The organism is Microbulbifer yueqingensis (assembly GCF_900100355.1).
Lineage (GTDB): Bacteria > Pseudomonadota > Gammaproteobacteria > Pseudomonadales > Cellvibrionaceae > Microbulbifer > Microbulbifer yueqingensis.
Genome location: NZ_FNFH01000007.1, coordinates 1 through 115,343, shown reverse-complemented (window position 1 = coordinate 115,343; position 115,343 = coordinate 1). Strand labels below are relative to the sequence as shown.

102 protein-coding genes, 1 other RNA gene and 1 pseudogene (1 of these 104 running past the window's edge) are annotated in these 115,343 nt (G+C 61.7%); 42 read left to right on the top strand and 62 right to left on the bottom strand.

What is annotated here, in order from left to right; translation table 11 throughout:
- On the bottom strand, nt 1-167 hold the 5' end (the start) of the coding sequence (locus tag BLT26_RS14785) for a BapA/Bap/LapF family prefix-like domain-containing protein (protein WP_139169593.1). Its footprint begins 2,329 nt before the window's first position; 167 of the gene's 2,496 nt are visible here — the first part of the coding sequence; its start codon is at nt 165-167; its stop codon lies off the left edge, out of view.
- A gap of 517 nt (nt 168-684) precedes the next feature.
- On the opposite strand from BLT26_RS14785, the gene BLT26_RS14780 reads away from it, so the two are divergent.
- Nucleotides 685-1,233 carry a histidine phosphatase family protein gene (locus BLT26_RS14780; protein ID WP_175453141.1) on the top strand — a complete coding sequence of 183 codons (549 nt, stop codon included), beginning with the start codon at nt 685-687 and terminating at the stop codon, nt 1,231-1,233.
- 53 nt (nt 1,234-1,286) lie between these two features.
- Here the strand turns inward: BLT26_RS14780 and pepN are convergent, their stop codons facing one another.
- Complete coding sequence (pepN, locus tag BLT26_RS14775) at nt 1,287-3,917, bottom strand: aminopeptidase N (RefSeq protein ID WP_091516261.1); 2,631 nt, start codon at nt 3,915-3,917, stop codon at nt 1,287-1,289.
- 323 nt (nt 3,918-4,240) lie between these two features.
- On the opposite strand from pepN, the gene BLT26_RS14770 reads away from it, so the two are divergent.
- The 3 genes from BLT26_RS14770 (at nt 4,241) to BLT26_RS14760 (ending at nt 7,877) form a co-directional block, all read left to right on the top strand.
- Nucleotides 4,241-7,264: an intermembrane phospholipid transport protein YdbH family protein gene (locus BLT26_RS14770; RefSeq protein ID WP_091516257.1), complete on the top strand. Its 3,024-nt coding sequence runs from the start codon at nt 4,241-4,243 to the stop codon at nt 7,262-7,264.
- 81 nt (nt 7,265-7,345) lie between these two features.
- On the top strand, nt 7,346-7,540 hold the full coding sequence (locus BLT26_RS14765) for a YnbE family lipoprotein (protein WP_091516254.1): 195 nt from the start codon (nt 7,346-7,348) through the stop codon (nt 7,538-7,540).
- A 10-nt stretch (nt 7,541-7,550) separates the two neighbouring features.
- A complete protein-coding gene (locus BLT26_RS14760) occupies nt 7,551-7,877 on the top strand; it encodes a YdbL family probable chaperone protein (RefSeq protein ID WP_091516250.1) in 327 nt (108 codons plus the stop codon).
- Between the two features lie 67 nt (nt 7,878-7,944).
- Here the strand turns inward: BLT26_RS14760 and rpoS are convergent, their stop codons facing one another.
- The 12 genes from rpoS to tilS all read right to left on the bottom strand — a co-directional run bounded on the left by rpoS (nt 7,945) and on the right by tilS (nt 19,874).
- Entirely contained in the window at nt 7,945-9,006 is a 1,062-nt protein-coding gene (gene rpoS / locus BLT26_RS14755) for an RNA polymerase sigma factor RpoS (protein ID WP_245720723.1), read from the bottom strand.
- A gap of 203 nt (nt 9,007-9,209) precedes the next feature.
- Entirely contained in the window at nt 9,210-9,608 is a 399-nt protein-coding gene (locus BLT26_RS16645) for a peptidoglycan DD-metalloendopeptidase family protein (protein WP_245720728.1), read from the bottom strand.
- Between the two features lie 593 nt (nt 9,609-10,201).
- Nucleotides 10,202-11,158 (bottom strand): DUF368 domain-containing protein, encoded by a 957-nt coding sequence (locus BLT26_RS14745; RefSeq protein ID WP_245720722.1) that lies wholly within the window; start codon nt 11,156-11,158, stop codon nt 10,202-10,204.
- Complete coding sequence (locus BLT26_RS14740) at nt 11,155-11,826, bottom strand: protein-L-isoaspartate(D-aspartate) O-methyltransferase (RefSeq protein WP_175453140.1); 672 nt, start codon at nt 11,824-11,826, stop codon at nt 11,155-11,157. Before BLT26_RS14740 ends, BLT26_RS14745 begins: the two co-directional genes overlap by 4 nt.
- An 80-nt stretch (nt 11,827-11,906) precedes the next feature.
- Nucleotides 11,907-12,875, bottom strand: coding sequence for a tRNA pseudouridine(13) synthase TruD (truD, locus tag BLT26_RS14735; protein ID WP_091516427.1), 969 nt, complete (start codon nt 12,873-12,875; stop codon nt 11,907-11,909).
- Nucleotides 12,868-13,353: a 2-C-methyl-D-erythritol 2,4-cyclodiphosphate synthase gene (gene ispF / locus BLT26_RS14730; RefSeq protein ID WP_091516238.1), complete on the bottom strand. Its 486-nt coding sequence runs from the start codon at nt 13,351-13,353 to the stop codon at nt 12,868-12,870. The genes truD and ispF overlap by 8 nt, the downstream gene beginning before the upstream one ends.
- 47 nt (nt 13,354-13,400) lie before the next feature.
- Nucleotides 13,401-14,120: a 2-C-methyl-D-erythritol 4-phosphate cytidylyltransferase gene (ispD, locus tag BLT26_RS14725; protein ID WP_091516235.1), complete on the bottom strand. Its 720-nt coding sequence runs from the start codon at nt 14,118-14,120 to the stop codon at nt 13,401-13,403.
- Nucleotides 14,117-14,407 (bottom strand): septum formation initiator family protein, encoded by a 291-nt coding sequence (locus tag BLT26_RS14720; protein ID WP_091516232.1) that lies wholly within the window; start codon nt 14,405-14,407, stop codon nt 14,117-14,119. The genes ispD and BLT26_RS14720 overlap by 4 nt, the downstream gene beginning before the upstream one ends.
- An 80-nt stretch (nt 14,408-14,487) precedes the next feature.
- Nucleotides 14,488-15,774, bottom strand: coding sequence for a phosphopyruvate hydratase (gene eno / locus BLT26_RS14715; protein ID WP_091516229.1), 1,287 nt, complete (start codon nt 15,772-15,774; stop codon nt 14,488-14,490).
- A gap of 110 nt (nt 15,775-15,884) precedes the next feature.
- Nucleotides 15,885-16,730, bottom strand: coding sequence for a 3-deoxy-8-phosphooctulonate synthase (kdsA, locus tag BLT26_RS14710; RefSeq protein WP_091516422.1), 846 nt, complete (start codon nt 16,728-16,730; stop codon nt 15,885-15,887).
- Between the two features lie 74 nt (nt 16,731-16,804).
- The gene (locus tag BLT26_RS14705; RefSeq protein ID WP_091516225.1) at nt 16,805-18,442 is read right to left on the bottom strand and encodes a CTP synthase; all 1,638 of its coding nucleotides are present in this window, start codon (nt 18,440-18,442) and stop codon (nt 16,805-16,807) included.
- A 124-nt stretch (nt 18,443-18,566) separates the two neighbouring features.
- Entirely contained in the window at nt 18,567-19,874 is a 1,308-nt protein-coding gene (gene tilS / locus BLT26_RS14700) for a tRNA lysidine(34) synthetase TilS (RefSeq protein WP_091516221.1), read from the bottom strand.
- A 316-nt stretch (nt 19,875-20,190) separates the two neighbouring features.
- Here tilS and BLT26_RS14695 point away from each other — a divergent pair, with 316 nt between their 5' ends.
- Both BLT26_RS14695 and BLT26_RS14690 read left to right on the top strand, forming a co-directional pair.
- Nucleotides 20,191-21,630, top strand: a complete 1,440-nt coding sequence (locus BLT26_RS14695) for a sugar porter family MFS transporter (protein WP_091516218.1) — start codon at nt 20,191-20,193, stop codon at nt 21,628-21,630.
- 218 nt (nt 21,631-21,848) lie between these two features.
- Nucleotides 21,849-22,757 carry a DegV family protein gene (locus BLT26_RS14690; RefSeq protein WP_091516214.1) on the top strand — a complete coding sequence of 303 codons (909 nt, stop codon included), beginning with the start codon at nt 21,849-21,851 and terminating at the stop codon, nt 22,755-22,757.
- 159 nt (nt 22,758-22,916) lie between these two features.
- On the opposite strand, the gene BLT26_RS14685 is transcribed toward BLT26_RS14690, so the two are convergent.
- The 6 genes from BLT26_RS14685 to BLT26_RS14660 all read right to left on the bottom strand — a co-directional run bounded on the left by BLT26_RS14685 (nt 22,917) and on the right by BLT26_RS14660 (nt 30,462).
- Entirely contained in the window at nt 22,917-23,873 is a 957-nt protein-coding gene (locus BLT26_RS14685; protein WP_091516210.1) for an acetyl-CoA carboxylase carboxyltransferase subunit alpha, read from the bottom strand.
- A gap of 160 nt (nt 23,874-24,033) precedes the next feature.
- On the bottom strand, nt 24,034-27,552 hold the full coding sequence (gene dnaE, locus BLT26_RS14680; RefSeq protein ID WP_091516206.1) for a DNA polymerase III subunit alpha: 3,519 nt from the start codon (nt 27,550-27,552) through the stop codon (nt 24,034-24,036).
- Nucleotides 27,553-27,658: 106 nt separating this feature from the next.
- The gene (locus BLT26_RS14675; RefSeq protein ID WP_342706521.1) at nt 27,659-27,829 is read right to left on the bottom strand and encodes a DUF1289 domain-containing protein; all 171 of its coding nucleotides are present in this window, start codon (nt 27,827-27,829) and stop codon (nt 27,659-27,661) included.
- Nucleotides 27,830-27,879: 50 nt separating this feature from the next.
- Nucleotides 27,880-28,410, bottom strand: a complete 531-nt coding sequence (locus BLT26_RS14670) for a gamma carbonic anhydrase family protein (protein WP_091516200.1) — start codon at nt 28,408-28,410, stop codon at nt 27,880-27,882.
- Between the two features lie 91 nt (nt 28,411-28,501).
- Nucleotides 28,502-29,014 carry a methylated-DNA--[protein]-cysteine S-methyltransferase gene (locus BLT26_RS16710; protein ID WP_281245484.1) on the bottom strand — a complete coding sequence of 171 codons (513 nt, stop codon included), beginning with the start codon at nt 29,012-29,014 and terminating at the stop codon, nt 28,502-28,504.
- Nucleotides 29,015-29,016: 2 nt separating this feature from the next.
- A complete protein-coding gene (locus tag BLT26_RS14660) occupies nt 29,017-30,462 on the bottom strand; it encodes an AlkA N-terminal domain-containing protein (protein ID WP_245720721.1) in 1,446 nt (481 codons plus the stop codon).
- Nucleotides 30,463-30,810: 348 nt separating this feature from the next.
- On the opposite strand from BLT26_RS14660, the gene BLT26_RS14655 reads away from it, so the two are divergent.
- Together BLT26_RS14655 and BLT26_RS14650 are read left to right on the top strand one after the other, a co-directional pair.
- Entirely contained in the window at nt 30,811-33,228 is a 2,418-nt protein-coding gene (locus tag BLT26_RS14655; RefSeq protein ID WP_091516184.1) for a thrombospondin type 3 repeat-containing protein, read from the top strand.
- A 415-nt stretch (nt 33,229-33,643) separates the two neighbouring features.
- On the top strand, nt 33,644-35,578 hold the full coding sequence (locus BLT26_RS14650) for a thrombospondin type 3 repeat-containing protein (protein ID WP_091516180.1): 1,935 nt from the start codon (nt 33,644-33,646) through the stop codon (nt 35,576-35,578).
- Nucleotides 35,579-35,895: 317 nt separating this feature from the next.
- Here BLT26_RS14650 and BLT26_RS14645 read toward each other — a convergent pair whose 3' ends face one another.
- The 4 genes from BLT26_RS14645 to BLT26_RS14630 form a co-directional block, all read right to left on the bottom strand.
- Entirely contained in the window at nt 35,896-37,596 is a 1,701-nt protein-coding gene (locus BLT26_RS14645; protein ID WP_091516176.1) for a dipeptidyl-peptidase 3 family protein, read from the bottom strand.
- Nucleotides 37,597-37,685: 89 nt separating this feature from the next.
- Entirely contained in the window at nt 37,686-39,521 is a 1,836-nt protein-coding gene (locus BLT26_RS14640; RefSeq protein ID WP_091516173.1) for an ABCB family ABC transporter ATP-binding protein/permease, read from the bottom strand.
- A gap of 51 nt (nt 39,522-39,572) precedes the next feature.
- Entirely contained in the window at nt 39,573-40,184 is a 612-nt protein-coding gene (locus BLT26_RS14635; RefSeq protein ID WP_091516166.1) for an NUDIX hydrolase, read from the bottom strand.
- A gap of 327 nt (nt 40,185-40,511) precedes the next feature.
- Nucleotides 40,512-40,766: a DUF7218 family protein gene (locus BLT26_RS14630; RefSeq protein ID WP_091516162.1), complete on the bottom strand. Its 255-nt coding sequence runs from the start codon at nt 40,764-40,766 to the stop codon at nt 40,512-40,514.
- Between the two features lie 288 nt (nt 40,767-41,054).
- On the opposite strand from BLT26_RS14630, the gene BLT26_RS14625 reads away from it, so the two are divergent.
- A complete protein-coding gene (locus BLT26_RS14625; RefSeq protein ID WP_091516158.1) occupies nt 41,055-42,488 on the top strand; it encodes a basic amino acid/polyamine antiporter in 1,434 nt (477 codons plus the stop codon).
- A 78-nt stretch (nt 42,489-42,566) separates the two neighbouring features.
- Entirely contained in the window at nt 42,567-43,106 is a 540-nt protein-coding gene (locus tag BLT26_RS14620) for an NUDIX hydrolase (protein ID WP_091516155.1), read from the top strand.
- A gap of 13 nt (nt 43,107-43,119) precedes the next feature.
- Here BLT26_RS14620 and BLT26_RS14615 read toward each other — a convergent pair whose 3' ends face one another.
- From BLT26_RS14615 to BLT26_RS14590, 6 genes are all read right to left on the bottom strand, one after another.
- Nucleotides 43,120-43,437 carry a YqfO family protein gene (locus BLT26_RS14615; RefSeq protein ID WP_091516152.1) on the bottom strand — a complete coding sequence of 106 codons (318 nt, stop codon included), beginning with the start codon at nt 43,435-43,437 and terminating at the stop codon, nt 43,120-43,122.
- 85 nt (nt 43,438-43,522) lie between these two features.
- A complete protein-coding gene (gene trxA, locus BLT26_RS14610) occupies nt 43,523-44,377 on the bottom strand; it encodes a thioredoxin (protein ID WP_091516149.1) in 855 nt (284 codons plus the stop codon).
- 118 nt (nt 44,378-44,495) lie between these two features.
- Nucleotides 44,496-45,872: a hypothetical protein gene (locus BLT26_RS14605; protein ID WP_217631461.1), complete on the bottom strand. Its 1,377-nt coding sequence runs from the start codon at nt 45,870-45,872 to the stop codon at nt 44,496-44,498.
- Entirely contained in the window at nt 45,869-47,050 is a 1,182-nt protein-coding gene (locus BLT26_RS14600; RefSeq protein ID WP_091516145.1) for a C69 family dipeptidase, read from the bottom strand. The genes BLT26_RS14605 and BLT26_RS14600 overlap by 4 nt, the downstream gene beginning before the upstream one ends.
- Nucleotides 47,043-48,413 (bottom strand): flavin monoamine oxidase family protein, encoded by a 1,371-nt coding sequence (locus BLT26_RS14595; protein WP_091516142.1) that lies wholly within the window; start codon nt 48,411-48,413, stop codon nt 47,043-47,045. Before BLT26_RS14595 ends, BLT26_RS14600 begins: the two co-directional genes overlap by 8 nt.
- A 53-nt stretch (nt 48,414-48,466) precedes the next feature.
- On the bottom strand, nt 48,467-49,636 hold the full coding sequence (locus BLT26_RS14590) for a carbon-nitrogen hydrolase family protein (RefSeq protein WP_091516138.1): 1,170 nt from the start codon (nt 49,634-49,636) through the stop codon (nt 48,467-48,469).
- Between the two features lie 183 nt (nt 49,637-49,819).
- On the opposite strand from BLT26_RS14590, the gene BLT26_RS14585 reads away from it, so the two are divergent.
- Entirely contained in the window at nt 49,820-50,539 is a 720-nt protein-coding gene (locus BLT26_RS14585; protein ID WP_091516135.1) for a Mut7-C RNAse domain-containing protein, read from the top strand.
- 25 nt (nt 50,540-50,564) lie between these two features.
- Here the strand turns inward: BLT26_RS14585 and nhaA are convergent, their stop codons facing one another.
- Nucleotides 50,565-52,016, bottom strand: a complete 1,452-nt coding sequence (gene nhaA / locus BLT26_RS14580) for a Na+/H+ antiporter NhaA (protein ID WP_091516131.1) — start codon at nt 52,014-52,016, stop codon at nt 50,565-50,567.
- Between the two features lie 109 nt (nt 52,017-52,125).
- On the opposite strand from nhaA, the gene BLT26_RS14575 reads away from it, so the two are divergent.
- On the top strand, nt 52,126-52,890 hold the full coding sequence (locus tag BLT26_RS14575) for a TlyA family RNA methyltransferase (RefSeq protein ID WP_091516128.1): 765 nt from the start codon (nt 52,126-52,128) through the stop codon (nt 52,888-52,890).
- 7 nt (nt 52,891-52,897) lie between these two features.
- Here the strand turns inward: BLT26_RS14575 and BLT26_RS14570 are convergent, their stop codons facing one another.
- Together BLT26_RS14570 and BLT26_RS14565 are read right to left on the bottom strand one after the other, a co-directional pair.
- Nucleotides 52,898-53,128: a DUF1272 domain-containing protein gene (locus BLT26_RS14570; protein ID WP_091516124.1), complete on the bottom strand. Its 231-nt coding sequence runs from the start codon at nt 53,126-53,128 to the stop codon at nt 52,898-52,900.
- 110 nt (nt 53,129-53,238) lie between these two features.
- Entirely contained in the window at nt 53,239-53,583 is a 345-nt protein-coding gene (locus BLT26_RS14565; RefSeq protein WP_091516121.1) for a 4a-hydroxytetrahydrobiopterin dehydratase, read from the bottom strand.
- Between the two features lie 306 nt (nt 53,584-53,889).
- Here BLT26_RS14565 and BLT26_RS14560 point away from each other — a divergent pair, with 306 nt between their 5' ends.
- Nucleotides 53,890-55,734: a DUF885 domain-containing protein gene (locus BLT26_RS14560; RefSeq protein WP_091516117.1), complete on the top strand. Its 1,845-nt coding sequence runs from the start codon at nt 53,890-53,892 to the stop codon at nt 55,732-55,734.
- A gap of 104 nt (nt 55,735-55,838) precedes the next feature.
- Here the strand turns inward: BLT26_RS14560 and BLT26_RS14555 are convergent, their stop codons facing one another.
- The gene (locus BLT26_RS14555) at nt 55,839-57,347 is read right to left on the bottom strand and encodes a fumarate hydratase (protein ID WP_091516113.1); all 1,509 of its coding nucleotides are present in this window, start codon (nt 57,345-57,347) and stop codon (nt 55,839-55,841) included.
- Nucleotides 57,348-57,499: 152 nt separating this feature from the next.
- Nucleotides 57,500-58,264: a hypothetical protein gene (locus BLT26_RS14550; protein WP_091516415.1), complete on the bottom strand. Its 765-nt coding sequence runs from the start codon at nt 58,262-58,264 to the stop codon at nt 57,500-57,502.
- Nucleotides 58,265-58,525: 261 nt separating this feature from the next.
- Here BLT26_RS14550 and sodB point away from each other — a divergent pair, with 261 nt between their 5' ends.
- Both sodB and BLT26_RS14540 read left to right on the top strand, forming a co-directional pair.
- Nucleotides 58,526-59,107: a superoxide dismutase [Fe] gene (gene sodB, locus BLT26_RS14545; protein WP_091516110.1), complete on the top strand. Its 582-nt coding sequence runs from the start codon at nt 58,526-58,528 to the stop codon at nt 59,105-59,107.
- A gap of 126 nt (nt 59,108-59,233) precedes the next feature.
- Entirely contained in the window at nt 59,234-61,135 is a 1,902-nt protein-coding gene (locus tag BLT26_RS14540; RefSeq protein ID WP_217631460.1) for a DUF885 domain-containing protein, read from the top strand.
- A 108-nt stretch (nt 61,136-61,243) separates the two neighbouring features.
- On the opposite strand, the gene BLT26_RS14535 is transcribed toward BLT26_RS14540, so the two are convergent.
- Nucleotides 61,244-62,182, bottom strand: coding sequence for a universal stress protein (locus tag BLT26_RS14535; protein WP_175453139.1), 939 nt, complete (start codon nt 62,180-62,182; stop codon nt 61,244-61,246).
- Nucleotides 62,183-62,349: 167 nt separating this feature from the next.
- Here BLT26_RS14535 and BLT26_RS14530 point away from each other — a divergent pair, with 167 nt between their 5' ends.
- Genes BLT26_RS14530 through BLT26_RS14520 form a run of 3 tightly spaced genes read left to right on the top strand, consistent with a single transcriptional unit; the run spans nt 62,350 to nt 66,162 of the window.
- Nucleotides 62,350-63,882 carry a thymidine phosphorylase family protein gene (locus BLT26_RS14530; RefSeq protein WP_245720720.1) on the top strand — a complete coding sequence of 511 codons (1,533 nt, stop codon included), beginning with the start codon at nt 62,350-62,352 and terminating at the stop codon, nt 63,880-63,882.
- Nucleotides 63,879-64,802, top strand: a complete 924-nt coding sequence (locus BLT26_RS14525) for a ribose-phosphate diphosphokinase (protein ID WP_217631459.1) — start codon at nt 63,879-63,881, stop codon at nt 64,800-64,802. The genes BLT26_RS14530 and BLT26_RS14525 overlap by 4 nt, the downstream gene beginning before the upstream one ends.
- 4 nt (nt 64,803-64,806) lie before the next feature.
- Complete coding sequence (locus BLT26_RS14520; RefSeq protein ID WP_091516092.1) at nt 64,807-66,162, top strand: MBL fold metallo-hydrolase RNA specificity domain-containing protein; 1,356 nt, start codon at nt 64,807-64,809, stop codon at nt 66,160-66,162.
- A gap of 17 nt (nt 66,163-66,179) precedes the next feature.
- On the opposite strand, the gene hda is transcribed toward BLT26_RS14520, so the two are convergent.
- Nucleotides 66,180-66,905, bottom strand: a complete 726-nt coding sequence (gene hda / locus BLT26_RS14515; protein WP_091516088.1) for a DnaA regulatory inactivator Hda — start codon at nt 66,903-66,905, stop codon at nt 66,180-66,182.
- Between the two features lies 1 nt (nt 66,906).
- Nucleotides 66,907-68,007 (bottom strand): DUF2066 domain-containing protein, encoded by a 1,101-nt coding sequence (locus BLT26_RS14510; protein WP_091516411.1) that lies wholly within the window; start codon nt 68,005-68,007, stop codon nt 66,907-66,909.
- Nucleotides 68,008-68,193: 186 nt separating this feature from the next.
- Here BLT26_RS14510 and purM point away from each other — a divergent pair, with 186 nt between their 5' ends.
- The 8 genes from purM (at nt 68,194) to BLT26_RS14470 (ending at nt 77,708) form a co-directional block, all read left to right on the top strand.
- Nucleotides 68,194-69,240: a phosphoribosylformylglycinamidine cyclo-ligase gene (purM, locus tag BLT26_RS14505; protein ID WP_091516084.1), complete on the top strand. Its 1,047-nt coding sequence runs from the start codon at nt 68,194-68,196 to the stop codon at nt 69,238-69,240.
- Nucleotides 69,241-69,257: 17 nt separating this feature from the next.
- Nucleotides 69,258-69,911, top strand: a complete 654-nt coding sequence (purN, locus tag BLT26_RS14500) for a phosphoribosylglycinamide formyltransferase (protein WP_091516409.1) — start codon at nt 69,258-69,260, stop codon at nt 69,909-69,911.
- Nucleotides 69,912-70,027: 116 nt separating this feature from the next.
- Nucleotides 70,028-70,705, top strand: coding sequence for a DUF3108 domain-containing protein (locus tag BLT26_RS14495; protein ID WP_245720719.1), 678 nt, complete (start codon nt 70,028-70,030; stop codon nt 70,703-70,705).
- Nucleotides 70,706-70,955: 250 nt separating this feature from the next.
- Nucleotides 70,956-72,407 (top strand): OmpP1/FadL family transporter, encoded by a 1,452-nt coding sequence (locus BLT26_RS14490; RefSeq protein WP_091516082.1) that lies wholly within the window; start codon nt 70,956-70,958, stop codon nt 72,405-72,407.
- A 513-nt stretch (nt 72,408-72,920) separates the two neighbouring features.
- The gene (locus tag BLT26_RS14485) at nt 72,921-74,297 is read left to right on the top strand and encodes a CmpA/NrtA family ABC transporter substrate-binding protein (RefSeq protein WP_091516079.1); all 1,377 of its coding nucleotides are present in this window, start codon (nt 72,921-72,923) and stop codon (nt 74,295-74,297) included.
- 69 nt (nt 74,298-74,366) lie between these two features.
- The gene (locus BLT26_RS14480; protein ID WP_091516075.1) at nt 74,367-75,362 is read left to right on the top strand and encodes an ABC transporter permease; all 996 of its coding nucleotides are present in this window, start codon (nt 74,367-74,369) and stop codon (nt 75,360-75,362) included.
- A gap of 54 nt (nt 75,363-75,416) precedes the next feature.
- Nucleotides 75,417-76,295, top strand: a complete 879-nt coding sequence (locus BLT26_RS14475; protein ID WP_091516072.1) for an ABC transporter ATP-binding protein — start codon at nt 75,417-75,419, stop codon at nt 76,293-76,295.
- 138 nt (nt 76,296-76,433) lie between these two features.
- Nucleotides 76,434-77,708, top strand: a complete 1,275-nt coding sequence (locus BLT26_RS14470) for a hypothetical protein (RefSeq protein WP_091516069.1) — start codon at nt 76,434-76,436, stop codon at nt 77,706-77,708.
- 225 nt (nt 77,709-77,933) lie between these two features.
- Here BLT26_RS14470 and BLT26_RS14465 read toward each other — a convergent pair whose 3' ends face one another.
- Both BLT26_RS14465 and ffs read right to left on the bottom strand, forming a co-directional pair.
- Nucleotides 77,934-79,823: a M2 family metallopeptidase gene (locus tag BLT26_RS14465; RefSeq protein WP_091516067.1), complete on the bottom strand. Its 1,890-nt coding sequence runs from the start codon at nt 79,821-79,823 to the stop codon at nt 77,934-77,936.
- Between the two features lie 226 nt (nt 79,824-80,049).
- Nucleotides 80,050-80,147, bottom strand: an RNA gene (gene ffs, locus BLT26_RS14460) — signal recognition particle sRNA small type.
- Nucleotides 80,148-80,290: 143 nt separating this feature from the next.
- Between ffs and BLT26_RS14455 the strand changes: the two genes are divergently transcribed.
- Nucleotides 80,291-81,136 carry a 6-carboxytetrahydropterin synthase gene (locus BLT26_RS14455; protein ID WP_091516063.1) on the top strand — a complete coding sequence of 282 codons (846 nt, stop codon included), beginning with the start codon at nt 80,291-80,293 and terminating at the stop codon, nt 81,134-81,136.
- Nucleotides 81,137-81,189: 53 nt separating this feature from the next.
- Entirely contained in the window at nt 81,190-81,912 is a 723-nt protein-coding gene (locus tag BLT26_RS14450) for a 16S rRNA (uracil(1498)-N(3))-methyltransferase (RefSeq protein ID WP_091516059.1), read from the top strand.
- Nucleotides 81,913-82,129: 217 nt separating this feature from the next.
- On the opposite strand, the gene ald is transcribed toward BLT26_RS14450, so the two are convergent.
- A complete protein-coding gene (ald, locus tag BLT26_RS14445; RefSeq protein ID WP_091516055.1) occupies nt 82,130-83,275 on the bottom strand; it encodes an alanine dehydrogenase in 1,146 nt (381 codons plus the stop codon).
- A 198-nt stretch (nt 83,276-83,473) separates the two neighbouring features.
- Between ald and BLT26_RS14440 the strand changes: the two genes are divergently transcribed.
- Nucleotides 83,474-83,959: an Lrp/AsnC ligand binding domain-containing protein gene (locus tag BLT26_RS14440; protein ID WP_091516051.1), complete on the top strand. Its 486-nt coding sequence runs from the start codon at nt 83,474-83,476 to the stop codon at nt 83,957-83,959.
- A gap of 58 nt (nt 83,960-84,017) precedes the next feature.
- Here the strand turns inward: BLT26_RS14440 and BLT26_RS14435 are convergent, their stop codons facing one another.
- The 3 genes from BLT26_RS14435 to putP all read right to left on the bottom strand — a co-directional run bounded on the left by BLT26_RS14435 (nt 84,018) and on the right by putP (nt 86,747).
- Nucleotides 84,018-84,482: an Mpo1 family 2-hydroxy fatty acid dioxygenase gene (locus tag BLT26_RS14435; protein WP_091516047.1), complete on the bottom strand. Its 465-nt coding sequence runs from the start codon at nt 84,480-84,482 to the stop codon at nt 84,018-84,020.
- A 107-nt stretch (nt 84,483-84,589) separates the two neighbouring features.
- Entirely contained in the window at nt 84,590-85,102 is a 513-nt protein-coding gene (locus tag BLT26_RS14430) for an O-acetyl-ADP-ribose deacetylase (RefSeq protein WP_091516043.1), read from the bottom strand.
- Nucleotides 85,103-85,277: 175 nt separating this feature from the next.
- Nucleotides 85,278-86,747 carry a sodium/proline symporter PutP gene (gene putP, locus BLT26_RS14425; protein WP_091516040.1) on the bottom strand — a complete coding sequence of 490 codons (1,470 nt, stop codon included), beginning with the start codon at nt 86,745-86,747 and terminating at the stop codon, nt 85,278-85,280.
- A gap of 205 nt (nt 86,748-86,952) precedes the next feature.
- Between putP and BLT26_RS14420 the strand changes: the two genes are divergently transcribed.
- Entirely contained in the window at nt 86,953-87,546 is a 594-nt protein-coding gene (locus BLT26_RS14420) for a hypothetical protein (protein ID WP_217631458.1), read from the top strand.
- Here the strand turns inward: BLT26_RS14420 and ttcA are convergent.
- Nucleotides 87,431-88,360: a tRNA 2-thiocytidine(32) synthetase TtcA gene (gene ttcA / locus BLT26_RS14415; RefSeq protein WP_091516037.1), complete on the bottom strand. Its 930-nt coding sequence runs from the start codon at nt 88,358-88,360 to the stop codon at nt 87,431-87,433. The genes BLT26_RS14420 and ttcA overlap by 116 nt on opposite strands.
- A gap of 114 nt (nt 88,361-88,474) precedes the next feature.
- Entirely contained in the window at nt 88,475-89,149 is a 675-nt protein-coding gene (locus BLT26_RS14410) for an arylesterase (protein ID WP_091516034.1), read from the bottom strand.
- A gap of 98 nt (nt 89,150-89,247) precedes the next feature.
- On the opposite strand from BLT26_RS14410, the gene BLT26_RS14405 reads away from it, so the two are divergent.
- The 4 genes from BLT26_RS14405 (at nt 89,248) to BLT26_RS14390 (ending at nt 94,970) form a co-directional block, all read left to right on the top strand.
- Complete coding sequence (locus BLT26_RS14405) at nt 89,248-89,985, top strand: ABC transporter ATP-binding protein (RefSeq protein ID WP_091516030.1); 738 nt, start codon at nt 89,248-89,250, stop codon at nt 89,983-89,985.
- Nucleotides 89,985-92,453 (top strand): ABC transporter permease, encoded by a 2,469-nt coding sequence (locus tag BLT26_RS14400; RefSeq protein ID WP_245720718.1) that lies wholly within the window; start codon nt 89,985-89,987, stop codon nt 92,451-92,453. The genes BLT26_RS14405 and BLT26_RS14400 overlap by 1 nt, the downstream gene beginning before the upstream one ends.
- Nucleotides 92,454-92,584: 131 nt before the next feature.
- Entirely contained in the window at nt 92,585-93,856 is a 1,272-nt protein-coding gene (gene bioA, locus BLT26_RS14395; protein WP_091516026.1) for an adenosylmethionine--8-amino-7-oxononanoate transaminase, read from the top strand.
- 79 nt (nt 93,857-93,935) lie between these two features.
- Nucleotides 93,936-94,970, top strand: coding sequence for an ABC transporter ATP-binding protein (locus tag BLT26_RS14390; RefSeq protein WP_217631457.1), 1,035 nt, complete (start codon nt 93,936-93,938; stop codon nt 94,968-94,970).
- Nucleotides 94,971-94,982: 12 nt separating this feature from the next.
- On the opposite strand, the gene BLT26_RS14385 is transcribed toward BLT26_RS14390, so the two are convergent.
- Together BLT26_RS14385 and BLT26_RS14380 are read right to left on the bottom strand one after the other, a co-directional pair.
- The gene (locus tag BLT26_RS14385) at nt 94,983-96,686 is read right to left on the bottom strand and encodes an ABC transporter permease (RefSeq protein ID WP_091516021.1); all 1,704 of its coding nucleotides are present in this window, start codon (nt 96,684-96,686) and stop codon (nt 94,983-94,985) included.
- 73 nt (nt 96,687-96,759) lie between these two features.
- Nucleotides 96,760-97,791, bottom strand: coding sequence for a Fe(3+) ABC transporter substrate-binding protein (locus BLT26_RS14380; protein ID WP_091516020.1), 1,032 nt, complete (start codon nt 97,789-97,791; stop codon nt 96,760-96,762).
- Between the two features lie 170 nt (nt 97,792-97,961).
- Between BLT26_RS14380 and BLT26_RS14375 the strand changes: the two genes are divergently transcribed.
- From BLT26_RS14375 to BLT26_RS14365, 3 genes are all read left to right on the top strand, one after another.
- On the top strand, nt 97,962-98,480 hold the full coding sequence (locus tag BLT26_RS14375; protein WP_091516019.1) for a hypothetical protein: 519 nt from the start codon (nt 97,962-97,964) through the stop codon (nt 98,478-98,480).
- Nucleotides 98,481-98,604: 124 nt separating this feature from the next.
- On the top strand, nt 98,605-98,874 hold the full coding sequence (locus BLT26_RS14370) for a PepSY domain-containing protein (RefSeq protein WP_091516015.1): 270 nt from the start codon (nt 98,605-98,607) through the stop codon (nt 98,872-98,874).
- Nucleotides 98,875-99,086: 212 nt separating this feature from the next.
- The gene (locus BLT26_RS14365) at nt 99,087-99,413 is read left to right on the top strand and encodes a hypothetical protein (RefSeq protein WP_139169591.1); all 327 of its coding nucleotides are present in this window, start codon (nt 99,087-99,089) and stop codon (nt 99,411-99,413) included.
- 76 nt (nt 99,414-99,489) lie between these two features.
- Here the strand turns inward: BLT26_RS14365 and BLT26_RS14360 are convergent, their stop codons facing one another.
- Complete coding sequence (locus tag BLT26_RS14360) at nt 99,490-100,434, bottom strand: LysR family transcriptional regulator (protein ID WP_091516008.1); 945 nt, start codon at nt 100,432-100,434, stop codon at nt 99,490-99,492.
- Between the two features lie 115 nt (nt 100,435-100,549).
- Here BLT26_RS14360 and BLT26_RS14355 point away from each other — a divergent pair, with 115 nt between their 5' ends.
- The 5 genes from BLT26_RS14355 (at nt 100,550) to BLT26_RS14335 (ending at nt 104,405) form a co-directional block, all read left to right on the top strand.
- Nucleotides 100,550-100,768 (top strand): hypothetical protein, encoded by a 219-nt coding sequence (locus tag BLT26_RS14355; protein WP_091516004.1) that lies wholly within the window; start codon nt 100,550-100,552, stop codon nt 100,766-100,768.
- A 2-nt stretch (nt 100,769-100,770) separates the two neighbouring features.
- Nucleotides 100,771-101,709 (top strand): sodium-dependent bicarbonate transport family permease, encoded by a 939-nt coding sequence (locus BLT26_RS14350; RefSeq protein WP_091516000.1) that lies wholly within the window; start codon nt 100,771-100,773, stop codon nt 101,707-101,709.
- 33 nt (nt 101,710-101,742) lie between these two features.
- The gene (gene purE / locus BLT26_RS14345; RefSeq protein ID WP_175453145.1) at nt 101,743-102,207 is read left to right on the top strand and encodes a 5-(carboxyamino)imidazole ribonucleotide mutase; all 465 of its coding nucleotides are present in this window, start codon (nt 101,743-101,745) and stop codon (nt 102,205-102,207) included.
- Nucleotides 102,204-103,331 (top strand): 5-(carboxyamino)imidazole ribonucleotide synthase, encoded by a 1,128-nt coding sequence (locus BLT26_RS14340; RefSeq protein WP_245720717.1) that lies wholly within the window; start codon nt 102,204-102,206, stop codon nt 103,329-103,331. The genes purE and BLT26_RS14340 overlap by 4 nt, the downstream gene beginning before the upstream one ends.
- A 132-nt stretch (nt 103,332-103,463) precedes the next feature.
- Entirely contained in the window at nt 103,464-104,405 is a 942-nt protein-coding gene (locus BLT26_RS14335) for a YwqG family protein (RefSeq protein ID WP_139169589.1), read from the top strand.
- A 16-nt stretch (nt 104,406-104,421) separates the two neighbouring features.
- Here the strand turns inward: BLT26_RS14335 and BLT26_RS14330 are convergent, their stop codons facing one another.
- The 13 genes and pseudogenes from BLT26_RS14330 to BLT26_RS16765 form a co-directional block, all read right to left on the bottom strand.
- Nucleotides 104,422-105,501, bottom strand: a complete 1,080-nt coding sequence (locus BLT26_RS14330; protein WP_091515987.1) for a peptidase M42 — start codon at nt 105,499-105,501, stop codon at nt 104,422-104,424.
- Between the two features lie 231 nt (nt 105,502-105,732).
- Entirely contained in the window at nt 105,733-106,176 is a 444-nt protein-coding gene (locus BLT26_RS14325) for a DUF6010 family protein (protein ID WP_091515983.1), read from the bottom strand.
- Between the two features lie 39 nt (nt 106,177-106,215).
- On the bottom strand, nt 106,216-107,670 hold the full coding sequence (locus BLT26_RS14320) for a catalase (RefSeq protein ID WP_281245483.1): 1,455 nt from the start codon (nt 107,668-107,670) through the stop codon (nt 106,216-106,218).
- Between the two features lie 161 nt (nt 107,671-107,831).
- Nucleotides 107,832-108,245: a hypothetical protein gene (locus BLT26_RS14315; RefSeq protein ID WP_139169587.1), complete on the bottom strand. Its 414-nt coding sequence runs from the start codon at nt 108,243-108,245 to the stop codon at nt 107,832-107,834.
- 109 nt (nt 108,246-108,354) lie between these two features.
- The gene (locus BLT26_RS14310; RefSeq protein WP_091515976.1) at nt 108,355-108,951 is read right to left on the bottom strand and encodes a cation efflux transmembrane domain-containing protein; all 597 of its coding nucleotides are present in this window, start codon (nt 108,949-108,951) and stop codon (nt 108,355-108,357) included.
- A 77-nt stretch (nt 108,952-109,028) separates the two neighbouring features.
- A complete protein-coding gene (locus BLT26_RS14305; protein ID WP_217631456.1) occupies nt 109,029-109,397 on the bottom strand; it encodes a carboxymuconolactone decarboxylase family protein in 369 nt (122 codons plus the stop codon).
- A gap of 226 nt (nt 109,398-109,623) precedes the next feature.
- Nucleotides 109,624-110,517: a sulfotransferase domain-containing protein gene (locus tag BLT26_RS14300; RefSeq protein WP_091515972.1), complete on the bottom strand. Its 894-nt coding sequence runs from the start codon at nt 110,515-110,517 to the stop codon at nt 109,624-109,626.
- 154 nt (nt 110,518-110,671) lie between these two features.
- Complete coding sequence (locus BLT26_RS16375) at nt 110,672-111,169, bottom strand: hypothetical protein (RefSeq protein ID WP_139169585.1); 498 nt, start codon at nt 111,167-111,169, stop codon at nt 110,672-110,674.
- Nucleotides 111,170-111,346: 177 nt separating this feature from the next.
- On the bottom strand, nt 111,347-111,817 hold the full coding sequence (locus BLT26_RS14295) for a nuclear transport factor 2-like protein (RefSeq protein ID WP_091516391.1): 471 nt from the start codon (nt 111,815-111,817) through the stop codon (nt 111,347-111,349).
- Between the two features lie 163 nt (nt 111,818-111,980).
- A complete protein-coding gene (locus tag BLT26_RS16370) occupies nt 111,981-112,484 on the bottom strand; it encodes a hypothetical protein (protein ID WP_139169584.1) in 504 nt (167 codons plus the stop codon).
- A 109-nt stretch (nt 112,485-112,593) separates the two neighbouring features.
- Nucleotides 112,594-113,583, bottom strand: coding sequence for an NAD(P)-dependent alcohol dehydrogenase (locus BLT26_RS14280; protein WP_091515961.1), 990 nt, complete (start codon nt 113,581-113,583; stop codon nt 112,594-112,596).
- A 180-nt stretch (nt 113,584-113,763) separates the two neighbouring features.
- Nucleotides 113,764-114,552 carry an MBL fold metallo-hydrolase gene (locus BLT26_RS14275; protein WP_139169582.1) on the bottom strand — a complete coding sequence of 263 codons (789 nt, stop codon included), beginning with the start codon at nt 114,550-114,552 and terminating at the stop codon, nt 113,764-113,766.
- Nucleotides 114,553-115,021: 469 nt separating this feature from the next.
- Nucleotides 115,022-115,237: pseudogene (locus tag BLT26_RS16765) on the bottom strand (IS3 family transposase); the annotation flags it as partial.
- Nucleotides 115,238-115,343 lie beyond the last annotated feature (106 nt).

The window sequence follows — 115,343 nt, the reverse complement described above, 5'->3', positions numbered from 1 at the left end:
TCACCCGATTCAAGGATGATGATCAAGTCATTGCCCTCGCGGGCGTAGGATGCCACCTCTTCCAGCCCCACTGGGAGACTGACAAGCCCGATAGACGATAACTGCAAGTCGTCCAGTGGCATTTCCTTCACCGACCCGGTTTCCCTGTCGTAAATTTTTCCGATCATGCTGTCACCTGACTACAACCATTGTGAGTTCCTTCCACACATACAGCGGAGTGATGCCCTGGAGCATTTAGGTGTCTTATGTCGCTATGACAGGCGCCCATTCCCTGAACAACCCCATAATTGCTCAAACCGCATCCAATGCGGATAAATTTTGAGCAGTCATTTGTTTATGGACAGAAGTCAGTCACAATTCAAGAGCAAATCGGGCGCCGCCTATAATCAGCGGATTGCCGGAATCAGGTCGTGGCGGACAGGGGAACAGGAAGGCTAATTAAACGCAGGGACATGGCCGACAGCAGGGGCAAGCGTGGCGTATTGCTGGTTTAAAGATACGCCACGCACACTATGTAACAGGCACGCCGGGGCATAACGCGACCCAAAGCGCTGTCTCCTCGAGTCTCTTGAAGGAAGCATGCCCCTGGCCTTCCGGCAAAGACCACTGGAGGGATATGTACTGTGACCTCACTCGACGCGAAGATAGCCTGGATAAATACTGGCATTACAGACGGGAAATAAAGTGACGAAGATTTTGTTAATAAGGCACGGGGAGGCCGCCAAGGCACCAGGCGTTGCTGATCCGCCACTGACCGAACGGGGTCTCGAGCAAGCCGAAGCGCTGGCGCATGTGCTGGGAAGCGGGCCAAGGTTTCACCTGGTCAGCAGCCCAAAGAGCCGCGCACGGCAAACTGCCGAGCCCCTGGCCCAGCTGTGGCAGCGGGAAATAGCTATCACAGGCGACGTCACCGAAATCCCATCGCCGCCAGATTTGCCGCTCACAGAACGCGGGCAGTGGATACGCTCTCTTCTCGTTGCCCAATGGAGCCAGCTTCAGCCTCACCAGCTTCTGTGGCGCGAGGGCGTGATTGATTACCTCTCAGGACTGCAGCAGGACACTGCAGTATTCTGCCATTTCATGGTCATCAATTCCGTGGTTGCCCATATCCGCGGTGCCAGCGATATCTGCCAATTCCGGCCTGACTACACCTCGATCACCGAACTGGAACTGCGAAAAGGGCGCCTGCTCCTGACGAGGCTTGGCAGGGAAAAGGACAGTCGCATATTCTGATTAAAGGGGTAACGAGGGCAGGGTTTTTCACGCCCGCCCTCTTTAACTGCCCGTTACACCAGGCTCTTGCTGACCACCTCATAAAGATCCCGCGACAACTCGCCGCTTTCCATCACCATCTGCAGCGCCGCATGCATCTTCTCGCTCAGTTCAGCACGATATCTCTTCCATCGTGTCAGGGGAGTAACCAGGCGAGCCGCTACCTGTGGGTTAAGGCGGTCCAGGGCGACGACCTGTTCCGCCAGGAATTCGAAGCCTTTGCCGTCTGCCCGGTGAAACTGGGTAAAGTTGCGGTTGGCGAAACCACCAATTACCGACCGGACCTTATTCGGGTTTTTCAATTCAAATGCCGGATGCTGCATCAGGGCGCGGACCCGGTCCAGGGAACCACGTTGGGAGCTACTCGCCTGCAGGGCAAACCAGAGCTCTACTACCTGGGTATCCGCGTGCCAGCACCGATAGAATTCCTGCAGGGCTGATTCGGCCTGCTCATCGGAACCGCGGTCGACCAGGGTAGCCAGTGCGGCTGCACTGTCGGTCATGTTGCCAGCGCTGTCGAACTGCGCCTGGGCCAGGTCCAGGTATTCCGGTTTTTCCGTGACACAAAGATACGCAAGGCAGGTATTCTTGAGGCGTCGCTCCGCTATATCCCCCGCTTCCGGTCGGTAGGGGCGGTCATTCGAAAACGCGTGGTACCCGGCCAACAGGTCTTCCTCAAGCTCCCGGGCCAGCTCGGCCTCGGCAAAATTTCGTGCGGCCACAATGGCTTCGGCATCGATTTCGTCTGTCTGCTCGGCAAGGACCTGGGCGGTGGGCAGGGAGAGCATTTCCGCTACGAGGGAAGGATCCAGCTCGCGGTTCTGCAGCACGCTCCGGTAGGCTGATAGCAGTTCCGGCGAAAGCCGCATATCACGGCCTGCACGGTAGTCCTGTTGAAGAGCCTCCATAGCCATAAATGCCAACCGCTGGCAGGCATCCCAGCGATTGAAGTCATCGGATTCAAAGCGCATCAGGAACAGTAGTTGCTCCTTGCTATAGCCATAGCGCACCTTTACTGGCGATGAGAATCCGCGCGATATGGATGGCAGTGGCTTTTCGGACACCCCCTCAAAGCGAAAAGTCTGCTCGGCCTCGGTAACTTCCAGCACCTGCTCGGTCGCACCGGACGTATCCAGGGGGAGGTTCTTCCCTGCACTGTCCAGGAGCGCAATCTTTAGCGGAATATGGAATGGCTCTTTTTCCACCTGCCCAGGGCTGGGGGGGCAACTCTGCCGCACTGTCAGCGAATATTCGCCACTGGCGGCATCGAAATCGTCGGAGATATCCAATACCGGGGTTCCCGCCTGGCTGTACCAACGCCGGAACTGGCTCAGGTCGACGCCATTAGCGTCCTCCATCGCCTTGACGAAATCTTCACAGGTAACAGCCTGTCCGTCATGTCGTTCGAAGTAGAGATCGCTGCCCCGGCGGAATGCCTCCTCACCCAGCAGGGTGTGGATCATTCGCACAACTTCTGCGCCCTTCTCGTAGATAGTGAGAGTGTAGAAATTCGAGATTTCCATATAGCTGTCAGGACGTACCGGGTGCGCCATAGGGCCCGCGTCCTCCGCAAACTGGGCGGTGCGCAGCATGGAAACGTCCTCGATGCGCTTCACTGCACGCGAATTCATATCTGCAGAGAACTCCGCATCGCGAAAAACAGTAAATCCCTCTTTCAGGCTGAGCTGAAACCAGTCGCGACAGGTTACCCGGTTACCTGACCAGTTGTGGAAGTATTCGTGGGCAACAATGGCTTCAATGCGCTGAAATGCAGTATCAGTAGCAGTCTCGGGGCTGGCCAGCACACAGGCTGAATTGAAAATGTTAAGTCCTTTATTCTCCATGGCCCCCATATTGAAATGATCAACTGCGACGATCATGAAAATATCCAGGTCGTATTCCCGTCCATACACTTCCTCATCCCACCGCATGGCTTTCTTCAGGGAGCGCATTGCGTGGTCGCACTTGCCGATATTCCTGGCCTCGGTGAATATCTGCAATTTGACTTCGCGGCCACTGGCAGTGGTAAAACTGTCCTCAACATGTTCCAGGTCGCCCGCTACCAGTGCGAAAAGGTAGGCCGGCTTGGCAAAGGGATCCTCCCAGGTAACGAAATGCCGGCCGTCTTCCATATCGCCGCGATCGATCTCATTGCCGTTGGACAGCAGCACCGGGTAGTCCCGTGAAGCGACAATAGTAGTGGTAAAGCGCGACATGACGTCGGGGCGATCCGGATAATAGGTAATCTTGCGGAAGCCCTCTGCCTCGCACTGGGTACAATACATACCATTGGACAGATAGAGTCCTTCGAGCGACGTGTTGTCCTGCGGATGGATGCGGTTCGCGATCTCCAGCACAAACTCCGGCCGGTCGACATCAATCGACAGCCCTTCCGGCGATACCCGAAACTGCTGATCGTCGACTTCCCGCCCATCGATCGCCACCGACAACAGCTCCAGCTCTACGCCATCCAGCGCCAGTGGCGGGAGGCCTTCCCCTGCGGCAGGGTTACGACGGATATGTAATTCCGAGCGAACCAGGGTGCCGGAAGGCTGCAGTTCAAAATGCAGGCGAGTCTGGTCAACCAGGTAATCCGGTACCCGATAATCCTTCAGGTAGATGGTGCGGGGCTGGGCGTCTTTCATTAATAGGCTCCCTTGACTGGCAGAGACACTTCGGTTCCAGCCCATCGTGACACAGGCCGGTATCAGGCCCGAGACTATACCCTCCGTGGTGACTGTGAGGCTAGCACTGCCTCCGGGGCCACCTCCAGCCGCGCCCCGCAGGCCAGGAGTGATGTCCTGCAGGCAGTGGCGTTTGCAGCCACGCCAGAGCACGGCGTGACAACGACGCTCGAATTCCGCCATCTGTGGGTATGTCATTATTTTTTGCTTCCCGGCCGGTTACACTGTCAACTGCCGGTGACTGCAACTGGCACCCCCTGCAAGCCTGAATCCAGAGGTCGAATGTGCCCAGGTCGCGCCTGATCATACCGATTGTCACCTGCTTCCTGCTGGCGATGGCAATCGGCTGGGCCTGGGTGAAACGTGACACTTTAGCGACCCTGATAGCCAGAGGCCTGGTCAGCGAGGTGGAGATCGAGCGGATCCAGGGCTTCAAGGTGTCGCCGGGCCAGGTCAGGATGACTCAACTAAGCGTCACGCTTCCCTCGGGGACGCCGGTAGAGTTGCGGGGCGTGGTCATCTCCCGGCCACTCGACCTGGTCTTACGGAAGCAGGAGGGACGCACCCGCGTTGCCATCGAGGCCGCTCGCCTTGGCGACCGGCCTGCCCCCACCACCCCTGATCGGCCGGCTCCGGATATTATCCTCAGCGATTTACTCCAGGCAGTGAGGTTTCTGCCACCGCGGATAGAGATCGCCGAACTGGTCGATATCCGCAGCGGAGGACTTCCAGTGCGGATCAAGCTGCAATGGGACAGGCCTGCCGACACCGCAAGCATCATGGTTCAGGGAGTGGGCTTCGAACTCAGGGGCGAGGCTAGCCTGCCGGATATTTCCGCGGCTACACAACGGCCGGTCCGGCTGGACCTCCGGCTCGCGGATGGCGAAGGCGAGGATGCCTTCAACCTGAGCGCTACTCTGCGCCCCGGATTTACCGCCACCACGACGGGCGCCTCCCCCGGGCACTGGGGAGCCGCCCTCAGAATGACGGGCGACGTCGAACGTCTCGCCAATACGATCACACTGCTGCCCCTTCCTGGCGCAATCTCCAGCCCAGTCATGCGTGCTGGCCAGAACGGGAACAAAACCCAATCTACTGGCACCTTCCAGCTCAACGTCACCGGACGTATCCCGGATAACCTTTCCCACACGGAATATTATGAAAGCCTGGCTGCGAGAGTTGAAAGTGATGAGCTGTCGCTGAGCCTGGCGCGCTTACCCGGCAAGCTTCCCCTTCGAATCACACTTGCTACCGATGGGCCGGTCGAGTTCAACCTTGACAGCCTCCACCCCCTCCGCGTGGCGGCGGCGACAGGTAGTGCTAATGTCCTGATTACCCGCCTGCAAACCAGTGACCAGGAACTGTTTTCCGGCGAGATCCAGGCCCGGGGCGGGGGAAAGGACAGTGAAATCACAGCCAGTGGCACACTCAGCCTCGACACCGCAGCATTGCTCCTCGAGGACCCCGGCACAGCGCTTACGGCCCTGAGGGCTCTCACAGGAAGGGGAATTACCGACATTGGGGGCCGGGTCGAATTGCGGGGCTCAGCCACGCTCCCGTCCCTCGGTCGCCTCGGCAGCGACAGGCTGATGACAGGACTTTCGCTGGAAATCCTCCCGGGCAGTCGACCAGAGGCGACCCTGGTAAAGAAGGAAAACTCACCACCCGCGCTGGCCAGCGTTCTGGACGCACTGGGACCCGGGGAGGCAAGACTGCAAGCCACGTTTACGAAGCCGTTGATTATTCGTGCCAGGCAGTGGCCCGGGCCACTCGAGGTTGAAGCTTCCGGTCTGAAGCTGAACCTGGCGGACCGAAAAGGCACGCAGAGGCTTTCATCAACTCTTGAATCCTTGAGCTGCCAGCTGCAGCAGGAAACAGCCTGTCTTGTCACCGTGAGCGCCCGGGCTCCTTCAATAGTACTGGACAAAAACGCATCAGCTGCAGACAACCAGTTGGTATTTGCGGGCAGCATCGCTACCAGCAATGGCGAATACAGGCTGGCAAGCGAGCGATTTCAGGCAAGCACCGAAGCTCTCACAAAAAACGGGCTAAAGGCCAAAGGTATCCGACTGGAATCATCAGGTCTTTCCTGCTCCGCTCCCGGTAAGCTCCATTGCGAAGGAGATTTTAATGTCACTGTTATCTCCTTCAGTGCGCCTGGCCTGTCGGGTGGCGGCTCGGCCGCTATGCAAGGTTTCGAGCTCCGACGAGAAGGGGGCCAGACGCTGGCTTCCGGCGGTTATGCCACCGATGATTGGACCACCAGGATCAACGATAAATACATGATCATTACCGAGGCCCAGGGGGACTTCACCTTTCGCGACCTGGTATTGCGCGGCCAAAGCCAGGTAAAGGCCGGCCATGTTACTGGAGAAAGCAACTGGACCCACGACTTCGGAAAGGCCCGGGGAAGCGCAGAAATCAGTGTGGCAAAAGCCGGGTTCAGCCAGATGAAGCCGCTCAGTGATGTGATCTCGGGCCTTCCTGTAGAGCTGGTTTCCGGCACATTGAGGGGCAAGGGCACATTTTCATGGCCTGCACGCAACAGTGACCGCCTGCAGGCACAACTGCGGGACGTCGCGGCTATTTACGAAAACACTTTTGCCGTGGGCATTACCGGCGAAGCCGTACTCCAGCGGAAAGGCGACAGCTGGTACACCCCAAAACCACAGGCCTTCAGTGCAAAACGTGTGGACGTCGGGGTACCTGTAGAGAACATCCGCTTTCTCCTGTCGGTGGAGCAATCCGGTGATGTGATATTCGCAGGCCTTGATGCGGAGCTCCTGGGAGGCAGTGTGCACTCCGATGCATTGACCTGGAATCTCGCCGGGGAGGAGCGACGCAGCCAGCTCTCTTTCTCCGGGCTTTCGCTCCGTGCATTGAGCGACCAGATGGAGGCGGGTAACTTCAATGCCAGCGGTGCAATTGATATGACCATTCCGTTGATCACCGATGAGGAAGGCGTCACAGTCAAGAGCGGGAAAGTGACAGCGCGTCCGCCGGGAGGCCGGTTGAGGTATTATGGCGCCTTCTCCCCCGAAATGCTGGCCGGCAATCCCCAGTTGAAAATGCTGGCCGGCGCGCTGGAAGACTACAGTTACCGCACCCTGAGTGGCACACTCGAGTATCCGCCCAGCGGCGATATGCAAATGCAGCTCAAGCTGGTGGGTCGCAGCGCTTCTTTGGACCAGAAGCGGGACTTGGTCATTAACCTGAATCTCGAAAACAATATTCCTGCCATGCTGCAATCCCTGCAGGCAAGCCGTGACCTTGCCGATGCGCTGGAAAAGCAACTCGGCAATCAGTGAAAACAAGGGCAACCCTGGGGTTCAGCCTGCGTTAAGCTAAACCAGTTAGAATAGAATGGCGTTAAATCCGAGGAGTGCCAGATGAACACCCGCCACCTGCCACCATTGCTGCTTGCCGCCGCGCTGATCACTGCCGGCTGCACACCGACCGTCGCTGTCCAGGCACCCAGCGAGCCGATTACGGTAAACCTGAATGTAAAAATTGAGCACGAAATTCGTGTCAAGGTGGACCGGGAGCTGGAGAACGTTTTCGAGGACAAGGAAGGTATTTTCTAAGGAGCTAATGATGAATACGCTGAAGCATATCCTGGTGATTCTGGCACTGGCCGTAGCCCTTCCTGCCGCGGCAATCACACTTGATGCGGCCCGTAACCAGGGGCTGGTTGGGGAGGCCAACAGTGGCTATATCGCCATCGTCAGTGAGAGCTCACCTGAGCTGGAACAGCTGGTGGCAGAGGTTAACAGTAAGCGCAAGCGGGAATATGCGGCCATTGCCAAGCGCAACGGTATCTCCATCGCCCAGGTAGCTGCCCGGGCTGCCGAGAAGCTGGAAGCGCGGCTGCCGGCCGGCGCTTATTACCAGGACAGTCGGGGTCGCTGGGCGCAGAAGTGAACCCGTAGATACAAAAAAGCCCGTATCGGAGCACCGATACGGGCTATCACTTTCCTGAACTGCCGCGTCAGAGGTTACCGAACAGCGACATTCCGTCCAGTCCCTGTTTTTCCATGACTTCCCTGAGACGCTTCAGTGCATCCACCTGGATCTGCCGCACACGCTCGCGTGTGAGGCCAATCTCGCGCCCCACTTCTTCAAGCGTGCTGGCCTCGTAACCGCGGAGCCCAAAGCGGCGTGAAACCACCTCGCACTGTTTATCGGGAAGTTCTCCCAGCCAGCGGTTAATGCTGTCAAAAAGATCGCTGTCCTGCAGGAGCTCGGCCGGATCAGACTCCTGCTGGTCCGGAATTGTGTCGACCAGGGTTTTTTCAGAAGAAGGACCGATGGGTGTATCGACCGACGTAACCCGTTCGTTGAGTCCCAGCATGCGCTCGACGTCTTCGACAGGCTTTTCAAGCAGCGACGCAATTTCCTCAGCCGAGGGCTCGTGATCCAGTTTCTGTGCCAGTTCCCGGGACGCCCGGAGGTAGACATTAAGCTCCTTGACCACATGAATCGGAAGCCGGATCGTGCGAGTCTGGTTCATGATGGCCCGCTCGATAGTCTGCCGTATCCACCAGGTGGCATAGGTGGAGAACCGGAAGCCCCGCTCCGGATCGAACTTCTCCACCGCGCGGATCAGGCCCAGGTTGCCCTCCTCGATCAGGTCGAGAAGCGCAAGGCCCCGGCTCACATAGCGCCGGGCGATCTTGACCACCAGACGCAAATTACTCTCGATCATCCGCTTGCGTGCGGCCGCGTCGCCGCGCAATGCCTTGCGTGCGTAGTAAACTTCCTCTTCCGCGGTCAGCAGCGGCGAGAAACCGATTTCATTGAGATAAAGCTGGGTCGCGTCGAGATTCTTGTGAAGATAACTGTCGTTATCAGCCAGCCGCCGCGCCCTGGGCTTGAGGGGGGTAGGTTCGGGACTCGATTTTGCCGCTTTCTTCCTGGTGCGGCGGCCAGGTTCCTTTTTTGTCTCTTGTTGCTGTTTACCCTGAACGTTCTGTTCTGCCTGATCTGCTGCCAACTCTGGAGGAAGATCTGCGTCGCCGGTCACAGACCGGTGTTGCCGTTGTGCATCCATTTCCCCAACTCCTTGTACTATGCCAATATCAGCCGTGCCCTTGGCTGGCAGGGGCTAGACCCTGCCGCTTCTGGCACGACAGCCACCGTATTGGGACGACCGCTGGGGAAGGCGCGGACCTTGCAGCCGTCACATTCCGGTGACTACCTCAAGTGGTACAAACAAAATCCATTTTTATTTACAGAGCCTCAGGACCACTTGGACTATGGCAAATAGGCCATCGGATCAACTGGCTGACCGTTGCGACGGATCTCAAAGTGGAGCTTGTTGCGGCTGGTACCACTTGAACCCAGTTCCGCTATCCTCTGCCCCGCTTTCACCGTGCTGCCCTCTTTCACAAGCAACTTGTGGTTGTGGGCGTAAGCACTCAGGAACTCCTCGCTGTGCTTTACGATCAGCAGCTTGCCGTAACCTCTCAGTGCGCTACCCGCGTAGATCACAGTGCCATCGGCTGCTGCAACTACAGAGTCCCCCTTTTCCCCGGCGATATCAACTCCCTTGCGGAGGGGGTCCTTTGCAGCGAAGCGGCTGATCACCTTGCCACGGGCCGGCCACTGCCAGCGAATGGAGGCGGCGGTGCGCGTTGTCGTCGGCTTCTTCACGGGTCTCGGCGTTAAGGATTTTGAGCGAACGGGCTGTTTCTCTACCACTGTCTCGGGGCGCCGCACGGGTGCCCTGGCCACAGTCTTCGTAGCTGGTTTCGGCGCCGGCCTCGCGGCCGGTCGGGGCGCCCTGCCCTCCAGCTTCAGGCGCTGGCCAGGATAAATACTATAGGGCTCTTTTATGCCATTTAAGGCGGCAAGTTCGCGAAAATCACGTCCGTAGCGCCACGCTATCGAATAGAGAGTTTCACCCTTGCTGACGGTGTGGTGAGCGATCCGAATGCTCGGCGGCTGGGCCAGGGAACTGGTTGGCGCAGGCAGGCTGGTGCAGCCCAAAAGCATACCTACGGTGAAGGCAGGGATTAATATTTTTAACGCCCGAAGGACGAATTGACTCCATCCCCGGCAAACGTCACGCCAGTCGGGGTGGCCAACCTGTTTAAAATGACGACATTCCATTATTCTCTTTTTACATCACCCGGAGCCATTTATGGGAAAAGTGTATAAAAAATTATTCCGGAAAGACGCCTGAATTCCACAGAATGCGCTGCCATTCCGACCTGCCGCAGGTAATAGGCAGTGCAGGAAGATTTTCACGCCTTTCCCTGTTCTCGGGGGTCCCGTACCCTGCCCACATGGTCGACCAGCAGGACTAACGCTACCGCTGCTGCTGCCGCCACCAGGGCCGGCACTACAAATGGCTCGGCCCCGGTCTCCCCCGCAAAACGGGCCGGGAGCACATTGGACAACAATGGCGCCAGCTTGTCCCCTCCCGCTGTCCCGGCATCAGGAAGTTTCCACGGCCAGACAATTTTCAGGCTACCGAGCAATACGCCTGCGAGAAACGCCAGGGTGCGAGCCGGGTAATGGTGCATCAGCCAGGACAGGAGCCGGCTGAACAGCATGAGCCCGGTAACTGCCCCGCCGGCGAAGAACAGCAGGTTCTCCCACTGGAGTTCATGCACCGCTTCCAGGACCCGGGGATAGATTCCAATCATGAGCAGGATGAACGAGCCTGAGATCCCGGGCAGGATCATCGCGCAGATTGCCAGTGCCCCGGAAAGGAACAGGGTCAGGGGAGTAGCCGGGACCTGCCCCGGGCGGATCTCGCTGACGCCCACCGCGAGCAGCACACCCAGTAACAGGCAAACCGGCACCGACCAGGTCCACCTTGGCACCTGTCGAAGGATGGGCACGGTCGATGCCAGGATCAGGCCGAAAAAGAACGACCAGACCACGATCGGATACTTGTCCAGCAGGAAGCCGATCAGGTTGGCGAGGCTGAACACGCTCAACAGAATGCCGCAGAACAGCGCCAGCAGGAAGTTGCCGTTGATGTAGCGCCACGCCACCAGTGGACCATGCCTCCGCAGGATCGTCACGCAGTGGGGGCCGATACGGCTCAGGGAGTCCAGCAGCTCGCCGTAGATCCCCGTGATAAACGCAATGGTGCCCCCGGAAACTCCCGGCACCACATCCGCGGCACCCATGCCCATGCCGCGCAACAAAATGCCCCAGTAACGGCCGCCCAGGAACCGACTACGGCTCACCGCACAACTCCCGAAAGCAGGGGCACAAAGCGTACGGGTTCGAGCCGCTCTACTTCGAAACGGTCGCTGTCCTCGCAGCGGGTAACCACGGTGAGAAACTGGCGCTCGGTGCCGATGGGGATTACCAGCACGCCGTTGGGAGCCAACTGCTCCTTGAGCTCGGCGGGGACGGAAGCCGGCGCCGCTGCAGCGAGAATGGCATCGAAGGGGGCCATCTCGGGCCAGCCAAAACCACCACTGCTGACCTTCGTTTCGACGTTATAGATATTGAGTTCACGCAGCCGCCTGCGGGCCTGGTCCAGCAGGGGCGCGATGCGTTCCACGGAATAGAGTTGGTCAACCAGCCGCGCAAGAATCGCGGTCTGGTACCCGGAGCCGGTCCCCACCTCCAGCACCCTGTGCAGGGATGTCGCCCGGTTTAGCAGGAGCTCGGTCATCCGCGCGACTATGTAAGGTTGCGAGATGGTCTGCCCGTAACCGATCGGGAGCGACGTATCTTCATAGGCCCGAATGGCCAGGGCCTCGTCAAGAAACAGGTGGCGAGGCGTGGATGCCATCACATCCAGCACTTCTTCGTTCTGAATCCCCCCATCCCGCAATCGTTGTATCAGGCGATTGCGGGTGCGCTGGGAGGTCATCCCCAGCCCTTCGCGTTTCAAGCGGTCCATAGTGTCCCTTCCAACTGGCGGCCGGGTATCGTCCCCGCCGCGACCCGGCCTCAGAGCCGGTTATCATTGTTAGTTTTCGTCTATTTTATGGCGCCAGCCGCGGCATTTGCCAGCTCTGCGAGCTCCCGGAGCACGGCTGTGGCAAAGGTGCCTACCGGTAGGCTGAAAGCCAGTTGCAGGTCGTCGCCATGCCATTCATGCTCCAGGTCCCCTGGTTGCAGTACCAGGGCACGGCGCTCCTGTTTCAGGCCGCAGTGCTCCAGCCAGTCGCACCAGGGTTGCCAGGGGGCTACCGCGGCAGCCTCGAGCCCGGCCTGCACCCTGGTCGCCGGGTTCCTGCCCCGCCCCCACAGTGGTGCAGATGGATATGGTTGCGGTTCCCCATCGAGCAGCTCACGCCAGCTTCCGTCTTTCACGCGCTGGCCCAACACCTGGTTGAATAGCCAGCTGCGGGCGGCAGACATGGCGAAAGTTCGCTCGCTGCGGCGGGCACGGCCGCCTTCCTCTGCCAGGCGGCGCGCCAGTGTCAGGTTGCCACCGTCACGACCGAAACGCTGCTCACCGAAATAATTTGGCACGCCGCCAGCCAGGCTCGCCAGTAACTGCTCCGCCCTGTCCCGGTCCCCGCGCGTGTCACGCAGCCTGATTTGAAAGCGATTGCCGGTATGTTCGCCGCGACGGAGCTTGCGCTGGCCACGACTGCAGCGAAGTATTTCCACCTCTTCACTGACAATCGCTGTCCAGTCGGGTTCGGGCCGCTGGGCAAGCCAGACGCTGAACCACTGGGTGGTTACCGCATGGCGATCCTTCAGGCCGAAAAAGCCTACGTCCCTGGGTGAGACGCCAGCCACGCGCGCCAACTGCTGGGCAACCCAGCTGGTGTTGGCGCCGCGTTTGCGAACCTGCAGGTACACATGTTCTCCGGTATCCGTCAGTACGGGATCACCCTGCTCCTCGACGACAAAATCCTCGGGTTCGCGCCGGAACTCCGCGGTGATGGCGGTTCCCCCGTGGGCGCGTGGCCAGTCCAGGTCCCAGTACTCAGTCATCGGCACGCTCGAGCAGTACTGACGCAAGGGCGGCGATCCCCTCCCCTCGTCCGGTGAAGCCAAGCCGCTCGCTTGTAGTCGCCTTGACGCTGACAGCCCCTTCATCGACGGTACAGTCGGCCGCGATATTGGTACGCATCGCCCCGATATGTGGTGCCATTTTGGGTTGCTGCGCCACCAGGGTGCAGTCTGCATTTACCAGCCGATAGCCGCGCCGGTGAATTTCGGCCACCACGCGGCGCAACAGCTCCCGGCTGTCCGCGCCGGCGTACTGGCTGTCGGTATCGGGGAAGTGATGGCCGATATCGCCCAGCGCCAGCGCCCCCAGCAGAGCATCTGAGAGCGCGTGCAGCAGGACATCGCCATCACTATGGGCGACGAGTCCGTGGCTGTGGGGAATACTGACCCCACCCAGGATAACCCGGTCACCGGGGCCGAAGGCATGGACATCAAGGCCCTGGCCTATGCGAAAACTCATGCGCGTTGCATTCCTTCTGCTGACTGCCTGTAACAATTGAATCGTGATTAGCGTTTTTCTTCCGTCGCCGCATACCGGAGGCGCAGGATGGACTCCACCAGCGGGATATCCCCTGGCAGCGTCACCTTGATATTGTCCCGCTGGCCCTCAACAAGCTGGGGCTGGTGGCCAGCCAGCTCCAGCGCACTGGCTTCATCGGTAATCCCCGCGCCGCGCTCCAGGCCCTCACGCAGGCAGCGCTGCAGTTCGCCGAGCGGGGCCCGCTGGGGGGTCTGCGCCTGCCAGATCCGCGACCGGTCGAGGGTCTTTTCCACTACCTGGCGATTGCCGTCGCTGGCACCCAGTTTCAGCGTATCGCTGGCCGGCTGGGCAAGCAGAGCCATGGGGCTGACATCATCCGCAAGCAGTGACTGGATATCGTCGAGGGATACACAGGGACGCGCAGCATCGTGGACCAGTACCGTGGTCTCAGGAGGCACGCGGCCGGCGAGGTAATTGAGCGCTGACAACACCGAGTCGGCTCGTTCGGCCCCACCGGTAACCCGGTGAACATGAGGGTGCCCGGCCTCGGCGATGTGCGCAAAATAGGGATCATCTTCAGATACTGCCACTACGATACCGGCGAGTCCCGGCCAGGCAAGAATATTGCGCAGTGTCAGTGACAGGAGCGGCCGGCCCAGCAGCGGCAGGTATTGTTTGGGGCGATCCGCCCCCATGCGCTTGCCGACCCCGGCGGCCGGCACCACTACCCAGAAACCGGAAATCACTGGTTGTCGGCCTCCTCGGGGTTGAGAAAGATAAACAGCGTTTCCCCTTCCTTGATCAGGCCCAGGTCATAGCGTGCCTTGGCCTCGACCCCGTCAGTACCCTCCTTGACGCTGCGCACCTCCCGCAACAGCTGACGGTTCTCCCGTGCCAGGGCGGCGTTTTTCATTCGCTGCTGTTCCAGCTCCCGCTGCAAGCGGGTCACCTCTGCCATGCTGCCCTCGCCTATCCAGAGGCGATACTGCATAACGAGCAGGGTAACGACGAGGAATGCCAGCAGCCATTTCATAGCGGTTTCAATCTTTCACCCATCGGCGGGAGCGGAACCTGCGCCCGCAATCCCACCGATGGCTGCAGAGGCCTGCCCCCTTACTTGAATTCCGCACGGCCGCGGTAAGGTGCATTGCCGTCGAGCTCAGCCTCGATACGCAGCAGGCGGTTATACTTGGCCACGCGGTCAGAGCGACACAGGGAACCGGTCTTGATCTGGCCGGCAGCAGTCGCAACTGCCAGATCGGCGATGGTGGTGTCCTCGGTCTCACCGGACCGGTGGGAAATCACCGCAGTGTAGCCCGCGTCCTTGGCCATCTTGATTGCGTCCAGGGTCTCGCTCAGGGAACCGATCTGGTTGAACTTGATCAGGATGGAGTTACCGACACCCTTCTCGATGCCCTCCTTGAGGATCTTGGTGTTGGTTACGAACAGGTCGTCACCAACCAGCTGGACCTTGTCACCGATCTTGTCGGTAAGGACTTTCCAGCCATCCCAGTCACTCTCGTCCATACCGTCCTCGATCGACAGGATGGGGTAGTTGGCGGAGAGGTCAGCCAGGTAATCGGCAAAGCCGCTGCTGTCGAACTGCTTGCCCTCGCCGGAGAGGTCGTACTTGCCGTCCTTGTAGAATTCGGATGAAGCACAGTCCAGGGCCAGGGTGATGTCGTCACCCAGCTTGTAACCGGCCTTTTCAACCGCCTCGGCAATCACCTTCAGGGCCGCTTCATTGGAGGGCAGGTTGGGGGCGAAACCGCCTTCATCACCCACCGCGGTATTCAGCCCCTGGGCTGAGAGTACCTTCTTCAGGGTGTGGAAAATCTCGGCACCCTGGCGCAGGGCTTCAGCGAAAGTGGCTGCCTTCACCGGCTGGATCATGAACTCCTGGATATCCACGTTATTGTCAGCGTGCTCTCCGCCGTTGAGGATATTCATCATCGGGACCGGCATGCTGTACTCGCCGGCAGTGCCGTTGATCTCGGCGATGTGCTGGTACAGCGGGACCTTCTTGGAGACTGCTGCCGCCTTCGCTGCGGCGAGGGACACCGCCAGGATGGCGTTGGCGCCCAGTTTGGACTTGTTCTCGGTGCCGTCCGCGTCGAGCATCGCCTTGTCCAGCGCGCGCTGGTCAGTGGCATCCATTCCCTTGAGCAGGTCGGCGATGGTGGTATTGATGTTCTCCACCGCCTTCTGTACGCCCTTGCCCAGGTAGCGTCCCTTGTCGCCGTCACGCAGTTCCAGCGCCTCGCGGGAACCGGTGGATGCTCCGGAGGGCGCGCAGGCAGAGCCTACGGAACCGTCTTCCAGGATAACGTCTGCCTCGACGGTGGGGTTACCGCGGGAATCCAGCACTTCAAAAGCTTTGACAGCGGCGATCTTGCTCATTAACAGGCTCCATGTTGAAAGGTGGTTAGTTGGATTCTTCTGATGCAGGAGCGGCCTCGGCCCACTCCCGGACATGATTCTGTTTTCCCGGATGCGTCTCCGGGCCGGCCCTACTTGGTATCCAGCGGCTCAAAGCCCTTCACCAGGTCATCCACGGCCTTCATCTGCGCCAGGAACGGTTCCAGCTTTTCCAGCGGTAGTGCGCTCGGGCCATCACAGAGTGCCTTGTCCGGGTCCGGGTGGGCCTCGAGGAACAGTCCTGCAATGCCGATGGCCAGGCCTGCGCGGCCGAGCTCGGTGACCTGCGCACGCCGCCCGCCGGAAGCTGCGCCGGACGGGTCGCGCATCTGCAGGGAATGCGTTACATCAAAGATCAGGGGCGCTCCGCCGGTGGAATCGATCATGGTACGGAAACCCAGCATGTCCACTACCAGGTTGTCGTAACCGAAACAGGCTCCGCGCTCGCACAGGATAACTTTCTCGTTGCCGCCCTCGGCAAACTTTTCCACCACATTCTTTACCTGCGGCGGGCTCATAAACTGGGGCTTCTTGATATTGATCACTGCGCCGGTCGCGGCCATTGCCTTCACCAGGTCGGTCTGGCGCGCCAGGAAGGCCGGTAGCTGGATCACGTCGACAACTTCCGCGACAGGTGCTGCCTGGTGTGGCTCATGCACGTCGGTAATCAGCGGCACACCGAAGGTCTGCTTGATCTCCTGGAAAATCTTCAGGCCCTCTTCCATTCCCGGTCCCCGGTAGGAGTGAATGGAAGACCGGTTGGCCTTATCGAAAGAGGCCTTGAACACATACGGGATTCCGAGCTTCTCGGTGACTTTCACATAGTGCTCGGCCACTTGCATGGCCAGGTCGCGGGACTCCAGCACATTCATGCCGCCGAACAACACGAAGGGCCTGTCATTGGCGACCTGAACTTTACCGACTTCAATGGTTTTCATCTTTTCCGTCTCCCCAGCCATCCCCCTACAGGAGGATGGCGTATTCCGTCGAGCCTGAATCCGGGCCCAGAATATTATTTACCCTGCTTGTCGTGCTGTTGCATCGCCGCTGCGATAAAGCTCTCAAACAGCGGATGGCCGTCGCGCGGTGTGGAGGTAAACTCCGGGTGGAACTGGCATGCCACAAACCACTGGTGTTCCGGCAGCTCCACCATTTCGACCAGCGTGTCATCGGCGGACCAGCCACCGATCTTGAGGCCGGCTTTCTGCAGGCGGTCGACGTAATTGTTGTTGACCTCATAACGGTGGCGATGGCGTTCGACGATCACATCAGCCCCGTAGATTTCGCGAGCCTTACTGTCCTTGGCCAGGCGGCACTCCTGCCCACCCAGCCGCATGGTGCCACCCAGGTCGGACTGCTCATCGCGTTTTTCAATCTTGCCCTCGCTGTCGATCCATTCGGTGATCAGGCCGATGACCGGGTGCTTGGTATTCGCATCGAACTCGGTGCTGTTGGCTTCCTTGAGCCCCAGCACGTTGCGGGCATACTCAATCACCACGGACTGCAGGCCGAGGCAAATACCCAGGAAGGGGATATTGTTCTCGCGCGCATAGCGCACGGACTCGAGCTTGCCCTCCAGGCCGCGCTCGCCAAAGCCTCCCGGCACCAGGATGGCATCGGCATCCTTGATCAGTTCCAGGCCACCCTCGGATTCGACGTCCTCGGCATTGATGAAGTCGATATCCACCTTGCAGCGGTGCTTGATGCCAGCGTGGGTGAGAGACTCGATCAGGGACTTGTAGGCATCGAGCAGCTCCATGTACTTGCCGACCATGGCAATCTTGATTTCGTGGTCGGGATTGAGCTTGCCATCAACCACGGCATCCCACTCGGACAGGTCGGGGGCGGCGCACTCGAGCTGCAGTTTCTCCACCACGATATCGTCCAGGCCGTAGGTATGCAGGAGTCGCGGTACACCGTAGATGGTCTTGGCATCCGGGAGCGGCACCACCGCGCGCTCCTCGACGTTGGTGAACAGCGCGATCTTGCGGCGCGAGTCCTCGTCGATCTCGCGCTCGGAGCGGCACAGGAGTATATCCGGCTGCAGGCCGATGGAGCGCAGCTCCTTGACGGAGTGCTGGGTCGGCTTGGTCTTGGTCTCACCGGCGGTGGCAAGAAAGGGAACGTAACTCAGGTGGATGAGCAGGGCGCGGTTCAGCCCCAGCTCCACGCGCAACTGGCGCACGGATTCCAGGAACGGCTGGGATTCGATATCACCAACGGTACCGCCGATCTCGACGATAGCCACGTCCACGTCGCGCCCGCCCTCGAGCACGCGGCGCTTGATCTCATCGGTAATGTGCGGAATCACCTGCACAGTGCCGCCCAGGTAATCCCCGCGGCGCTCCTTGCGCAGCACGGTTTCATATACCCGGCCGGTGGTGAAGTTGTTGCGCTTGGACATGCGCGTACGGATGAAGCGCTCGTAGTGACCCAGGTCCAGGTCTGTCTCGGCGCCATCTTCGGTCACGTAGACCTCGCCGTGCTGGAAGGGGCTCATGGTGCCCGGGTCCACGTTGATGTAGGGATCAAGCTTGAGAATGGTAACCTTCAAGCCGCGGGCTTCGAGGATAGCGGCCAGGGAGGCGGAAGCGATGCCTTTCCCCAACGAGGAAACCACGCCACCGGTTACAAATATATAGCGCGTCATGCAAAACCTTGGTCAATCTGAATGCCCGATGGAATCGGGTTGCGGGGCTGGCACAGGCCGCGCCGGCTGGCGCATTCCTCTGCCTCGAGATGGGACGCCAGACTACCAGAATGCGGGTTGCCGCTCAATCAGAAAACGCTCCCGGCCGCCACTCGGGAGGGGCGGGCGGGCGCCCCTTCCAATCACCATGGCAGACAAACAGGCCGCCGACCGCCAGCAAGCGCGTCCCCTCAAAGATTAGCGGAACCCGGTCCCGCAGCCACGGTTCCAGTTGCCACTCCTGCAGCAGGCGCTTGAGGGTCTGGGAATGGCTGCGGCCGAGCGGGCGTGCACGCTCGCCCCCCTGCCGGAAACTCACCCTGTAGCTACCGGCAGGCCAGTCACTCGAAGGCACCAGCGTACCTCCCCCCGGGAGTGCCAGCGATTCGCTGCCTGACCATAACAACTCCTGAGGCGGGTCCAATGTTGCCAGGGCCGGCAAAAGGTAAAGCCGCTCCCCCCAGCGTCGCCCAACCAGCTCTCCCATGGCGATCTCCGGCTGTCGGTCGCCTCCGGCCGCCCACAGTTGGCGCAGCAGCTCCTCAAGCACCGTGGCCGGCGGGGACTCGCCGCCCCTGAGAGACAGCCAGCGTCGCAACAAGTTCTTCCTGCGCGCGGGACTGAGCGACTGGAGCCCGGCAATGCTGATGCTCTGTCCCAGGCGTTCACTGCGGAGCCCCACCGCCACCAGGTCCCCATCGCCGACCTCCGCCAGCAGGGCCGCCGCCTCCCGCAGGTTCTCCGCAGCCCGCCCGACCCGCTCCCGCAGCGGCCAGCGCTCCCGCAGTCCCGGCAGGACTCCGCGGCGCAGGTAATTGCGGTCGAACCGACTGTCCCTGTTACTCTCATCCTCGATCCAGTCGAGGCCGGAAGCCCGGGCGTACCTCTCCAGTGCATTCCGCCCAAACCCCAGCAGGGGCCTGACCAGCTGCCCCCTGCCCAGGGGGCGGCAGCCAGGCATGGCCGCGAGCCCCTGTACACCGGCGCCGCGCAACAGACGCAGGAAGAAGGTCTCCACCTGGTCGTCACCATGGTGGGCAGCCAGTAACTGGTCGCCCTCCCCCAGCAACTCTTCGAATACGACATAGCGGGCATGCCGGGCAGCCTCTTCCAGCCCGCCGCCCCGCTCGGTTACGACTACATTCCGGGTCACCAGCGGCACCTGCAGGGCATCCACCAGGCGCCGGCAATGGGCCTGCCACGCATCGGCATTGGGAGAAAGCGCGTGATTCACGTGAACAGCAGTGAAAGGCTCCCCGAGCGAGGCCAGCAGGTGCGCGAGCACGGTGGAGTCAAGCCCGCCGCTGAGGGCGAGCCAGCGGCGGCCCCGACAGGGATACCCGGCCAGTGCTGCCGCAACTCCTTTCCGCAATGCCCCAGTCTGGTCGTGCATTTTCCGCGCCCGGTGAAACATCGAATAGACAGATAAGAAAAAGGCGCCCGCAACTCTCGCCCGGCGCCTGCCCGGGCCTAGTGTACACCAATCCCCTGGCAGGTCCCCCAGACCGCAGAAGCCGGCTCCATAGCGGAATCTGCCCGTCCCTTCTGCGCCAGGCCGCTACCGGACCGCTTGCGGCCAGCCGGGCCGGGACCGGGGCAAAGCGGCCTCCCACCGCAACTCTTTACAATAACTGCCCGACCCGGCCCGCTACAATCCGGGCAAACCCGACAATCATTTTCAAGATCACAATAAACAGACGGGATACCTTATGGAAGCGATAGAGAGCCAGCTGAATCACGCCGGGACAAAAACACAGGAGTCCCCGCCACTCGCCTTTATTCTGGTCATATGCAGCGTCGCCACCATTGGCGGCTTCCTGTTCGGCTTTGACAGCGGGGTCATCAACGGCACCGTTGATGGCCTGCAGCGGGCATTCAGCTCCAATAGTGCCGGCACCGGCTTTAACGTCGCCTCCATGCTGCTTGGCTGTGCCGTCGGCGCCTTCGGAGCCGGGCGACTGGCCGATTTCTGGGGGCGCAAGCGGCTCCTGCTTGTGGCCGCTGCCCTCTTCCTGCTGAGTGCCTGGGGCTCCGGCGTCGCGACCAGCTCACTGGAATTCGTTTTCTATCGCATCCTCGGCGGCCTGGCAGTGGGTGCCGCCAGCGTACTGTCTCCCGCCTATATCAGTGAAGTGGCACCCGCGGCCTGGCGCGGTCGTCTGTCCACCATCCAGCAGGTGGCGATCATATTCGGCCTCTTTGCCGCCTTCCTGAGCAATTACCTGCTTGCGCAGGTGGCCGGTTCCGCGACCACCGAGTGGTGGTACGGATTTGAAGCCTGGCGCTGGATGTTCTGGGTCGAGATGCTGCCCGCCACCATATTCCTGGTAGCCCTGCTGTGGATCCCGGAGAGCCCACGCTACCTGGTGATTTCCCGCCAGATAGACCGCGCGCGCCAGGAACTGCAACGCCTCTACCCCGGTGAGGGCGCCGCGGAAACCAAGCTGCGCGAGGTCCGGGATTCCGTGGCGGCAGACCATCGCCCGCGGCTCGCCGACCTCCTCGATGGCACCGGCAAAATCCGCTCTGTGGTCTGGGTGGGCATAGGCCTTGCCACCTTCCAGCAACTGGTGGGCATCAATGTGGTGTTCTATTACGGTGCGGTGCTGTGGCAGTCGGTCGGTTTCTCCGAGTCAGACGCACTGATGATCAATGTCATCTCCGGCGCAGTGAGCATTGGCGCCTGCCTGATTGCCCTGGGGCTGATCGACCGCATCGGGCGCAAGCCCCTGCTGTTCGCCGGCTCCGCCGGCATGGCTGTCACCCTGGCAATGCTGGTGGGGGCATTCACCACTGCCAGCCTCGACGCAGGGGGCAAACTGGTATTGTCTGACCAGATGGGACTGGTGGCGCTGGTTGCCGCCAATGCCTATGTGTTTTTCTTCAATTTCTCCTGGGGCCCAGTGATGTGGGTGATGCTGGGAGAAATGTTCCCGAACCAGATGCGGGGCTCGGGCCTGGCGGTGGCAGGACTCTGCCAGTGGGGTTCCAACTTCGCCATTACCCTGACCTTCCCCCTGCTCCTCGCAGGTATCGGCCTGGCTGGCGCCTATTCGCTGTACATGATATGCGCCGCGCTGTCGGTAGTGTTCGTGGTGCGGATGGTGCGTGAAACTGCCGGCCTCGAACTGGAAGAGATGCCGGGCTGACCCGGCAACGGGCGACCCACCGGGTCGCCCACCCCCTTTCCCCTCTCGTTTATAACTTTTTCCCGTAAATTTCGCCCACCCCCGCAACAGCAGACCAATTCTTCCGTTTTTCGTGCCCAAATAGTACAGCCGTACCCAATTTGCTGGGCATGCCCACCTGCAGATGATAAATTTGCTCACGCAACGCCATCACCACACAATTCGAACAAGAGTTATTCATGGTCCAGCTAGTTGTAGATTCCGGGTGCGATCTGCCGGATGAGTTTCTGCGCAAGTTTTCCATTCCGGTACTGCCGCACACGGTAAGCGTCGGCAAAGACGTATTCGGTGACCAGCGTAACCCCGCGCAAATGGCCCACTTCTACACCCTGTCACTGGTGGACAGGTCTCACCAGATTGTCACGGGGCCCGCACCCACTCCGGAAATCGAGGGCATCCTTCAGGAGCTGGTCCGCAAGGGCCAGACGGACATCGTGGTGCAAACCATCAACGCCACCAACAGCCCCACCTATGCCAATGCGCTGGCCGCTGCGGAAAACCTTGCCGCGGGCGCCAGGGGGCAGTCGATCCGCGTCCATACTGTCGACACCCATTCACTGTTTGCCGGGCAGGGCTTGCTTGCGCTTTACAGCCTGTCGCTGATCCGCCGCGGGCTGGACGGCAGCCAGGTGGCCACCAGGACGGAAGAGTTCCGCCGCAAGGTACACGGGTATGCCGCGATCAAGGATGTCTACTACGTCCGCGCGCGGGCGCGCAGCAAAAACGAGAACAGTATCAGCTGGCTTAAAGCCATGGCCGCGCGCCTGCTCAAGCTCAACCCCATCCTGTCCATGCACCACGAGGGCAGTACCGTCACCGATACCGTGCGGGGCTACGATCGCTGCACGGAAAGGCTGTTCAGGCTGGCGGCGGACAAGATCCGTGGCGGAGAACTGCTGATGCCGTCAGTGATGGTGAGTATTGCCGGGAAGATTACCGACCTGGACAAGGTCCCCGGCTTTGAGGCTTTGCAGAAGGCAGCAGACGAACACGATGTGAAAATCTACAAGTCGGTAATGAGCCTGTCAGGCGGCATCAACCTGGGCCCCGGCACCGTGAGCCTGGCGCTGGCCTCTGACCAGCCCTGATTCCTGCCCGACCGGCAACGAAAAAGGCCACCGGGGAGTGCACTCCCGGTGGCCTTTTTTATGGCCGTCTTTTTTGGCCGTGCCCGGCCTGGCCTCTCCGGCCGCTCGCCTTCCTCGAGCCGGCAGTCTCGAGCCGGCATGAGGCATGAGGCATGAGGGTTAGCCGGTGATGTTGCCGTAGCTCATCAGGCGCTGGTAGCGCTTCTCCAGCAGCTCGTCGATAGGCATACCGCGCAGCTGGTCGAGCTGCTCGACCAGGCGCTCCTGCAGGCGGGATGCCATGGCGTCCGGGTCCCGGTGGGCGCCGCCCAGGGGCTCTTCGATGGTCTCGTCGACAATGCCCAGCTCCTCCAGCACGCTGGAGGTCACCCCCATGGCCTCCGCCGCCAGCGGGGCCTTCTCCACGGTCTTCCAGATGATGTTCGCGCAACCCTCTGGCGAGATTACGAAATAGGTGGAGTACTGCAGCATGTTCAGCTGGTCGCCCACACCGATGGCCAGCGCCCCGCCGGAGGACCCCTCGCCAATCACGGTGCAGATAATCGGTGTCCGCAGGCGTGACATCACCGCCAGGTTCTGGGCAATGGCCTCACTGATACCGCGCTCTTCACTGTCGATGCCGGGATAGGCCCCGGGGGTGTCGATCAGGGTAAGGACCGGCAGCTTGAAGCGTTCGGCCATCTCCATGATACGCAGAGCCTTGCGGTAACCTTCCGGCTTGGGCATGCCAAAATTGCGCGCGACCTTGTCGTTCACCGAGCGGCCCTTTTCCTCACCGATTACCGCCACCGGCTTGCCGTCGAGGCGTGCGATACCGGAAATGATGGCCCTGTCGTCGCCAAAATGGCGATCGCCGTGCAGCTCATCCCAGTCGGTGAACATACGCTCGATGTAGTCCTTCGAGTAGGGCCGCTGCGGGTGGCGGGCCACCTGCACCACCTGCCATGGGGTCAGGTCGGCGTATATGGTCTCGGTAAGACTGCGACTCTTTTCACGCAGGCGGGCCACTTCGTCGGCGATGTTCAGCTCGTTGTCGTCGCCGACATGCTGCAGCTCTTTGATCTTGCTTTCGAGCTCAGCGATCGGCTGTTCAAACTCGAGGAAATTGAAATTCATGCAATCCGCGCCTTTACACTATCTAAATTGCCACCGGACGATAATGGCGGCATAGCTTACCCCCATAGAACCGGGCAGTCGAGCCACGTTGCCAGTATGGCCACTGTGGCGTCCGTTCTCTCCCCCTACCGGCAAGCCCATTAACCTCGCTCGCCCCGGGTCAACCGCGCTCGACATAGTCGAGCACCACCCGATCGCGCCCCAGCAGCTCCCGGAGGGACTGGACCAGCTGGTCATTGGGTTCGACATTCCACTCCGCCGGGAGCCGGAAGGTTCCGCGGGCATCGCTGCGCTCCACTTCCATCAGCACCCCGCAGCTGCCGCCGACATAGGGCCGCAGGCAGGCGGACAGGCGCTTCGCCAGCCCCGGCTGCGCGACATCACTGTTGAGCTTGACCCGCACGCCGGCAACACTGCCCTGGCGCAGGTCATCCAGCGTGGCCACACCGTTGACCGTCATTTTCAGCCCACCGCTGTAATCATCGTGGGCGACCGGGCCGTCCAGTACCAGCAGGGAATCCTTCACCAGCTTCTCCCGGTGCTCACCGAAGGCCTCGCTGAACACCGCCGCCTCGATCCGGCCACTGCGGTCGTCCAGTGTCACGATGGCCATGGAATCGCCGCGCTTGGTTTTCATCACGCGCATGGCCACCACCAGGCCGGCCACCTTCTGCGACTCCCGCCCCGGCTTGAGGTCGGCAATGCGGTGTTTCACCAGGTGCTGCAGTTCGTCTTCGTACTCGTCGATGGGGTGGCCGGTCAGGTACAGGCCAAGAGTGTTCTTCTCACCCTCGAGCCGCTCGCGGATTCCCCAGGGGCGCGCGCGACGAAACTCCGCGTAAACATCCCCCTCGGCAGCGGTGGGGACCACCTCGCCGAAGAGGTCCATCATACCGGCACTGGCATTCCGGGACTGCTGTTCGGCGGCCTTCACGGCCTCGTCGACCGCGCTGAACAGCACCGCGCGGGAGTAGTTGAGGCCATCGCTGCCCTCCCCGCCCGGGCCGATACTGTCCAGTGCCCCGGAACGCACCAGCGCCTCCAGGGCCCGCTTGTTCACCTTGCGCGGGTCGATACGCGAGCAGAAATCAAACAGGTCTGTGAAGGGGCCGCCCTCGCTGCGCACCTTGATGATGTTCTCGATAGGCCCCTCGCCGAGCCCCTTGATCGCCCCCAGGCCGTAGATGATGCGGTTGTCGACATCCACCGAGAACTGGTAGCTGCCCAGGTTCACATCCGGCGGCACCAGCTCCAGGCCCATGGCCCGGCACTCCTCGATAAAGGTCACAACCTTGTCGGTCTTGTCCATGTCCGAGGACATGGTGGCGGCCATGAACTGGGCCGGGTAGTGGGCCTTGAGCCACGCCGTCTGGTAGGAGACCAGGGCATAGGCGGCGGAGTGGGACTTGTTGAAGCCGTAACCCGCAAACTTTTCCACCAGGTCGAAGATCTTCATTGCCAGGTCCGGGTCGACGCCCTGCTCCCTGGCACCGCTGGCGAAGATCTCCCGCTGCTTCGCCATTTCCTCGGGTTTCTTCTTGCCCATGGCACGGCGCAGCATGTCGGCGCCGCCGAGGGTATAACCCGCCAGTTCCTGGGCAATCTGCATCACCTGTTCCTGGTAGACGATCACCCCGTAAGTGGGCTCCAGGATCGGCTTGAGCTTCTCGTGCTGGTACTTGGCATCCGGGTAAGCCACCTGTGCGCGGCCGTGCTTCCGGTTGATGAAGTCATCCACCATGCCCGACTGCAGGGGGCCGGGGCGGAACAGTGCCACCAGGGCGATCATATCCTCGAGGTTGTCGGGCTGCAGGCGCTTGATCAGGTCCTTCATACCACGGGATTCCAGCTGGAATACCGCCGTGGTCTCGGCCCGCTTGATCATCTTGTAGGTCTCGGCATCGTCCAGCGGCAACGCCTCGATGACCAGCGGCTCCTTGCCCTCGCGGGCGCGCTGCTCGTCGACCATGGCCTTGGCCCAGTCGATGATGGTCAGCGTGCGCAGGCCGAGGAAGTCGAACTTCACCAGGCCGGCGTCTTCCACATCGTTCTTGTCGAACTGGGTTACCAGTCCCGCGCCGGTCTCGTCACAGTACAGCGGCGCGAAGTCGGTCAGCTTGGTAGGGGCAATCACCACGCCGCCGGCATGCTTGCCCACGTTTCGCGCCACGCCCTCGAGCTGCAGGGCCATTTCCCAGATCTCCTGGCCCTCTTCATCGCCCTCGAGGAATTCCCGCAGGATCTCCTCCTGCTCATGGGCCTTCTCCAGGGTCATGCCCGGGTCGGGCGGGATCATCTTGGACAGTTTATCGGCCAGGCCGTACGACTTGCCCTGCACCCGCGCCACGTCCCGCACCACCGCCTTCGCCGCCATGGTGCCGAAGGTAATGATCTGGCTCACCGCATTGCGGCCGTAGTTGTCGGCAACGTAACCGATCACCCGGTCGCGCTTCTCCATGCAGAAATCCACGTCGAAGTCGGGCATGGACACCCGCTCCGGGTTGAGGAATCGCTCGAACAGCAGGTCGTACTGCAGGGGGTCCAGGTCAGTGATCTTCAGTGCGTAAGCCACCAGTGAGCCCGCACCGGAGCCCCGCCCGGGCCCTACCGGGATATCGTGGTCCTTGGCCCACTGGATGAAGTCCATCACGATGAGGAAGTAGCCCGGGAAACCCATCTGGATGATGATGTCGAGTTCGAACCGCAGCCGCTTCTCGTAGGCGGCACAGCGCTCGGCATAATCCGGGGCGGACTTCTCCAGGATCTTCTCCAGCCGGTCGTACAGTCCCTCGAAGGAGATCTTCTCGAAGAACTCGTTCTCCGTCATACCCTCGGGAACCGGGAATTCCGGCAGGAAGTACTTGCCAAGCTGGATGGGGGCCGAGCAACGCCGGGCGATCTCAATCGTGTTCTGCAGCGCCTCGGGAATATCGCTGAACAGCTCCTGCATCTCCTCGGCGGTGCGGAAGTACTGCTCCGGCGAATAGCGGCGCTCGCGCCGCGGATCGTCCAGGGTGCGCCCGTCGCGAATGCAGACACGCACCTCGTGGGCCTCGAATTCGCTCTCTTCCAGGAAACGCACGTCGTTGGTGGCCACCACGGGCAATTGCAGGCGATCTGCCAGGCCCACCGCGGCGTGCAGGTACTCCTCATCGCCGGGCCTCCCGGTGCGCTGCAATTCCAGGTAGTAACGCCCGGGGAAGATACCGGCCCACTCGCGGGCCAGCTCTTCGGCCTGCGCGTTGCGCCCGGCAACCAGCGCGCGGCCCACGTCCCCGAATTTCGCACCGGACAGTGCCAGCACGCCCTCGGCGTACTCCGCCAGCCACTCGCGGCGTATATAGGCATTGCCGTGGTACTGCCCTTCCATCCACCCGCGCGAGATCAGTTCGGTGATATTGCGGTAGCCATCGGAATTCATGGCGTACAGGGTGATCAGCGTGGGGTTGTCCTCACCGCCCTCGCTCAGCCAGAAGTCCGCCGCGGTCAGCGGCTTGATACCGGCGCCCAGGCACGCCTTGTAGAACTTGATCTGCCCATAGAAATTCGCCTGGTCGGTCAGCGCCAGGGCGGGCATCTCGAGCTCGGCCGCACGCGCAGCCAGCGGCTTGATGCGTACCAGGCCGTCAATCAGTGAGTATTCGGAGTGGACTCTTAAATGGACAAAGGGTTGGGTCATATTCTTTTCTGTTTAATTCTTTGCTCTAGCGTCCCGTGATTTCCTGCCGTCCGGCGGAACTTCCGATGGCTGCCATTGGCTACGCCGGACCATAACAGGGACCCGGCTACCAGATGCGCCCCATCTCGCGGGCGCGCTCCGTGCAACGGTGCAGGACCGCACGTCGCTCGTCATTGCTCATCGTGCCCCACCGGCTGATCTCCATGCCGGTGCGGAAACAGCCCTCGCAGACATCATCGCCATTGAGGGCGCAGACAGAAATACAGGGAGACTTCACGGGTTTCTCGCCTGCCGGCCCGAAACCTGGGGATTTTTTCACCGGGACAGTCATGTTGTTTCGACCGGCACGAGTTCTTCGGCAAAGCGGCGGCTGTTGTCGGCGTAGTGATCGCTACTGGCCTTGAGCAGCTCCAGCATGGACTCGTCCAGGGTCTTCACGACCTTACCGGGGCTTCCCAGCACCATGGAGTAGTCGGGGATCTCGCTGTTTTCGGTGACCAGGGCATTGGCCCCGATTACACAGCACTTGCCGATCTTTGCCCCGTTCAGCACCACGGCATTGATACCGACCAGTGTGTAATCACCGATTTCGCAACCGTGCAGCATGGCCTTGTGGCCAATGGTCACGCCGGTACCAATATTCAGGGGGATGCCGGGGTCGGTATGCAGCACGGCGCCGTCCTGGACATTGCTGTCCTCGCCGATGGTTATGCGGTCACAGTCGCCGCGCACCACCGCGTTGAACCAGACCGAGCTGCGATTGAGCAGCCGCACATCGCCGATCACATGGGCCCCGGGAGCGATAAAGTGCCCCTCTCCCTCCAGTTGTGGCTGGCTGTCACCCAGTCTGTACAGCATCTGACCTCCGGCTTCTCTTCGGGTAAGCGACCTATTATCCCGCCCGGGGGCGGTCATTGCCAGAGGAGTCGGTCCCGGGGGCGTGACCAACCTAGAGCAGCGTGGCCTGCTCCACAAAACGGGCTCCTTCGAGCGTCAGCAGGCGGGCCTTGATCTCCAGGCCTCCGGCATACCCGGTCAGGCTGCCGTCGGCGCCGATCACCCGGTGGCAGGGAACCAGGATCGCCAGCGGATTGGCCCCATTGGCCCGGGCCACCGCGCGAACGGCCCGGGGGTTCCCCACCGCCTCGGCCTGCTGCATGTAACTCCGGGTCTCACCGTAGGGGATCTCCAGCAGTGCCTGCCAGGCGCGCCGCTGGAATGCTGTGCCGCGCAACTGCAGGGGAAGCTCGAACACCCGGCGCCTGCCAGCCAGGTATTCTTCCAGCTGGCCTGCCGCGGCGTCCGTCAGTGAAGAGGCGCCCCGCTCCCAGTCGGCACGGGGGCCAGGGCAACCGTCCGCGCGGCGAAAGTCCACCGCCACCAGGCCGGCCTCTCCCGGTTCGTCGGTGGCGGCGATACAGACCTCGCCGATCGCGGTGGAATAAATGCTGTAATGGATCAAGGTCAGTCTCCACTCTGTAGGGATTGCCACAGCAGCAGGGCGCCGTAGGCCCGCCAGGGCCGCCATTGCTCCGCCCTCGCCCGTGCCTGCGCCGGTGTGGCTTTCTTACCGTCAACCCCCAGCGCCAGCAGGATACCCAGGTCACTGGCAGGAAAGGCATCAGGCAGGGACAGCCCGCGCATGGCGATGTACTGGGCGGTCCACTCCCCAATGCCGGGCAGGGCCGTCAGCTGCGCACACCAGCGCTCCAGGTCGGTTTCGGTGAAATCAACCCGTCCATCCAGGCTCGCCGCCACGAAGGCACGCAGAGTTGCCGCGCGCGCCCGGGTCAGGCCCAGCCCTTCAAAGTCAGCTGCGGCCAGGCTGTCGGCATCGGGGAACAGGCGCCTCTCGCACCCGTTGCGGTCGACAAAGGGGACTCCGTGGCGCTCCACCAGGCGGCCGGCAATGGTGGTCGCGGCAGCCGCTGAAATCTGCTGGCCCAGGATGGCGCGCAGCGAGTATTCAAACGGGTCCCAGGCGCCGGGCAGGCGCACCCCCGGAAATTTTCCCAGTTGTCGGGCCAGCAGGGGGTCGGCGGCCAGGACCCGGCTGATCTCACCACTGTCGGCATCCAGGTCAAACAGCTTCCGCAGGCGCTGGCTGACAAGGTACAGGGCAGTGGCTCCGTCGGACTCCACTTCGACCCGTAAGCGGCATTTCTCCGGGTCGTCGGTGACCCGCACCACTCCCGGCCGACCATCGAGGACAAAACTGCGCTCGTAGGCTGCCCCCTCCACTCGTTCCACCCCGGGAAGTGCCCGTTGCCAGAGGAAAGACAACAATCGTTGCCAGGAGAACGGAGGCCGATAGGAGAGCCACAGGCGCGCGCCACCGGCACTTCCCGTCACCGGCGACGCTGCCCGAACCTCGCGTGGAGTGCACTGGCACACGCGGCGAAACACCGCATTGAAGCGCCGCGTGCTGTTGAAGCCTGCCTCCAGCGCCACCCGGGTCACTGGCAGGTCGGTGTCGCGAAGCAACCCCTGCGCAAACAGGACGCGCTCCACCTGCCAGTACTGCAGCGGACTCATGCCCAGGTGCTCGGCAAACAGGCGGCGCAGGTACCGGCTGCTGATACCCAGGCGGCCAGCCAGGGTCTCGACCGACATGCCTTCGCGCTCGCGGCGCATCAGGTCCAGCGCGCGGCGCACCGTGGTTTCCACCAGTCCCCATGCCGGGCTGCCCGGCGCGGCATCGGGCCTGCACCGCAGGCATGGCCGGTACCCGGCTGCCGCGGCCTCGGTGGCGCTGCCGAAGTATTCGACATTTTCCTCCCGCGGGGCTCGCGCCGGGCACACCGGGCGGCAGAAAATCCCGGTCGTCCTGACGGCGGTAAAGAAACAACCGTCAAAACGGCGGTCCCGGGCGAGGCGGGCGCGGGCACAGATTTCGGGGGACGGCAGCACTCGGGCCTCCTGTTCAGCTTTGCGCCAGTATATGGGCTCCCTGCCCCCGAAACGAGTCACTTTCGGAACTGACAGCCAAATCTGCACCGCGATGACGGCCGCCGTTAACATGGCCGGAAACGCCAGAAAGGGGCTTATCACGCAAAAGGGCCAGCCCCTTTCGACACTTCAGGGCATTTCACCTAAACCTGAATAAAGGCGCTCGTATTATTCGCACTCCACAGCGACCAGCGAAACGCCTCGCCCGCAGCCCGCCGGCTCAGGATTGCGGGGCCGCCTGCTCGAGCGGAGTAAACACGGAACAGGGAAGTGTCGGCACGCAGGATTCTGTGCCTGGAGTAGAAGTGGATGTACCGTCTAGGGGCCTGGGTCGCAGTAATTTCCATCGCCTTGTCCGGCTGTATCTTCGATTCGGACGATGACAACCGGGGCCGCGCTGCTGTCGACAGCGACGGCGACGGTATTATCGACTCGCGCGACAACTGCCCCGCTGACCCCAACCCTTCGCAGGCGGACGCTGACGGCGACGGCAATGGGGATGCCTGTGACTCCCCGCCACCGGCTGCCCCGCCGGAACCGACTTCACCGCTCGACACCGATGACGACGCCGTCCCCGACGATATCGACAACTGCCCGGACATTGCCAACCGTCTCCAGGGCGACCTGGACGGGGACCGGGTCGGTGACTTCTGTGATGCGGATATCGACGGGGACGGCATCCGCAACCGGGACGACAACTGCCCGCTCAGCCCCAACCGGCGGCCCGGCGCCATCCGCGACGACCTGCAGGCAGACCTTGACGAGGACGGCATCGGCGATGTCTGCGACAACGACCGCGACGGCGATGATTTCACCAATTCGCTGGACAACTGTCCCGACGAGTTCAACACCCTCCAGGCGGATGACGACAACGACGGTATAGGCGACGCCTGCGATGAGGGCGACGCAGACAGTGACCTGGACGGCATTCCCGACTCGCTGGATAACTGCCCCCGCCGCGCCAACGCACGCCAGGAGGACCTGGATGGGGATGGCGAGGGCGATCCCTGTGACACGGATGATGATGGCGACAGCGTGCGCGACTCTTCTGACAACTGCCCGCTGGTCGCCAACTTCGACCAGGCCGACAGTGACGAAGATGGAACCGGCGACGCGTGCGACAGCGACGATGACGGCGACGGGGTTGAAGACATCGATGACCTCTGCCCGTTGCGGGAGGACCCCGAGCAGGCGGACCGGGACAACGACGGTGTGGGCGATCCCTGCGACAGCGACCGGGACGGCGACGGCCGGGCGAACGGGAAAGACAATTGCCCGGCCACGCCCAACCCCGGCCAGGCCGACCAGGACGGCGATGGTGTCGGCGACATCTGTGAAGAGGCACCGGCCTTCGGTGGCGATGACAACTGTCCCGGCGTGGACAATCCCGGGCAGGCCGACCTGGATGGTGATGGCAACGGTGATGCCTGCGACCCGGACGACGACAACGACACTTTCCCCGACACCGATGACAACTGCCCCGGGATAATCAACCCGGACCAGCGCGACCGCGACCGGGATGGCCTGGGCAACGCCTGTGATCCTGACGACGACAGCGACGGCATCGCCGACACCGACGACAATTGCCCACTGCGGGCCAATGCGGACCAGGCCGACGAGGACAGTGACGGCCGTGGCACACCCTGCGACCCGCAGCCCCTCGGCAATGACCGCGACGGGGACGGTGTGGTGGACGCGAGCGATAACTGCCCCGGCACCCCCAATGCCGGTCAGCGGGACAGCTCAGGCAATGGCATCGGCGATGCCTGCGAGGAGCCGCGGCAAGACACTGACCGGGACTCCATTCCCGACGACGAGGACAACTGCCCCGAGACGGCCAACCCGTTCCAGGGCGATATCGACCTGGATGGCACCGGCGACCTGTGTGATAGCGACATGGACGGCGATGGCATCGCCGATGAAACCGATAACTGCCCGATGACCGCCAACAGCGGGCAGGCGGATCGTGATGACGATGGTCGCGGTGATCGCTGCGAGGACGACGCCGATGGCGATGGGATTGTTGATGATGACGACAACTGCACCGACGTTCCAAACCTCGACCAGCGCGACCAGGACGACGACCTCCTCGGCGACGCCTGCGACAGCGACCGCGATGGCGACCGGGTGCCGAACAGCAGGGACAATTGCCCGCTCAACGCCAACCCGGAACAGGAAGATGAAGACGGGGATGGAATTGGCGACCTGTGTGAAATCGATGAGCCGGTCACCTGTGACAACACTGGGCTGTTCCGGCCGGTATACCTCCCGGCCGCAGACTTCGTCGCAGAGGCTGGCAGGGATTGCCCACTGTGCCCGATCTATACGCCGGGCAATATCATCGACCGCGCCTTTACCAACGCGGCCAGGCTCCGGGTACCCCCGGCGACGGAGGGCGCAACCTTCCTCCGGGTAATCGATACCAACGAAGTCTACGCCGGCAGGTTCCGCACCGGCATTATCCTCGAATTCCCCGACGCTGTAATTGGCCGCGCGTTACTCGACACTGTCACGATTGCAACTTTCCTTGACGGCGTCGCCACCGGGGAGCGCACCCGCGGCGATGCGCTGGTACCGTTCCGGCTGTCCGGCGAGGAGAGCGGCAACCGCCGGTTGCTGGTCATCAATACTGAAGAGGATTTCGATGCCGTGGAAATACAGCTGGAGAGCGTGCCCGCCTGGGTGAATACAGTGGATGTCTACCTGGGTTGTATCGCACCACGCTGACTCCCGGCCGGCAAAGGTGAGGTTTTGTGCCACTGGAAGCGCATGCGGCAGCAAGCGACGCTGCGGACCATTTTTGAAAATCACTATCGATCGCGGGCCCGGCTCCCGGAAACGTAAAAAGTCGTGCTCAAATACGCCAACAAATAGACATTAGTCACACATTGATATAGAAACCACTCACACCATAAGCCAAATTATTTTTGACAGCTGGCAATCGGAATCCGTCGCAGATTTTACTTTGCGGCGAAATGCCAGGGGACTACAGGAAGTAGCGCTGTTCGATTGTGGTATGTACCGGGCCCGCACCCGCATGGCCAGCGGTTTGGTCTTGCCATCCGCGGCCCCGGTCACTCTCCGATAGCTTCCCCTCCCTCCGGCACGGATAACTACAACCCGGTTCATCGGAGATCTTTGCATGTCCCGCTTCTCGATCCTCTTTCTCTTGGTTGCTATCGCTACGCTGGCCGCGTGTAGCGCGGATGACAAACGTAGTGGCAACACCTTCAACAGTGCCCAGGCAGCAGTCCCAGCGGACTCGGATGGCGATGGTGTCGCTGACGAGAATGACAACTGTGTAAACACCGCCAACCCAGACCAGGACGATGCCGATGGTGACGGGGTCGGCGACGCCTGTGATGATGATAGCGACGGCGATGGCGTTGAAAATGCCGTCGACAACTGCCCCACGACCCAGAACGCGGACCAGGCGGACAGCGACAGCGATGGAGCTGGAGACGCCTGTGACAACGATATCGACGGCGACAGCGTTGATAATGATGCAGACAACTGTCCTCTGGTTGCCAATACCGACCAGGGAGACCTGGATGGCGATGGCGCCGGCGACGCCTGTGATAATGACCGCGACGGCGACGGCACCACCGACACTACCGATAACTGCCCACAGGTTCCCAATGACCAGGTCGACCAGGACAACGACGGTATTGGCGATGCCTGTGATGCCGACAGCGATACCGACGATGATGGTCTCGACGACGGCAGTGACAATTGCCCCAACATCGCCAATCCCGACCAGCTAGATACCGACGGCGATGGCAAGGGTGATGCCTGTGACAGCGATGATGACGGCGACAGTGTCGGCGATGAAACCGATAACTGCCCGCTAGATGCGAACGCAGGCCAGCAGGACACTGACGGCGACGGCCTCGGTGATGCCTGTGACGACAGCGACGGCGACGGCGTCGACGACGATATCGACAACTGTCCGCTGACCCCCAATCCCGGCCAGGCCGACAGTGACGAGGACGGTCTCGGCGATGCCTGTGTCGATACTGATTCCGACGGGGTCACCGACGACAAGGACAACTGCCCCCTGGTACCCAATATCGATCAGGCGGACACCGACGGGGATGGCATCGGTGATGTCTGCGATGACAGTGATTCCGATGGTGTGATGGATGCAGACGACAATTGCCCCAATGTCACCAACGAGGACCAGGCAGACGCCGACAGCGACGGTCTCGGTGATGTGTGTGACGACACCCCCAACGACTCCGGCTCGGACAGTGACAATGATGGTGCTCCAGACAGCACCGACAACTGTCCCAACGTACCCAACCCGGACCAGGCCGACACAGATGGCGATGGCTTCGGCGACGCCTGTGACGATTCCGACGGAGACGGCGTAGTCCACGACGATGATAACTGCCCCAACGTATCCAACCCGGACCAGCTGGACTCGGATGGCGACGGTATCGGCGACGCCTGTGATAGCGATGTTGACGGTGATGAAGTCCTGAACGACGACGACAACTGCCCGCAGACTCCCAATGCGGACCAGCAGGATACGAATAACAATGGTATCGGTGACGTCTGTGACAATGCTCCGGCCACCTGTGAAACTGTCGGAGACTTCCAGCCCATCACCACCAACGACGCCAAGCTGAGTCACCGCGTTATCGAGCCCTGCACAGGCTGCTCTGTCACCAACCTGGGCCTGATCACCAATGCGGTAATTACCGACGCAGCCTATATGGAAGTGGCCGCCGACGCCGAGGGCTATGCATATGTGTCGGTAGCGAATACGGACACTGTCCTGCAACCCGGCCACCGTATCGGTTTCCTGGTGGAGCGTCCGGCATCCCTGCTGGATGCAGTACTGCTGCAAAGCGTTTCCATCAGCACCTGGCTCGATGGAGCACCGACCGGCGACCTGGGTACCGGTGCCTCACTGATCGTCTTCAACGTTGACGGCGCGATTGACCAGAGGTTGGTGACCATCAATGCCACGCAGGAGTTTGATGAGGTCCGACTCAGGCTGAGCAGCCTCACTGGTAGTGTGAATACCCTCAGTGTGTACCTGGCCTGCTTTGCGCCGCCAACCAACCCGTGACCACCCGCACCACCTGAATGGAAGCCACAACAGAGAGTCCCCGGCCGCTGGCTGGGGACTCTTTTTTTTGGTTAATGGAAAGTGGTGTGCCGGTAGCAGTGCAATAACCTGAAGTAATGAGCCTACTTCCGGTCAATGATCTGTGCTGCCGCAAGCCTTGGGGAGCCGGGTGCACCAGCCTCGAACGACTCATCCGTCCCCAGTCACAGTCGAAACAACACCACCGACTGCGACCGGTCCTCCTGCATCCTGATGCGACACTGTTAACAAAAAACCCCAGCAGTGCTGGGGCTTTATCGGATGGAAAAAAGAAAGATCTATTTCAGTCCCAGGGTTTCCTTGCCCTGGATAAAGGTCACATCCACCGGAATGTCGGCATCGGCCAGGCGATCCAGGTCGGCCTGCAGTTCAGCGCCCACAACGCCCTTGCTATCCAGCAGCTCCTTGGATTTGGCGTAGTCCCCGTCACCCTGGATGGTCAGGATCAGGTTGGACAGGCTGGTCATGGCTTCCTGCATCTTGTCGAAGTCGACACTGTACTGGCCGGTGTCAGGGTCGCGGGTGAAGGCGCCCTGCTCCTTGAAGTAGTTGAAGCGCATCATGTTCGCCTTGCCGTGTGCGCTGGCCGCGCCGAAACGCACGCTGCGGAAGATGCTGGCCAGGAAGGTGACGTAATTGTCCATCAGCTCGCCTTCCTCGATCTCGCCCTTCTCGTGCAGGCGGGTCACCATGTAGAGGCCAAGGATGTCCGCCTTGCCCTCTTCCAGCGCTGAGGAGGTTTCCTTCAGGGCCTGGCGTACATTACTGCCGTCGGTGACGGTTTTCTTGATACCCAGCCCGTGCGCCACCTCGTGGAACATGGTGTTGGCGAAAAACGCCGGGAAAGTGATGTGCTTGCGCTGGTCCTCGGCTATCAGCTCCTCGCTGATCGGCACCAGGATCTTGTCGAACTTCGCGCGCATGGCGTTTTTCAGCTGCAGGCGGCGGGTGCCCTTGGCCAGCTGCACCTCCTCGTCGTTGGGCAGGTTGATGGCGATGGTCTTGGAGCCGGCATTGCTGTGGCCCGCGTAGTACAGGACATCGTAGGCATTGAGGTCGGAATCGGTACCGGGCACCTCGGACTTGTACTTCTCGTCCACCGGCAGGCCCTTCTGCAGTTCCGGCAGGAAAGCGGCGAACTTGGCCAGCTTCTCGCTCCACTCCGGGTCCTTCAGCAGTACGTAAGACTCGTAGGCAGTGCGGTAGGCGAACAGCTGGTCCTCGTAGTTCTCGATCGGGCCAATCACCACATCGATGCGGTTGTCCTTCATGTCCATCCAGGCCATGTCGCTGGAGCGGAACTCGTCGGAAACCAGTGCGTCGGCGCGCATGCTCAGGTAATTGGCGAACTGCTCGTCCTCTGCCAGCTCCGAGGCCTGGCGCAGGATCTCCGCCGCCTTCTCCAGGTCAGCCTTGTAGGCCTCGTGATACGGCACCAGTTTCAGGTTGCCCTCGTCATCACGACGAACCAGTGAGTAGAGGCCTTTCTTGCCAGGCTGCTCCCACTGCTCGAATTCCTCCTTGCTCATATCCTCCGGGTAAAACTCGGCACCCGGCGGCTTGGGACCGTAACCCTCGATAAACGGCTCGTTGTTGTTCAGCCGGTCCCAGGGCCCGTAGTTGATATCGGCGAACTTGCGCTTCTCCGGGTCTTCGATATTGGGCAGCAGCTCATCTGCCGGGCCAAATGACTGGAGCCAGAACAGCCGATCCATGATCTTGCTGGCGTCAATCAGCAGGCCAATCATCTGGCGCTGGTCGTCGGACAGGTCGGAGAGGTCGGCGGTGAGCTCTACCGGTACGTAGATGTCGAAGCGGTCACTGGAAACCTCTGTTTCCGGCTTCTTGCCAGCGGACCCGGTTGTCTCGACCGCGGAGCCGGTCTCCTCGACCACTTCGGTTTGCTGTTCGTCACGGGGGGAGCAGGCGCTCATGATGGCCAGCGCGAGCAGCGCGGCGGTGAACTTTGCAGTTTTCATATTCTGTATCTGCCTATTCTTATCTGATGCAACGGCTCGCAACATTAGTGCGCCACGACATTTTTATCAAGGAAGCCTTCCCCAGTCGCTCAGTCCTCCCGCTCCTGGCTGCTCATCTCTTGTACAGCATCGATCTCCGCCCGTCCCCGCTCCTCCTGCTGCAGGCGCCACAGGGCCGCATAGTGCCCGTCCTGTGCAAGCAGCCGGGCATGGCTGCCCTGCTCGACGATGCGGCCCTCGTCGAGCACCAGGATGGTATCGGCATCCACCACGGTGGAAAGGCGGTGGGCAATCACCAGCGTGGTCTGTTCCCGCGCCACTTGTCGCAGCGCCTCGAGAATACCCCGCTCCGAGTGGCTGTCCAGCGAGGAGGTGGCCTCGTCGAAAACCATGATCGGCGGGTGCTTGAGCAGTGCCCGGGCGATGGCGACCCGCTGGCGCTCGCCGCCGGACAGCTTGAGTCCCCGCTCCCCCACCAGGGTATGGGCGCCCTCCGGCAGCTGCTGTACGAAGCCGGCCAGCTGCGCGTGCCGGATTGCCGCCATGACTTCTGCATCAGTGGCGTCGACACGCCCGTAGCGCACGTTTTCCAGCAGGGACTGGTTGAACAACACCGTGTCCTGCGGGACCACGCCAATGGCACGACGCAGGGATTCCTGGCTGACAGTGCGGATATCCTGGCCGTCGACCAGGATCCGTCCCCCGGTAGTGTCATAGAAACGGAACAGGAGCTTGAACAGGGTCGACTTGCCGGCGCCGCTGGCACCGACAATCGCCAGTTTCTGGCGTGGCTGCACGGTAAACGTAATACCTCCCAGGATTTCCCGGTCCGGGCGGTAACCGAAATGTACGTCGTCGAATTCGATCCGCCCCTCCGTCACCCGCAGCTCCGGGGCGCCGGGAGCGTCTTCCACCGCGGGCTTCACTTCCAGCAGCGAGAACATCTTTTCAATGTTGGCCAGCGACCCCTTCATCTCGCGATAGACGAAACCGAGGAAATTGAGCGGGATGAAGATCTGCATCATGAAGGCATTGATGAGGACGAAGTCGCCGATAGTCATCTGCCCGCCGGTCACACGCACCGCCGCAAGCACCATCGCGGCAGTCATGGCGATGGCAATAATCAGCGCCTGGCCGGCGTTGAGCCCGAACAGGGACAGGCGGTTCTTGCGCCGTGCCTGCTCCCACTGGCCCAGTTCCACATCGTAATGCCCTGCCTCGTAGGCTTCATTGCCGAAATATTTTACAGTCTCGTAATTCAGCAGGCTGTCCACCGAGCGGCTGCTGCTCCTGGACTCGGCCTCGTTCAGCTCGCGCACAAACCGGGTACGCCACTCGGTGGCCACCACGGAAAAGCCGATGTATACCACCACCGCGCCCAGTACCAGCAATGCAAACAGCGCACTGTAATTCCACCACAGCAGCACCGCCACCATGCCGATTTCCAGTAACGTCGGCACGATATTGAACACCATAAATCGCATCAAAAAGCCGATGCCCGATATCCCGCGTTCGATATCCCGCGACAGGCCGCCGGTGCGCCGGTTCAGGTGGAAGTCCAGGTCCAGCCGGTGCAGGTGCTGGAAAACTTCGAGACCGATGCGACGCTGGGCGCGCTCGGTGACACGCCCGAAAATGGTGTCGCGCAGCTCGCCAAACAGCACACTGGAAAGACGCACGGCGCCATAGGCCAGCAACAGGCCCAACGGCAGGGCGATGGCTGCGGCGGCGCCCCCGGCGCTGTCGAGGTCGTCGACGATATGCTTGAGGATGAACGGCAGGCCGACACTGGCCAGCTTGGCGCCCACCAGGCACAGCAAGGCCAGCAGCACCGCGCGGCGGAATTCCAGCAGGTAGGGGAAAAGGGTTTTCAGTGCGCCCCAGTGCACATCCTCCAGGGCGACCGTGGACTTGGGTCTGGGCATAGTGAAACTCGGGAGAAGCCGGCGGGCATTATACACGTGCCCGGCAACGGCCTAGCTCAGTGCGCGCAGCGGCACGCCGTCGCGGTGCTCGATCTCGGCATCGAGTACCCTGACCAGGAATTCCGTCAGGATTCCGGCGGTAAAACCCCAGATCTCGTACTCCTGGAACTGGTAGGCCGGCAGGTAGATGGCTCGCTCGTCGATGGTTATCTGGTCGGTGCGAATCCGGGGATCTTCGAGGAAAAACGACAGGGGAACCCGGAAAATGGCATCCAGTTCGCCGGGATTTGGCACCAGCTGCACATCGGGGGCGACTACCCCCAGCCAGGGGGTCACGTGGACATTCCAGCGGGTCCGGCGCGACCACAGGGGCCCCAGCACCCGCACGGCTTCCGGCGGCAGCCCAATTTCCTCGTGTGTCTCCCGCAGGGCCGTGTACCGCAGGGATTTATCCCCCTCTTCCCAGCGGCCGCCCGGCAGGGAAACCTCGCCAGAGTGGGTGGACAGGTTGGTGGAACGCAGGGTGAGGATGACTTCGGGGTCGGGCTGGTCGGTCAGTGCCAGCAGGACAGCTGCATGACCGTCCAGGTCCGGTCCGGAGGGAACCCTGGCCTCCAGGCGATCCCTGAAGCGGGAAAATTTGCGCTCGATCTCGTCCAACATCTGGTTCCAGCCGGTCTGCCTCTGCCTGTAACTGCTCCGACCCGCACTATCCGGAGACAAGTAAAGCGAGGCAGCTACCTGTCTCTATGGGATTAGTAAATAACAATTTTATTGTCAGCAACCAGTGAGCGGGAATTGCCGTAAGGCAATCATAAAGCAAAGATCAAAATTTAACCAGATGCCGGTGGCGACTCCCCTATGAATTCCGGTTTAAACACCACGGCCACAACGCCAAAAGGTTTCGCTGTCCATCACTCTGGCCGGGCCGGACCAGTTGATGGTAGCCAGCCCGGGCTTGCTTTATTTTTTCATCAGCGTCGCTTTTGCTTAATGATTCCGGAGTGCCTTTATCAGCTCGTCCTTTGACATATCCGACCGGCCTTCAATGCCAACTTCCTGTGCTTTGTCATACAACTCATCTTTGTTCCACTCTTCATAAGGGGGATGCTTACCGCCCTTTTTGCCAGCCTTTTCCCTAGGCGTGTTCGCTATGCGAGCGGCTTTCTCCTTGCTGTAGCCCTGGTCGCGAAGCTCCTCGTACTGCTCATCATCCTTGATCTGCTTGCCGTGTTCCTTAGCCATAAGTGCTCAATCCTCATCCATGCCTGCCAATCTTTATAGACCACTTTATATGGCTGGACCCTGCCCGTCCGACACCCTCACCGCTGCCCCCGCCCGACTAATCGCATCTCCTTTGCCAAGCGGGAAAACGCGTACTGAACTGGGCTTTGGTTTTGCCAGCTTTCGCCGCCATGCCCCCTCGTGGATCGATCACATCGCGTGGAGAAAAGTGTCCCCTGTGAGCCGCACCGGGAAGCGAAGCCACAAATGTCTAGACTGCATGAGCTGACTGCCCGCGAGTAAAAACCAATGACCCCAAACCGAGAGCGCAACCTGAACCGCACCACCATGATGGGCATGGTGGTGGGCTCGATGGTAGGGGCCGGGATCTTCTCGCTGCCCGCCACTTTCGGCGCTGCCACCGGTCCCTTCGGCGCCCTGGTGGCATGGACCATCGCCGGTACCGGCATGCTGATGCTGGCCTTCGTCTTCCAGTTCCTGGCCATGCGCAAACCGGACCTGGATGCGGGCATTTTCACCTATGCCAGAGAGGGGTTCGGCAACTACGTCGGCTTCCTGGCCGCAATCGGCTTCTGGACCGGGGGTTGCCTGGGCAGCACCACCTACTTCGTCCTCATCAAGTCCACCCTGGGCGCCGCCATCCCCGCTTTCGGCCAGGGCAATACCATCCCGGCTGTGGCGGTATCCTCGCTGGTGCTCTGGACCATCCACTTCATGATCCTGCGGGGCGTAAAGGAGGCAGCCGTGATCAACAGGCTGGTCACCCTCGCGAAGGTGATCCCCATCCTGACGTTTATCATCATTCTCACGGTCGCATTCCAGAAAGACCTGTTTGCTGCCAACTTCTGGGGCGGGGAACAGCGCGACCTGGGCCATGTCACTGCACAGGTCAGGCGCACCATGCTCGTGACGGTATTTGTCTTTATCGGTGTTGAGGGCGCCAGCGTTTTCTCCCGCTATGCGAGAAACCGCTCCGATGTGGGCTGGGCCACGGTGATGGGTTTCCTCGGTGTCCTGTGCCTGATGGTGCTGGTGACGCTGTTACCCTACGGGGTCATGATGCGCCCGGAACTCGCAGGGCTGCGGCAGCCCTCGATGGCCGGCGTGCTCGCGGCAGTGGTGGGGACCTGGGGTGCGGTGTTCATCAGTGTCGGCCTCATCGTCTCGGTGCTGGGCGCCTACCTGGCCTGGACCCTGCTCTGCGCCGAGGCACTGTACAGCGCCTCCCGCTACGAACTGGTTCCCAGGGTTTTCAGCCACGAAAACAAAAACGGCGTTCCCTCCACCGCCCTGTGGCTGACCAACGGGCTGGTGCAAACATTCCTGGTGCTGACGATCTTTGCCGAGTACGCCTTCGAGCTCACCCTGGAGATGACCAGTGCCATGACACTGATCCCCTACCTGCTGGTGGCGGCCTACGGCCTCAAACTGACGCTCAGCGGGGAGAGTTATTCCCATGATCCCCCCCGCCTGCGCCAGCGGGAAACTGTGTTTGCGGCAATCGGCACCCTCTACGCCATTTTCATGATCATGGCCGGTGGACTTGAGTATGTAATGCTGGCCTGTATCCTGCTGGCACCGGCCACCCTGCTTTTTGTTTACGCCCGCCGGGAGCGCTACGAGACCACATTCACCGTGCCGGAGGTGCTGCTGTTTGGCGCAATCGCGCTAGGGGCACTCGCGGGAATCTACTCGCTGGCCACCGGGACTACGGTGCTGTGAGGCCCACCCCGGCGAGTGCGGGCATGATCAGCGTGCCGGGGCGCTGACGCCAGCAGCTGGCGCGAGTATACTGGCGCCATGAAATTCTGTAGCCACTGCGGCAGCGATGCCGTGACCTTTTCCATTCCCGAGGGCGACGACCGGCCCCGCCACCTGTGCGGCGGCTGCGGCGCGATTCACTACATCAATCCTCGGGTGATCGTCGGCACCCTGCCCTACCTGGGCGACCAGGTACTCTTGTGCAAGCGGGCTATCGAACCCCGCCTGGGTCTCTGGACCCTGCCGGCCGGCTTTATGGAGAACGGGGAAACCAGCGAGGAAGGGGCACTGCGGGAAAGCTGGGAGGAGGCGCGGGCCAATATCCGCGTGGACGACCTCTTCAGCGTCTACGACATCCCGCATATCAACCAGGTCTACCTGATCTACCGCGGCGAGCTGACCGACACCAACTTCGGGCCAGGGCCCGAGTCACTCGAGGTGGAACTGTTCCGCGAGGAGGAGATCCCCTGGGACGAGATTGCCTTCCCGATCATGAGCGAGACCCTGGCCCACTACTTCGCCGACCGCAAGGAAGGCAGGTACCTTCTGCACCGCGGGGTAATTTCCCGCAAGCTCTGAGTACCCACCCCGCTCAGTTACAGCGGTCGTCCAGCTTCCACAGGTCGAAGGCCGGTTCCTCGTAGGGATGGGCCTCGCGCATCGCGGCCAGCGCCGCATCCACCAGCTTATCGGCGCATACCATCTCGACACGGTATTCGGGCACCCGCTCCACTTCACCGGCCTGGCCGATAAACGGCTGGCTGCCCTCCAGTGGCCGGAACTGCCCGGAGCCGGCTACCTGCCAGCAACAGCTGTCGTAATCGCCGATGCGTCCGGCGCCGGTGGCAAACACCGCCTGCTTCACTTCTTCGAGGTGGGTCTCGGGGATGTAGATACAGAGCTTGTACATGGCCTGGAAACCTCGGGACTCTCGTGACAGGAGCGCGGGGACCTGATGGCGGGCCCCGCGCAGGAAGGATTAATACAGCAGGGGATCAATACAGCAGGGTCATCAGCTTGCGCTGGTACTGGGTTGCCAGGGGGTCCCCGGCACCCAGGCTCTTCACCATATCGAGGTAAGCCTGCCTGGCGGCACCGTCGGCATAATTGAGATCGCTGCGCAGGATATTCAACAGCAGCTCCAGGGCCTCCTGGTGACGCTGCGCCTGGCTGTACTGGACTGCGAGCTTGTAGGCGGTATCAAAGTCGTCCGGATTTTTCTCCAGCGCCTGCTGCAGGGCCTTGATCTCGGGTGTCTCCGCTGCCTGCTGCTTGAGTTCCAGCTGCGACATCAGTTGCTGGTAATCGCTGTCCTGGTCGGCCAGCAGGATCTTGCCGAGCACCTCCTCGGCCTCCTGCGTGCGGTTCTGCTCCAGCAGCACCGCAGCCAGCTGCTTGGCGATATCCTGGCGCTCGCCAGACTCGCTATAGGCCTGGCGCAGGACCGGCAGGGCCTCGTCCAGCTTGCCCTCGGCCACCAGGGCCTTGCCCTGCTCCAGCTTCAGGTCCCAGGGCTTGGGCAGGTACTTGTCCAGCATTTCGCGAATCTGCTTTTCCGGCTGTGCACCGGCAAAACCGTCCACCGGCTGGCCGTCTTTCAGTACCATCACCGTGGGCAGGCTGCGCACCCCCAGTTGCCCCGCCAGCATCTGCTCGGTATCCGCGTTGACCTTGGCCAGCAGGAACTGGCCGGCGTACTCAGTGGCCAGCTTCTCCAGCACCGGCATCAGCTGCTTGCAGGGCTCGCACCAGTCGGCCCAGAAATCCACCACCACCGGGCGCTTCATGGACTCCTCGATCAGCACCTGCTGGGCGTTCTGTGCCGTTACGTCGACAATAAACTCGTTCACAACCACTCCTGAATCTGGTTTTGGGCGCAGTTTACCTGATCGCCCAATTGCCAACCAATACCGAGAGGCCCGCAGCGAGGATTGTGACGCTGCGCGCCCTCGGCCATTCTGGTGCCAGTTACCAGTCGAGCGACGACGGCAGGCGCGGCGAGGACAGCAGCGTGCCGAAGCGCTCCCAGCGGTCTTCCGGCGCCTCTACCTCCTCGACGTAATTGGCCACCAGCTGCTTGCCCCAGTTGTAGTTGATCACGTAGGTACCATAGGTATCGACGAAACGCTTGCGCTGGGCGGCGCGCTCGGGGCTGCGCAGGCCGTATTTCTGGAACAGCTCCACCACCTTGTCGCCGTCTATCTCGCCGTCGATGTACTGGCGGGCGATTTCATTTTCGGCAAAGCTGAGCCGGTCAGTCAGTTCCAGCACGCGGTCGTATTTCTCCGCGTCCGCCGGATCGAGTCCCGCTTTCGGGTAGAGCACGTTCTTCTCGAACTCCAGCTTGTCATTGCCGGGGAAGGCCAGCTCGATACCGTAGTTGGCGCTGCCCTCGGCGATCAGCGACTGCGGGCTGAACAGCGGGTATACGCTGTATTCCAGCCAGCCACGGTTTTCCACCAGTTCCTGCTCCAGCAGCGCGTTGTAGGTGTGGTGGCCGGGATAGCCCTCGTGACAGCCCAGGTCGATGGCGCGGTCGATCATCACCGGCAGCTCGGTATTCACCTGGATCAGGCTGCGGGCATTACCCTGGTACCAGTTGTAGCCGCTCCAGGGCTTGTCGGTAACGTATTCGAGCTCGAAGTCCTCGTTCTCCGGCAGCTGGATATATTTCTTGGTGCGCTCGCGGCAGGCATCGATGGCCGCATCAAAAACTTCCGGCAGCTTGTCTTTCGGAATTTCAAACTGCTGCTTGAATTGCTTCACCCGCAGGTGCAGGGGCTCATCGCCGGGCAGCAGCTGGTCGAGTTCCTTCAGTACAGGCTCGAACTCCGCCAGCTCACGCTTCGGCGGCTGGGTGTCGTAGAGCAACCGGGCATCGCTCTCGAAGCTGCTGTCCCGGGTACCCGCGAGGCTTTCGGCGTGGGCCTTGATCGCGCGCAGCTGGGTTTTCAGGTAGTGCTGTCGCAGGGCCTCCATGTCTGCGGAGGGCTCGATCTGCTGTGGCAGCCGGTTGATCAGCTCCTGGGCGCGCTGTGCCAGCTCTGCCGGGGTGGCCTCGCTGGCCCTGGCCTGCTCACGCAGCTTCTCCGGCCCGTAATAGGCGTCGACGTAACTGTCATCGTGATTTCCCAGCTCCAGCACGAGCATTACATACTCGCGAGCCATGCTGTCCATATCAGCGCTCTCCTCCTTTGCCGGCTTTTCCCTCGCCGCGGTGTCCTCCTTTGCCATGGAGTTGTCAGTCTCCGGTTTGCCTGCCCCGGAATCGGCGGGCCGGTCGCCGCAGGCGAACAGCGCCAGGGAGGAAAAAGAAATCAAAAAAGCCAGATGCAGTTTTTTCATGGAATTTCCTGCAGAAGTTGTCCGTTGTTGTCGGGGAGTACCATACCGGCGAAAACGGCATCCCACCAGTGGCGGGCGCGCTGCCGGGCGGCATCGGTATCGCCGCGCTCCAGCGCGGAAAAGATTTCGCCCTCTGCCACCTCCAGCCTGGCCTGCAAGCGCCGGCGCGCCGGCTCCCCGGCGATGGCATGGTCGCACCAGACCCTGTGGGCCTCCCAGCTGTCCCGTTCCCCTGTGGCCCAGCCGCCAGTGAAGTCCACCGGCCGAAACAGGCTGCAACAGGTATTCGCGGTGCCAGTGAAGGCGGCCCGGGGCCCGCCCGGCCCCAGGGACACGATCATGGCGTTGACTGTCTGCGACGGCCGCAGCCAGGGAAGCAGTGCGCCCGGAGGCGCCGCATGCATACAGAGATCGGCGTTACCGGACGGGCGTCCACGGCGATGGTGGCGCAGGATCGCGGCAAAGTCGGCAAAGCCCACGCGCTGCGCATCGAGCGCTGCCAGCCCTGCCAGGGCGGCGCTGCGCCGGCGGCGACAGGCGCCGACAAACGGCACCAGGCGGGTATCATTGTCGCGATCGAAGGCGGTACCGCGGGTGTGGACGGCCTCGCTGGCCAGCTCATGGTCGGTGCCTATGGTGAGGCCATTGGATATGGCATCGTAATGTTCCACGCGCCGGGCAACCCATTCCCGCCCTGCCGTCTCCAGCTTCCAGGCCTCAGTGGCGTCGGCAATCAGGAAACTGTTGTCATAGCGGAAATTCCGCTGGCTGAAAGCGGCCGGGCCGCCCTGGCCGAACTCCTCCAGCAGGTCGACAATCACCCGCAGGGCCGACGCAGCAGTGTCGGCCCGCTCCAGCGCCAGGCGCACCAGGTCCATGCCCAGCAGCGCCACACCGCTGCGCATTACCCGGCGGGAAAAGATGGCCTCGTTGCCGATGGCCACGCCACACTCGTTGACCCCCATTTCCGCACCCCACATCCAGGCCGGGCGACCGATGATGCAGGCGTGGCGGTCGGGCACCTGCGGTATCTCGATCCAGGTACAGCGCAGGCTGGAGGCCCGATCCCCGCGCACTGCGGGAATCACCTCGACCCGCTGGGCCTCGAGCGGGTCGCGGTCACTGTTCTTGGCCAGCCAGGTGGTATCGCCGGCACGGTAGACCATAGTGTCACACATGCAGGGCCCCGGCCCTCTCGAGCTGCTGCTGGACTTCACGCGCCGCCCGCTCGGCGGATTCGAGCGCGCCCTCCATGTATCCGTACCATTGGGAAGCGGACTCGGTGCCCGCCCAGTGGATGCGGCCGTTCGGCTCACGCAGGCGTTCACCGTAGCTGGTCCAGGTTCCCGGGCCGAGGAAGGCGGCGTAGCAGCCGCGGGTCCAGGGATCACTGCTCCAGTCCTTGTCCACATACTCCAGTGGATGGCGCGCGCGTTCGCCGAAGAACCGCGCAAAACAGTCCAGCACCGCCTGTCTTCGCTCGTCGGGCGCCACGCCGCTGTAATGGCGCGCCACATCCCCTTCCAGGAACCCCATCAGCAGGCCCGATTCCCGGCCTCGCTCGGAATTGTCGAAAGACACCCGCACCGGGCCCGCCGGGCTGGTGACCTGGCCGGACAGTTGCTCATCGCGCCAGAACGGGCGCTCGTAGCGGGCGATACACTTTATGCAGGAGCCGGCGGGCATGCGCTGCATCAACTGGTCGCGCCACGCCGGCAGTTCCGGCTCGAACTGGATGCGCAGGGCCTGGTTGGGCGGTATGGCCACAATAAGCCGCTCGCACAGGAGGGCGCCGCCGCGGTAATCCACCCGCAGGCGCCCGTCCGCAGTGGCCTTTACCTTCTTCGCCGGTGAACCCAGCTGCACGCAGTCGCCCAGCTGTGCCGCCATGCGCTCGCAGAGTCCGGCGGTGCCACCGTGGATACGATCCTGCTGGGCGCCACCGGTGACCGCCAGCAGCCTTTCCAGGGAATCCCCGGAGCGGGCGTAGAAGAGCGCATGCAGCAGGGACAGGTCGTCGGGTTCGGCGGCAAATACCGCCCCTACCGCGATGGCAAACAGCTGGCGTGCGAGGCGGGTGCGGCAGTTGCTGTCGATCCAGCTGCGCAGGGTCACGGCGTCCCAGGCCGCCGCACGCCTGTGCGCCCAGGGCCGCGCCGGATCCAGGCCGCGGGCCATTTTCTCGAAGCGGTGCATGGCAAGACCCAGGTCGGCCAGCGCCAGCGGGTTGATACGGGGGATGGTGCCGCGATAGCGCCGCGAGCGGCCGTCGAGCACCAACAGGTTGTCGCCCCGGTCGTACAGCGGCCAGGTGGCGGCCCCCAACTCCTCTACCAGCCGATACATCCGATCCTGGCCCGGCCCGATCCACTGCCCGCCGATATCCACCGTGTCGCCATTGGCAAAGGTGTGGTTCAGCAGACGGCCCCCGACCCTGTCGCGGGCCTCCAGGATGCGCACCGAAAACCGGTCCCGGAGCAGCCGCGCCGCCTGGAGCCCGGATATCCCGGCACCGAGGACGGCAACATCAATCTCCTCCATAGAGAGGCTCCCCTTTTGCTGTTGTTATTGTCTTTTCTTTTTCACGGGCAACATCACTGCGATTCGGGCAACCAGAGGCTCGATATAACCGCGCCGTCGCGCCGGACACCCTGCAGCAACTTTCCCTCGATGACAGCGGTGGTGCGGCCATCATCACCGAGATCCCAGAGTTCGCCGCGCAGGAAGGTATTGATCCCAGCGCGCACTTGCCCGCCCCGCCCACCCAGCGCGTACTTGCGCCAGGCCTCACCCTCGCTGATACGGCCCACATCGCCGGGATCGACGTCGCGCGGCGCCGCGGCCCCGTTGTATCCCTGCCACGGCCGGGTCCAGATGCCGGTGGGCGTGGCGAAAGATGGCACGACGACCAGGTCGGCGCCAGCCAGCTGGGCCCAGGTATCCGGATACCAGCTGTCCGCACAGATCAGCACCCCCAGCTTCCCCAGTGGTGTCTCGAACACGGGCAGCGGCTGGCGCGCCGGGCGGGTGAAGGGCAATTCGCTGGCAATCGGGTAGACCTTGCGCACCGGGCCCGCTATGCGCCCGTCGGCATAGAAAACAAAGCTGCTGTTGTAGAGAGGGCCGGTGCCGGCGTGGATGCTTCCTCCAGCGAGCTGCGGATCCGGCAGGAGGATGGAGCCCGCCACCAGGGTGACCCCAAAGCGCTGCGCGAGCCGGGAAAATACCCGTTGGTATTCGTTCGCCATGCTGCGGGCCTTGAGGCGAAAGAGCGCCGCGGCCAGGGGGTCGGAAGTTTCGCCCCTGGCGACCTCGCGATACAGCCCACTGGAGAACGCCGGCAGGTTACCGAGTGCAGCCCACAGCATCGCCCCACTGGTAGAGGATGCGCGGTAAGTGAGGAATCCCTCACCGGAAGCCACCAGCCAGGTGCCGATATGCTCCGGCAGCACAACCAGTGTGCGCGGGCCCAGCCAGCCCTCGGCTTCTGCCCGTGCGAGATAGGTTTCCAGCTTCCGGTACAAGCGCTCGCCGCTGGCGTAATCCAGGGGCTGCAACCACGGCTGGACCGAGACCAGGTTGGCGGCGCCGGCAACAGGCGCGTTGAGTGGCTCGAGCACCAGGGCCGGCTCGCCGGCCGGGAGCGCCTCGCCCTCCCTGGGCACGGGAGAGAAACTGGCAGGGGGTACCTGCGCCAATAACGACACCACTAACAACAGGAGGAGCAAGCCGGTCAGCGCCAGCAGGAGCAATTTTTTTATCATTCTTTTTCAGTTCTTCAATCTGTCTGGGCCGGGGGCCGAAAACTGCCCACTGCCCGCAGTTGGTGCATGCACCAATGTACCACCTACCAGCTGTAGCTGGCAGCCCCCAGTCCCATCGGTGAGATAATCCTGCCCCGCCCACGGCTACACTCCACAGCAGCCCCGATAACCAGTGTTCTTGCCATGCCCAGCGCACAGATTCATTTTCACGGGAACCTCAGCGATTTCCTCACGGCGCGGCGGCGGTGCCGTGGCAGCACCGTCCATTGGAGCGACAGGAGGTCGGTCAAGGATGCCATCGAGAGCCTGGGCGTGCCCCATGTAGAGGTCGATAGCATCATGGTGGGAGGGACGGCGGTGGATTTCTCCTACCGACTGCAGGATGGGGACAGGGTGGAGGTATACCCCGCGCCCGGACCTGGACGGCGCCTGTCGCCGGAAGCCCAGGCGGAACCGCGCTTCGTGCTCGACTGCCACCTGGGGCGGCTGGCACGCTACCTGCGCATGCTGGGCTTCGACAGCCGGCTTCCCGACGATTGCAGTGATGAACAGCTGGTGCAGCTTTCGGTTCGCCAGGACCGCACACTGCTGACCCGCGATCGCGACTTGCTCAAAAGGAAACAACTGCAACGTGGCTACTACGTCCGCGCCACCCGACCGCGGCTGCAGTTGCAGGAGATCGCCACCCGCTTCCGGCTGGCGCATTCCATGCAGCCTTTCAGCCGCTGCATGGAATGCAACGCATCGCTACGGCCGGCTGCCAAGCAGGAAATCGACCACCGGCTGCAGCCGCGGACCCGTCGCTCCTTCGACGACTTCCTGCAGTGCAGTGCCTGTGGCCGGGTCTACTGGCGGGGCAGCCACTTCGATCGAATGCAGGCCCTGGTAGACAGCCTGAAGTGACACCAGGCCGCAGCCACTGGAGTATTCAGCTCTTTGCCTGGTCCGGTTCCGCGCCCTCTTCCGGCTGCTCTTCAGCGGACTTTTCGTTGACGGTACTTACCTCCTCTGAAACCGGCGCCTTGCGCAGGACGAGGAAGCCGGCAACACCGGCAACCACCGAGGCCAGCAACACGCCGGCTTTCGCCTGAATCAGCAATTCATTCTCGTCGTAGAACGCGAGTTCGGAGATAAAGATCGACATGGTAAAGCCGATACCGCCGAGCAGCGCCACACCGATAATGTGATGGAAACTGGCTGCCGTGGGCAGCCTGCCCAGCCCGAGCTTCCAGCCCAGCCAGGTGGCGCCCACAATGCCCACCAGTTTGCCAAAGACCAGTCCCAGGATTACCCCCAGCGTCACCGGGTTGAGGACGGCGGCCGAGCTGGTGAAGCTGTCGATGGGGATACCGGCATTGGCCAGGGCAAAAATCGGCACCACAATAAAGGCCACCGGCGTGTGCAGGCGCGTTTCCATCCGCTGCAGCGGCGACTGCGCCAGGTGGACACCGTTGTCCAGCGCCATCACCCGCGCCCGCAGGGCATCGTTGGCAATGATCTTGTCCCCGGGCCGGAAGCAGCGGTCAAAGCTGCGGATGATATCCTTGACGAAGGTACTGAACGCCACCGGATCGTATTTGGGCCTTGCCGGCAACGCCATCGCCGTAATCACCCCGGCGAGGGTGGCATGGATTCCCGTGACGTAAAGCTCGTACCACAGCAGGATTCCCACGAAAATATATGCCGGTGCCCGGCGAACACCGGCGAATTTCAGCAGCCACATGATGGCTATCAGTACACCGCACGCCATCAGCGCGGTGGTATTGACATCCTCGGTATACCAGACGGCAATGACCAGGATGGCACCCAGGTCATCCACAATAGCCAGCGCCACCAGGAAGGTGACCACCGCCCGGGGTACCCGGTTGCCCAGCAGGGCGATACAGCCGACGGCGAAAGCAATATCCGTCGCCATGGGAATGCCCCACCCCTTGGATCCCTCGCCGCCGGCATTGAGGGACGCGTAAATCAGTGCTGGCACTACCATGCCGCCGAGCGCTGCCATCACCGGCAGCACTGCCTGCTTCAGCTCGGACAGCTCCCCCACCAGGAACTCACGCTTCAGTTCGAGCCCCACGAGGAAGAAGAAGATCGCCATCAGGCCATCGTTGATCCAGTGGTGCAGGCTCATGGAAAAACCCCAGTCGCCGGCGCCCAGGCTGATTTTCATCTCCAGCAGGTGTTTGTAGGCTTCCTGCAACGGGGAGTTGGCGATAATCAGCGCCGCCACCGCACAGGCTATCAACAGCAGGCCACTGCTGCTCTGGCGGTGAATAAACTCCTCAAATGGAGTGACCAGGCGTCCGAAAGCGCTCTCCAGAGGCGCTTCAAAGACTTTACCCTTGCGAATCCTGAATTTGCCCAGAACGCTTTTCGCCATTAACCAGCGGCCTCCTTCATCCTTTTAAGCATAGAGCTTCTACAAAGCGGGGCCAGAGAGTAGCATGACGCCTGCGTCAACCACTACTGAAAGAACTATAGTGCCATTCATGACCCGGTTAGATCAGCTGCTTGTCCGGCAGAAACTCGCCAACTCCCGCACCCACGCCAAGCGGCTGATCGACAGCGGGCGGGTCATGCTCGACACCGGGGCCGGCTGGCGCCCGGCGCAGAAAGCAGGGCAGACCGTCAGCGACGACCAGCCCCTGCGGGTAGACCCACTACCGGAAGATCGCTATGTATCCAGGGCGGGACTGAAGCTCGCCGCCATCCTCGACCATACAGGTCTCGACCCGGCCGGCTGGCGGGCCCTGGATGTCGGCTGTTCCACGGGCGGGTTCAGCGACTGCCTGCTCCAGCGCGGCGCGGAGCTGGTGGTGGGTATCGATGTGGGGCACGACCAGCTGGCGGCGCGACTGCGCGAAAATCCGCGCATGCAGCTGTTCGAGGGAATCAATGCGCGACACCTGACCCGGGAACAGCTGGGGCCCTACGGCGAGACGGGATTCGATGCGGTGGTCATGGATGTCTCCTTCATCTCCCAGGCCCTTATCCTGCCGCGCCTTCCGTCCCTGCTGCGACCCGGCGGGCAACTACTCAGCCTGGTGAAGCCCCAGTTCGAGGTGGGCGCGGAAAATATCGGCAAGGGCGGAGTGGTCAGGGATGCGTCACTCTACCCGCAGGTCCGCGAAAAAATAACCGCGCTCTGCGAGTCACTCGGTCTGCAGGTGAGAGACTACATCGACAGTCCAATCCTGGGTGGTGATGGCAACCGGGAATTCCTGCTCTGGGCACAGCGGCGCCCCGAGAAGTAGGCGCAGGTCAGCCGAGGATCTTCTCCAGCTTCGCCTTGAAGCGCGGGGAGGCTGCTTCTGTGGGGGAGGACTTGCGCGGTGGGCGCAACACCAGTTCGCCCTGGCAATTCGGGCAGGTCTTTTCCAGCCGCTCTGAACAAGCGGGACAGAAGGTACACTCGAAAGAGCAGATGTAGGCCTGGTCGATCAGCCGCAGCGGCGCGCTGCAGCGCTCGCAGCTCTGCTTCATTTTTAACATGGCGGCTCCAAATCCTTGCAATAACTGCGCCCGCACAACACCGCGGTGCCGCCCGGCGGGAACCGGGTCCCGCGGGCGGCGCTGCCCGGGCTGGAGGCCGCCTGGGCGGCTTACTCCTGGTCGAGCTGCTTGTCGGTGCGAGCGGCCATAATAAAGTCGTTCTTGTGCAAGCCTCCGGCCTCATGGCTCCACCAGGTCACGGTGACCTTGCCCCACTCGGTGAGCAGGGCGGGATGGTGCCCCACCTCTTCCGCAATTTCACCAACGCGGTTGGTAAACGCCAGGGCTTGCTTGAAGTTGCGGAACTTGAAGACACGCTCCAGCTGCATGACGCCATCGCGGGTAACGGGAGTCCAGTCGGGAATTTCCCGCAGCAGCTCCGCGAGTTCCTCGTCGCTCACCAGGGGAGCATCGGCGCGGCAGGCTTCGCACTTCTGTTCGGCAAGTTCGGTCATGGGGAGTTCCTCAGCTAATTCAAATTTTTGTTAACGCGTTGAGTAGCGCCCCACTCTACTCGGCGGCCCTGCCGGAGACAAGCGTAGTCCCGGCAAGCCCGCAAAAACCGGATTGTATGTGGTTTTTCTCAAGTCAAATGGGACAGAGTCCTAAAAAACAATAAAAGATCCGCCACTTCCGGAGGGCTCGCGTGGGCTCAGGGCTGCATTGTGAACGTATCCAGCGCGGCAAGACGAGGCCGCGCAAAACAGCTGGCAGATATGGTAATTTTGCTGCCAACAACTAAAGACTGACCGAGAGCGACTATGAAACACACACTGACCGCACTTGTCCTGCTAATGGCCCTGACGGCCTGTGGCCAGGACAGTGGAAACAAAGACATGGCCGGGAAGTCTGCAGAGGCCACCTCCAGCAGCGACGCGCAAACGGAAACCGGGCAGGCCCAACAGGAACGTGGCGACCAGGCCTTTGCCTCCCTTGCCGATAAAATGATCAGGCAGCTGTGGGAACTGTTTCCCTCCTGGGCCGTCCGCGAGGGCTACTATGCGGTTGCCGACCAGCTTGCGGTTCCCGATGAGCAGCAGCGCCAGCGCGTGCTGGATTTCGCACGTGAATACAAACAGCAGTTTGCCGATATCGATCCCACTACCCTGGGTCCCGGTGAGCGCAGTGACCTCGCGATGGTCAACACTTTCCTCGACCGCCTCATCTGGGAAATAACCGAATTCAAGTCCTACGCGTGGAATCCGGCCAATTACAACGTATCCCACGCCTTTTCCCTCATTCTCAACACCGACTATGCCCCGCTCGACGAACGCCTGCGCACTTTCAGTCAGCGACTGCAGAAGGTGCCCGCGTACTACGAGGCCGCCCGGCAGTCGCTGGACAAGCCCGCGGCTCCCCAGCTGGAGCTGGCGATCCAGCAGAATAAGGGTGCCCTCAGCGTCTTTGGCGAAACACTGGACGAGAAAATTGCCGCAAGCAGCCTTTCCGCTGAGGAAAAGCAGCTGCTGCAGGAGCGCGCCGCAAAAGCTCGCGAGGCCATAGAGGGCTACATCGCGCACCTGCAGGAGATGAAAACCGATCTGGAGAAGACACAGGACTTCAGGAACTTCCGTATCGGCGAGGAACTGTACGAGGAGAAGTTCGGTTACGACATCCAGATCGGCATGACCGCACAGGAACTCTACCAGCGCGCGCTGGCAGAGAAAGACAGGCTGCATGAGAAAATGGCCGAGCTGGCTGACAGACTGTGGCCCAAGTACTTCCCTGATCGCGAGGCGCCGGAAGACCGGCTCGAGAAGATCCATGCAGTGCTGGAGAAACTGTCCGGCCAGCACGCGACCAAGGAAACCTTCAAGGCGGAAGTCGAGAAGCAGATCCCGGAGCTGGTCGCGTTCGTCAAGGAAAAGGACCTGCTCACCCTGGACGAAGACAAACCGCTGGTGGTGCGCACCACCCCGCCCTATATGCGCGGCTTCTCGGTGGCGTCCATCAACGCGCCGGGCCCCTACGACAAAGGTGCCAACACCTACTACAACGTGATGCCGATCGAGGAGTTCAGCGATGAGGAAGCCGAGAGTTTCCTGCGCGAGTACAACACCTACCTCATGCAGATTCTCAACATCCACGAGGCGATTCCCGGCCACTACACACAGCTGGTCTACGCCAACAAGTCCCCGAGCCTCATCAAGAGTATCCTCGCCAACGGCGCCATGATCGAGGGCTGGGCCGTCTACACCGAGCGCATGATGCTCGAGGCAGGCTACGGCGACTTCTCGCCCGAACTGTGGATGATGTATTACAAATGGAACCTGCGCACCGTGATCAACACCATCCTCGATTACGAGATCCAGGTAAAGGGAATCGACAAGGAGCGGGCCATGGATCTCCTGGTCAACCAGGGATTCCAGCAACAGGCAGAGGCCCAGGGCAAGTGGCGTCGCGCCACCCTGAGCCAGGTGCAGCTCACCAGCTACTTCGCCGGCTACGCCGACATCCTGGCGCTACGCGAGGAGATGAAGGAACAGCTCGGGGAAGACTTCGACCTGAAGGAGTTCCACGAGAAATTCCTCAGCTACGGCAATGCGCCGGTACCGGTGATCCGCGAGCTGATGCTGGCGGAACTCGAGGGGGCCGGCCAGGGCTGAGCCGCGTCCTACTCCCGCCTGGCAACGGGCGGGGGAACCTCGCCCATAAAAAAAGCCGGGCTCCTGCGGGGCCCGGCTTTTTTTATGGGGGGAAGAAGCGGCGCTTAAACCACGCCTTCCTCGATCTTCGCCTTCCAGACCAGGGGCCCGGTGTTGTGCACCGACTCACCCTGGCTGTCCACGGCCACGGTCACCGGCATGTCCTCCACCTCGAACTCGTAGATGGCTTCCATGCCCAGCTCCGGGAAGGCCACCACTTTCGCGTCCTTGATCGCCTGGGCCACCAGGTAGGCGGCACCGCCGACGGCCATCAGGTAGACGGCCTTGTTGTCGCGGATGGCCTCGATGGCCGCCGGGCCGCGCTCGGCCTTGCCGATCATGCCCAGCAGGCCTGTCTGTTCCAGCATCGTGCGAGTGAACTTGTCCATGCGGGTGGCGGTGGTGGGACCTGCGGGTCCGACCACCTCCTCGCGCACCGGGTCCACCGGGCCCACGTAGTAGATGAAGCGGCCCGCCAGGTCCACCGGCAGGGATTCGCCCTTCGCCAGGATATCGACCATCTTCTTGTGCGCGGCATCCCGGCCGGTCAGCATCTTGCCGTTCAACAGCAGGGTCTCACCCGGCTGCCAGCCCAACACATCCTCGCGGGTCACCTCGTCCAGGTTGACGCGACGGGTGTTGCCGCCGGCCTCGCGGGTGATCTCCGGCCAGTCTTCCAGCTTCGGCGGGGTCTGCCGCGCGGGGCCGGAACCGTCCAGGGTAAAGTGCGTGTGGCGGGTGGCGGCGCAGTTCGGGATGATCGCCACCGCTTTGTTGGCTGCGTGGGTCGGGTAGTCCTTCACCTTCACATCCAGTACGGTGGTCAGGCCACCCAGGCCCTGCGCACCGATACCCAGCTTGTTCACCTTGTCGTACAGCTCCAGGCGCAGCTCCTCGGCACGGCTGGAGGCACCGCGCTCCTGCAGCTCCTGGATATCGATCGGGTCCAGCAGGGATTCCTTGGCCAGCAGCATGGCCTTCTCGGCGGTACCGCCGACACCGATGCCCAGCATGCCCGGCGGGCACCAGCCGGCGCCCATCTTCGGCACCATATCCAGCACCCAGTCGACCACAGAGTCGGACGGGTTCAGCATGGCGAACTTGCTCTTCGCCTCACTGCCGCCGCCCTTGGCAGCCACGTAGACCTCCACGGTGTCACCGGGAACTATCTCGTAATGGATCACCGCCGGGGTATTGTCGCCGGTGTTCTTGCGGGCCCCGTCCGGGTCCTCGAGGATGGAAGCGCGCAAGACGTTGTCAGAGAACTGGTAAGCGCGGCGCACACCCTCATTGACCATATCGGTCACGCTCATGTCCGCATCCCACTGCACGTTCATGCCCACCTTCAGCTTTACGGTCACGATGCCCGTGTCCTGGCAGATGGGGCGGTGCCCCTGGGCGCACATGCGCGAGTTGATCAGGATCTGGGCCATGGCGTCCTTCGCCGCCGGGTTGGCCTCTTTCTCGTAGGCCTGGTTCAGGGCCTGGATAAAGTCCTGCGGGTGGTAGTAGGAAATAAACTGCAGCGCATCGGCGACGCTGTCGATCAGGTCGTCCTGGCGGATAGTGGTCATTGGCGCTCCCGTAGTGCGGTCTGGCGGTTAACGTCTAGAGGCGGGCGATTTTACACGAATTGCGCGGAATTTCCCGACCGGAAGGTCGGCCGGGAAGTGAGGCCGGGAAGTTGTGGCCCGGAGGGGTTCCGGACCACAGGGGAGGCAAAAGCTTACTGGATACCGGCGGTGCTGCCACCGGACTGCAGGCTGCGGATAGCATCGCGCAGCTGCACCAGGTCCTTGTTCACCGAGCGGCGGTAGGCGTCGATGGACTCCACGGCTTCCTCGTTGGCGCTCACGCGCCCTCCCAGGTCGCTGCGCACGGAGTTGAGCTGACGCTCCAGGCTGGCAAGCTTGTCTTTCATATCACGCTGGCTGGAAGTGGTGCTCTCACGCAGCTCGGACAGGGCGAACTCCACGGAGGCAATCTTCTTCACGCTCTTGCTCAGGCCGCTGACCTGGCCGGCCAGCTGGGCCGCCTGCTTCTTGGCTGCAGCGGCGTCCTTGGCCGCGGCGGCAGCCGCTTCCTTGTTGGCGGCGATGCTCTTGCGATTGGTATCGTAGGCGACGCCCCAAAGCTTGCGGATCTCGGCGGCGTTCTCCTTCGCCTTCGCGTTGAGGACCTCGACGGACGCCGTTGACTCCTCGTCCGACATCTCGAAGCGCTTCTCGAGTTCGACGATACGCTCCTCGGCACTCACCAGCTGTGACCGGGTATCCTGCCACTGGGTGTAGAGGAAGCCCGCCCCGCCGACTCCGGCCAGCGCGAGGATCAGGGCCACCACGGCCAGCACCGAAGAACCACCGGAGCCGCCCTCGTCGGCTGCGGCGGGGGCGGGTGTGCTGCTGCGGGGAGCACCCCCGATCGGCTTGTTGTCCATCTGCGGGTCTATGGCGGGACCGCGGCCATCCAGGGTCGGCTCTTTGCGTTGCATCGTTAGGAATACCCGATTCTTGCAGTTGCTCGTGTACAGGGACACCCGGCCGGCAAACGGCTGGTGCATGGTCGATTTCAGCGGCAGTTATACCAAAAATTGACGAAAAAGTAATCGTTTCACCAAGAAGATTAGCTGACCCACTTGTCTTGGGCCGATTCGCCCCCATACGCTGTAGTCAGCCACAGGCCGGGTTAATTCCATCACCCGGCCTGTGTAGAATGCCTTCATTCACAACCGAGACATAAGGAAGGAAAAATCATGGCTCACGTTCTGCCCGAACTCCCCTACGCGAAGGACGCCCTGGAACCCCACATTTCCCAGGAGACCCTGGAGTATCACTACGGCAAGCACCACCAGACCTACGTGGACAAGCTGAACGGCCTGCTGGAGGGCACTCCGGACGCCGACAAATCCCTGGAAGAAGTCATCAAGTCCTCCTCCGGTGGCCTGTTCAACAATGCAGCCCAGGTCTGGAACCACACTTTCTACTGGAACTGCCTGAGCCCGAACGGCGGCGGCGAGCCCAGCGGTGCCGTGGCAGAGGCCATCAACAAGGCATTCGGCTCCTTTGACAAGTTCAAGGAAGAGTTCACCAACAGTGCAGTGAACAATTTCGGTTCTGGCTGGACCTGGCTGGTCAAGAAAGGCGACGGCTCAGTAGCCATCGTGAACACCTCCAACGCGGGCACCCCGCTGACCGAGGCCGACCAGACCCCGCTGCTCACCTGTGACGTGTGGGAGCACGCCTACTACATCGACTACCGCAATGCACGGCCGAAGTACATGGAGGGCTTCTGGAAGCTGGTGAACTGGGAATTCGTGAACAAGAATTTCTCCTGATCCTCACCAACTCTGACGCAAAAGCGGGCCCCGGGCCCGCTTTTTGCTGTCCGCGTCGCGGAAACTATCAGCCAGTTTTTCGCTCCAACCCACGATAATTTCAACAATTAAACGGGAATGACAAAGATGAAGTTCAACAAGACCCTGATTGCCGCCACCATCGGTACCCTGGTGCTGGCAGGTTGTGAGCGGGCCGAGGGAACAAAGGCCCCGCAACAGGACAAGGAAGTGGTCGCCGGTAGTGCGGCCGACACCAGCGCAAAATCCTCCCAACAGGCGGGCGCTGAAAGTTCAGCCAATCCCGAGGCCATAGCGCGGGCGAACGACCTGTTTGAAAGCCACTTCCAGGAACTTCTCGACAGAAGCCCCGAATTCAAGACTTTCCTCGGTATCAAGGATGACTACGGCAAGTGGAACAACCTTTCGCCGGAGTTCGAGGAAGAAACCCACGAGATCATCAAGCGCCAGCTGGCGGAGTTGAAGAAGATCGACGCCAGCGAGCTGGATGACGCCACCGCGCTGAGCCTCAAGCTCGCCATCCGTAACAAGGAAGAGGGCATCGAGGATTACAGGTGGCGCCTGCATACCTACCCGGTCAACCAGATGTATGCCGAGCACACCAGCGTGGCGTCCCTGCTGATCAACCAGCACCGGGTCGACAATGTCGATGACGCCGAAGCCTATATCTCCCGGCTCAGTGCCCTGCCGAAGCACTTCGACCAGCTGATCGCCAATCTCAAGGAGCGCGCCGAGGCCGGCGTCATTCCGCCCAAGTTCGTCTTCCCCTACGTGATCAGTGACGGCAAGAACCTGATCACCGGCGCACCTTATACCGAGGGCAAGGACAGCACCCTGCTGGCGGACTTCAAGGGCAAGGTGAACAAGCTCGACATCGGCGACGAGCAGAAGAAGTCACTGGTGGAAAAAGCCAGGAAGGCCATGCTTGAGGATGTCGAGCCGGCCTACGAGGAGCTGATCGCCTACCTGGGCAAACTGGAGAAGAAAGCCACCACCGACGACGGCGCCTGGAAGCTGCCGGATGGCGACGACTTCTACGCCCACCGCCTCAACGTCTACACCACCACCGACCTGAGCGCAGACGAGATCCACCAGAAAGGACTGGATGAGGTGGAACGCATTCACGGTGAAATGCGCGAAATCATGGAGAAAGTAGGCTTCGAGGGCTCGCTGCAGGAGTTCTTTGAATTCATGCGCACCGACGAGCAGTTCTACTACCCCAACACCGAAGAGGGCAAGCAGCGCTACCTGAAGGAAGCCACCGCCATCATCGACAACATGAAGGGGCGGCTGGATGAACTGTTCATTACCAAGCCGGAAGCGGACCTGACCGTCAAGGCGGTGGAGCCCTTCCGTGAGAAATCCGCCGGCAAGGCGTTTTACCAGCGGCCCGCCCCGGACGGCACGCGCCCCGGTATCTACTACGCCAACCTGTACAACATGAAGGACATGCCCACCTACCAGATGGAGGCGCTGGCCTATCACGAGGGCATCCCCGGTCACCACATGCAGCTGTCGATTGCCCAGGAGCTGGAAGGAATCCCGAAATTCCGCAAGTTCGGCGGTTACACTGCCTATACCGAAGGCTGGGGCCTCTACTCCGAGCTGGTGCCCAAAGAGATCGGCCTGTACAAGGACCCGTACTCCGACTTCGGTCGCCTGGCGATGGAACTGTGGCGCGCCGCGCGCCTGGTGGTCGACACCGGCATCCACAGCAAGAAGTGGACCCGGGAGGAAGCCATCGAATACCTGGGCAAGAACACCCCGAACCCCAAGGGCGACCAGGTAAAGGCCATCGAGCGATACATTGTCCTGCCCGGCCAGGCGACTGCCTACAAGATCGGCATGCTGAAGATTGTCGAGCTGAGGGAAAAGGCGAAAGAAGAACTGGGAGACAAGTTCGACGTCCGCGAATTCCACGATGTGGTACTGGCCAACGGCGCAGTACCGCTGGATGTACTGGAACAGCTCGTGGATGAATGGATTGCCGGGGTGAAATCCGGGCAGTAAATTTCACTATTGTCGGGCGGGCCCCGGGCCCGCCCTGTTCCTCCCCCTGTTCATTACGGACAGCCCCTGCCGCCCCGGGCCTTTACCAGATTGGACCCGGCCCGCGACTCAATCAGCCTTTACCGGCGACTCGAAACTGGCCGGCTTCAGCGCCAGTAGCGAACACCCCAGTTTCTGCAGGATATTCTCCGCAGTATTCCCCATGATAAAGCCCGGAATACCAGTGCGGGCCACGGTCCCCATTACCAGCAGGTCGAACTCCTTTTCCTCTACCAGCAGCGGGATAAAGCGCGCCGGGTTGGCGATGGTATGGTGAATCTCCATCGCGCCGCCGATGCCCGCCGCGCGGATCAGCACATCCAGCTTCGCCCGGTGCTTGGCGCCGGCCTGTTCCACGATCCGGTCGATTTCCTCATCCGGCAGGTCGAGGGGAAAATTGTGGCGCAAATAGGCATCGACGTCGTAATCCCAGCAGGAGACGATGTGCAGGGTACCGTCCCAGGAGTCCGCCAGCGCCCGCGAAAGACGCAACAGGCGGATGGCCAAGTCGTAGGCGTGCCCTTCCTCGCATTCGGGATCGACGGCCACCAGTACACGAATGTCGTCGCGGCCATGGTGGAGTGGCCGGCACAACCAGACCGGGCAGGGGCACTTGCGCAGCAGCTCCATGTCCATGGCCTTGAAGCCCTTGCGCCGGCTGCGGCCCTCGACATTTTTGATCACCATGTCGAAGTCTTCTTCCATCACCCTGCGAATTACGCGGTTCGCGGGCGCGCTGCCGCACTCCACCTCGATTGACGCCGGCAGATCCTCAGCGGAGAGCCCCTGCTCTTTACGGACGGCATCCAGCGAGGACTCCACCCGCCCGGTAAGCCCCTCCCCGTATGCGTCGGAGTAGTCCTCGAAATCCTCCGGCAGGGCCGGGCAGACGGCCACGATACGCAGTTCCGCGCCACTGGTGTGCGCAAGGCTCACCGCCTGCTGGAGCCCGTCATTCTCGTCCTCGATGGCGTGACTGACGAACATCACTTTATGAATATTCTGCATAACGAAAATCCGTTGGATCAGGAAACTCGATAAATGCGCGACAACCCCAGACTCGCGCCCCGGTGCCACAATTAAAGTGCCGGGCACAGGAAAGTCCCAGCATACGGGCACAGTATGGAAAAGGAAGCCGCCGGGCGCTCGCTTCCGGCCGTGCCGGGAAGAAAGGAGTGACAGCAATCCACGAGATACCATGTGACCAGTGCCTGCGCGCCAGGCTGATGGGCATCGATACCCACGAGGAAGCCATCGTGTTCATGCGGGAGGACTGCGCCATCTGCCGGGCGGAGGGATTTACCGCAAATACCCGCCTGCAGGTGAAAAGCACCGACCGCAGCCTGATCGCCACCCTGCACACTGTCAGTGCGGGTGTCTTGCCAAGCGGCGTGATTGGCTTCTCCGACAGCGCCTGGGAGTTTCTCAACCTGAGTCCCGGCGACGAGGTCGAGGTCCGGCATGCACCGCTGGTCCACTCGCTCAGCGCATTGCGCCGAAAAATCGACGGTTATGAGCTGAGTGAACACGAAATCAATGGCATCATCGGCGACATCAGCCGACGCCTGTATTCGGATATCGAGATTGCCGCTTTCCTGACTACCTGCGCTACCGGGGGAGTCACCCGGCGGGAAACCCGCGCCCTGACCGATGCCATGGTCAAGAGCGGCAATCGCCTGCAGTGGCCGGAGTACCCGCGCGTATTCGACAAACACTGTATCGGCGGCCTGCCCGGCAATCGCACCACCCCCATCGTGATCTCCATTGCCAGCGCCGCCGGGCTGCTGATTCCCAAAACCTCCTCCCATGCCATCACCTCGCCCGCAGGGACCGCTGACACCATGTCCGTCCTCACCAGGGTCGACCTCTCCCTACGGGCCCTGAAGCGGGTGGTTAACGAGACCGGCGCCTGTCTCGCCGCCGGTGGCCGGGTCGGCCTGAGCCCCACGGATGACATCCTGATCCGCATAGAGCGCGCGCTGAACCTGGACAGCGAGGGCCAGCTGGTGGCCTCGGTGCTGTCCAAGAAAGTGGCCGCCGGCTCCACCCATGTACTGATCGATATGCCGGTTGGCCCCACGGCCAAACTGCGCGACCAGAACCAGGCCCAGCGACTGGCCCGGCTGTTTTCCGCCGTCGCCGAGGACCTGCAGCTGGTGCTTCGCTGCGTAATCACTGACGGCACGCAGCCGGTCGGCTACGGCATCGGTCCGGTAGAGGAAGCACGCGATGTGCTGACGGTGCTGCGCAACCAGGCCGGTGCGCCTGCAGACCTGGCCGATCGCGCGGTGCTGCTCGCTTCCCACCTGCTGGCAATGGCCAGCGGTGAAAGCGACGCCCACTGCCAGGAGCAGGCCCGGCACCTGCTCACTTCCGGTGCGGCGAACCGGCAGTTCGAGCGAATCTGCGCTGCCCAGGGCGGGCTCCGCGAGCCGACCGGCGCGCGCTACCAGGCTGTGCTGCAGGCCGGGCGCTCCGGTGTCCTGGCAGCTGTGGACAACGTGCGCCTGGCGCAACTGGCAAAGCTCGCCGGGGCCCCCTCCTCTCCCGCAGCCGGACTGCGGCTGCATGTGAAGGTCGGCGAGGAAGTCAGCCAGGGCCAGGCCCTGGCGACCCTTTTTGCCACCACGCCCGGTGAGCTGGCATACGCCGAGGAATATTACAGTCGCAACCACAAGCTGTTTTACGTGGGGGAGCCACCGGAATGATGCCGCTGGTCTTCGCGCTGGAGGATGGCTTACCGCTGGCCGGGCCCCTCTGCAAAGCCCTGGGTGCAGAGCGGGGTGAGCTTGTCAGGCGTCGCTTCCCCGACGGGGAAACTTACCTGCGTGTACAAACAGCCCCGCAAGACCGGCATTGCGTTGTCCTCGCCAACCTCTGCAACCCGGACCCGGGCTTCCTCGCCCTGGTATTCCTTGCCGCGACCCTGCGCGAGCTGGGCGCCACCTCGGTGGGCCTGGTAGCGCCCTACCTGAGCTACATGCGCCAGGACAAGCGCTTCCGCGCGGGAGAAGCCGTGAGTTCGCGCATCTTCGCCCGGCGGATATCCGCCGAAGTCGACTGGCTGGCAACCGTCGATCCCCACCTGCACCGGTATCACAGCCTCGGCGAGATCTACTCCATCCCTGCGCTCGCATTGTCCGCCACCGAAACCCTCAGTTCCTGGGTTCGGGAACAGGCAGGGCCGCTGCTGCTGGTCGGCCCGGACAGCGAGAGCCGCCAGTGGGTCGGGGCCCTGGGGCGGAAGGCCGGCCTGCCCTTTGTAGTGGGAGAGAAACTCCGCGCCGGCGACCGCGAGGTGTCGGTCCGCATGCCTGACCTGTCGCCCTACCTGCGGCACAGGGCGCTGATCGTGGACGACATTATTTCCAGTGGCCACACCGTGATGGAGACTGCCGGTGCGCTCCGCCAGGCGGGGCTGGAACAGGTCGAGTGTGCCGCTGTACATGGCATCTTTGCCGGCGATTGCGAGCGGGGATTGCGTGCCGCGGGCATCCGCAGGCTCTACACCAGTAACAGTATCCCCAGCCCCCACTGCGCGTTTGACCTGGCCCCGCTGCTGGCGGACGCGGTGACCGGGCTGCTTGCACAGGGCGGGCGCGGGGCAACGGCGGGTAACCGGAGCTAAGCCAGTGAATATTATCTTCCTGGGGGGAACCCAGACAGTCACCGGATCCAGGTTCCTGGTAGAACACCAGGACACCCGATTACTGGTGGACTGCGGATTGTTCCAGGGCTACAAGTGGCTGCGGGAGCGCAACTGGCAGCCGCCCGCGTTCGACTTCCACAAGCTGGACGGGATCCTGCTGACCCACGCCCACCTGGACCACTCGGGCTACATCCCGCGACTTTACCACCTCGGCTATCGCGGCCCGGTCTACTGCCACCCCGCCACTGTCGACCTCTGCAGCATCCTGCTGCCAGACGCAGGACGCATCCAGGAAGAGGACGCGCGCTTCTATGCCCGCCACAAGCTGGGCAAGCACGCCCACCCGCGCCCCCTTTACGACGGCGAAACCGCTGAGCGAAGCCTGGAGCTGTTCGAGCCCATCGATTTCGGGCAATCGCTGCGTGTCGGTGGCCTGTCGGCTTCCCTGCAGCATGCGGGGCACATCCTGGGCGCGGCCAGCGGGATAGTGGAGGCGGACGGGCATCGTATCGGGTTCTCCGGCGATGTGGGCCGTCCCGATGACGTGCTCATGTACCCGCCCGACCCACTGCCCGCCCTCGACCTGCTACTGCTCGAATCCACCTACGGTGACCGCCGGCACCCCGAACTGGATGTGCAGGAAGAGCTGAACCGGGTGGTAAATGAAGTGGTGGGCCGGGGCGGGGTGCTGGTGATCCCGAGTTTCGCCGTGGGCCGGGCCCAGACACTCCAGCACATGCTGGTGAGGGCTATGGATGCCGGAGACATCCCGCGGTTACCGGTGTTCCTGGACAGCCCCATGGCCATCGACGCCTCGGGCATTTACAGCCGCTATCCCGAGCTCCACCGCCTGTCGGAAGCCGAATGCCGGCGGATGAGCCAGGACGTCACTTACACGCGCGAAATCGAGGAATCCAAGGCTCTGGAGAATATCCAGTACCCCCATATCATTATCGCCGGCAGCGGCATGGCCTCGGGCGGAAGGGTCCTCCACCACCTCAAGCGACTGCTGCCCAACCACCGCACCACCGTGCTGTTTGTCGGCTACCAGGCGGGAGGCACCAGGGGGGCACGGATGCTGGCTGGCGGCAGCTCGGTGAAGATTCATGGCGAGTACATTCCCTGCCGGGCGCGGGTGGAGATGCTGGATGGGCTCTCGGCCCACGCAGACTACCGGGACCTCGAGCGCTGGCTGCAGGCATCGAGCCTGCGAGCTGGCACGGTAATCCAGCTGGTGCACGGGGAGCCGGACGCCGCCGACTGCCTGCGGCTGTACCTGCAGGACCACACCCGGTTCAAGGTGAGCGTGGCCCAGTATCGCCAGATAGTGCGACTCTGAGCCTGGTGGCAGGGGGATCAGATCTTCAGCACTTCCTTTACGAACGGGATGGTGATTTTGCGCTTGGCCATGAGCGACGCGCGATCCAGCTGCTCCAGGCAGGAGAACAGCGCCCCCGTATGCCGCGGGGCCCGGTGAAGGATGTACAGCGCCACGTCCTCGGGCAGGTCGAAGCCGCGCAGTCGGCTGCGCCGGCGCAGTGCTGCCAGCTTGTCGCTGTCGTTGAGCGACTGCAGCTGGAATGTGAGCCCCCATTGCAGTCGGGAGGCGAGATCCGCCAGTTCCAGCCCGAGGCCACGGGGTGAACGGCGCGCCCCCAGCAGCATCTGCCCACCGCCGTCGCGCACGCGATTGTAGAGATGGAACAACGCCGTCTGCCACTGTTGCTGGCCCTGCAGCAGGTGAAGGTCGTCGATACAGACCAGTTCGAGCTGCTCCAGGCCGTCGAAGATCACGGCAGGGTTCATGGGAAGCAGTTCACCAAGCGGCAGGTACTGGAAACTGCGCCCGGCCTCCTCGGCGCTCTGGCAGGCAGACTGCAGCAAGTGGCTGACACCTGCGCCCTCCTCCCCCCAGAGGTAAATCACCTGCTCTGGCAGGCGGCCCGCAGCGAAGTCCTTCAACGCGGTCACCGCCTGGCGATTGGGGTCATCCGGCGAAAGGTAAAAATTATCAAAGGTGGCGTCATCGCGCAGTGATACCCCCAGGGGCAGCTGCTGCGGCACGCCGCTATCTCTTTCCATCTCAGTGCCAGCGGTAACGCAGGGGGTTCTCCATGCTGCCCAGGGGCGCACGATAGCCGTTGAGGTCAATGGGGTCCTGCTCCGCCTCTGCCTGTAACTTGCGGTTGAGGGCCAGGGCGTCGCGCAGGTTTTGCATCGGCACCGCAGTGCTGAGCTCGACACGCATACGGTCGCTGTCCACCTGCAGGAGGTCCGCGCGACTGACCTGCGCCAGTCCCCGCAGGAATGCAGATGCCTCGGAGTAGTCCGCGAAAGAGGAGATACCCACCAGTTCCAGCACCACGGAGCTGGCCTCACCGCCAACAGTCGGGCGAACTGCGTAGCGCTGCGCGAGCAGGTTGGCGGCCTCGTCGATGCCCTGCTGGGCCACCGCCTCCGGCGAGTCCCCACTCGCATCGAAAGCATAGGTGCGGCCACCGTGCGTCAGCAGCCAGTTAGCCTGCCATCGCCCCTGTGAGAGCTGCAGCAGGCGTCCCATCAGGCTTGCGTCGGGCTGGTAGCGCGCGCTGGCATCCTTTACCGCGCGCTCATCCTGGGCCCACAGGGTGCCGAGCGGCATGGCCCGGCGATCCGCCCCGTCCAGCGCCGGGAACTCCAGGGGCAGACCGCGGGCAACGGCGGCCGCTTCCAGGGTGGCGTATAGCTCGGGGAAGTCGGTGTCACTGACATAACTGCGACCGCCCTGCAGCGTATCCACCGCCAGCCATACGAGTGTCCCCGGGCGGTTGTTCGGCCACATGGGAAGCTGCAGCTCGTGGACCTTGTCGCTCACGGCGCGCGCGTCGTAAGACAGGTGCACGTAGAGCTGGTCGTCCTCGGTAACGTAGCGGTAGCTCTGCATAAACGCCTGCGCGTCGCGCAATGCCGGCCCCAGTACCGGGTTACCGGCAATGGCGGGATCGCCGGTCACGCGTACGAATACCTGCTCCAGGCCCCGGCTACTGGCTTCAGCCCGGTCGCCCGCGTCGCGGCTGGGCACCGGCTCAACCACCTCATAGAGGTCGGCGATGACCCGCGCCTGCGCGGGCAGCACCGCGAGGCACACGGCCAGGGCCATTAGTCTTGCCGCTGTCGCCAAACCGTGCCGCACCAGCTTCTGCATCTCTTCAAACTCCCACAAACCTAGAATCGGGCAAACCAGCCTCGCTGGTGCCAGGAGGCCCGGGTCGGACCGGGCCTGGGGGGCTATTGTATCAGTGTCGGTTTTTTCTCCCAGCCCCGAGTTCGCACATTTGGGGGAATTTCCTCTAGAATACGCGCCCTCTGAAAGCCCATTGCAGGATGAACCATGAGCGATTCCAAGCCCCAGTCACTCAGTTACAAAGACGCCGGTGTCGATATCGACGCGGGCAATGCCCTGGTCGACCGCATCAAGCACGTCGCCAAGCGGACCCAGCGCCCGGAGGTCATGGGTGGGCTGGGCGGGTTCGGCGCCCTGTGCGAGCTCCCGAAGGGGTACCAGGAGCCGGTGCTGGTCTCGGGTACCGACGGCGTGGGCACCAAGCTGCGCCTGGCCATGGACCTGGGCATCCACGACAGCATCGGTATCGACCTGGTGGCCATGTGTGTCAATGACCTGGTGGTCGCTGGCGCCGAACCCCTGTTCTTCCTCGATTACTATGCTACCGGCAAGCTGAACGTGGATATCGCTGCAGAAGTGGTCAGCGGTATCGGCGAGGGCTGCGAGCTGGCGGGATGCGCCCTGGTGGGCGGCGAGACCGCCGAGATGCCCGGCATGTACGAGGGCGACGACTACGACCTGGCCGGCTTCTGCGTGGGCGTGGTGGAGAAGTCCGGCATTATCGACGGCAGCAAGGTAGCCGCCGGGGATAAGCTGATCGGCCTCGCCGCGAGCGGCCCCCACTCCAACGGCTACTCCCTGATCCGCAAGGTACTGGAAATCAGTGGCGCCGACCTGCAACAGGAGATCGGCGGGAAGTCGCTGGCCCAGGCCCTGATGGCACCGACCAGGATCTACGTCAAGAACCTGCTGGAGCTGGTAAAAAAATCCCAGGTGAATGCGCTGAGCCACATCACCGGTGGCGGCCTGCTGGAAAACCTCCCCCGGGTACTGCCGGAGGGCACCTGCGCCCGCATCGACACTTCCAGCTGGGAAATGCCGCCCGTGTTCGAGTGGCTGCGCACAACCGGCAATATCGAGCGGCGCGAGATGTACCGCACCTTCAACTGCGGCGTGGGCATGGTGGTGTGTGTACCCGCCGAGCGCGCCGACGAGGCGCTGGAAATCCTGCGAACGGCCGGTGAGGAAGCCTTTGTCATCGGCAGTATCGAGACTGCTACTGGCGGAGAGGCCGTGGAGCTGACGGGACTCTGATGGCGCGGAAGGCTCTGATGGCGCAGAAAAAATGCCAGGTGGCCGTGCTGATCTCCGGCAGCGGCACCAACCTGCAAGCCCTGATCGACGCGGCGGCAGCCGAAGACGCCGGCTTCGAGCTGTGCGCGGTCATCAGTAACAAGGCCGACGCTTACGGCCTGACCCGGGCCCGCGACGCGGGCATCCCCGCCGCAGTGGTAAGCCACCGGGACTACGCCGACAGGGAGTCCTTCGATCGGGCCCTGATCGAGTGTATCGATGGCCACGGTGCGGAGCTGGTGGTGCTGGCCGGGTTCATGCGCATCCTCACCCCGGGATTCGTGCGCCACTACAGCGGCCGCCTGCTGAATATCCACCCTTCCCTGCTGCCAAAATACCAGGGGCTAAACACCCACCAGCGAGCGCTCGACGCCGGGGACGCAGAGCACGGGGTAACTGTGCACTTCGTCACCGAGGAGCTCGACGGTGGCCCTCCCATCGTCCAGGCAGTGGTTCCGGTGGAACCGGGTGACACGGCCGGGATACTGGCAAAGCGGGTCCAGCAACGTGAGCACAGCATCTATCCGCTGGCGGTGCGCTGGTTTGCCGGGGGACGCCTGCGTATGGACGGCGAGCGAGTACTGCTCGACGGCGAGCTTCTCCCCCCCAGCGGCAGGGTCATCCGGGACTAGGCGCGGCACTTTTTGCAGCGGGAGACGGTCAAAGCTATCGTAACCCGCTGACAAGCAATGCCTCACCGGACAGGCGTCCGGGAACAGAACACAGGGAGATCTCCGTGCCAGTCCGAATGCTGATCCTGACACTCACCCTAATCACCGGCTTTGCCCGCGCGCAGACACTGGAACCCTTCACCGCGACTTACGCCGCCAACTACAACGGCATCCAGGTCACGGCCGAGCGCGAACTATCCGGTGGTGGTAGCAACTGGCGCCTCGATTTCAGGGCCGATTCCTTTCTCGCGGACATACGCGAATATTCACGCTTCTCCCTCTCCGACTCGCAGATCCGGCCACGCCACTACGAATACCGCCGCACCGGGCTGGGACGGGATCGCGAGACAATCCTGAACTTTGAGCCGCGACGGGTGGTAAATGTGTCCAGGCCAAAGCGCACCCTGGAAGCGGTTCCGGAACAAGTGCATGACAAGGTGAGTTACCAGTTACAACTCGCGCTCGACGTCGCGGCCGGCGAACAGGATCTCACCTATCATGTGGCTGACGGTAAAAAATTACGTACCTACCGCTTTGCGATCGCCGGCAAGGAGATGTTGGAAACGCCACTCGGAAAAGTCGAGACAGTGAAAGTTGAACGCATCCGCGAAGCCGGCGCAGAGCGATCCACCTATATCTGGTTTGCACCGGCGTGGAATCACGCGCTGGTTAAACTGATGCAGGAAGAGGAAGATGGCGAAACCTACCAGATTTCGTTGACCAAATTTTCCAGCGGCACAAAAGACCGCCAGTAAGAATGGAATTTTTTTAAATATCCGGAAAAACCGGGAAAAAATGGCGCGAAATGATAGATTTTTCGCGCTTTTAACCTTATAAAGTGCCCCGCTTGCCCTGAAACAAAGTTTTTGCACTGCTAAAATTTTTGGGTCAGGGAATCAATTGCGAACCGGGAAACCCGACAGGTTTCTCACATCGCGCCCGATACTGTAACGCTTGCAGTGCGCGATGATTATGCCAACAGCAATTCAAACAGAGTGGGACCTCATGAAAAAGCAAATTCTGCGTCGTGCAGTTCTGGCTGCAGCAATCAGCACCGCTTCGAGCGGAACCATGGCTGCGGGTTTTTACCTGCAGGAAACCAACCCCTCAGGCCTTGGCCGCGCCTTCGCGGCGGAAAACACCATCGGTGACAACGCCGCCATCCTGGCCCGCAACCCGGCCGGCTCCGCTCTGTTCGACCGCATCTCGCTGTCCGCGGGTGTCACCTATGTAAACCCGGAAATCGACGCGGCCGGCGATGTTACCTTCGCCGTTGTAGGCACCAACCCGGTAACCGGCGAGCCGGTGCCCCTCGCCCAACTCGGTCCGTTCCGCGACACCGCCAACGACTACGCCACCGATGCCTTCGTGCCTAACTTTGCGCTCGCGGTTCCTTTCGACGATTGCTGGTCTTTCGGCCTGGCCATGTTCACCGACTACGGCCTGGAAACCGATTTCAACCCGGACTGGCTGGTGACGCATATCGCCGACAAGACCGAATTGCTGACCGTCAATATCGCGCCGTCGGTGGCCTACGACTTCAATGACCAGTTCAGCATCGGCCTGGCCGTGAACTTCATGTACGCGGACGCGACCCTGAAGACCAAGGTGCCCCGCAACCTGAGCCAGCAGACCGGCCTGTTCCTGCCGAACGGCTCCGCCATCCCGGAGCTCAGCATTCTGGACCTTGAGGGTGATGACTGGGATGTGGGCTGGACCCTGGGTGCGCTGTGGCATATCAACGACCGGACCCGCTTCGGCATCTCCTACCACTCGGAGCTGGATCCCGAGCTCGACGGCGATGTCAGCTCCGATGCCCTCCCCAATAACCTGGGCGGCATCGGCCTGAACAATGAATCCGCCAACCTGACCCTGGACCTGCCCGACACCCTCGAGCTGGGCTTCTATCACCGCTTCAACAGCCAGTGGGGCCTGGCACTGGGCGCCATGTGGACCGACTGGGATGACTTCGAGCGCCTGGAGGGCTTCATCCCGGGCCAGCGCTTTGGTATTGATCCCGAGCCCTACAACCCGCTGCTGATCAAGGAAGAGAACTTCGAGTCCGGCATGCGTTACAGCATCGCCGGTGAGTACTACCCCTGTGAAGAAGTGACCTGGCGCATCGGTTACGCCTACGACGAGGGTGCTGCGCGCGATGGCCTGAACAATGCAGAGACTGCCGAATTCGGCCTGCCGATCACCTGGCGCACCCTCTCCATCCCGGATACCGATCGCCAGTGGGTGACCTTCGGCGGCACCTACAAGTTTGACGACCAGCTGTCGATCGACGGCGGCTTCGCCTACCTGTGGGGTGATGATGAAACCATCCAGGAAGGCAGCATTATCCCGACCGATACGCTGGTAGGACCGGGCACAGCACTGGTCACCTACTTCGATGGCGAAACCACCAATATCGAGGCGTGGCTCGCCGGTGTATCCATCAACTACAACTTCTGATTCCCGCCCAGGGAAACAGTAGCGAAGGCCGGGCACCAGGTGCCCGGCTTTTTTGTATTTCCTTCCCCACTTTACCCGTCAACACCTGTCACTGCCCCATTGGGCAGCGCTCTCGACTGGCCGGTGCACTAAACCGGGGCTCTTTTCGCTGTGACAGCCTCGCGCGGCTGTGAGCCGTGCCCTTGCTGCCACAGCGAGTTTCCCTGGAAACTCATCACGTACACCGCCCGCCAGGCGCTGGCCTGGCCCGGCTGCACCAGTGCTATGGCCCCCAAAAGGCGGATTGGCACGATCCCTGCAGAGATACCTGGCAAATGGCATCCGCGGTGGAGAGCAGCTCTTCCATCCAGAGGCCGGGGCCATTACCAGCTTTGAGTAAGACCAGGCATCGCCCAGTGCGGTGCTCCCGTGAGCAGAGGCGCTCATTGACCCACCCAACCCGGGCGCGGATCAATGAGCGCCTTTTTTTTTGCTCCCGACCTGGACCGGAAACACTGCACAGGAGAAATGCACATGAAATGGGCAAATACCATCAGGGCCGCGGTCGCCACCCTCGCCTTTGCTACCGGGCTGGGCGCGACCACAGCCCAGGCAGCCAAACTGGGCTACCCGGAAAAAGAAGAGCTGACCTTCGGGTTTATCAAACTGACCGATATGGCGCCGATTGCCATCGCCTACGAGAAAGGTTTTTTTGAGGATGAGGGGCTCTACGTCACCATCGAGGCCCAGGCCAACTGGAAAGTCCTGCTCGACGGTGTGATTGACGGCCGCCTGGACGGGGCCCATATGCTGGCCGGGCAACCGATTGCGGCCACCATGGGGTTCGGCACACAGGCGGACATCATTACGCCCTTCTCCATGGACCTGAATGGTAATGGCATCACAGTCTCCAACGAGATCTGGAGCCAGATGAAACCCAATATCGCCCGGCGCGAGGACGGCCTGCCGGAGCACCCGATCAAGGCGGACGCACTGAAACCGGTAGTGGAGAAATACAGGGCAGCGGGCAAACCCTTCAATATGGGCATGGTGTTCCCGGTCTCGACGCATAACTATGAACTGCGCTACTGGCTGGCCGCCGGGGGGATCCACCCGGGCTATTACGCCCCGCACAAGGGTGATATCTCCGGCCAGATCGACGCGGAGGCCCTGCTCTCGGTCACACCCCCACCACAGATGCCCGCCACCCTGGAAGCGGGGACAATTTACGGCTACTGCGTGGGTGAACCCTGGAACCAGCAGGCCGTGTTCAAGGACATCGGCGTGCCGGTAGTGACCGATTATGAAATCTGGAAAAACAACCCGGAAAAAGTCTTCGGGATTACTAAGGGGTTCGCCGAAAAATACCCCAACACTACAGTCCGTATCACGCGCGCGCTCATTCGCGCGGCCATGTGGCTGGACGACAACAATAATGCGAACCGCCCCGAAGCAGTGAAAATACTGTCCCAGTCCCATTACGTGGGCGCCGACTACGATGTAATCGCCAACAGCATGACCGGCACTTTCGAGTACGAGAAAGGCGACAAGCGTGCTGTCCCGGACTTCAATGTGTTCTTTCGCTACAACGCCACCTACCCCTACTACTCGGATGCCATCTGGTACATGACACAGATGCGCCGGTGGGGGCAGATACCGGAGGACCGGAGTGACGATTGGTACAAGGAGCTCGCCGCGAAGGTATACCGCCCGGACATCTACGAGGCCGCGGCCCGATCGCTGATCGAGGAGGGACTCGCATCCGCCGACCAGTTCCCGGACTTCGCAACCGAGGACGGTTTCCGGGATCCGCAGACCCACTTTATCGACGGGATTGTGTACAACGGCCACCAACCAAACGCGTACATCGACAAGTTCCCCATCGGTCTGAAAAGCGGCGAGAAACTCTGATCCGGTTTCCCGCCGGGCAAAACTTGCAAGCCCCGGCCAGGGGCAAACACGGAATCGAGGTAAGGATTTATGAGCACGATTACCATGACCCCGGGCAGGCTGTTGCGCTGGAAGCCGCAGGTCGACGGCAGGGGTTTACTGACCACCACAGTAAAGCTAGTGGCCCTGCCTGCGGCAGGCATTCTCGTATTCCTGCTGTTGTGGTCCGCCGGCGCCCGCAATATCGATACGTCCCTGGGACAGTTTCCCGGGCCGCTTGCGGTGGGGGAACAATTCGGGGCCCTTTACACCGAGCACCAGCGCTCGCGGGAAAAAGAAGTCGCCTTCTATGAGCGACAGCGGGAACGCAATGCCAGGCGCGTTGCCGAGGATCCGGGCTATGAGCCGAAAATCCGCGACTACACCGGCAAGGAGACATTCATCGACCAGATCGGCACCAGCCTGGTGACGGTAATGAGTGGCTTCCTGCTCGCCGCCATGATCGCCATTCCCCTCGGCATCGCCATTGGCCTGAGCCCGGGTCTCAATGCCGCCTGCAACCCAATCATCCAGGTGTTCAAGCCGGTCTCTCCCCTGGCGTGGTTGCCGCTGGTCACCATGGTCGTGAGTGCGCTGTATGCCACCCCCGATCCGGTCATCGCCAAGTCGTTCATCAACTCCATGATCACAGTGACACTGTGCTGTCTCTGGCCGATGGTAATCAATACCGCTGTGGGCGTGGCATCGATTGACCGGGACCTGGTCAACGTCAGCCGGGTACTTCGCCTGCCCCCGTTACAGCACGTACGCCGCATAGTGCTGCCGGCCTCAGTACCAATGATTTTCACCGGCATGCGCCTGTCACTGGGCGTGGCGTGGATGGTATTGATTGCCGCAGAAATGCTGGCGCAGAACCCCGGCCTGGGAAAGTTCGTCTGGGATGAATTCCAGAACGGCAGCTCTGATTCACTGGCAAGGATCATGGCTGCGGTCATCGTGATCGGGTTTATCGGCTTCCTGCTGGATCGCTCGATGCTGCAGCTGCAACGTTTCTTCTCCTGGGACAAGGGCACAGCAACCCACTGACACAGTTAACAATTTCTAAAACGTCATTAGTAAAAATACAGACCAAGGTTCATTATGAGCGTGCTTCTCGATATCAGCCAGGTAGGCATGGAGTTTCCCACCAACGACGGTCCCTTTACGGCGTTGCGCGACGTCAACCTGAAGATCCGGAAGGGTGAGTTTGTATCACTGATCGGCCATTCCGGCTGTGGCAAGTCCACCGTCCTCAATATCGTGGCCGGATTGCACCGGGCAACCAGCGGCGGCGTCATTCTGGATGGCCGGGAGGTGACAGATCCCGGGCCGGAGCGGGCGGTGGTATTCCAGAACCACTCACTGCTGCCGTGGCTGACCGCCTACGAAAATGTCGAGCTGGCAGTCAGGCAGGTTTTCGGCAAGACCCGCGGTAAAGCCGAGCAACGGGAATGGATCGAGCATAACCTGAAGCTGGTGCATATGGAGCATGCGATGCAGAAACGGCCGGGGGAAATTTCCGGGGGCATGAAACAGCGGGTAGGTATCGCGCGGGCACTGGCAATGCAGCCCAAGGTACTACTGATGGATGAACCCTTCGGTGCCCTTGATGCGCTGACACGTGCGCACATGCAGGACTCGCTGATGGAAATCCAGGCAGAACTCAATAACACCGTGATCATGATTACCCACGACGTCGACGAGGCGGTACTGCTGTCGGACCGGATTGTCATGATGACCAACGGCCCGGCGGCCACGATCGGCGAGGTGCTCGAGGTCGACCTGGAACGCCCGCGTCATCGCCTCGAGCTGGCCGGGGACCCGCGCTACAACCGGCTCAGGGCCAGGGTGCTGAAGTTCCTGCACGAGCGACACGGAGGTTCACCGCGTAACGATTCCACTTCCAAGACCAGCACCACCAGAGCGGCGGCTGACGAACCTGCCGTCCACGAGGCTGAAGGTGTTGAAAGCGCGGCGTGAGCCCCTGTCTCTACGCCGGTGGACTGGGCCGCTCCGCGCCCCAGCAAGAGTTCGAAAGCGATCCAGTCGCTGAAGTCGAGTGACGGCAGCCCGGTCTCAGCCCGGGAAAAGACCAGTAAATAAAAACCGGAGACAACCATGAACGGACACACACCAGGCCCCAGGGCGACCCTGATCGCCGCAACCTTTACCGGCCTCAGTGCCGCCAGCACTCTCGCCCTGGCCGCCGATACACCGGCCGCAACACCATCGGCTGCGCAGGATAACCTCTCCGTGGAAAGCACTGCCTCGCCGGCAAGCACTGAGGAATCACTGGGCTTTGCCGATTCCCTGAGCCAGGGCGCGGCTACGCTCGGTTTCCGCGCACGCAATGAAACGGTGGATGTCGACGGCGCCGATGCAGTCGACCTGGCGAGCCTTCGCACTCGCCTGACCGTGACGTCAGGCAGTTACCACGGTTTCTCTGCCCTGGTGGAGATGGACGATGTCACGCACCTGTCCGACTTCGAGGGGGGCGTCGCCGACCCGGAGGGAACCGAAGTGAACCAGTACCTGCTTTCCTATCAGGCAGGTGCCACCACCCTCAAGTATGGCCGCCAGCGCATACTCCTGGACAACCAGCGCTTTGTCGGCGGTGTGGGTTTTCGCCAGAACGAGCAGACCTATGATGGTTTCACCATCAGCAATACCAGCCTCCCTGACACCACCCTCTTCCTTGCCCATATCAATAACGTCAACCGTATCTTTGGCGAGAATAGTCCGCTCGGTGACCACGATAGCGACACTTACCTGCTGAACGGTGGTTACGGTGGCCTCAGCGCGGGTACCCTGACCGGCTACGCCTACCTGATCGACAATAAAACCGCGCCGGTCTTCTCCACGGATACCTATGGCCTGCGATTTGCCGGCAGTACAGGAAGCCTCAGTTACCAGCTGGAGTATGCAATCCAGGAAGCGGCCGCAGATAACCCGGCCGACTATGAGGCGGATTACATGCTGGTGGACGGCGGCTACAAACTTGGCCCGGTCAGCCTGTCGGCAGGCTACGAACTGCTGGGTGCTGACGGTATTGCGGGGCAGTTCATTACCCCGCTGGCGACCCTGCACAAGTTCCAGGGGTGGAACGACAAATTCCTTGGCGGCGGTACCGGCAATATCGCCGGTGGAATCGAGGATATCTACGTTTCCGCCGGCACTTCACTGGCCGGCGTCAAGGTGGCGCTGAACTACCACCAGCTGAATTCTGACGACGCCCGGGCTTCCGGCATGGACCAGCTCGGTAACGAGTACGGCTTCCTGGTAGCGGGCAAGCTGGGGCCAGTCGGCCTGAGCCTGAAGTACAGCCAGTACGTCGCCGACGAGTTCAGTGTGGATACTGACAAGCTCTGGCTTACGGCACAGGCGGAATTCTGACGCACCGACAGGCGCCGCCTCACCGCGGCCGCCCCTGCCAATAAAAAAGCCCGGCAATGCCGGGCTTTTTCGTTTCGGACAGCGAGCAGTGCTCGCGACAATGCCGATATCAGTTCTTTCCTCGCCATCCCTGGCGCTACCACTGAGCGTTTGATCAAGCCCCGGCCCGGCCGTCCGTGGCCGGTCGAATAATCAAGCAGCGAGCAGTGCTCGCTATGCGCTTGATTATTCCCAGCCGCACTGGCGGCCCTGGTTCTGCTCTTCCAGGTAGGCCATCAGCGGCTTGAAGTAATCGATGATCGCCGCGGCATCCAGCTCGCGCTGGCCGGTCAGGGCTTCCATGGCATCCGGCCACGGCTTACTGGCGCCCATGGCCAGCATGTTGCGCAGCTTCTCACCGGCCTCCGCATTGTTGTAGATGGAGCAGCGGTGCAGCGGCCCTTCGAAGCCGGCAGCATCACACAGGGCGCGGTGGAACTGGAACTGCTGGATCCGGGCAAGGAAATACCGCGCGTAGGGAGTATTTCCGGGGATGTGGTATTTCGCACCCGGATCGAAGTTTTCCTCGCTGCGCGCAACCGGGGCCTGGATACCCTGGTAATCCTCGCGCAACTGCCACCAGGCCTTGTTGTAGTCCGCCGGCTTCACCTCACCGTTGAATACCTGCCAGCGCCACTTGTCAACCAGCAGGCCGAACGGCAGGAAGGCGATCTTGTCCAGTGCCTGGCGCATCAGGAAGCCCAGGTCCTTGCTCTCGTCCGGCACCTCGTCCATCAGGCCGATCTGCTTGAGGTATTTCGGCGTAATGGAAAGCGCGATGGCATCGCCCACAGCCTCGTGGAAGCCATCGTTGGCGCCCTCCTGGTACAGGAACGGCTGGTCGTTGTAGATGCGCTGGTAAAAGTTGTGCCCCAGCTCATGGTGGATGGTGATGAAATCATCCGCCGTCTTCTGGATACACATCTTGATGCGCAGGTCATCCTTGTTATCGACGTTCCAGGCGCTCGCGTGACACACCACGTCGCGGTCACGCGGCTTGGTAAACTGGGAGCGCTCCCAGAAGGTCTCGGGTAGCGGTTCAAAGCCCAGCGAGGTGAAGAACTTCTCGCCCACCTTGACCATTTCCTTTTCATCCATGCCGGACTCGACCACCAGCTTGGTCAGGTCGTAGGGGGCCTCCATGTCCTGGTCCTTGACCACGTCATAGATATTGCCCCACTCCTGCGCCCACATGTTGCCGAGCAGGTGAGCGGGAATCTTGCCGTTCGGCGGCACCACGTCGTCACCGTAGCGCTCGTTGAGCTTGGCCCGCACATGGCAGTGCAGCGCCTCATACAGCGGCTTGACCTTATTCCACTGCGCATCCATGTCCTGCGCAAAGGCATCCGGACCCATGTCGTACTTGGAGCGCCACATGGTGCTCAGGTTGTCGTAACCCAGCTCCTGCGCACCGGCATTGGCGATTTCCACCTGGCGCTCGTACAGCGGCTTCATGGGCGGGGAAACCTCGCGCCAGCCGACCCACAGCTCCTTCAGCTTCTCCGGGTCGCGGCTCTCCGCCATGATGCGCCCCATCTCGGTCAGGCTGTAACACTTTTCAGTGTCACCCTCGCCGCTGCAGTACTGGCCGGCGCCGTACATTCCCTGCAGCTTGGAACCGATCTGGGCCAGTTCGGCGGTCAGCTCGGGATCCTGCGGGGCGGGAAGCACCAGGCCCTGCTTGAGCATGGTCAGCTGGCGCCGGGTTTCCGCATCCAGTTCCAGGTCGTCGAAACGGGCCGCTTCATTGGCCAGCTCCACGGCCAGTGCCGTGTAGCGCTCCGAGGCCAGAGCTTCGGTAAACTGTGAGTCCACATTGATATAGGTGGCTGCGAGCCAGGCTGCGTGGGCGGCTTCCTCAGCCATTTTGGCCAGGCGCTGCTGCGCCTCTTCCAGGAAGACCGTGGCATCCTCTGCGGTGACCGCGCCGTTCTCTGCGGCAGTGCCGGAGGCTTTACCCGCCTGCGCGGTGCTCGTTTCGGCACTCGTGTTCACGGCGGATTCGTCTTCCGCCTGCCGGTTGTCACAGCCAGCCAGCGCAGCTGCTACGGCGACGGCCAGGGCAATCTTCTTCATCGGCTCCCTCTCTGCTTGTCGGTTATATTTGACGACGTTTTATACCATAAGCATGCGGCGAAGCGCGCTGCAGACCAGATGGCATGCGCACAATGGCATGAAATTTCCCCAAGGTCGGGTTTGGCGAATGAAAATCCCGCCGTTTCGGGGCATTGGCGTGGGGTATGGCTGCGCGGGCAGGAATTCGGATCGATGTATGGGTGGAGGGGAAGGGAAATGGAGGCAGCCCAACCAGCAACACCCTCGGCACATGACGTCACTGCTACCGTTGCTCCCTTCCGGGCCTGGCGGGGTTCACAGCTGTTCATTGCGAGGGGACCGGAAGGGCCGCCACTGCATGCTCCGGCTTTATGAACTGTGCCGGAGAGGGCGCGATTATAGAGATTCACAGGCGCGAGTTCCACCCCTGTAATGAGGTTATACTGTGCGGCGCAAAGACCCGGAAGTTTTACCCATAAAGGATCCTCATGCACCTCTTTGTCGACAACCTGATCAATATCGATTTCAGCTTCCTCGATCACCGGCGCGGCCTGGTGGGGGAGACCTGGCTGGCCAACGCAGCCCTCGACGGGGCACTCGATGAGCAGGGCATGGTGTGTGATTTCGGCGTAGTCAAGAAGACCCTGCGCCACTGGCTCGACGAGGAGCTGGACCACCGCCTGCTGGTGCCACGGCACTCCCCGCACCTGGAGCTGAAGGAGGAAAATGGCTCCGTCTCTCTCAAATGGCACCTGGCAGATGGCGGGCGTATCTCTGTAAGCGGCCCCCGCCAGGCATTCGCGCTGGTGGATACCGAGACTATCGAGATGGAGAGCGTGGCGGCGTGGAGCGTTGCCCAACTGGCCAGCGCCTTTCCTACCCGGGTAGAGAAACTGCAGCTTTCCTTCAGCTGCGAGGAAATCACTGACGCCTTCTACCACTACAGCCACGGGCTCAAGAAGCACGACGGCAACTGCCAGCGCATCGCCCACGGCCACCGTTCCCGCATCCAGGTCAGCATCAACGGCGAACGCAGCGCGCTCTGGGAGGAACGCTGGGCGGAGCGCTGGCGCGATATCTACCTGGGCACCAGGGAAGACCTGCAGTCCGGTGGCGACGAAGCGCAGCTGCGTTTTGCGTACCAGGCCCGGCAGGGCGAGTTCGGCCTGGAAATTCCTGCCACGCGCTGTGAGTTGCTGGATTGCGACACCACCGTTGAACAGCTGGCAACCCACATCGCCACCACCATTGCCACCGAGGAACCCGGCCACGAGGTGCAGGTGCGCGCCTTCGAAGGGCTGGGCAAGGGCGCAGTGGCAAGTGCCCGCCGCTGACGCCCGCCGCTTCCACGAATACCGGCATCGCCACCGGCCCGGGAGAACCCGCAGTGAACCTGATTATCCTCTTCCCTGAAGATTTCGTTGCGCCGTCCCGCGCCCGGGTCGGCGGACGCAGGCTGGAGCATATCCGCACAGTGCATCGCGCCGTCGCCGGCGACACCCTGCGGGTGGGCCTGCTGGATGAGGGTATTGGTACCGCGCGGCTATTGGGCCTGGATGAAGATAAGGCAGAGCTGGAGGTTTCCCTCGACGCTTCTGCCCCGCCCCCACCCCCGATACCGGTAAAGCTGGTGCTGGCCCTGCCGCGCCCCAAGATGTTGAAGCGCACAATCCAGCACGCTACCGCCATGGGCGTGAAGGAGATCCACCTGGTAAACGCCTACCGGGTGGAGAAATCCTACTGGCAGACCCCCTGGCTGGCGGCAGACAGGCTTCGCGAGCAGTGCCTGCTGGGCCTGGAACAGTCGGTGGACACGGTAATGCCCCGCATCGAACTGCACAAACGCTTCAAACCCTTCGTTGAGGATGAGTTGCCGGCCATCAGTGCCGGCACCGAAGCCCTGGTGGCGCATCCGGTCGGTGCCGCGCCCTGCCCGGTGGATATCGGCCGCCCCGTGACCCTGGCGGTCGGCCCCGAGGGCGGCTTTATTCCCTACGAGGTGGAGAGACTACAGGAACACGGCTTCAGCGCTGTCCACCTGGGCCCGCGGATCCTGCGCGTGGAGACCGCCCTGCCGGTCCTGCTCTCGCGGCTGTTTCCAGCCAGCTGAATTCGGCTCCCCGGCGAGGCACCAATTCTCTACCCACGTAAACAGCAGGCACAAAAAAGCCGCGTAGAACGCGGCACTCAATTGGTGGCTCCCGCCACCGGGTCTCACAGAGAGGGGGGCAGCATAACCCCCGGGGAGAAACTCCCTTAAGCGGCAGGGAAGTCCCCGGCCGTATCACAAGCAACGTCAGATCGCATTAATCCGGGTAGTGCGGCGCTCAGGCCGCCGCGCCCTCTTTCGCCGCCTCTTTCTGCAGCGCCAGTTTCGGGTCGACGAATTCGTAACCCAGCACGTCAGCCACCGCCTCGTAGGTCACCATGCCCGCGTGGACATTCAGGCCTTCCAGCAGGTTGGCATCGTCCAGCAGGGCCTGCTTGGCGCCCTTGTTGGCCAGGGCCACAGCGTAAGGCAGGGTGGCGTTGTTCAGGGCCATGGTGGAAGTACGGGCAACACCGCCCGGCATGTTGGCCACACAGTAGTGAACCACACCGTCTACCACGTAAGTCGGCTCCTGGTGGGTGGTCGCCTTGGAGGTCTCGAAGCAGCCGCCCTGGTCGATGGCAACGTCCACGACCACCGCGCCCTTCTTCATGCGGCTGATCATGTCGCGGGTCAGCAGTTTCGGCGCCGCCGCGCCGGGAATCAGCACCGCACCGATCACCAGGTCGGCTTCCAGGGCATGGGTCTCGATAGCGTCATTGGTAGAGTACTCGGTGCGCACGGCGCCGCCGAAGATATCGTCCAGCTGGCGCAGGCGCGGCAGGGAGCGATCCAGGATGGTGACGTCGGCACCCATGCCCAGCGCCATCTTGGCCGCGTTGGTGCCCACGACGCCACCACCGATGATCAGGACCTTGGCCGGGGCCACGCCGGGCACCCCACCGAGCAATACGCCCAGGCCGCCCTGGGCCTTCTCCAGGTGGTGCGCGCCACACTGTACTGACATGCGGCCGGCCACCTCGGACATGGGAGCCAGCAGCGGCAGGCCGCCGAAGCGGTCGGTCACTGTCTCGTAGGCAATGCAGGTGGCGCCGGACTTCACCAGCAGCTCGGTCTGCTTGGGATCCGGGGCCAGGTGCAGGTAGGTGTAGAGCAGCTGGCCGGGGCGCAGCATCTCGCACTCGTGCGGCTGCGGCTCCTTGACCTTGACGATCATGTCGGCGCTGGCGAAGATCTCTTCCGGCGTATCGATGATCCGGGCACCCGCCTGCTCATACATCTCATCGGTGAAGCCGATGGCAGCACCGCCATCTTTCTGCACGATCACCTCGTGACCGTGGCTGATGAGCTCACGAACACTCGCCGGCGTCAGGCCAATGCGGTACTCGTGGTTCTTAATTTCTTTTGGTACGCCGATCAACATTTTTATTTCTCCCAAGTCTCTGGCGCATGCGCCGGCAAATCAGGTGTCGGGCATACGCCCGTGTTTCTGTGATTTCACCAGTATAAGGAGATATTGAGAGTGTATTTACGCAAGATTTTCTGCTTAACTAGTGGAATCCACTGGTTATGACACCAGGATGGCCGTTTTTTACGCGAACCCACTAATCCGGAGCCACCCATGCGCAAACGCGCCAGTGAACTGAGCACCATCGACCGCAATATCCTGCGGGTCCTGCAAAAGAATGGCCGCACCAGCTACGCCGAGCTGGCGCGCCAGGTGGGCCTGACCGCGACCCCCTGCGTCGAGCGGGTCAAGCGCCTGGAAAGCGACGGGGTGATCCAGGGGTACACCACCCTGATCAACCCGGAGTTCCTGGATGCCGCCCTGGTGGTATTCGTGCAGATACGCCTGAACCGCTCGGCCCAGGACGCCTTCGAGGAATTCCGCAATGCGGTGGCGGAGCTGCCTGAAGTCCAGGAGTGCTACCTGGTATCGGGCAACTTCGACTACCTGATCAAGGCGCGGGTGGCGGACATGAGCGCCTACCGGAAATTCTACGGCGAGACGCTGCTGACTTTGCCGGAAGTGCAGGAATGTACCAGCTACGTGGTGATGGAACAGGTGAAGGAAACGCTGGAAGTACCGGTTCACTACAACCGCTAGGCTGTGGGGCGGGACCGCGGCGGCACCCGCCCGAAAGGCCGAAAGTAGCCGGGTGGCGTCAGTAACGGATCCCCAGGGCGCGGTAGACAAAACCGATAACCCAGGCCGGGCCGATCAGCAGGAACTGCAGGTCCTTGAAAAAGGAGGGTTTCTTGCCCTCGATATGATGGCCGACAAACTGCAGCACCCACATGGTGATAAAGATGCCCAGTGCCGTCTGCCAGACGGGAATACCGATGCGGTCGGCAATCGCCCAGCCCCAGAAGCACACTGCGCTCATCGCGGCCATACCCAGTGCCAGGGGGAAAGACATCACCAGGTAGAACAGCAGCGCGGGCACCAGCGCCACCACTGCCCAGTTCAGCCACGGCAGCGCCGCCATGAATGCCGGCTGCGGGATCTCCCACAGCAGTCCCACCACCGTGGCATAGATGGTTGGTACGGCCAGCCAGTGAATCGCCTTGTTGACCGGGTTCTGGTGGCTCTCGCCGTATTCGGAAAACCACTCCTGTGCAGTGCGCATAGGTCTCGCCCTCTCGTTGTTATCGTTCTGGTTGTTATGGTGCGGCTGCCCCAATCATCCGGCAGCCGCGGGCAGGAATCAATGCCCCGGGAGCGCGCCGGCTTTTTTCAGCGCCGCACCACCGCGTCCAGCTGCAGGCGATAGAGTTCCGCCATGGCCTCGTCGAAGCAGCAGAATACAATGTGGCCGGGCTCGCAGTCCCGTTCCAGGTGGCTCTGCACTTCCTCAACCGCGATTTCCACCGCCTGCTCGGCAGGGTAATCGTAGACCCCGCAACTGATCGCCGGAAAGGCGATCGAGCGCATGTGCTCCCGCCTGGCCAATGCCAGGCACTGCCGGTAGCAGCTCGCCAGCAGCTCCGGCTCGCCCAGGGCGCCGCCGCGCCAGACCGGGCCAACGGTGTGGTAGATGCGTTTTACGGGAATCTGGAAGGCGGGCGTGGGACGGATGTCGCCAACGGGACAGCCGCCGATCTCGCGGCAGGCCTCGGCCAGGGCCGGGCCTGCGGCCCGGTGGATGGCGCCGTCGACGCCTCCGCCCCCGGCAAGCCGCCGGTTGGCGGCATTCACGATTACATCGACCTGCAATCGAGTGATATCACCGACGTGGACTTCGATCACTCAGTATCTCCAACCGCTTATTAAACGAATCGCTGCGGGTGGACATCCTTTTCGCTCTACAGCTGTCGCTACGCCGCGGTGCGGCGGGCGACGGTCACTGAGAACACTGCCGGCTGCGGTGTTTCCCGCACCGGGCCGGCAGCCAGGGCGGCGCCGGCCGGCGCGCTGGAGCTCCTCAGGAGCGCATCAACTGCCGGTGGCGCGATGCCACTGCGGCGGGACATTCCGTCACCGCACTAACTATCACGATAGCAGCTGAGGAGAGGATGAAACCGGGTAACAACTCATAAAGCTCGAAGATGCCCCCGGACAGCTGGCGCCAGACCACCACGGTGAGACCGCCGACGACCACGCCGGCGATCGCGCCGGCGCCCGTCATGCGGGCCCAGAACAGGCTGATCAGCGTGACCGGGCCAAACGCGGCCCCCAGGCCAGCCCAGGCGTAGGCCACCACGTCGAGCACCTTGGAGTCCGGCTCCAGGGCCACGGCCACAGCGATCAGGGAGAGCGCCACCACTGCCCAGCGGCCGACCTTCACCATCGCCTCGGGGCTGGTCTTGCGGCCGAACCACACGTGGTAGATATCCTCCGCCAGCGCCGCCGAACTGACCAGCAGCTGGGAATCGGCGGTGCTCATGATTGCAGACAGGATGGCCGCCAACAGCACGCCCGCCACCAGCGGGTGGAACAGGGACTCCACCAGGGCCATGAACACCCGCTCGCCGTCCGGCAGGGTCTGCGCAAGTTCCAGGTGGCCGAACAGCCCCACCGACATGGCCCCCAGGAAACCGAACAGCGACCAGATGGCGGCCACCGAAGCGGCCACCGGCACGTCGCCGGGCGCCCGTACCGCCATGAAGCGCGCCACGATGTGGGGCTGGCCGAAATAGCCGAGCCCCCACGCCAGCGAACTCAGGATCGCGGCAATGCCCAGGGCCTGGCCGGTACTGTCCTGCATCCAGTGCATCAGCTCCGGCACTTTTTCCTGTAATTGCCCCCAGCTGGCCGCCAGGCCGCCCTCGTCCATGATCACCACCACGGGCACCACCACCAGTGCCAGGCTCATCAGCAGCCCCTGGAACACGTCGGTCCAGGAAACTGCCAGGAAACCGCCAAACAGGGTGTACGAAATCACCGCCGCCGCGCCGATCAGCACTGCCCATTGATAGTCCCAGCCGAACACCGTCTCGAACAGCTTGCCGCCGGCGATCAGGCCCGATGCCACGTAGAAGAGGAAAAACAGCAGGATGAAAAACGCGCAGACCGTGCGCAGGTAGGGATGTGCCAGGTTGAAGCGCCGGTGCAGGTAGGCGGGCACGGTCAGGGCGTCGTCCAGCTCGTAGGTGTAAACCCGCAGCCGCCGGGCCATGGTGGTCCAGCTCAGCACGATGCCGGAGAAAAGACCGATGGCAATCCACCCGGAAGACAGGCCGCTGACGTACGCCGCACCCGGCAGGCCCAGCAGCAGCCAGCCGCTCATGTCAGAGGCACCGGCACTGAGGGCCGCCACGGCCGGCGGCAGGGAACGACCGCCGAGAAAGTAATCACTGGCGTCACGGGTGCGTAGGTAAGCGTAGACGCCGATCGCCAGGATCAGCCCAAGGTAGGCGATGAAAGTGAGCGAGACGAGCCATTCTGCAGACATACTGGATTCCTTGAGTCGGGGCTGCCGTGGGGACCGGGTGACCGCCGCAACGCCCCGTGAATACCAGGGATTGCGCCGGAAAAGGCCAGGGCACACCCTGCGGCTATGTTTTTGTGTTTATTGCGCGCAAATCTACCGATTAGCTGGCGGCAACTCAAACCGCAAACTAAACATTGGGGTAGACACGGAAAAACCTGACAACACTATGGGCATTTGTCTGGACGAATTGAGACTTCTGGTCATTCGTCCCACACTCAAACACCTGCGGGCCTGGTCTGCCGGGATGGAAGACCTGCTCCTCGGCACCGCCGCCCAGGAATCCCAGCTCGGTTTTCACCTGAAACTCGGCCGGCGCCATGGACTGGGGCTCTACCAGATATTGCCGCACACCCACCGGGAAATCTGGGATCGCTACCTGATCGACCACCCCGCCCTGGCTTCCAAGGTGCGCGGCCTGGCCAGCCAGCGGGACTTCCTCGAGCATCCCCACAGCGAACTTACCACCAACCTGCGCTACGCCACTGCCATCGCCTGGCTGATCTATCGCGCCGCCGGGATCGAGCGGATCGAGGAAGGCAATATACGGGCGATGGCCAGGATCTGGCACCGCCACTTCCACCACGGCCCCGTGGCTCGCGCGCGTGACTTCGTGCGCAGTTACAACCGCATGGTAAAGGACGAGATTACAGATTCAGGGCATCAATATACTGCGGCGGCTGCTGTTCCCCGTCGGGCTCCCACTCGCCGGGCAGCCACGAATTCACCTGTCGCTCGATTGAGCGCCCAGACGGTTCGCTAGCGGCCGGACCGGATCGATCCAGTTCCAGGCTGGTGAAATCGTAGAGTTCCGTATCCGCCAGCTGCGACGGCGACACGCGGGTCAGCGCGGCAAAGATATTCTCGGTCCGCCCCGGGAATTTCCGGTCCCATTCCCTCAGCATCTGCTTGATTGCCTGGCGCTGCAGGTTCTCCTGGCTGCCGCACAGGTTGCAGGGAATGATCGGGAATTGCTTGTGTTCGGCGAACCTCTCGATGTCCTCCTCGCGGCAGTAGGCCAGCGGGCGGATAACGATATTGCGCCCATCATCCGCGCGCAGCTTGGGCGGCATGGCCTTCAGCCGGCCGCCGTAGAACATGTTCAGGAAAAGGGTCTCGACGATATCGTCCTTGTGGTGGCCCAGCGCCACCTTGGTCGCCCCGATCTCCTCGGCGAAGCCGTAGAGGGTGCCGCGACGCAGGCGTGAGCAGAGGCCACAGGTGGTCTTGCCCTCGGGGACCACTTCCTTGACCACCGAGTAGGTGTCCTTCTCGACGATGTGGTGCGGCACGCCGAGGGATTGCAGGTACTCCGGCAGGATATGCTCCGGAAAGCCGGGCTGCTTCTGGTCCATATTCACCGCCACCAGCTCGAAACTCACTGGCGCGGTCTTCTGCAGGTTGAGCAGGATGTCCAGCATGGCATAGGAATCCTTGCCGCCCGACAGGCACACCATGATCTTGTCGCCTTCCTCGATCATATTGAAATCGGCGATGGCGCGGCCCACGTTGCGGCGCAGGCGCTTCTGCAGTTTGTTGAATTCCAGTCGCTCGCGACGGTTTTCCAGTTCGGACATGGTGGTACTCGGTAACAGCTGCGGTGCCGTGGCACCGGGATTCGTTCACGCTCTGTGCTCCCGGGGGAGCGGGCCCCGGGGACCCGAATCAGGGCGCGATTGTACGCATTTCACTCAGGGCTTGCACAGTTTCTCTGACCCGTCGGTCTCATCCTCGATCAGCAACCGCACGCAGGGCCAGACATGGTCCAGCAGCGCCGGCTGCGCGGCAGCACTCGGGTGGATGCCGTCGGTCTGCATCCCGTCCTCCTGCAGCGCCACCGGCTCAAGGAAAAAGGGCACCAGCGGCACCTGTTCCGCCCGCGCCACCCGGGGGTACACTGCGGCAAAGGCATCCGTATAGGCGGCGCCGTAGTTGGGCGGCATGCGCATCCCCAGCAGCAGCACGCCGGCGCCCTCCTCCCGGGCCAGCTGCACCATTCGCTGCAGGTTTTTCTGCAGGGCCGGCGGCGGGTAGCCGCGCAGTCCGTCATTGCCGCCTAATTCCACGATCAGCCAGTCGGGCCGGTGTTCCTCGAGCAGCCGCGGCAGACGCGCCAGTCCACCCGCGCTGGTCTCCCCGCTGACGCTGGCATTGATCACATCCACTTCCCTGCCGTGCTCCTCCAGCCGCTCGCGCAGCAACTGGACCCAGCCCCGTGACTCGTCCATCCCGTAGGCAGCGCTGATACTGTCACCGAGCACCAGCAGCTTGTCCCCGGCATGCGCCTCCAGCTGGCCCAACGGGACCAGAAGCAGCAGGCACGCGCCGAATTGCCACAGCCGCTGCCGGAAAAAATTTGTCGTCATGTCATACTCTCCACTGCTTTGGCCGTATACGTACAGGTCATGTCTCGAGCGCACAGCGCTACGCAAGGTCAATAATCAGGCAAGGTTAAGGAATCGCAATGTCCGCCATTCTCAGGGCTGAAAACCTCTACCACCGTGTCCCCACCAGCGAGGGCACCCTTACCCTATTAAATAATATTTCGCTGCAATTGGCCCGCGGGGAAAGTCTCGCCATCACCGGCGCCTCGGGCTCCGGCAAGTCCACCCTGCTGGGGCTGCTGGCGGGTCTGGACAAACCCTCCGAGGGCCGGATCTGGCTCGCTGGCGACGAAATTACCGCGATGGACGAGGAACAGCGGGCCGCGGTGCGGGCCCGCTGCGTGGGCTTCGTATTCCAGACCTTCCAGCTGCTGCCGGGCCTCACCGCCCAGGAAAATGTGATGCTGCCCAGCGAACTGCGTGGAGAGCGCAATGCCGCGGGCCGCGCGGCCGAATTCCTCGCCCGCGTGGGGCTGGAACACCGGCTGGGCCATTACCCGCGCCAGCTGTCCGGCGGCGAGCAACAGCGGGTGGCCATAGCGCGCGCCTACTGCAGTATCGCCGGCGGGGCCTCGGGCAATGACGGCATCCTCTTCGCCGACGAGCCCACGGGTAGCCTCGACGCCGGCAACGGCGAAAGGATCATCGACCTGATGTTCCAGCTCAACGCCGAGTCCGGCACCACCCTGGTGCTGGTAACCCACGAGCAGCGCCTGGCCGAACGCTGCCACTCCCACCTGCGCCTGGCCGCCGGCGAGATCGAGACAGCCGACCTGCTGTCCCGGGACGGCGGCAACCTGTCGGAGGTATCCGCCTGATGGCCGCCACAACACCCATGCTGCCGCTGAAGCTGCTCGGCCGCGACTGGCGTGGCGGCGAGCTGGCCCTGATCGCCACCGCGCTGGTGCTGGCAGTGGCATGCGTGACCGCCATTGCCCATTTCAGCGACCGCCTGACCCGGGCCATGCATATCCAGTCGCAGAGCTTCCTCGCCGCCGAGCGGGTGGTGCGCAGCAGCAAGCCGGTGGATAAGGGCTGGCTGGAGGAGGCCCGTGCCCGGGGCCTGCAACAGGCGGAGACGGTCTCCTTCGCCTCCATGCTGTCGGCCGGCGACCAGTTCCAGTTCGCGGCGGTCAAGGCGGTCAGCCCCGGCTACCCGCTGGTGGGGCACCTGGAGATGCGGCCCGCCCCCGACGCCAGCCGCACCGTCGTGCGCCAGGGCCCGCCGGCCCGCGAGGTATGGCTGGAGCCGCGACTGCTGCCCCTGCTGAACCTGGATATCGGGGATTCACTGCAGATTGGCGAAGCGGCGCTCACCGTGAGCGGGCTGCTGGATCACGAGCCGGATCGCAGCGACAACCTGTTCGCCATGGGCGCGCGGGTGCTCATGAATGTCGCGGACCTGCCGGCCACCAATATCATCCAGCCCGGCAGCCGGGTGCGCTACCGCTACCTGTTCGCCGGTGACGACGTGGCGCTCGCGCGCTATTTCGACTGGCTGGAGCCCCGCCTGACCGAGCACCAGAGGGTGATCGACCTGCGCGAAGGCCAGCCGCGGGTGGCCTCGGCGCTGGATCGCGCCGAGAGCTTCCTGTTCCTGGCGGGCAGCCTGGCCGTGCTGCTGGCCAGCGTGGCGGTGGGCCTGGCGTCACGCCGTTACAGCCTGCGCCACACCGCCTATGTCGCCGTGATGAAGAGCCTCGGGGCCGGACGCGCCAAGGTACTGCAGATCTATATCGGCCAGCTGGTGGCGCTGGCGTTTTGCGCCACGGCGGCGGGGCTGCTGATCGGCAGCCTGGTCCAGGCCCAGGCGGTGACCCTGATGGCGGACTTCTTCCCCGTGGACCCGCCGCCCAGCGGCTGGAGCCCGCTGCTGGTGGGCCTGGCCACCGGCTTCGCCTGCGCCTTCGGCTTTGCCCTGCCCCCGCTGTTCCGCCTGGCCCGCACCGATCCCATGCAGACCCTGCGTCGCGACTGGAGCAATCCCGACCGCCGTGAGTGGCTGGGACTGGTACTGGGCCCCACCAGCATGCTGCTGCTGATCTGGTGGCTGTCAGGCAGCCTGCCCATTACCCTGGCGCTCTTCGCCGGCATGGCCCTGCTGGTGGGCGGCAGCGCACTGGTGAACCTGCTGCTGGTGCGCGGCCGGCTGGCCTCCCTCGGCGGTCCCTGGCGCATCGCGCTCGGCAGCCTGCAGCGCCGGGCGGCCTTCAACACCCTGCTGATCGCAGCTTTCGGCACCGGATTACTGGCGATGCTGTCCCTGGTGTTCGCTCGTACTACATTGATCGACGAGTGGCGCATGCAACTTCCGGAAAACGCGCCCAACCACTTCCTGATCAATATCGCGCCCCACGACGTGCAGGGACTGCAGTCCCTGCTGGATGAGAACGGAGTCCAGGCAACCGAGCTGTACCCCATGGTGCGCGGCCGGCTGGTGGCCATCAACGGGGTGCCGGCGAAGGAGCGCAAGGAGCAGGCCGGAGCGCTGCGGCGCGAGCTCAACCTCAGCTGGACCGAAAACCTGGCGCCGGATAACCGTATCCTCGCCGGTAAGTGGTGGGATGAGGCTGACGAGGGCGTATCCGTGGAAGTCGAGCTGGCAGCGCGCCTGGGCCTGGCGCTGGGGGACCGACTGCGCTTTTCCATCGGCGGGCTGGAGGTCGAGACGCACATCGCCAGCCTGCGCTCGCTGGACTGGAACAGCATGCGGCCGAATTTCTATATGCTGTTCGCACCCGGCACCCTGGACGACTTCCCGGCTACCTATATCACCAGCTTCTACCTGCCGCCGGAGCGCAAGTTGCTGGTCAACGACCTGGTGCGGGAGTTCCCCAGCGTCAGCGTGATCGAGCTGGACAAGATCATCCAGCGCATCCGCGAGACCATCGACCAGGTGTCGCTGGCGATCGAGTCAGTGATGGCCCTGATGCTGGTGGCCGGGGTACTGGTGCTTATCTCGGGCGTGCGCGCAAGCATTACCGAGCGTTTGCAGGAAGCGGCAATTATCCGCACACTTGGCGGCCGCCGCACGCTGCTGCTGCAGAGCCTGGTGATCGAGTTTGGCCTGCTGGGCATAGCCGCGGGACTGCTCGCTGCCATCGGCGCCGAGGCTACACTCGCGGTCCTGGCCACCCGGGTGTTCGAGCTGCCCTTCACCATGCATCCCCTCCTGTGGCTGCTCGGCCCGCTGGCCGGGGCACTGCTGGTGGGCGTGGCCGGTACCCTGGCCTGCCGCAGCTCGGTCAGTCAGCCGCCGCTTAAGGTGCTGCGGGAACTGGCCTGATAGAATCGTATCGCCGGTAGGAGCGGCCGCTGGCCGCGACCATATGCTTTCCGGCACGGGGGATCGTGGCCAGCGGCCGCTCCTACGGAAGAATAAACCAACGCCCGCCTCGGCGGGCAAAAGACCGATTTATGGACCTGGATTTCGACCGCGAACATATCTGGCACCCCTATTCCTCCCTGATAGACCCGCCGCCGGTATACCCGGTCGAGCGCGCCGAGGGGGTGCGTTTTTACCTTGAGGATGGCCGCGGGCTGATCGACGGCATGTCGTCCTGGTGGTGCGCCCTGCACGGCTACAACGTGCCCGAGCTGAACCGCGCCGCCCGCGAGCAGATGGAGAAAATGTCCCACGTGATGTTCGGCGGCCTCACCCACGAGCCCGCCATCGAGCTGGGCCGTAGGCTGGTCGAGATCACCCCGGGGCCGTTGCAGCGGGTATTCCTCGCCGACTCGGGATCGGTGTCAGTGGAAGTCGCGATCAAAATGGCCTTGCAGTTCTGGCAGTCGCAGGGCAAGGGCGACAAGACCCGGCTGCTGGCGCTGCGCAACGGCTACCATGGCGATACTTTCGGGGCCATGGCCACCTGCGACCCGGTCACGGGTATGCACCACCTGTTTGCCAGCCACCTGACCCCGCACCTGTTTGCCCCGGCCCCGCAGGCGAAATTCGACCAGGCCTGTGCGGAGGAAGATATCGCCGGGATGCGTCGGCTCGTGGAGGAAAACCACCATCAGCTGGCCGCGGTAATCCTCGAGCCGATCGTCCAGGGCGCCGGCGGCATGCGCTTTTACTCCCCGGAGTACCTGCAGCGGGTCCGTGATCTCTGTGACGAGTACGACCTGCTGCTGATCGCCGACGAAATCGCAACCGGCTTCGGGCGCAGCGGCAAACTCTTTGCCTGCGAGCACGCCGGCATCAGCCCCGACATTCTCACCCTCGGCAAGGCCCTGACGGGGGGCACCATGACCCTGGCAGCCACCCTCTGCACCGATCGGGTGGCCGATGGCATCTGCCGGGGCGAGGCCGGGGTATTCATGCACGGTCCCACTTTCATGGGCAACCCGCTGGCCTGCGCCGTCTCCAATGCCAGCATCGACCTGCTGCTCTCGGGTCCCTGGAAGGAGCGGGTCGACGGGATCGAGCGGCAGTTGCGTGAAGAGCTGGCGCCGCTGGCCGACAGGGAAGCCGTGGCGGATGTGCGCTGCCTCGGGGCCATCGGTGTCGTGGAGATGAAGCAGCCGGTGGACATGAAACGGGTTCAGGAGGAACTGATCGCGCGCGGTGTGTGGCTGCGGCCCTTCGGGCGGCTGGTCTATGCCATGCCGCCCTATATCATCAGCCCCGATGAACTCGGGCAGCTGACATCGGCGATGGTGGAAGTCCTCGGCGGGCCGGCCTGAACCGCTCCGCTACAACAGGAGCGGGCCACCTCCCCCCGGTTAAATGAATTTTTTTGGAATAAGCAGTGTGCAGCCGTTATTGCAAATCTCTGAGCTGGAATGCCGCTACGGCGATCGCGTAGTCCTGGAATCGGTGTCACTGGACCTGCAGGAGGGCGAGATCGGCTGCCTGCTGGGTGCCAGCGGCTGCGGCAAGACCACCCTGCTGCATGCGATCGCCGGCTTCCAGCCAATATACCGCGGCAGTATTTCCCTGGGTGGCAAGGTAATTGCGGACACGGGCTCGGCACTGGCACCGGAAAAGCGCCAGATCGGGGTCGTGTTCCAGGACTACGCGCTGTTTCCGCACCTCTCGGTGGCCCAGAACCTGGCCTTTGGCCTGCGAGGCCTCGCCCGCGACGAGCGCCGGGCGCGCATCGGCGAAATGCTGGACCTGGTAGGGCTGCGCGACTATGGCGATCACTATCCTCACCAGCTATCCGGCGGCCAGCAGCAGCGCGTGGCCCTGGCCAGGTCCCTGGCCCCAAAACCGCGCCTGCTGCTGATGGATGAGCCTTTTTCCAACCTGGACACCGAACTGCGTCGCCGGCTCGCCGGCGAGGTACGACACATACTGCGCGAAACCGGAACCTCCGCCCTGATTGTGACCCACGACCGCAATGAGGCGTTTATCGCCGGCGACCTGATTGGCGTCATCACCGATGGGCGCCTGCGGCAGTGGGACACCCCGGAAATGGTTTACGGCGCGCCCGCCACCACCGGGGTGGCGCGTATCGTCAGCGATGGCAACCTCCTGCGGGGGAAGGTCATCCAGCCGGGCCTGGTGGATACCGAGCTGGGCCAGGTGGAGATCGAGGATACAGCGCGCCCGGCCGGTGCCCGGGTGGATATTTTCGTGCGCAGCGCTGACCTGGTGACCGGCGAGCACCACCGCTCGGTGGCGGTACAGGTGCTGGAGAAGCATTTTCTCGGCGACGACGCCCTCTACCGCTTCCGGCTGCCCGGTGGGCGCACCATCGAGGCCAGTCTGGATCCCCAGGTCAATGTCGCCCCGGGCCAGGATATTTTCCTGCGCATGGAGCGGCCACTGGTGTTCACCCCCGACGCATACTGACGTGGCGCCTGGTCAGAGCGCCGGCGCCTCGGTCTCCTGCAGGATCGTGCTCCGGGCACCTTCGCGCCGTGCGCGCCCCAGCGAGCGACTGAGCAGGATCACCGGCAACAGCCCCACCAGCACAATCATCAGCGCCCCCAGCGCCGAGCGCTCCAGCATCTCGTCGGAGGCAAACTGGTACACGTAGGTAGCCAGGGTCTCGAAGCCGAACGGGCGCAGCAGCAGGGTCGCCGGCAGCTCCTTCATGCAGTCCACGAACACCACCAGCGCACCGCTCAGCAATCCCGCCCGCACCAGCGGCAGGTGGACACTCCACAGGGTCTGCCAGCTGTTGCGGCCCAGCGCGTGCGCGGCGCGGTCCATCGACGGGGTGACCTTGTCGAGACTCGTCTCGGTGGCCCCGGCAGATACGGCCAGGAAGCGTGCGGTGTAGGCGAACAGTATCGCAAACACGGTGCCGCTCAGGACCAGGCCGGTGGAGATGCCGAACTGGCTGCGCATAAAGGCGTCCAGCGCGTTGTCGAAAGCGCCCAGGGGAATCAGCACCCCAATCGCCATCACCGCCCCCGGCATGGCGTAGCCCAGCCGTGCGAATCCCACCATCGCCCTGACCGCACGCGAGGGGAACAATCGCTTGCCGTAAGCCAGCACCAGCCCCAGCAGCGCGGTTGCAAAGGCCGCACCGGCCGAGAGGAAAAAGCTGTTGCGGGCAATGCCGATAAAATCCTCGGTCCAGTAGCTGGAGAAATTGCTCGCGGCATAGCCCCCCAGTACCAGCAGCGGCACACCGAAACCGCCCACCAGCAGTAGTGCGCAGAAACCGTGCGCCAGCCAGGCCCGCGTGCCGTACAGGGAGTAGGCATCGCGGTCGGCTGCAGGGGACTGGACGAAGTGGCGCTGCCGCGCGCGGCCCAGGCGCTCGAGGGAGATCAGCAGCACCACGAACACCAGAGTGCTGCAGGCGATCTGGGCTGCCCCGCCCAGGTTGCCACGGCTCAGCCAGGTGTCGTAGATGCCCACACTGAGTGTGCGCACGGCAAAGAAATCCACCGTACCGAAATCGTTCAGTGTTTCCATCAACACCAGTGACAGCCCCACGGCAATCGCCGGCCGGGCCATCGGCAGGGACACGCGCAGGAAGCTCTGCCAGGGCGAGCAGCCCAGTGCGCGGCTGGCCGCACGGATACTGCCGCACTGCTCCAGGAACGCCGCCCGCGCCAGCATGTAGACGTAGGGATACAGCACCAGTGACAGCATGGCGATGGCGCCGCCCATGCTGCGTATTTCCGGGAACCAGTAATCCCGGGCGGTCTGCCAGCCGAACCAGTCACGCAGGGCGCCCTGCAGCGGCCCGGCGTATTCCAGCAGGTCGGTATACACGTACGCGATCACGTAGGCCGGAACGGCGAAAGGCAGTAACAGGGCCCATTCGAAGAAAGCCCGGCCGGGAAAACGGCACATGGTCACCAGCCAGGCCGCAGCCACGCCCCCCAGCAAAGTCAGCAGGCTCACCCCGGCAGCGAGCACCAGGGTTTCCGAGACATAGTGGAACAGCACCGTATCGAGCAGGTGCGGCCAGATATTTTCCTCGGGGAACAACGCCAGCCAGAAGATCGCCAGCACCGGCAGTGCTACCAGCAGTGCGACAGCAGACACCAGTACCAGCCACAGCCGCCCGGAGCCGGTCGCACCCGCGGTGGAGAAATTTCCCTTCATGCTCACCTTATGCAAAAAGCGCGGTCCGCCGGGACCGCGCTCCTCTGATCAATAAAACTGCCCGCTATGCCCGTCAGAAGTCGAAGCCGACCTCATCCACCAGTCGCGAGGCCGCCGGCACATGGGCGGCAATTTCCGTGAGACTGAGGTCATCCTCCTTGAATTCACCCATATACTCCTCGATCAGGTCCGAGCGCGCGGTACCGGGGCGCACCGGGAACTCGAAGTTCTTCTCGGCATAGAGGTACTGCGCCTGCTCGCCCGAGAGGAATTCCAGCAGCCTGACCGCATTCTCGCGATTGGGGGCGTGCTTGGCCAGGGCCGCGCCAGAGATGAACATGTGTGTACCGCGCCCGTCCTGGTTCGGGAAGACCAGGTTGACCGACTTGGCCCAGTCCACCTGCTCCGGCTGCTCGGTGTTGGTGATCATCTTGCCAAAGTAGTAGCTGTTGCCGAGCGACAGGTCGCATACCCCCTCACTGATCGCCTTCACCTGGGCCCGGTCATTGCCCTGCGGCTTGCGGGCCAGGTTGGCCTTGACCCCTTCCAGCCACTCTTTGGTCTTTTCCTCGCCGTGGTGGGCGATCATCGATGCGATCAGGGACAGGCTGTACGGGTGCTTGCCGCTGCGGGTACAGATGCGCCCCTTCCATTTCGGGTCTGCGAGTTCCTCGTAGGAGGTGATCTCGCCGGGCTCAACCCGTTCCCTGGAGGCATAAATCAGGCGCGCCCGCGTGGTCAGCCCGAACCAGTGTCCCTCGGGATCGCGGAACTGCGCCGGGATATTTTCCTCCAGTACCGCGGAGTCGACCGGCTGGGTCAGGCCCTTGTCGACCAGCTCCATCAGGTTACTGGTGTTGGAAGTCAGCACCAGGTCGGCGGGACTGTTGCGGCCCTCGCGCTGCAGCCGCTCATTCAGGCCCTTGCTGGCGTACACCACGCGGGTCTCGATACCGGTCTCCTCGGTGAACTTGTCCAGTACCGGTTCGATCAGGAACGGCTGTCGATAGGAGTAAATATTGACCTGCTCGGCAGCAACACTGCCCGCAGCCACACCCAGTGCCAGCGCAGCGGCGGAAACGCGGCAGAAAAATCGTGTAAACATCGAGTTTCCCTATTCGGTTACAAATTCTTAATTTGAGAAGGATTCTCATTTCTCCCCCGGACAAAGTCAACTGCTGCCTGCCGCGGCGGATATACATAGAACAGTTTTTCGGCAAAGTCGCAGAAATCATCCTATTCTTGGGGAAATCGGTAAAAGCACCAGGAGACAACATGAACCGTTATCTTCCGCTTCTGGCGTTCGTCCTGCCCCTGGCATTTGCCGGCTGCGGCGACGACGAGGACAGGCGCGAGACGCTCGACCTCGAGCGCGAGACGCCCGCGCAGAGCACTGAGGACATTGGCACCACGCCACAGGAAGGGGAGACCGGCGAAGGGGACGAAGGATCCACCACGATGAGCGGGGATGACATCTCGGCGGAGAAGGAACTCTATGGCGAGCCCACCCCCATGGGCGACACCGAGGGTCCACCCGAGATGGGCGACACCTCCGAGGTGGAAACCTGCTCCGAGCAGTGGTTCGTGTGGCTGCACGAGAAAGTCCTCGCCATGCCCGGCAAGCGCGACCAGCTCAATGAAGCGTATCCCGATGGCATTCCCGAGCCGGGCAGTGACGAGTGGTTTGTGGCCATGGACAAGGCGACCGGTGGCGACGGCGCCCACGGCCCCGACGGCGGCAGCGAGGAATGGTGCAGCATGATGGAGAAACGTTTCGACACTATGCCCGATTAAGGGCCCGATCAAATGCCCGATTAACCCGATTCGGGAAGCGCCCGGTTCGCGGGGGCATCCTGTACAGCAACCTCCACCGGGCGCCGCCTGCGGCCCCCGGTGGCCACCCGCGCAGGAGGAATCCATGTACCCCACCAGAAACCTGCTGATGGCCAGCCTGCTTGCGGTCCTTGCCGCACCGGCCGCGCTGGCGGACGAGCACAAGCCGCCTCCCGGCGCCATGGCACTCTCCATGCTGCTCACCAAACTGGAGCAGCAGGGTTACCAGCCCATCATAGAGGCGACACTGGTAGACGAGCACTGGGAGATCGAGGCCTACAAGACCGGCGAGAAACGCGAGCTGGAGGTGGACCCGAATACCGGCGAGGTACTCTCAGACGAGGCCGCTGACTGATCCCCGGCCGCCGCGGTACCGCGGCGGCTATCGGCTCCCGGCTTTCCCCTCTCCGTCCTTTCTATTCTCCGTTCTTTCCCCGTAGCGCCGGCTGGCGCAGCGCCTCCGTACTTCCCTGGACGCCTTGCTGACACGATTTCCGCAACTCCGCTTGGATCCGGCGCCGGCGCACATTACCACTAACGTATTTTCCACATGGCCGGGAGTACGCCATGAGCCTGTTAGCTGGAATCCTGCCCAGTATCCTTCTCTCCGGGGGGCTGACGATGCCAATCCCCCCCGACCCCGCGATCGAGCCGAATATCAATCTCTATGACAGCGAGGACCTCTACGGCGAGGAGCCGGATGTCATCGCCCTGGAAGTCTCCACCATCCGCAGCCGCCTGCGCGGCCTCGGCTATCACCCGATCACTTCCATGGAATTCGAGAACGGGCGCTGGAGCGTCATCGCCTACCGCGGCAAGCGCGCGCGCTTCCTGCGCGTGGAGCCCAACACCGGCTGGGTGCTGTCAGACCGGCCCGCCGATGGCCGCCACTAGCCGTGCGCCACTAGCCGTGCGCCTCTAGTCGTGCGCCTCTAGTCGTGCGCCACTAGCCGTGCGCCACTCGCAACCCTCACTGCGGCGGCAGGCCGAGCCCGCTTTCCAGTGGCGCCTCGCCCAGCCGGCGTGCATAGTCGAGGAACTCCCTCGCCGCCGGCGACAGCGGCCGCGACCGGCGACGGGCCAGGTACCAGCGGGTCTCGATCGGCAGCTCCTGCACATCCAGGATGGCCAGCCCCGCGCTGCCGCCGAACGACAGCGTGTGCTCGGACAGGATGGAGACGCCCAGCCCCGACATGACCGCGTGCTTGATCGCCTCGTTGCTCTCGATCGTCATGCGTACATTCAACTCGATGCCCTGGCGCTGCAGGAAGCGCTCGATGGCGTGGCGCGTACCCGAGCCCTCCTCCCGGCGCAGGAAGGGGCACTGCGCGAACTCCTCCAGCGGGACCCCGGTGCGCCCGGCAAGGGGGTGTTTCTCCGGCGCGATGGCCAGCAGCCGGTTGGGCAGGAATTCCACCAGTTCCAGGTCCGGGTTGTCCGGCGGGTGGCTGAAGACGTAGAAGTCATCCTCGTCCTCAGCGGTGCGCTCGATAATCTGGCGCCGGTTGCCAACCCGGAAGCGGATATCGAGCTGCGGGTGCTGTTCGTAGAAGTCGCCGATCAGGTGCGGGATAAAGTACTTCGCGGTCGTGACCACCGCCAGTTGCAGGGTCCCCGACTGGAGTCCGCGCAGGTCTGCCAGCTTCAGGTCCAGGTACTCGTAGCAGCGCAGTATCTCGCGGGCGCTCTTCACCAGCGTCAGGCCGGCTTCGGTGAACTGCAGCTGCTTGCCCACCTGGTAATAAAGCGGCAGGCCCACCGCATCCGCCAGCTTCGCCAGCTGCATCGAGACACTGGGCTGGGTGAGGTGCAGCGCCCGGGCGGCGGCGCTGATACTGCGGTGCTCGTGCACGGCCAGGATGATCTCCAGCTGGCGCACGGTGCCAATGTGGGCGTGAATCCGGTGTGAGGCCATCCAGGCACCTCCATAAGTATTTATCTATAGATAACATCTTAATTATCTATTTTTATCTATCCAACTCCTTGCCGATAATGCGCGCACTCTCGGACCTATGGACAAGGAGCCCCCCATGACCAAACCCCAACTCTTCTTCGGTCTCGCCGTCGGCACCCTGCTGGCCGCGCTGGGCGGTACGCTGTCAGCGGCCGGCATTACCGGCAGCGGGCTGGCGGCCACTGGCGTGCTGGTACTGCTGGTCAACGCCGCTTACTGGACGCTCGGTCAGCGGCGCCGGCCGATTCCGGTCGAAAGTCCCCCTGACCGGCGCCTCGCGCAAGGGGCGGGCTGAACATGCAGCTGGATATCGTTGTCGGCTTCTTCGTCCTCGGTGCCGTCGCGCAGCTGCTGCGCAGCGACCTGCGACTGCCCGAGGGGCTCTACAAGAGCTGTGTCATCTTCCTGCTGCTCGCCATCGGCCTCAAGGGTGGCGTTGCCCTGAGCTCTTCCCCGATTGCCACACTGGTACCGCAATCCCTTGCCGTGGTGGCCTTCGGCGCCCTGCTGCCGCTGCTGGCCTTCCCGATACTGCTCTATATCGGCAAGTGGTCCCGTGTCGATGCGGCGGCCACGGCGGCCCACTACGGCTCCGTGAGCGTCGCCACCTACGCGGTGGCGGTGGCCCTGCTGGACAGCCGTGGGGTTGACTACGAGGCCTACTTCCCGCTGTTCGTGGCCCTGCTCGAGGTGCCGGCCATCATTGTGGGCATCCTGCTGGCGGGGGCCGCTGCTGCTCGCGGCAATGCCGGCCACTGGGGGGAGATCATCCGCGAGATCTTCCTCAACCAGGGCGTCCTGCTGCTGCTCGGCGGCATCGCTATCGGCGCCTGGGCAGGCGAGCGCACCGCATCCGTCATGCCGTTCTTTGGCGACCTGTTCCACGGAATCCTGGCCCTGTTCCTGCTGGAAATGGGCCGGGTGGCCGCCGAGCGCCTGCCGGCTATCCGCAAGCAAGGCGGCTTCCTGCTGAGCTTCGGGGTGCTGATGCCGCTGATGGGCGCAGCCGCCGCCGCCGGCCTCGCCACCCTGCTGGGGCTGAGCCCCGGGGGCGTGGTCCTGCTGGCGGTACTGGGCAGCAGTGCCTCCTATATTGCGGTGCCGGCGGCCATGGCGGTCGCACTGCCCCAGGCCAATGCCAGCCTGTCGATCACCCTGTCGCTGGCGATCACTTTCCCCTTCAACGTGCTGGTGGCCATCCCGGCCTACCTGGCACTGGTACAACACTGGAGTTAACCGACCGTGGAAAAAATCAACTTTGAGAAAGTCATGATCGTGATGGGCTCGCGCTCCGACTGGCCCACCATGCAGAACGCCACCCTGCCACTGACCCAGCTGGAAGTGGCGCATGCCTCCGCGGTCGTCTCCGCCCACCGCACCCCCCAGCGTATGGTGGACTTCGCCAGCCGGGCAAAGGAAGCGGGCACCCAGGTCATCATCGCCGGCGCGGGCGGCTCGGCGCACCTGCCGGGCATGATCGCCGCGCTGAGTCCGCTGCCGGTGATCGCAGTGCCGGTGGAAAGCAAGTTCATGACCGGCCTCGACAGCCTGCTGTCCATCGTGCAGATGCCAAAAGGTGTGGCCGTCGCCACCCAGGCCGTGGGGAAATCCGGGGCCTTCAATGCCGGCCTGATGGCCGCCCAGATACTGTCACTCGCCGATGCGGAATTGGCCCGGCGCCTGGAGACATGGCGCGAACAACAGAGTGACCAGGTTCCTTTCGAGGTGGAATGATGGCAGAGAGACGCGTCGCCATAATTGGTTGTGGCCAGCTGGCGCAGATGATGGCCCAGGAAGGGCGGTCACTGGGCATCACATTCAGCTTTGTCGCCCTCGGCGAAGAGAGTACGGTATGCGTGCAGGACCTGGGTGAGGTCGTGCGGGTTGGAGACAGCCCGGATGCCGGCTCGCTGTATCGGGAGCTCGGCTGCCCGGAGGTCATCACTACCGAGCGCGAGGATGTACCGCCGGGCCTGCTGCGCGCCCTGCAAGAGTTCTGCCCGGTCTATCCACAAGCGGATGCGGTGGAGAAAACCCAGCACCGGCTGCGCGAGAAGCTCGCGCTGCTGGAATCGGGCGTTCCAGTAGCTCCCTTCCTGCCTGCGGAAAATTACCACGATGTTTGCGCGGCCATTGGCTACCTCGGCTACCCGGCTTTCATCAAGGCCTGCGAAAGCGGCTACGACGGCAAGAACCAGTGGCGTGTCGACAGCGTGGCGCAGCTGGAGCAACTCCGCGATGAACTGGCACCGGGTTCCTATGTGGTTGAGAAAGGCGTGCCCTTCTCGCGGGAGGTCTCCATTGTCGGCGTGCGCAGCGCCAGCGGTGAGACACGCAGCTACCCGCTCACGGAGAACCGGCACGAAAACGGCACCCTGCTGGTTTCCCGCGCGCCCGCAGCCGATGGCAATGGCGAGCTTGAAACGGCACAGCGCTACCTGGCGACCCTGCTGGACGACTGGGACTATGTGGGCGTGCTGACCATGGAGTGCTTCGTCACCCGCTCGGGGATCCTGGTCAACGAGCTGGCCCCGCGGGTACACAACAGCGGCCACTGGACCCTGGCCGGCGCGCCGGTAAGCCAGTTCGCCAACCACTTGCGGGCGATACTCGGCATGCCCCTGGGGGACACCACCTGCGCACAGCCGGCGGCCATGGTGAACATGCTCGGAGTGGACACGATTCCGCGCACCCCCAACGAGGGGGTCTGGCTTTACGGCAAGCGCCGCCGGCCGGGACGCAAGCTCGGACATGTCATCATGCTGGATGAATCCACCGAGAGCCTCGACCGCCGGGTGGAGGAAGTGCTGGCAGAGCTCTATACCAGCGATACGCCAGAGCGGTCGGCAAATGCGTGAGCTGTGAAGCCCGCGTCGCCCCGCGCGGCAGGGCGCTGATCTTTCCCGGCCCTATTGGGCCGGGAATTTCACCATACCCGAAGGGCTCCCGAGCTGTTAGTGTGGGCGCGGTTTAAAAAAGATATCAACGCCATGTCCATATCCGCCGATGCAATCCTGACCATCTTGGTTTTCCTGATCGTCGCGCTACACCTGTACCGTCGCTTTCGCAAGGAGAGCCTGCGCAGGACTGCCGCGCCTTCAGGTCCGCACCCCCATGAGCGGCCGCACCTCGATCCGCAGGAAGTCGAGCGGGCGCTGGAGAAAATCGACGAGCGGCTGGAACAGCACCGGCTGGACTATATCTGCATCCGGCCCCAGGCCGAGCGCGCCAAAGCCCCCTGGCAGAGCAAGTTCGGCGGGCGCGCCTACTGGCCCCGGAGCGAGCCCTACCCGGAGGGAAACGATGGCCAGCGGCTGTTCCTGCTGGCCCAGCTCAACCTCGAGGAAATCCCCACCCTACCCTCCCTGCCGGGTCTCCCGGATTCCGGCCTGCTGCAATTTTTTGTAAGCGACGACGAGCTGCTGGGCCTGCCACTGGACATGCCTCAGCCACCGCTTGAGGGAGGCACCAGGGGCAATTACCGGGTGGTATTTCACGCCGAGGTGGAACAGGACAGGGACAGGCTCACGCAGGATGTGCCGCACACCCGTGACACCACACACTTTCCCCTGCGGGAAGAGTATGCACTCACTTTCTCGCGCGAATCAGGTCTGCCGGCGCTGGCGGACTACCGCTTTGCCGCCACGGGCATCGACCTGGCCGCAATGCCGGACGAAATCATGGACGAGCTGTTCGACCGCAACGAGGCCGCCGGCAGTCGCATAGGCGGCTACGCCAATTTCACCCAGGACGACCCGCGCCACGGCCAGCCACTGGGAGCCTGGCCGCTGCTGTTCCAGATGGACAGCCACAGCAGCGAGGGTGTGGAAATCATGTGGGGCGATGCCGGCGTGGCGAACTTTTTCATCCGCCCGGAAGACCTCGAGCGGCGGGACTTTTCCCGCGTCTGGTACAACTGGGACTGCTGCTGAGGCGAAACTCCCCGGCTCAGCAGGCTCCTGCAGCCCGCGCCACCAGGTGTAGCAAGCGGCTGAACCCCCCGTTGGCCTCCGCCGAGGCGGACTCCTCCATGGTGTGGTAACCGGTGGTGGGCACCTGGATTGTAGTGCCCTGCACGAAGCCGTTCGACGCCGCCACGATACGGCCCAGCTCGGTGCTGCCCAGCGACTGCGGCTCCTGCCCCGCCGCCTCCGCCTGCCGGTTCAGCTCGTCAATGTAGGCATCCTTGAAGCCGTAGCTGATCCCATGCTCGCGGCACAGCGCCTCGATCATGGTGGTGGTGGGCTCGTGGAAGGCGGCATTGGCATCTCGGCGGCGCAGCACCACCTGTTGCCGGTCGGCGGTGGCCCGGTCCGGGTAGGGACTGGTGTCCACCACGATCAGGCGGTCAGTGGCGCCATTGAAACGGCGAAACCATTCCAGCAGGTAACGCCAACTGCTGCCGGACTCCTCCTGGGCAGTGAAGAAGGCAGTGCCCTGGAAACCCAGCGAGAACAGGTGCACCAGGTGTGCGGCGGTCAGGACATTGTCGAGCTGGGCACTCAGGATCCCGTCCTCGACGGTCAGGCGGTCACTGAAGGCCACGGGGGTACCCGCCACCAGGTGATCGAGGCCATCCACTTCGAAGATCAGGTTGTTGCGATACTCGCACACGTAAGCGCTGCGGATATTGCCGGCCCCCAGGTAAGAACCGGACCAGGGCTCATAGGCAGTTACCGGCACCGAGTGGAAGCGGTCGACAATCTTGCGCATTAACTTCTCAGACACCGAGTTGCCCAGCAGGTCCGAGCGGCGCCCGGCGACGAAAGCCGCGTACTGGAACTCGTTGGGCCCGGTGCACACCAGGCCGTGCCGGTCCACGTGGGCCGAGAACATCAGGGCATCCGGCTCGCGCCCCTGGGCCACCAGCAGCCCCTCGTACCAGGTAACCCGGGCACCCCGCTCCTCCAGCTCCCGTTGCAGCACGCGGAAGAAAGAGTGCTCGGCGCCCACCACGCTGGGCTGGCGGATCAGTTCCTTGAGCAGGTCGATGAACTCGCCGGGATTCTGCATTTCAGCTGACAGCATGGCACTGCACTCCGTGGGGATGCGATTGACAGCGCGGTCGATGCGCCCTGTTATTACTGTTGTTTTTACCGCGGGGCATACGTGTTTCGCAAGCGCCATTTAACGGGGAATAACGAAACCGGCGGGCGACTGGTTCCCGGCGCTCAAATTCCGCACGGCGCGCCAGTGGCACCGAAGGCGTGCCGCGGCGGCCGACAAATCCCTACCCACTTTCCCGGTCAGCTACCGGCACTATTCCAGGTCAGCTACCGGCACTACCCAGGCCCGGTGCCGGCGCACACAGTAGGCTGCCACACACCAGTCGAACGCAGCACAGAAGACGCCATAGGCCAGCGGGATCTCGGTGAGCGGCAGGCCACTGGCAGGCAGCTCATGCAGGAGATCCCACAGGCCATGCAGCAGGTAACCCGCCGCCAGCAGCCCGGTGCGGGCACAGCCCAGTAGGCCGAGCAGGGCGAACCCTGAAGCCAGCACAATCTCGGCCAGCCAGGTAGTGCCTGTGCCATCAAAGTAAGCAGTGAAGGCGAGATAGAAAGCTGCTATCAGGACAAGGAACAGCCCGTAGAAGACACGCTCGCGGGGCCCGGCAAACAGGCGCCGCGAGATAGTGATAGACCCTGCCGCGGCCAGCACCCCGATGCTGGCATACAGTACAAAAATAATCGCCAGCGCCATGCCAGATCGCCCCGGGCAGTATCCGCGGGGAAGGGAAACTCAACCGCCCTTCACACCCTTCTCGATGCGGTCGCCGATATCCTGGTCGACCTTGCGCCAGTAATCGAAAGCCCGCTCCAGTACTTCGTCGGTCACACCCGCCTTGAGGTGGCCGACCACGTTGGATACCAGTCTTTCCCGCTGGGCATCGTCCATCACCTTGCGCACCAGCACGCCCGGCTGGACAAAATCGTCGTCCTCCGCATGGGACGTATAGGCCGCATGCATGAACTCGCCGCTGGCGGACCACTTCTCCCGGTAGGGATAATTCTCCGGGTCGGCCGCCGGGCCGCCCTTGGAGTTGGGGGCGTAGACCGGGTCGGTGACATTCTCCACCCGCATGGCACCGTCCTTGCTGTAACTGTGCACCGGGCACTTGGGCCGGTTGACCGGGATCAGCTTGTAGTTGACCCCCAGCCGCGCCCGGTGGGCATCGGCGTAGGAAAATACCCGCCCCAGCAGCATCTTGTCCGGGCTGAAGCCGATCCCCGGCACGGTGTTGTTGACCTCGAACGCCGCCTGCTCGATCTCGGTGTGGAAGTCGGTGGGATTGCGATCGAGTACCAGCTTGCCCACCTCCTGCAAGGGGTAGTCCTCATGGGGCCAGACCTTGGTCAGGTCGAAGGGGTTGAAGCGGTAATTCTCCGCCTCATCGAATGGCATCAACTGCACCTTGAGCGTCCAGCTGGGGTGGTCGCCGCGGGCGATGGCGTCGAACAGGTCGCGCCGGTGCGCATCCGAATCCTCCCCGGCAATCCGGTCGGCCTCCTCCTGGGTCAGGCACTCGATGCCCTGGTCGGTCTTGAAGTGGTATTTCACCCAGAAGCGTTCACCATCCTTGTTCACCCACATATAGGTGTGGCTCGAGTAGCCGTTCATGTGCCGGTAGCTCTTGGGGATACCGCGGTCGCCCATCAGCCAGGTCACCTGGTGGGCCGATTCCGGTGACAGGGTCCAGAAGTCCCACTGCATGTCGTGGTCCCGCAGGCCATTGTCAGCGCGGCGCTTCTGCGAGCGGATAAAGTGCTGGAACTTCATCGGGTCTCGCACGAAAAATACCGGCGTATTGTTCCCCACCAGGTCGTAATTGCCCTCGCTGGTGTAGAACTTGAGGGCAAAGCCGCGCGGGTCGCGCCAGGTATCCGGGCTGCCCCGCTCCCCGGCCACAGTGGAAAACCGGATCACGGTATCCGTCCTGGTCCCCGGCTGGAAGACCGCCGCCCTGGTGTAGGCACTGACGTCCTGGGTTACCTCGAAATAGCCGAAGGCGCCGGAACCCTTGGCGTGGGGCTGGCGCTCGGGAATGCGCTCGCGGTTGAAATTGGCCATCTGCTCGATCAGGTAGTGATCCTGCAGCAGGATGGGGCCGTCGGGCCCGACGGTAAGCGAGTACTCGTCGCTCGGCACCTTCATGCCGGCGTCATTGGTGGTGGGCTTGCGGTCGTCCTTTTTCACGGGCTTTATCCTTGGCATCAGCATGGAAGGGCAAAATGATAGGGCTACCATAGCCCAGCCGGGCCGGGGCTATGTGGCAAGGCGCGCACGAAAACCCGTGCCATCCCACGTCCGCCCGACTTAAAGGGGGAAGGGGTATGCCTGGTGGAGCCGGGGCGGCCTCAGCGAAAGGGGACATCGCCATAGCCCCAGATAAGGGTACCCAGGATAATAAACACAAAGGCCACATTCTCCGTCGCGCTGTTCTGGCGATTGCCTCCGTGAAGGCGCAGTGCAAACGCGCGCAGTTCTTCTGAATTTGCTTTTACGCCTTTGATATCTACGGCCCTGCCCTGCAGCTCGCCGTCCCGGCTCGTCTTCTCGCGCGTATCGTCACCGACCGCACGCTGCCACAGGGAGGTCAGCTTTGCGTATTGCAACTCCACTCCGGCCAGCACAATAAGGGCACCTGAACGCTGGAACCAGTAGATCCCGGCACTCCCCATCAGGTCCACGATAAGGGAGAGGGCACTTATCGCGACTATAACCCCGGCGAAAACCGCTGAGAATCGACCGCTTTTCAGGAAATCAAACAAGAACCTGCCTCCGAATCGTACACCCGGGATATTAGCCCAGGGCGCCAGATGGTGACCGCTGTAGCGGCCGCCGGGCGCCATCGCGTGAAGCGAGAGAAGTCTAACGCCGCTACCGGGGTGACCGAGCCGACTCCCTGAGGATGCGAATACCTCCCAGGAAGACCACAACGGCGATAACGACTCCGATCACCAGGTCCGGGTAACGGCTGTCCAGCCACCAGACCAGGCCGGCAGACGCAATCACACCGAGATTGGCGATAACGTCATTCGCGGAAAAAATCACCGACGCCCGCATATGCACGCCGGCGTCGCGGTGCCGGGCAACCAGCAACAGGCAGGCAATGTTGGCTGCCAGCGCCACCAGGCCCACACCTGCCATCAGGCCACAGGCCGGATCGCTACCCAGCAGGAACCGGCGGACCACGTCCAGCAATACCAGCAGCGCAAGGGTAACCTGCAGTACGCCACTCATCCGCGCCGCCCGACGTTGCAGGCTGGCGCCCCTCCCCACGGCATAGAGGCTGATCGCATAGACAGAGGCATCGGCAAGCATATCGAGTGAATCCGCAATCAGCGCGGTGGACTCAGCCAGCAGCCCGGCCACAAGTTCCGCCACGAACATCACTGCGTTAATGGCCAAGACCGCTATCAGGGTCTTGCGTTCGCGGGCGCTGCTGGCATCCAGCTCTTCACAACTATCTGTCATCCATACCCCTGGGACTGGTTATTCTTCGCTTCTGGGCTATAGCAATACCTCAACACCAGTCACTGCTGAGGCTGCTTTTAACCTGCAGGCGGTGAAAACTGGTCGAGTGCCTCGATGGCGTGGGTGGCGTACACCACGCTGGTCCCACCGCCCATCAGAATGGCCACGCCCAATGCATCCGCGATCTCCTCCCTGCTGGCGCCGGCTTCCAGCGCATCATACGTATGGTGCGCAATGCAGTCATCGCAGCGAGTGGCCACGCTGATCGCCAGGGTGATCAGCTCCTTCGTCTTCGCATCCAGCGCGCCCTCGCTCACAGCCGCCTTGTGCAGCTCCCAAAACGCCTTCATTACCGCCGGCTGGGCGGATGAAAGATCGCGGGAATTCTGCTCGAATTTGTGTAGCCTGTCGGGATAGCCCATGGTATCTCGCCCTGTCTTGCTCATCGTTTCTCTCGTCACCTAATCCCTCAACCGGACATTCGGGTTTGGCGGAGACTTAAGATAGTAGCCGGGAGAACCGGGCCCTGACCGACAACCGGCCAACATAGCCAGCATCACCAGCGGCGCCCGTTTCATTATCTAAGGAGTGAGAGTAGCTAACGCCGCGAACGGGCCGCGGCAAGGAGTCTATTTTGGCGATCGAACTACCTGGCCCGGTGATGTCAAGTTGCTACATGGATCCTCTGGCCAGCCATTCGCGACACTCCCTGCTCAATATCTTGCGTGATACAGTCTCAAATAGATCTAAATCATCACGAGTAAGAACGCCTTTCCAACGGCCATTTACACCTTTATTGAAAAAGGTATCAGCCCCTCCCCTGAATAGCCCATAGCCACCGGGAAATAAAGCGTCCAGGTTACTTTTAACGTGATTGAAAGAAGTTACTTCGCTAACCTGCTTCACTTGGTCGGCATCCGCACCGGCACCGATAAAACCGGCCACCCGTGAAATTTCGGACTCTGGTCGCCGAAGGAGATCGCCATAATGTACGTGCAATACGTTATCGTGCCCGCGTACATCAAACCACGTTTGAACATGCCTTAAATTCGACCAAAACGGGAAACCCTCTTGCTCCCAGTCGAAGTATCCAACAGTTAACCAACGCCTGAAAAACGTATGAATATCCCCGGGACATGGAGGAATGGGTTTGACACCTGAAGGAAGGTTATCATTGACATATCCCAGGTTCATATTTCGATAGTGATTCCAGAGTGACATGCCCACGTCACGCGGATCCCGGTCAACCACTATGTACTTTACTTCTCTGTGATAGGGTATAGCGTCAAAAGGTAGATGGGTCTTGATTATTCTCCGAGATCGCTGGCCTTCCAGCCGCTCGAGCATCTTGCCCTCTTCCAATGCCCGGAAATCCACCCAGTGATCCATATCCCTCAAGAGCGGCACATCCTTTACGCCATAAAGCAGGTGGAGCAGGATCAACTGCATCCAGGTGGTGCCGGATTTAAAAGAGGTCGCGACAATTACGTCGTCGTCACGTGGCTGATACCGGGCCCACCTGGCACTGTCTAAAATCGGATGTAAATATCGTCGGGCTTCATTCATTGTGTGTCATTTCTGTAGTAAATATAACACCGCCACAGCGACTGCTTGCTTCTTTCTCTATATGTGCGAATAGGAGTGAAGCCACCCGCACATAAATTGCACAAAACAAGCTGCCCGGTGGAAGCCTGCAAGCCGGAACGCTTTGCCGCACTTGTTAGATTTTTTCGGGAGGGGGCTCTGGATTCTTTGTTACGGAGTACACAACAGAGCTAATTTTCCACCCATCTCCTGTTTTTACCAAGTGCCAGGCCTCATCTCCCCAATTATTCTTATAGCCATCAATATGCAAACTATATTTGAAATGCACTGAAGCAATTTCATTGTCAGTTAGGATTTTGATATCCCAAAATTTTTCTTCAACCTCTTCTTCCGTTGAGACAATCCATGAAATAAATTGCACATACGATCCAGGTCCCACGCCGAGTTGACTAGGCAGTGTTCCTGATCTTTTGTGACCCAACACTCCCAGCCATGGAATGGACTTATCATAGAAAAGCCGCTGAAATCTCACTTCATCCTTTTCTATTATTGATACGCGAAATGCTTCTATTACTTCATTGATTTCCTCGAGCGCGTTCTCTTGCCGCTCATTCGCATATAAAATGGATGAAAATGTCATAATAAAAGTGGCTATCATTATTTTAATTTTCATAGTGCTTCTCTTACACAGTGATAATGCAATTCAACGCTCGCAGCGGGGGCGTCCAATACCTAGCACGGGTTGTACGAAACTGGTAGCGCAGCGAGCCACACAGACCGTTCGTAGCGTTGGGCGTCCCACGGAGTCCCGAAGGGCCGGAGCAGGCTGCTTACGCTTGTTATGTGCGGTCTACTGGACATTGTAAATACGTATGACACCAACTTTGCCCTCCTCTACCTCCAGGACGACTAACAACTGATTGCTGTAACTGTTGTATTTACCGCTGTCGGGATGAAAACCGCTAGCCTCCTGCGCGTAGCGGATTGCCATGCCATTCTTGCCAAATGTGACGACATCAAGAAGCTCAGCTTTATACTTGTCATGGGAGCCTAAATAGTACGTCATGCCTTTGCGCATCCTAGCTTTTCCGTCTGGCTTTCGAGAGTCATCGGTATCGAAAGGTATATGTTGACTCCCTACATCATCCTTTAGCAAAGATAGATAGTTTTCAATATCTTCTGGTTTAGCATCTGGTGTTTGAGTGGCTACAAAAGCCTGAAAGTATTCATTCGCAAATTTTTCGGCGTCAAATTCTGATTCTTTTGCCGACGACGCAGCAGACAACAGTACCGCAACTACAAACAAAAATATCTTATTCATCTTATCTTCCTTTTCATATTGCAAATAACCCCGCACGCAGGAGCGGTTTATCTTGTGCGCGTTTTGCGCGAAAATGGGAACGTAGCGACCACGCAAAATGTGCACAAGGTAAGCTGTCCCGCGGAGGGCCCAAGCCCGGAGCATGCTGCCTGGCTTTGCTAACTCAGTAGTGCTCCACCTCGCCAGTATCTAAATCTACTACAGCCTTACCATCTACGGTATCAATATACATCAATTTATCATTTACAGCTTCAATCGAGCCCCACTCGTAATGCGATGTTGTTTTCTTCAATTTTTTTAGATCTCTGACCATTTGCCCAAGTGTAATTTTTTTGTGTTCAATCCCATTTTTATAGATAGTAATCATTACCTCATCTTCTGTTACGTTAAGCGGCACTAAATTCAGACCGTCATAGCCAGAAATAAAGTACTTTCCATCAAAGGAGATAAATACTGAACGATGCCAGCCAGGGACCTCATAAAGCTCCTTTTTATTAAAAGCACCATCAATTTTATAAAGGACGGCATTCCTTTTAGGATGCAAATATGCGCAATAATTGATCCAAAGATCACAGACCCTTTTTTCTTCAGGAGGTCGAAGCGGCTCATCACTGAATGCGGAGGCGCTTATCGCTGCCAAAATTATCAAAGATAATACTCGCAACACAAAAAAGACTCCATTAGCGGTAAGAGTTAACGCACAAGCTCACTTGTTTCCGAAAAGACGCTGGAATTAAGTGGAAGCCCGTTTTTTGGAAATCACGTTAAGGACCTTGTTAGGTTTTGCTGTTATGTCCCGCAGAGATTACAACTGCCCCCGACCTTTGTTCAGTCTCTACTCTTCGATGAGCTTCGGCAGCTTGCTCAAACGAATATATTGTATCGACAATTGATTTGATCTTGCCCGCTTCAATCATTTCCTTCAGTGTGAGCAGTTCTTCCTCTGTTTCTCCGGCAAAAACAAAAATCACTTCCTTATCAGTAAACTTGGACGTCATGACAGATCTCAGCATGTCGGACATACGTGGATTTGCCAGCAGATAGCGTCCCTGGGGCTTGAGTACTTTCATGCATTCGGAATAGGAACTTTTGGCAACCATGCTAAAAATCACGTCATAGGTTTGGCCACTTTTTGTGAAGTCTTCTTTGGTATAGTCGAAGAAATAATCAGCTCCGATCAGGCGTAACATTTTCTCTTTGTTGGTGCTGTCAACTGCCGTCACCTCGGCCCCCATTGCTTTGGCAATCTGTACCCCGAAAGTACCGATGCTTCCACCTGCACCATTTACCAAAACTTTTTCTCCCTTTTGGATATTCGCTTTTCTCAAAAAGTGAAGTGCATTCAGTCCGCCCAGAGGTACTGCTGCCGCCTCTTCAAAGCTCACATTGTGCGGTTTCGCAACAAGCGTGTAGCTGGCTGGCAGGCACACATATTCGCCATGTGCGCCCAACCGAAGTTTGGCAGTCCCAAAAACGTGATCTCCCATCTCAAATTTTGAAACGTCTTTGCCGACGGATTCCACTTGCCCCGCAAAATATCCTCCCAAAACCCGTTTCTTTGGCTTTATTAATCCCAAAGCAACTCGCAAAGGCAGCCAAAACCATTTCACTTGAAAATTGAAACTTCGCATTTCACAGTCAGCCTTCGTCACCTCTGCAGCATGAACTTTTATCAAGACTTCATCGTCCTTGGGTGTAGGTTTCTCAACTTCTTTGACCTGAAGAACATCCGGTGATCCGTATTTTGTATATACAATCGCTTTCATGAGTCGCCTTCAAGATTACTTTGGTTCCGACGATTTCCCGTATAATTCACCACCATCTATCCAATAACTTCAGAAACCTAACGTCGGATTCAGCTGTGGTCAAAATTGGGTGGCTTTTGTGGTATAAGCGTACCGACCACAAAAGGTGTGCAGCTTTGGAGGTCGTGCTTCAACGCTTTGTTATGTGCCTCCTGATCTATCCAAAATAGCGATAGAACGTTCCACAAATCTTCTTTCAGCTTTCTTAGGCAAAAACGGAGAGCGTTTTTCAAAATTAAAGCGCTCTAGAATATTACGCAATTCCTTATCTAAGAGCATTTCATCGATAGTCATATTTTTCTTTCTAAGGTCATCGACGCGACCCAACCAACTTAGCGTATTCTTTTTATACTCCTCCAGGATACTCTTACCAACGGGTCTTCCATGGCCTGGGACTATCAAGCTACCTTCACCGCCGATACGCAAAATTGAATCCATTGCATCTACAAACCCATCTACGCCACCAGCGTAAAATGTAGGGTGCCAATTTGCATCGAATATATCACCCACAAAAATGCTATTGCTTTTCATGTGATAAAATATCAGGTCATTTGGACTATGAGAAACTACCCGGTATTTCTTCAGGGACTCAAAATTAAATTTATTTAATTTAGCTCCCCTGTTAAGAAAGTACTCATTACCACCGGAGTGATCACCATGCCCATGTGTATTTAGAACATATAGATCCTTTACTCTATATTCATCTTGAATTAATTGCTCTAATTCTTGAAGTTTATCTTCTCCCGGCGCGGGGTCGATGAGAATTAACTTCCCACCCTCTTTGAGAACACCAATGTTAGTGCTGTTTTCCTCGATTGCGGTTAGGAAAAATGCCCCTTCACCTAATTTCACCTTACGAAATTTTGTATCTGATTCAGCGAAACCTAAGACTGAAACCAACATAGCAATCAAGCTTATAAAGATTTTCACTGATTTCCTCGAATTTCTAGTGAATTACTGAACGTATGATCATCACACAACGCTGCCAACACGCGCTCGTCACGTGCTTGGCCTTGTTATAGGTGTTCATGTGCGTTGCCCCCGTTTAGCAATAGACCGCAACTTTGACATTGCCGAGCAAAAAGATTGTAACTATACCAGCCGCTATTACTACGTTTAAGATGAAATCGCTGATTGCAACGAGGGCAAACAAAATTATTGATTTTAAAGCTATAGAAAAACGTAACAAAAAAAGCAGCCACACCAGTAAAACCAACTATCTTGATAATTAGATCCATTGATTCAGGAAGTACGAAACCCAATGGGAATGCAACCAACATGACTACAAATGGAGCATGACAGAGCTTTCTTAACCCTCTTAATTTCTTAAGCTCGATTTCGATATCCTTGCTCAAAGCTCTAGCACCTTGGTCTTACCCACAAAAAGTAGACACTCTAACTACGCGCATCTGCGCTCATACTCTGCCGGGCTTACATACCCAATCGCAGAGTGCCTACGGATCCTATTGTAGAAAACCTCGATGTATTCAAACACCTCAGATTTCGCTTGGCTGATACTCTCAAAGTTTCCTGCGTATACCAGCTCTACCTTGAGCCTGCTGAAAAACGATTCCATTGCGGCATTATCCCAGCAATTGGCCTGGCGGCTCATGCTGGGACGGCAGTGGTTCGCCAAGAGCAGGTCTTGGTACCCTTGGGCACGATACTGCACACCCCTATCTGAGTGTACCACCAGTCCCGGCTCCAGCCTTCTCTGTCCT

What these genes read in the sequence shown, in the direction of transcription:
- pepN (WP_091516261.1), bottom strand. Translation starts at nt 3,917, where the DNA reads ATGAAAGACGCCCAGCCCCGCACCATCTACCTGAAGGATTATCGGGTA.
- BLT26_RS14765 (WP_091516254.1), top strand. Translation starts at nt 7,346, where the DNA reads ATGAACACCCGCCACCTGCCACCATTGCTGCTTGCCGCCGCGCTGATC.
- BLT26_RS14760 (WP_091516250.1), top strand. Translation starts at nt 7,551, where the DNA reads ATGAATACGCTGAAGCATATCCTGGTGATTCTGGCACTGGCCGTAGCC.
- rpoS (WP_245720723.1), bottom strand. Translation starts at nt 9,006, where the DNA reads ATGGATGCACAACGGCAACACCGGTCTGTGACCGGCGACGCAGATCTT.
- BLT26_RS14740 (WP_175453140.1), bottom strand. Translation starts at nt 11,826, where the DNA reads ATGGACCGCTTGAAACGCGAAGGGCTGGGGATGACCTCCCAGCGCACC.
- truD (WP_091516427.1), bottom strand. Translation starts at nt 12,875, where the DNA reads ATGACTGAGTACTGGGACCTGGACTGGCCACGCGCCCACGGGGGAACC.
- ispF (WP_091516238.1), bottom strand. Translation starts at nt 13,353, where the DNA reads ATGAGTTTTCGCATAGGCCAGGGCCTTGATGTCCATGCCTTCGGCCCC.
- BLT26_RS14720 (WP_091516232.1), bottom strand. Translation starts at nt 14,407, where the DNA reads ATGAAATGGCTGCTGGCATTCCTCGTCGTTACCCTGCTCGTTATGCAG.
- eno (WP_091516229.1), bottom strand. Translation starts at nt 15,774, where the DNA reads ATGAGCAAGATCGCCGCTGTCAAAGCTTTTGAAGTGCTGGATTCCCGC.
- kdsA (WP_091516422.1), bottom strand. Translation starts at nt 16,730, where the DNA reads ATGAAAACCATTGAAGTCGGTAAAGTTCAGGTCGCCAATGACAGGCCC.
- BLT26_RS14705 (WP_091516225.1), bottom strand. Translation starts at nt 18,442, where the DNA reads ATGACGCGCTATATATTTGTAACCGGTGGCGTGGTTTCCTCGTTGGGG.
- tilS (WP_091516221.1), bottom strand. Translation starts at nt 19,874, where the DNA reads ATGCACGACCAGACTGGGGCATTGCGGAAAGGAGTTGCGGCAGCACTG.
- BLT26_RS14695 (WP_091516218.1), top strand. Translation starts at nt 20,191, where the DNA reads ATGGAAGCGATAGAGAGCCAGCTGAATCACGCCGGGACAAAAACACAG.
- BLT26_RS14690 (WP_091516214.1), top strand. Translation starts at nt 21,849, where the DNA reads ATGGTCCAGCTAGTTGTAGATTCCGGGTGCGATCTGCCGGATGAGTTT.
- BLT26_RS14685 (WP_091516210.1), bottom strand. Translation starts at nt 23,873, where the DNA reads ATGAATTTCAATTTCCTCGAGTTTGAACAGCCGATCGCTGAGCTCGAA.
- dnaE (WP_091516206.1), bottom strand. Translation starts at nt 27,552, where the DNA reads ATGACCCAACCCTTTGTCCATTTAAGAGTCCACTCCGAATACTCACTG.
- BLT26_RS14670 (WP_091516200.1), bottom strand. Translation starts at nt 28,410, where the DNA reads ATGCTGTACAGACTGGGTGACAGCCAGCCACAACTGGAGGGAGAGGGG.
- BLT26_RS14655 (WP_091516184.1), top strand. Translation starts at nt 30,811, where the DNA reads ATGTACCGTCTAGGGGCCTGGGTCGCAGTAATTTCCATCGCCTTGTCC.
- BLT26_RS14650 (WP_091516180.1), top strand. Translation starts at nt 33,644, where the DNA reads ATGTCCCGCTTCTCGATCCTCTTTCTCTTGGTTGCTATCGCTACGCTG.
- BLT26_RS14645 (WP_091516176.1), bottom strand. Translation starts at nt 37,596, where the DNA reads ATGAAAACTGCAAAGTTCACCGCCGCGCTGCTCGCGCTGGCCATCATG.
- BLT26_RS14640 (WP_091516173.1), bottom strand. Translation starts at nt 39,521, where the DNA reads ATGCCCAGACCCAAGTCCACGGTCGCCCTGGAGGATGTGCACTGGGGC.
- BLT26_RS14635 (WP_091516166.1), bottom strand. Translation starts at nt 40,184, where the DNA reads ATGTTGGACGAGATCGAGCGCAAATTTTCCCGCTTCAGGGATCGCCTG.
- BLT26_RS14630 (WP_091516162.1), bottom strand. Translation starts at nt 40,766, where the DNA reads ATGGCTAAGGAACACGGCAAGCAGATCAAGGATGATGAGCAGTACGAG.
- BLT26_RS14625 (WP_091516158.1), top strand. Translation starts at nt 41,055, where the DNA reads ATGACCCCAAACCGAGAGCGCAACCTGAACCGCACCACCATGATGGGC.
- BLT26_RS14620 (WP_091516155.1), top strand. Translation starts at nt 42,567, where the DNA reads ATGAAATTCTGTAGCCACTGCGGCAGCGATGCCGTGACCTTTTCCATT.
- BLT26_RS14615 (WP_091516152.1), bottom strand. Translation starts at nt 43,437, where the DNA reads ATGTACAAGCTCTGTATCTACATCCCCGAGACCCACCTCGAAGAAGTG.
- BLT26_RS14605 (WP_217631461.1), bottom strand. Translation starts at nt 45,872, where the DNA reads ATGAAAAAACTGCATCTGGCTTTTTTGATTTCTTTTTCCTCCCTGGCG.
- BLT26_RS14600 (WP_091516145.1), bottom strand. Translation starts at nt 47,050, where the DNA reads ATGTGTGACACTATGGTCTACCGTGCCGGCGATACCACCTGGCTGGCC.
- BLT26_RS14595 (WP_091516142.1), bottom strand. Translation starts at nt 48,413, where the DNA reads ATGGAGGAGATTGATGTTGCCGTCCTCGGTGCCGGGATATCCGGGCTC.
- BLT26_RS14590 (WP_091516138.1), bottom strand. Translation starts at nt 49,636, where the DNA reads ATGATAAAAAAATTGCTCCTGCTGGCGCTGACCGGCTTGCTCCTCCTG.
- BLT26_RS14585 (WP_091516135.1), top strand. Translation starts at nt 49,820, where the DNA reads ATGCCCAGCGCACAGATTCATTTTCACGGGAACCTCAGCGATTTCCTC.
- nhaA (WP_091516131.1), bottom strand. Translation starts at nt 52,016, where the DNA reads ATGGCGAAAAGCGTTCTGGGCAAATTCAGGATTCGCAAGGGTAAAGTC.
- BLT26_RS14575 (WP_091516128.1), top strand. Translation starts at nt 52,126, where the DNA reads ATGACCCGGTTAGATCAGCTGCTTGTCCGGCAGAAACTCGCCAACTCC.
- BLT26_RS14570 (WP_091516124.1), bottom strand. Translation starts at nt 53,128, where the DNA reads ATGTTAAAAATGAAGCAGAGCTGCGAGCGCTGCAGCGCGCCGCTGCGG.
- BLT26_RS14565 (WP_091516121.1), bottom strand. Translation starts at nt 53,583, where the DNA reads ATGACCGAACTTGCCGAACAGAAGTGCGAAGCCTGCCGCGCCGATGCT.
- BLT26_RS14560 (WP_091516117.1), top strand. Translation starts at nt 53,890, where the DNA reads ATGAAACACACACTGACCGCACTTGTCCTGCTAATGGCCCTGACGGCC.
- BLT26_RS14555 (WP_091516113.1), bottom strand. Translation starts at nt 57,347, where the DNA reads ATGACCACTATCCGCCAGGACGACCTGATCGACAGCGTCGCCGATGCG.
- BLT26_RS14550 (WP_091516415.1), bottom strand. Translation starts at nt 58,264, where the DNA reads ATGCAACGCAAAGAGCCGACCCTGGATGGCCGCGGTCCCGCCATAGAC.
- sodB (WP_091516110.1), top strand. Translation starts at nt 58,526, where the DNA reads ATGGCTCACGTTCTGCCCGAACTCCCCTACGCGAAGGACGCCCTGGAA.
- BLT26_RS14540 (WP_217631460.1), top strand. Translation starts at nt 59,234, where the DNA reads ATGAAGTTCAACAAGACCCTGATTGCCGCCACCATCGGTACCCTGGTG.
- BLT26_RS14535 (WP_175453139.1), bottom strand. Translation starts at nt 62,182, where the DNA reads ATGCAGAATATTCATAAAGTGATGTTCGTCAGTCACGCCATCGAGGAC.
- BLT26_RS14525 (WP_217631459.1), top strand. Translation starts at nt 63,879, where the DNA reads ATGATGCCGCTGGTCTTCGCGCTGGAGGATGGCTTACCGCTGGCCGGG.
- hda (WP_091516088.1), bottom strand. Translation starts at nt 66,905, where the DNA reads ATGGAAAGAGATAGCGGCGTGCCGCAGCAGCTGCCCCTGGGGGTATCA.
- BLT26_RS14510 (WP_091516411.1), bottom strand. Translation starts at nt 68,007, where the DNA reads ATGCAGAAGCTGGTGCGGCACGGTTTGGCGACAGCGGCAAGACTAATG.
- purM (WP_091516084.1), top strand. Translation starts at nt 68,194, where the DNA reads ATGAGCGATTCCAAGCCCCAGTCACTCAGTTACAAAGACGCCGGTGTC.
- purN (WP_091516409.1), top strand. Translation starts at nt 69,258, where the DNA reads ATGGCGCAGAAAAAATGCCAGGTGGCCGTGCTGATCTCCGGCAGCGGC.
- BLT26_RS14495 (WP_245720719.1), top strand. Translation starts at nt 70,028, where the DNA reads ATGCTGATCCTGACACTCACCCTAATCACCGGCTTTGCCCGCGCGCAG.
- BLT26_RS14490 (WP_091516082.1), top strand. Translation starts at nt 70,956, where the DNA reads ATGAAAAAGCAAATTCTGCGTCGTGCAGTTCTGGCTGCAGCAATCAGC.
- BLT26_RS14485 (WP_091516079.1), top strand. Translation starts at nt 72,921, where the DNA reads ATGAAATGGGCAAATACCATCAGGGCCGCGGTCGCCACCCTCGCCTTT.
- BLT26_RS14480 (WP_091516075.1), top strand. Translation starts at nt 74,367, where the DNA reads ATGAGCACGATTACCATGACCCCGGGCAGGCTGTTGCGCTGGAAGCCG.
- BLT26_RS14475 (WP_091516072.1), top strand. Translation starts at nt 75,417, where the DNA reads ATGAGCGTGCTTCTCGATATCAGCCAGGTAGGCATGGAGTTTCCCACC.
- BLT26_RS14470 (WP_091516069.1), top strand. Translation starts at nt 76,434, where the DNA reads ATGAACGGACACACACCAGGCCCCAGGGCGACCCTGATCGCCGCAACC.
- BLT26_RS14465 (WP_091516067.1), bottom strand. Translation starts at nt 79,823, where the DNA reads ATGAAGAAGATTGCCCTGGCCGTCGCCGTAGCAGCTGCGCTGGCTGGC.
- BLT26_RS14455 (WP_091516063.1), top strand. Translation starts at nt 80,291, where the DNA reads ATGCACCTCTTTGTCGACAACCTGATCAATATCGATTTCAGCTTCCTC.
- ald (WP_091516055.1), bottom strand. Translation starts at nt 83,275, where the DNA reads ATGTTGATCGGCGTACCAAAAGAAATTAAGAACCACGAGTACCGCATT.
- BLT26_RS14440 (WP_091516051.1), top strand. Translation starts at nt 83,474, where the DNA reads ATGCGCAAACGCGCCAGTGAACTGAGCACCATCGACCGCAATATCCTG.
- BLT26_RS14435 (WP_091516047.1), bottom strand. Translation starts at nt 84,482, where the DNA reads ATGCGCACTGCACAGGAGTGGTTTTCCGAATACGGCGAGAGCCACCAG.
- putP (WP_091516040.1), bottom strand. Translation starts at nt 86,747, where the DNA reads ATGTCTGCAGAATGGCTCGTCTCGCTCACTTTCATCGCCTACCTTGGG.
- BLT26_RS14420 (WP_217631458.1), top strand. Translation starts at nt 86,953, where the DNA reads ATGGGCATTTGTCTGGACGAATTGAGACTTCTGGTCATTCGTCCCACA.
- ttcA (WP_091516037.1), bottom strand. Translation starts at nt 88,360, where the DNA reads ATGTCCGAACTGGAAAACCGTCGCGAGCGACTGGAATTCAACAAACTG.
- BLT26_RS14410 (WP_091516034.1), bottom strand. Translation starts at nt 89,149, where the DNA reads ATGACGACAAATTTTTTCCGGCAGCGGCTGTGGCAATTCGGCGCGTGC.
- BLT26_RS14405 (WP_091516030.1), top strand. Translation starts at nt 89,248, where the DNA reads ATGTCCGCCATTCTCAGGGCTGAAAACCTCTACCACCGTGTCCCCACC.
- BLT26_RS14400 (WP_245720718.1), top strand. Translation starts at nt 89,985, where the DNA reads ATGGCCGCCACAACACCCATGCTGCCGCTGAAGCTGCTCGGCCGCGAC.
- bioA (WP_091516026.1), top strand. Translation starts at nt 92,585, where the DNA reads ATGGACCTGGATTTCGACCGCGAACATATCTGGCACCCCTATTCCTCC.
- BLT26_RS14385 (WP_091516021.1), bottom strand. Translation starts at nt 96,686, where the DNA reads ATGAAGGGAAATTTCTCCACCGCGGGTGCGACCGGCTCCGGGCGGCTG.
- BLT26_RS14380 (WP_091516020.1), bottom strand. Translation starts at nt 97,791, where the DNA reads ATGTTTACACGATTTTTCTGCCGCGTTTCCGCCGCTGCGCTGGCACTG.
- BLT26_RS14375 (WP_091516019.1), top strand. Translation starts at nt 97,962, where the DNA reads ATGAACCGTTATCTTCCGCTTCTGGCGTTCGTCCTGCCCCTGGCATTT.
- BLT26_RS14370 (WP_091516015.1), top strand. Translation starts at nt 98,605, where the DNA reads ATGTACCCCACCAGAAACCTGCTGATGGCCAGCCTGCTTGCGGTCCTT.
- BLT26_RS14365 (WP_139169591.1), top strand. Translation starts at nt 99,087, where the DNA reads ATGAGCCTGTTAGCTGGAATCCTGCCCAGTATCCTTCTCTCCGGGGGG.
- BLT26_RS14360 (WP_091516008.1), bottom strand. Translation starts at nt 100,434, where the DNA reads ATGGCCTCACACCGGATTCACGCCCACATTGGCACCGTGCGCCAGCTG.
- BLT26_RS14355 (WP_091516004.1), top strand. Translation starts at nt 100,550, where the DNA reads ATGACCAAACCCCAACTCTTCTTCGGTCTCGCCGTCGGCACCCTGCTG.
- BLT26_RS14350 (WP_091516000.1), top strand. Translation starts at nt 100,771, where the DNA reads ATGCAGCTGGATATCGTTGTCGGCTTCTTCGTCCTCGGTGCCGTCGCG.
- purE (WP_175453145.1), top strand. Translation starts at nt 101,743, where the DNA reads ATGATCGTGATGGGCTCGCGCTCCGACTGGCCCACCATGCAGAACGCC.
- BLT26_RS14340 (WP_245720717.1), top strand. Translation starts at nt 102,204, where the DNA reads ATGATGGCAGAGAGACGCGTCGCCATAATTGGTTGTGGCCAGCTGGCG.
- BLT26_RS14335 (WP_139169589.1), top strand. Translation starts at nt 103,464, where the DNA reads ATGTCCATATCCGCCGATGCAATCCTGACCATCTTGGTTTTCCTGATC.
- BLT26_RS14330 (WP_091515987.1), bottom strand. Translation starts at nt 105,501, where the DNA reads ATGCTGTCAGCTGAAATGCAGAATCCCGGCGAGTTCATCGACCTGCTC.
- BLT26_RS14325 (WP_091515983.1), bottom strand. Translation starts at nt 106,176, where the DNA reads ATGGCGCTGGCGATTATTTTTGTACTGTATGCCAGCATCGGGGTGCTG.
- BLT26_RS14310 (WP_091515976.1), bottom strand. Translation starts at nt 108,951, where the DNA reads ATGACAGATAGTTGTGAAGAGCTGGATGCCAGCAGCGCCCGCGAACGC.
- BLT26_RS14305 (WP_217631456.1), bottom strand. Translation starts at nt 109,397, where the DNA reads ATGAGCAAGACAGGGCGAGATACCATGGGCTATCCCGACAGGCTACAC.
- BLT26_RS14300 (WP_091515972.1), bottom strand. Translation starts at nt 110,517, where the DNA reads ATGAATGAAGCCCGACGATATTTACATCCGATTTTAGACAGTGCCAGG.
- BLT26_RS16375 (WP_139169585.1), bottom strand. Translation starts at nt 111,169, where the DNA reads ATGAAAATTAAAATAATGATAGCCACTTTTATTATGACATTTTCATCC.
- BLT26_RS14295 (WP_091516391.1), bottom strand. Translation starts at nt 111,817, where the DNA reads ATGAATAAGATATTTTTGTTTGTAGTTGCGGTACTGTTGTCTGCTGCG.
- BLT26_RS14280 (WP_091515961.1), bottom strand. Translation starts at nt 113,583, where the DNA reads ATGAAAGCGATTGTATATACAAAATACGGATCACCGGATGTTCTTCAG.